Origin of the sequence: Pararhizobium sp. IMCC3301, from assembly GCF_030758315.1 — a bacterium.
Taxonomy (GTDB): Bacteria; Pseudomonadota; Alphaproteobacteria; order Rhizobiales.
This window is the reverse complement of the sequence record NZ_CP132336.1, coordinates 3,913,047-4,028,389: the sequence shown is the minus strand read 5'-3', so window position 1 is coordinate 4,028,389 and position 115,343 is coordinate 3,913,047. Positions and strand designations below refer to the sequence as shown.

General features: G+C 57.1%; 103 protein-coding genes (2 of these 103 cut by a window edge). 39 read left to right on the top strand and 64 right to left on the bottom strand.

Translation table 11 applies throughout. From position 1 onward, the window contains the following. Together RAL88_RS19275 and RAL88_RS19270 are read right to left on the bottom strand one after the other, a co-directional pair. A protein-coding gene (locus tag RAL88_RS19275) for a dipeptidase (RefSeq protein ID WP_306265674.1) crosses the window boundary here: on the bottom strand, positions 1-162 show its beginning. It extends 1,224 nt beyond the left edge of the window; only the first 162 of its 1,386 coding nucleotides appear in the window; its start codon is at positions 160-162; its stop codon lies off the left edge, out of view. Positions 163-179: 17 nt separating this feature from the next. After that, a complete protein-coding gene (locus tag RAL88_RS19270) occupies positions 180-1,823 on the bottom strand; it encodes a helicase HerA-like domain-containing protein (RefSeq protein ID WP_306265673.1) in 1,644 nt (547 codons plus the stop codon). 227 nt (positions 1,824-2,050) lie between these two features. Here RAL88_RS19270 and RAL88_RS19265 point away from each other — a divergent pair, with 227 nt between their 5' ends. From RAL88_RS19265 to RAL88_RS19235, 7 genes are all read left to right on the top strand, one after another. Next, positions 2,051-2,431, top strand: a complete 381-nt coding sequence (locus tag RAL88_RS19265; RefSeq protein WP_306265671.1) for a DUF2267 domain-containing protein — start codon at positions 2,051-2,053, stop codon at positions 2,429-2,431. Positions 2,432-2,493: 62 nt separating this feature from the next. After that, positions 2,494-2,904, top strand: coding sequence for a DUF4332 domain-containing protein (locus tag RAL88_RS19260; protein ID WP_306265669.1), 411 nt, complete (start codon positions 2,494-2,496; stop codon positions 2,902-2,904). A 172-nt stretch (positions 2,905-3,076) separates the two neighbouring features. Further along, positions 3,077-4,837, top strand: coding sequence for a methylmalonyl-CoA mutase family protein (locus RAL88_RS19255; RefSeq protein WP_306265668.1), 1,761 nt, complete (start codon positions 3,077-3,079; stop codon positions 4,835-4,837). Further along, on the top strand, positions 4,834-6,984 hold the full coding sequence (gene scpA, locus RAL88_RS19250; RefSeq protein ID WP_306265666.1) for a methylmalonyl-CoA mutase: 2,151 nt from the start codon (positions 4,834-4,836) through the stop codon (positions 6,982-6,984). The genes RAL88_RS19255 and scpA overlap by 4 nt, the downstream gene beginning before the upstream one ends. A 74-nt stretch (positions 6,985-7,058) precedes the next feature. Continuing rightward, positions 7,059-8,042, top strand: a complete 984-nt coding sequence (gene meaB / locus RAL88_RS19245; RefSeq protein ID WP_306265665.1) for a methylmalonyl Co-A mutase-associated GTPase MeaB — start codon at positions 7,059-7,061, stop codon at positions 8,040-8,042. 271 nt (positions 8,043-8,313) lie between these two features. Beyond that, positions 8,314-8,661: an antitoxin Xre/MbcA/ParS toxin-binding domain-containing protein gene (locus RAL88_RS19240; RefSeq protein ID WP_306265663.1), complete on the top strand. Its 348-nt coding sequence runs from the start codon at positions 8,314-8,316 to the stop codon at positions 8,659-8,661. A 3-nt stretch (positions 8,662-8,664) separates the two neighbouring features. Continuing rightward, positions 8,665-9,219 (top strand): RES family NAD+ phosphorylase, encoded by a 555-nt coding sequence (locus tag RAL88_RS19235; RefSeq protein WP_306265661.1) that lies wholly within the window; start codon positions 8,665-8,667, stop codon positions 9,217-9,219. Positions 9,220-9,245: 26 nt separating this feature from the next. Here the strand turns inward: RAL88_RS19235 and RAL88_RS19230 are convergent, their stop codons facing one another. After that, positions 9,246-10,157, bottom strand: a complete 912-nt coding sequence (locus RAL88_RS19230; RefSeq protein ID WP_306265659.1) for a LysR family transcriptional regulator — start codon at positions 10,155-10,157, stop codon at positions 9,246-9,248. Between the two features lie 78 nt (positions 10,158-10,235). Between RAL88_RS19230 and RAL88_RS19225 the strand changes: the two genes are divergently transcribed. From RAL88_RS19225 to RAL88_RS19205, 5 genes are all read left to right on the top strand, one after another. Further along, entirely contained in the window at positions 10,236-11,807 is a 1,572-nt protein-coding gene (locus tag RAL88_RS19225; protein WP_306265657.1) for a sulfatase, read from the top strand. Between the two features lie 21 nt (positions 11,808-11,828). Next, positions 11,829-13,148 (top strand): extracellular solute-binding protein, encoded by a 1,320-nt coding sequence (locus RAL88_RS19220; protein ID WP_306265655.1) that lies wholly within the window; start codon positions 11,829-11,831, stop codon positions 13,146-13,148. Positions 13,149-13,260: 112 nt separating this feature from the next. After that, positions 13,261-14,172, top strand: coding sequence for a carbohydrate ABC transporter permease (locus tag RAL88_RS19215; RefSeq protein ID WP_306265654.1), 912 nt, complete (start codon positions 13,261-13,263; stop codon positions 14,170-14,172). After that, positions 14,172-14,999, top strand: coding sequence for a carbohydrate ABC transporter permease (locus tag RAL88_RS19210; RefSeq protein WP_306265652.1), 828 nt, complete (start codon positions 14,172-14,174; stop codon positions 14,997-14,999). Before RAL88_RS19215 ends, RAL88_RS19210 begins: the two co-directional genes overlap by 1 nt. 9 nt (positions 15,000-15,008) lie before the next feature. After that, on the top strand, positions 15,009-16,085 hold the full coding sequence (locus tag RAL88_RS19205; RefSeq protein WP_306265650.1) for an ABC transporter ATP-binding protein: 1,077 nt from the start codon (positions 15,009-15,011) through the stop codon (positions 16,083-16,085). A 13-nt stretch (positions 16,086-16,098) separates the two neighbouring features. Here RAL88_RS19205 and RAL88_RS19200 read toward each other — a convergent pair whose 3' ends face one another. After that, on the bottom strand, positions 16,099-17,076 hold the full coding sequence (locus RAL88_RS19200; RefSeq protein ID WP_306265648.1) for an asparaginase: 978 nt from the start codon (positions 17,074-17,076) through the stop codon (positions 16,099-16,101). Positions 17,077-17,154: 78 nt separating this feature from the next. On the opposite strand from RAL88_RS19200, the gene RAL88_RS19195 reads away from it, so the two are divergent. Beyond that, complete coding sequence (locus RAL88_RS19195; protein WP_306265647.1) at positions 17,155-17,901, top strand: DUF3750 domain-containing protein; 747 nt, start codon at positions 17,155-17,157, stop codon at positions 17,899-17,901. Positions 17,902-17,907: 6 nt separating this feature from the next. On the opposite strand, the gene RAL88_RS19190 is transcribed toward RAL88_RS19195, so the two are convergent. The 9 genes from RAL88_RS19190 to RAL88_RS19150 all read right to left on the bottom strand — a co-directional run bounded on the left by RAL88_RS19190 (position 17,908) and on the right by RAL88_RS19150 (position 30,594). Continuing rightward, a complete protein-coding gene (locus RAL88_RS19190; protein ID WP_306265646.1) occupies positions 17,908-19,077 on the bottom strand; it encodes an aminotransferase in 1,170 nt (389 codons plus the stop codon). 22 nt (positions 19,078-19,099) lie between these two features. Beyond that, positions 19,100-22,591 carry an AsmA family protein gene (locus RAL88_RS19185; RefSeq protein ID WP_306265645.1) on the bottom strand — a complete coding sequence of 1,164 codons (3,492 nt, stop codon included), beginning with the start codon at positions 22,589-22,591 and terminating at the stop codon, positions 19,100-19,102. Positions 22,592-23,312: 721 nt separating this feature from the next. Next, entirely contained in the window at positions 23,313-24,527 is a 1,215-nt protein-coding gene (hemA, locus tag RAL88_RS19180) for a 5-aminolevulinate synthase (protein ID WP_306265643.1), read from the bottom strand. A 295-nt stretch (positions 24,528-24,822) separates the two neighbouring features. Next, entirely contained in the window at positions 24,823-25,671 is an 849-nt protein-coding gene (locus RAL88_RS19175) for a fumarylacetoacetate hydrolase family protein (RefSeq protein WP_306265642.1), read from the bottom strand. A gap of 173 nt (positions 25,672-25,844) precedes the next feature. Beyond that, complete coding sequence (locus RAL88_RS19170; protein ID WP_306265640.1) at positions 25,845-26,705, bottom strand: endonuclease/exonuclease/phosphatase family protein; 861 nt, start codon at positions 26,703-26,705, stop codon at positions 25,845-25,847. A 200-nt stretch (positions 26,706-26,905) separates the two neighbouring features. Continuing rightward, complete coding sequence (gene mgrA, locus RAL88_RS19165; RefSeq protein WP_306265639.1) at positions 26,906-27,955, bottom strand: L-glyceraldehyde 3-phosphate reductase; 1,050 nt, start codon at positions 27,953-27,955, stop codon at positions 26,906-26,908. Positions 27,956-27,991: 36 nt separating this feature from the next. Further along, entirely contained in the window at positions 27,992-29,140 is a 1,149-nt protein-coding gene (locus tag RAL88_RS19160) for a Gfo/Idh/MocA family protein (protein WP_306265638.1), read from the bottom strand. 11 nt (positions 29,141-29,151) lie between these two features. Next, on the bottom strand, positions 29,152-29,907 hold the full coding sequence (locus RAL88_RS19155) for a sugar phosphate isomerase/epimerase (protein ID WP_306265636.1): 756 nt from the start codon (positions 29,905-29,907) through the stop codon (positions 29,152-29,154). A 60-nt stretch (positions 29,908-29,967) separates the two neighbouring features. After that, complete coding sequence (locus RAL88_RS19150) at positions 29,968-30,594, bottom strand: LysE family translocator (RefSeq protein WP_306265634.1); 627 nt, start codon at positions 30,592-30,594, stop codon at positions 29,968-29,970. Between the two features lie 180 nt (positions 30,595-30,774). Here RAL88_RS19150 and RAL88_RS19145 point away from each other — a divergent pair, with 180 nt between their 5' ends. Continuing rightward, entirely contained in the window at positions 30,775-31,278 is a 504-nt protein-coding gene (locus tag RAL88_RS19145; RefSeq protein WP_306265633.1) for an Lrp/AsnC family transcriptional regulator, read from the top strand. 71 nt (positions 31,279-31,349) lie between these two features. Here the strand turns inward: RAL88_RS19145 and RAL88_RS19140 are convergent, their stop codons facing one another. Both RAL88_RS19140 and RAL88_RS19135 read right to left on the bottom strand, forming a co-directional pair. After that, positions 31,350-31,931: a substrate-binding domain-containing protein gene (locus RAL88_RS19140; protein ID WP_306265631.1), complete on the bottom strand. Its 582-nt coding sequence runs from the start codon at positions 31,929-31,931 to the stop codon at positions 31,350-31,352. Continuing rightward, entirely contained in the window at positions 31,913-32,473 is a 561-nt protein-coding gene (locus RAL88_RS19135; RefSeq protein ID WP_306265630.1) for a LysR family transcriptional regulator, read from the bottom strand. Before RAL88_RS19135 ends, RAL88_RS19140 begins: the two co-directional genes overlap by 19 nt. On the opposite strand from RAL88_RS19135, the gene RAL88_RS19130 reads away from it, so the two are divergent. Then, a complete protein-coding gene (locus RAL88_RS19130) occupies positions 32,457-32,972 on the top strand; it encodes an OsmC family protein (protein WP_306265629.1) in 516 nt (171 codons plus the stop codon). The two genes, RAL88_RS19135 and RAL88_RS19130, sit on opposite strands and share 17 nt — an antisense overlap. Here the strand turns inward: RAL88_RS19130 and RAL88_RS19125 are convergent. After that, on the bottom strand, positions 32,946-33,167 hold the full coding sequence (locus RAL88_RS19125; RefSeq protein ID WP_306265627.1) for a hypothetical protein: 222 nt from the start codon (positions 33,165-33,167) through the stop codon (positions 32,946-32,948). The genes RAL88_RS19130 and RAL88_RS19125 overlap by 27 nt on opposite strands. On the opposite strand from RAL88_RS19125, the gene RAL88_RS19120 reads away from it, so the two are divergent. After that, positions 33,161-33,529 (top strand): group 1 truncated hemoglobin, encoded by a 369-nt coding sequence (locus RAL88_RS19120; RefSeq protein WP_306265626.1) that lies wholly within the window; start codon positions 33,161-33,163, stop codon positions 33,527-33,529. The genes RAL88_RS19125 and RAL88_RS19120 overlap by 7 nt on opposite strands. A 96-nt stretch (positions 33,530-33,625) precedes the next feature. Continuing rightward, positions 33,626-34,132, top strand: a complete 507-nt coding sequence (locus RAL88_RS19115) for a GFA family protein (protein WP_306265624.1) — start codon at positions 33,626-33,628, stop codon at positions 34,130-34,132. A 75-nt stretch (positions 34,133-34,207) separates the two neighbouring features. Here RAL88_RS19115 and RAL88_RS19110 read toward each other — a convergent pair whose 3' ends face one another. Further along, on the bottom strand, positions 34,208-34,681 hold the full coding sequence (locus RAL88_RS19110; protein WP_306265623.1) for an EamA family transporter: 474 nt from the start codon (positions 34,679-34,681) through the stop codon (positions 34,208-34,210). Between RAL88_RS19110 and RAL88_RS19105 the strand changes: the two genes are divergently transcribed. Further along, on the top strand, positions 34,662-34,805 hold the full coding sequence (locus tag RAL88_RS19105; protein ID WP_306265622.1) for a hypothetical protein: 144 nt from the start codon (positions 34,662-34,664) through the stop codon (positions 34,803-34,805). The genes RAL88_RS19110 and RAL88_RS19105 overlap by 20 nt on opposite strands. Positions 34,806-35,248: 443 nt before the next feature. Here RAL88_RS19105 and betC (RAL88_RS19100) read toward each other — a convergent pair whose 3' ends face one another. Next, positions 35,249-36,802, bottom strand: coding sequence for a choline-sulfatase (betC, locus tag RAL88_RS19100; protein ID WP_306265621.1), 1,554 nt, complete (start codon positions 36,800-36,802; stop codon positions 35,249-35,251). 334 nt (positions 36,803-37,136) lie between these two features. Here betC (RAL88_RS19100) and RAL88_RS19095 point away from each other — a divergent pair, with 334 nt between their 5' ends. The 4 genes from RAL88_RS19095 (at position 37,137) to betC (RAL88_RS19080) (ending at position 42,957) form a co-directional block, all read left to right on the top strand. Beyond that, the gene (locus tag RAL88_RS19095) at positions 37,137-38,357 is read left to right on the top strand and encodes an ROK family transcriptional regulator (RefSeq protein ID WP_306265618.1); all 1,221 of its coding nucleotides are present in this window, start codon (positions 37,137-37,139) and stop codon (positions 38,355-38,357) included. Further along, positions 38,354-40,282, top strand: a complete 1,929-nt coding sequence (locus RAL88_RS19090; RefSeq protein ID WP_306265617.1) for a TRAP transporter fused permease subunit — start codon at positions 38,354-38,356, stop codon at positions 40,280-40,282. Before RAL88_RS19095 ends, RAL88_RS19090 begins: the two co-directional genes overlap by 4 nt. After that, positions 40,279-41,268 (top strand): TAXI family TRAP transporter solute-binding subunit, encoded by a 990-nt coding sequence (locus RAL88_RS19085; RefSeq protein WP_306265616.1) that lies wholly within the window; start codon positions 40,279-40,281, stop codon positions 41,266-41,268. Before RAL88_RS19090 ends, RAL88_RS19085 begins: the two co-directional genes overlap by 4 nt. Before the next feature lie 99 nt (positions 41,269-41,367). Further along, on the top strand, positions 41,368-42,957 hold the full coding sequence (gene betC, locus RAL88_RS19080) for a choline-sulfatase (RefSeq protein ID WP_306265615.1): 1,590 nt from the start codon (positions 41,368-41,370) through the stop codon (positions 42,955-42,957). Between the two features lie 204 nt (positions 42,958-43,161). Here the strand turns inward: betC (RAL88_RS19080) and RAL88_RS19075 are convergent, their stop codons facing one another. The 5 genes from RAL88_RS19075 to RAL88_RS19055 all read right to left on the bottom strand — a co-directional run bounded on the left by RAL88_RS19075 (position 43,162) and on the right by RAL88_RS19055 (position 49,867). Next, positions 43,162-44,019 (bottom strand): EamA family transporter, encoded by an 858-nt coding sequence (locus RAL88_RS19075; RefSeq protein WP_306265613.1) that lies wholly within the window; start codon positions 44,017-44,019, stop codon positions 43,162-43,164. Positions 44,020-44,063: 44 nt separating this feature from the next. Further along, complete coding sequence (gene phnY / locus RAL88_RS19070) at positions 44,064-45,518, bottom strand: phosphonoacetaldehyde dehydrogenase (protein WP_306265612.1); 1,455 nt, start codon at positions 45,516-45,518, stop codon at positions 44,064-44,066. Positions 45,519-45,542: 24 nt separating this feature from the next. Next, entirely contained in the window at positions 45,543-46,814 is a 1,272-nt protein-coding gene (gene phnA / locus RAL88_RS19065) for a phosphonoacetate hydrolase (RefSeq protein ID WP_306265611.1), read from the bottom strand. A gap of 65 nt (positions 46,815-46,879) precedes the next feature. Then, positions 46,880-48,031 (bottom strand): 2-aminoethylphosphonate--pyruvate transaminase, encoded by a 1,152-nt coding sequence (locus RAL88_RS19060; protein ID WP_306269764.1) that lies wholly within the window; start codon positions 48,029-48,031, stop codon positions 46,880-46,882. 189 nt (positions 48,032-48,220) lie between these two features. Beyond that, positions 48,221-49,867 carry a Na/Pi cotransporter family protein gene (locus tag RAL88_RS19055; protein ID WP_306265610.1) on the bottom strand — a complete coding sequence of 549 codons (1,647 nt, stop codon included), beginning with the start codon at positions 49,865-49,867 and terminating at the stop codon, positions 48,221-48,223. Positions 49,868-50,014: 147 nt separating this feature from the next. Here RAL88_RS19055 and RAL88_RS19050 point away from each other — a divergent pair, with 147 nt between their 5' ends. Beyond that, positions 50,015-50,884, top strand: a complete 870-nt coding sequence (locus tag RAL88_RS19050) for a LysR substrate-binding domain-containing protein (RefSeq protein ID WP_306265609.1) — start codon at positions 50,015-50,017, stop codon at positions 50,882-50,884. A gap of 23 nt (positions 50,885-50,907) precedes the next feature. On the opposite strand, the gene RAL88_RS19045 is transcribed toward RAL88_RS19050, so the two are convergent. From RAL88_RS19045 to RAL88_RS19015, 7 genes are all read right to left on the bottom strand, one after another. Further along, positions 50,908-51,831, bottom strand: coding sequence for a sugar kinase (locus RAL88_RS19045; protein WP_306265608.1), 924 nt, complete (start codon positions 51,829-51,831; stop codon positions 50,908-50,910). A gap of 83 nt (positions 51,832-51,914) precedes the next feature. Beyond that, positions 51,915-52,841, bottom strand: a complete 927-nt coding sequence (locus tag RAL88_RS19040; RefSeq protein WP_306265607.1) for an ABC transporter permease — start codon at positions 52,839-52,841, stop codon at positions 51,915-51,917. Beyond that, positions 52,838-53,776 (bottom strand): ABC transporter permease, encoded by a 939-nt coding sequence (locus tag RAL88_RS19035; RefSeq protein WP_306265606.1) that lies wholly within the window; start codon positions 53,774-53,776, stop codon positions 52,838-52,840. Before RAL88_RS19035 ends, RAL88_RS19040 begins: the two co-directional genes overlap by 4 nt. Beyond that, a complete protein-coding gene (locus RAL88_RS19030) occupies positions 53,776-55,242 on the bottom strand; it encodes a sugar ABC transporter ATP-binding protein (protein ID WP_306265605.1) in 1,467 nt (488 codons plus the stop codon). The genes RAL88_RS19035 and RAL88_RS19030 overlap by 1 nt, the downstream gene beginning before the upstream one ends. A gap of 28 nt (positions 55,243-55,270) precedes the next feature. Then, positions 55,271-56,293 carry an ABC transporter substrate-binding protein gene (locus RAL88_RS19025; protein ID WP_306265604.1) on the bottom strand — a complete coding sequence of 341 codons (1,023 nt, stop codon included), beginning with the start codon at positions 56,291-56,293 and terminating at the stop codon, positions 55,271-55,273. Positions 56,294-56,552: 259 nt separating this feature from the next. Then, positions 56,553-57,281, bottom strand: coding sequence for a response regulator transcription factor (locus RAL88_RS19020; RefSeq protein WP_306265603.1), 729 nt, complete (start codon positions 57,279-57,281; stop codon positions 56,553-56,555). Further along, a complete protein-coding gene (locus RAL88_RS19015; RefSeq protein WP_306265602.1) occupies positions 57,262-58,539 on the bottom strand; it encodes a GAF domain-containing protein in 1,278 nt (425 codons plus the stop codon). The genes RAL88_RS19020 and RAL88_RS19015 overlap by 20 nt, the downstream gene beginning before the upstream one ends. Positions 58,540-58,801: 262 nt before the next feature. Here RAL88_RS19015 and RAL88_RS19010 point away from each other — a divergent pair, with 262 nt between their 5' ends. Continuing rightward, positions 58,802-59,734 (top strand): SMP-30/gluconolactonase/LRE family protein, encoded by a 933-nt coding sequence (locus tag RAL88_RS19010; protein WP_371932120.1) that lies wholly within the window; start codon positions 58,802-58,804, stop codon positions 59,732-59,734. A gap of 43 nt (positions 59,735-59,777) precedes the next feature. Here the strand turns inward: RAL88_RS19010 and RAL88_RS19005 are convergent, their stop codons facing one another. From RAL88_RS19005 to RAL88_RS18985, 5 genes are all read right to left on the bottom strand, one after another. Continuing rightward, complete coding sequence (locus tag RAL88_RS19005) at positions 59,778-60,941, bottom strand: mandelate racemase/muconate lactonizing enzyme family protein (RefSeq protein WP_306265601.1); 1,164 nt, start codon at positions 60,939-60,941, stop codon at positions 59,778-59,780. 126 nt (positions 60,942-61,067) lie between these two features. Continuing rightward, positions 61,068-61,493: a universal stress protein gene (locus RAL88_RS19000; protein ID WP_306265600.1), complete on the bottom strand. Its 426-nt coding sequence runs from the start codon at positions 61,491-61,493 to the stop codon at positions 61,068-61,070. Position 61,494: 1 nt separating this feature from the next. After that, entirely contained in the window at positions 61,495-64,080 is a 2,586-nt protein-coding gene (locus RAL88_RS18995) for a TRAP transporter permease (protein ID WP_306265599.1), read from the bottom strand. Between the two features lie 69 nt (positions 64,081-64,149). Next, on the bottom strand, positions 64,150-65,130 hold the full coding sequence (locus RAL88_RS18990; protein ID WP_306265598.1) for a TAXI family TRAP transporter solute-binding subunit: 981 nt from the start codon (positions 65,128-65,130) through the stop codon (positions 64,150-64,152). Between the two features lie 44 nt (positions 65,131-65,174). Further along, on the bottom strand, positions 65,175-65,810 hold the full coding sequence (locus tag RAL88_RS18985) for a GntR family transcriptional regulator (RefSeq protein ID WP_306265597.1): 636 nt from the start codon (positions 65,808-65,810) through the stop codon (positions 65,175-65,177). A gap of 129 nt (positions 65,811-65,939) precedes the next feature. Here RAL88_RS18985 and RAL88_RS18980 point away from each other — a divergent pair, with 129 nt between their 5' ends. After that, positions 65,940-67,301, top strand: coding sequence for an FAD-binding oxidoreductase (locus RAL88_RS18980; RefSeq protein ID WP_306265596.1), 1,362 nt, complete (start codon positions 65,940-65,942; stop codon positions 67,299-67,301). Between the two features lie 120 nt (positions 67,302-67,421). Here the strand turns inward: RAL88_RS18980 and RAL88_RS18975 are convergent, their stop codons facing one another. The 3 genes from RAL88_RS18975 to RAL88_RS18965 all read right to left on the bottom strand — a co-directional run bounded on the left by RAL88_RS18975 (position 67,422) and on the right by RAL88_RS18965 (position 69,678). Beyond that, positions 67,422-68,159 carry an aspartate/glutamate racemase family protein gene (locus RAL88_RS18975; RefSeq protein ID WP_306265595.1) on the bottom strand — a complete coding sequence of 246 codons (738 nt, stop codon included), beginning with the start codon at positions 68,157-68,159 and terminating at the stop codon, positions 67,422-67,424. A 2-nt stretch (positions 68,160-68,161) separates the two neighbouring features. Beyond that, positions 68,162-68,944 (bottom strand): SDR family oxidoreductase, encoded by a 783-nt coding sequence (locus RAL88_RS18970; RefSeq protein WP_306265594.1) that lies wholly within the window; start codon positions 68,942-68,944, stop codon positions 68,162-68,164. Between the two features lie 65 nt (positions 68,945-69,009). Then, positions 69,010-69,678 carry a GntR family transcriptional regulator gene (locus RAL88_RS18965; protein WP_306265593.1) on the bottom strand — a complete coding sequence of 223 codons (669 nt, stop codon included), beginning with the start codon at positions 69,676-69,678 and terminating at the stop codon, positions 69,010-69,012. A gap of 299 nt (positions 69,679-69,977) precedes the next feature. On the opposite strand from RAL88_RS18965, the gene RAL88_RS18960 reads away from it, so the two are divergent. From RAL88_RS18960 to RAL88_RS18950, 3 genes are read left to right on the top strand one after another with little or no spacing between them, the layout of a single operon-like run. After that, positions 69,978-70,940, top strand: coding sequence for a tripartite tricarboxylate transporter substrate binding protein (locus tag RAL88_RS18960; protein WP_306265592.1), 963 nt, complete (start codon positions 69,978-69,980; stop codon positions 70,938-70,940). A gap of 57 nt (positions 70,941-70,997) precedes the next feature. Further along, on the top strand, positions 70,998-71,468 hold the full coding sequence (locus tag RAL88_RS18955) for a tripartite tricarboxylate transporter TctB family protein (RefSeq protein WP_306265591.1): 471 nt from the start codon (positions 70,998-71,000) through the stop codon (positions 71,466-71,468). A gap of 25 nt (positions 71,469-71,493) precedes the next feature. Then, entirely contained in the window at positions 71,494-72,978 is a 1,485-nt protein-coding gene (locus RAL88_RS18950) for a tripartite tricarboxylate transporter permease (RefSeq protein ID WP_306265590.1), read from the top strand. Positions 72,979-73,134: 156 nt separating this feature from the next. On the opposite strand, the gene RAL88_RS18945 is transcribed toward RAL88_RS18950, so the two are convergent. From RAL88_RS18945 to RAL88_RS18925, 5 genes are all read right to left on the bottom strand, one after another. Continuing rightward, a complete protein-coding gene (locus tag RAL88_RS18945) occupies positions 73,135-74,199 on the bottom strand; it encodes an ABC transporter ATP-binding protein (protein ID WP_306265589.1) in 1,065 nt (354 codons plus the stop codon). 8 nt (positions 74,200-74,207) lie between these two features. Then, positions 74,208-75,029, bottom strand: a complete 822-nt coding sequence (locus RAL88_RS18940) for a carbohydrate ABC transporter permease (RefSeq protein ID WP_306265587.1) — start codon at positions 75,027-75,029, stop codon at positions 74,208-74,210. Beyond that, entirely contained in the window at positions 75,022-75,885 is an 864-nt protein-coding gene (locus RAL88_RS18935) for a carbohydrate ABC transporter permease (protein WP_306265586.1), read from the bottom strand. The genes RAL88_RS18940 and RAL88_RS18935 overlap by 8 nt, the downstream gene beginning before the upstream one ends. Positions 75,886-75,955: 70 nt before the next feature. Next, a complete protein-coding gene (locus tag RAL88_RS18930; RefSeq protein ID WP_306265585.1) occupies positions 75,956-77,197 on the bottom strand; it encodes a sugar ABC transporter substrate-binding protein in 1,242 nt (413 codons plus the stop codon). Positions 77,198-77,234: 37 nt separating this feature from the next. Next, entirely contained in the window at positions 77,235-77,993 is a 759-nt protein-coding gene (locus tag RAL88_RS18925; protein WP_306265584.1) for an SDR family NAD(P)-dependent oxidoreductase, read from the bottom strand. 153 nt (positions 77,994-78,146) lie between these two features. On the opposite strand from RAL88_RS18925, the gene RAL88_RS18920 reads away from it, so the two are divergent. The 5 genes from RAL88_RS18920 to RAL88_RS18900 all read left to right on the top strand — a co-directional run bounded on the left by RAL88_RS18920 (position 78,147) and on the right by RAL88_RS18900 (position 83,738). Continuing rightward, positions 78,147-78,938, top strand: a complete 792-nt coding sequence (locus RAL88_RS18920; RefSeq protein ID WP_306265583.1) for a DeoR/GlpR family DNA-binding transcription regulator — start codon at positions 78,147-78,149, stop codon at positions 78,936-78,938. 25 nt (positions 78,939-78,963) lie between these two features. Continuing rightward, complete coding sequence (locus RAL88_RS18915; RefSeq protein WP_306265582.1) at positions 78,964-79,767, top strand: BtpA/SgcQ family protein; 804 nt, start codon at positions 78,964-78,966, stop codon at positions 79,765-79,767. Between the two features lie 7 nt (positions 79,768-79,774). Then, a complete protein-coding gene (locus RAL88_RS18910) occupies positions 79,775-81,301 on the top strand; it encodes an FGGY-family carbohydrate kinase (protein WP_371932119.1) in 1,527 nt (508 codons plus the stop codon). Then, complete coding sequence (locus RAL88_RS18905) at positions 81,291-81,920, top strand: HAD family phosphatase (RefSeq protein ID WP_306265581.1); 630 nt, start codon at positions 81,291-81,293, stop codon at positions 81,918-81,920. The genes RAL88_RS18910 and RAL88_RS18905 overlap by 11 nt, the downstream gene beginning before the upstream one ends. A 366-nt stretch (positions 81,921-82,286) precedes the next feature. Continuing rightward, entirely contained in the window at positions 82,287-83,738 is a 1,452-nt protein-coding gene (locus RAL88_RS18900; RefSeq protein ID WP_306265580.1) for a catalase, read from the top strand. Positions 83,739-83,828: 90 nt separating this feature from the next. On the opposite strand, the gene RAL88_RS21750 is transcribed toward RAL88_RS18900, so the two are convergent. From RAL88_RS21750 to RAL88_RS18870, 7 genes are all read right to left on the bottom strand, one after another. Next, positions 83,829-83,966 (bottom strand): integrase core domain-containing protein, encoded by a 138-nt coding sequence (locus RAL88_RS21750; RefSeq protein ID WP_371932118.1) that lies wholly within the window; start codon positions 83,964-83,966, stop codon positions 83,829-83,831. Positions 83,967-84,155: 189 nt separating this feature from the next. Continuing rightward, positions 84,156-85,361: a DegT/DnrJ/EryC1/StrS aminotransferase family protein gene (locus tag RAL88_RS18895; RefSeq protein ID WP_306265579.1), complete on the bottom strand. Its 1,206-nt coding sequence runs from the start codon at positions 85,359-85,361 to the stop codon at positions 84,156-84,158. A 165-nt stretch (positions 85,362-85,526) separates the two neighbouring features. Then, positions 85,527-86,504, bottom strand: a complete 978-nt coding sequence (locus tag RAL88_RS18890; protein WP_306265578.1) for a Gfo/Idh/MocA family protein — start codon at positions 86,502-86,504, stop codon at positions 85,527-85,529. A 208-nt stretch (positions 86,505-86,712) separates the two neighbouring features. Continuing rightward, positions 86,713-88,305, bottom strand: a complete 1,593-nt coding sequence (locus tag RAL88_RS18885) for an amidohydrolase family protein (protein WP_306265577.1) — start codon at positions 88,303-88,305, stop codon at positions 86,713-86,715. A 23-nt stretch (positions 88,306-88,328) separates the two neighbouring features. Next, positions 88,329-89,618 (bottom strand): TRAP transporter large permease, encoded by a 1,290-nt coding sequence (locus tag RAL88_RS18880; RefSeq protein ID WP_306265576.1) that lies wholly within the window; start codon positions 89,616-89,618, stop codon positions 88,329-88,331. Then, entirely contained in the window at positions 89,611-90,138 is a 528-nt protein-coding gene (locus RAL88_RS18875; protein ID WP_306265575.1) for a TRAP transporter small permease, read from the bottom strand. Before RAL88_RS18875 ends, RAL88_RS18880 begins: the two co-directional genes overlap by 8 nt. Positions 90,139-90,222: 84 nt before the next feature. Further along, positions 90,223-91,224 carry a TRAP transporter substrate-binding protein gene (locus RAL88_RS18870; RefSeq protein ID WP_306265574.1) on the bottom strand — a complete coding sequence of 334 codons (1,002 nt, stop codon included), beginning with the start codon at positions 91,222-91,224 and terminating at the stop codon, positions 90,223-90,225. A gap of 129 nt (positions 91,225-91,353) precedes the next feature. On the opposite strand from RAL88_RS18870, the gene RAL88_RS18865 reads away from it, so the two are divergent. Further along, positions 91,354-92,265 (top strand): LysR family transcriptional regulator, encoded by a 912-nt coding sequence (locus RAL88_RS18865; protein WP_306265572.1) that lies wholly within the window; start codon positions 91,354-91,356, stop codon positions 92,263-92,265. A 181-nt stretch (positions 92,266-92,446) separates the two neighbouring features. Here RAL88_RS18865 and RAL88_RS18860 read toward each other — a convergent pair whose 3' ends face one another. Continuing rightward, positions 92,447-93,832, bottom strand: a complete 1,386-nt coding sequence (locus RAL88_RS18860) for a transposase (RefSeq protein WP_306265319.1) — start codon at positions 93,830-93,832, stop codon at positions 92,447-92,449. 82 nt (positions 93,833-93,914) lie between these two features. Here RAL88_RS18860 and RAL88_RS18855 point away from each other — a divergent pair, with 82 nt between their 5' ends. Next, positions 93,915-94,214 (top strand): hypothetical protein, encoded by a 300-nt coding sequence (locus RAL88_RS18855; protein ID WP_306265320.1) that lies wholly within the window; start codon positions 93,915-93,917, stop codon positions 94,212-94,214. A 148-nt stretch (positions 94,215-94,362) separates the two neighbouring features. On the opposite strand, the gene RAL88_RS18850 is transcribed toward RAL88_RS18855, so the two are convergent. From RAL88_RS18850 to RAL88_RS18830, 5 genes are all read right to left on the bottom strand, one after another. After that, positions 94,363-95,334, bottom strand: a complete 972-nt coding sequence (locus RAL88_RS18850) for a branched-chain amino acid ABC transporter permease (RefSeq protein WP_371932195.1) — start codon at positions 95,332-95,334, stop codon at positions 94,363-94,365. Between the two features lie 5 nt (positions 95,335-95,339). Then, a complete protein-coding gene (locus RAL88_RS18845) occupies positions 95,340-96,227 on the bottom strand; it encodes a branched-chain amino acid ABC transporter permease (protein ID WP_306265570.1) in 888 nt (295 codons plus the stop codon). Between the two features lie 75 nt (positions 96,228-96,302). Further along, positions 96,303-97,502 carry an ABC transporter substrate-binding protein gene (locus tag RAL88_RS18840; RefSeq protein ID WP_306265569.1) on the bottom strand — a complete coding sequence of 400 codons (1,200 nt, stop codon included), beginning with the start codon at positions 97,500-97,502 and terminating at the stop codon, positions 96,303-96,305. Between the two features lie 43 nt (positions 97,503-97,545). Then, positions 97,546-98,274 carry an ABC transporter ATP-binding protein gene (locus tag RAL88_RS18835; RefSeq protein ID WP_306265568.1) on the bottom strand — a complete coding sequence of 243 codons (729 nt, stop codon included), beginning with the start codon at positions 98,272-98,274 and terminating at the stop codon, positions 97,546-97,548. A 10-nt stretch (positions 98,275-98,284) separates the two neighbouring features. Then, positions 98,285-99,034, bottom strand: coding sequence for an ABC transporter ATP-binding protein (locus RAL88_RS18830; RefSeq protein WP_306265567.1), 750 nt, complete (start codon positions 99,032-99,034; stop codon positions 98,285-98,287). 390 nt (positions 99,035-99,424) lie between these two features. Between RAL88_RS18830 and RAL88_RS18825 the strand changes: the two genes are divergently transcribed. Further along, positions 99,425-99,844, top strand: a complete 420-nt coding sequence (locus tag RAL88_RS18825) for an Rrf2 family transcriptional regulator (RefSeq protein ID WP_306265565.1) — start codon at positions 99,425-99,427, stop codon at positions 99,842-99,844. Positions 99,845-100,175: 331 nt separating this feature from the next. On the opposite strand, the gene RAL88_RS18820 is transcribed toward RAL88_RS18825, so the two are convergent. From RAL88_RS18820 to RAL88_RS18800, 5 genes are read right to left on the bottom strand one after another with little or no spacing between them, the layout of a single operon-like run. Beyond that, entirely contained in the window at positions 100,176-101,606 is a 1,431-nt protein-coding gene (locus tag RAL88_RS18820; RefSeq protein ID WP_306265564.1) for a sulfatase-like hydrolase/transferase, read from the bottom strand. A gap of 29 nt (positions 101,607-101,635) precedes the next feature. Next, positions 101,636-103,057 (bottom strand): sulfatase-like hydrolase/transferase, encoded by a 1,422-nt coding sequence (locus RAL88_RS18815; protein WP_306265562.1) that lies wholly within the window; start codon positions 103,055-103,057, stop codon positions 101,636-101,638. Beyond that, positions 103,057-104,547, bottom strand: a complete 1,491-nt coding sequence (locus tag RAL88_RS18810; RefSeq protein ID WP_306265560.1) for a tripartite tricarboxylate transporter permease — start codon at positions 104,545-104,547, stop codon at positions 103,057-103,059. Before RAL88_RS18810 ends, RAL88_RS18815 begins: the two co-directional genes overlap by 1 nt. Then, positions 104,544-105,020 (bottom strand): tripartite tricarboxylate transporter TctB family protein, encoded by a 477-nt coding sequence (locus RAL88_RS18805; RefSeq protein WP_306265558.1) that lies wholly within the window; start codon positions 105,018-105,020, stop codon positions 104,544-104,546. The genes RAL88_RS18810 and RAL88_RS18805 overlap by 4 nt, the downstream gene beginning before the upstream one ends. Positions 105,021-105,027: 7 nt before the next feature. Then, positions 105,028-105,987, bottom strand: a complete 960-nt coding sequence (locus tag RAL88_RS18800) for a tripartite tricarboxylate transporter substrate binding protein (RefSeq protein WP_306265556.1) — start codon at positions 105,985-105,987, stop codon at positions 105,028-105,030. A gap of 159 nt (positions 105,988-106,146) precedes the next feature. On the opposite strand from RAL88_RS18800, the gene RAL88_RS18795 reads away from it, so the two are divergent. Next, a complete protein-coding gene (locus RAL88_RS18795) occupies positions 106,147-107,073 on the top strand; it encodes a LysR family transcriptional regulator (protein ID WP_306265554.1) in 927 nt (308 codons plus the stop codon). 86 nt (positions 107,074-107,159) lie between these two features. Here RAL88_RS18795 and RAL88_RS18790 read toward each other — a convergent pair whose 3' ends face one another. Genes RAL88_RS18790 through RAL88_RS18780 form a run of 3 tightly spaced genes read right to left on the bottom strand, consistent with a single transcriptional unit; the run spans position 107,160 to position 111,425 of the window. Next, the gene (locus tag RAL88_RS18790; RefSeq protein WP_306265552.1) at positions 107,160-108,671 is read right to left on the bottom strand and encodes a mercuric reductase; all 1,512 of its coding nucleotides are present in this window, start codon (positions 108,669-108,671) and stop codon (positions 107,160-107,162) included. Continuing rightward, a complete protein-coding gene (locus RAL88_RS18785; protein WP_306265550.1) occupies positions 108,671-109,993 on the bottom strand; it encodes a glucoamylase family protein in 1,323 nt (440 codons plus the stop codon). Before RAL88_RS18785 ends, RAL88_RS18790 begins: the two co-directional genes overlap by 1 nt. After that, positions 109,977-111,425, bottom strand: coding sequence for a glycosyl hydrolase (locus RAL88_RS18780; protein WP_306265549.1), 1,449 nt, complete (start codon positions 111,423-111,425; stop codon positions 109,977-109,979). The genes RAL88_RS18785 and RAL88_RS18780 overlap by 17 nt, the downstream gene beginning before the upstream one ends. A 76-nt stretch (positions 111,426-111,501) precedes the next feature. Between RAL88_RS18780 and RAL88_RS18775 the strand changes: the two genes are divergently transcribed. Then, complete coding sequence (locus RAL88_RS18775; RefSeq protein WP_306265548.1) at positions 111,502-112,350, top strand: glucose 1-dehydrogenase; 849 nt, start codon at positions 111,502-111,504, stop codon at positions 112,348-112,350. A 1,018-nt stretch (positions 112,351-113,368) separates the two neighbouring features. After that, positions 113,369-115,343, top strand: the beginning of a protein-coding gene (locus RAL88_RS18770) for a GH36-type glycosyl hydrolase domain-containing protein (protein WP_306265546.1). The gene runs 6,446 nt beyond the window's last position; 1,975 of the gene's 8,421 nt are visible here — the first part of the coding sequence; its start codon is at positions 113,369-113,371; its stop codon lies beyond the right edge, outside the window.

Genomic DNA, 115,343 nt, shown 5'->3' with positions numbered 1-115,343 from the left:
GTCAGTCAGCTGGCTCACCAACCAGTCTGCCGCCCTGACACAATCTGTTGCATAGGCCGGATCGGTTGATATGGATGGCACCCGCAACAGATCGAACCAGCGCGCAACACTGGCATCCAAATCCGCGTCAATGCGGTCAAGAACCACGTCAAGCTTTGTCATTTGATTATTTCCTGCTTTTAGAATCCGCGTTTCAGCGAGCCCAGAATGCCGCGCACCAGAGCGCGGCCAAGCTGGGTGCTGACCGAGCGCACCACCGACTTCATGGCGGCCTCGGTCACGGTCTGGCGATTGCTGGAGCGGCGCCGCGGCTTTGACGCGGTTTTGCTGCGTGACCGTTTGGTTGGCCGGTCATCGCGATAGGTGCGGCGGCGGCGGCTTGAAGTTGAGCGACCGTCCTCATCGTCACCATCAAAATCCGGCAGGGTGAACCCGGTCCGCGAGCGCCGCATGCGACCACCCTCTTCGCGCTCTTCATCTTCCAGCTCGCGCTTTTTCTGTTCTTTCTGCAACAGATCCTCAGCGCGTTTTTTCAGGATCTCATGGGCGGATTCCCGATCGACCGTCTCGTCATACTGACCGAATACCGGGCTGTTCTGAATGATTGTTTTCCGCTCCTGCGGCGTGATCGGTGCCATGCGCGAGGATGGCGGGCGCATCAACGTGCGCTGAACAATCGATGGCACGCCCTTCTTCATCAATGTGGAAACCAGCGCCTCACCAACGCCCAGATTGGTGATGACTTCAAAAGCGTCGAATTCAGGGTTGGGCCGAAATGTGTCAGCTGCGGTTTTGACGGCCTTGCGCTCGCGCGGTGTATAGGCCCGCAAAGCATGCTGCACGCGGTTGCCCAATTGCGCCAGTACGCTATCGGGAACATCCAGCGGGTTTTGCGTGACAAAGAACACGCCGACCCCTTTGGAGCGGATGAGTTTGACCACCTGCTCGACTTTTGTCAGCAGAATTTTCGGCGCTTCATCAAACAACAGATGCGCTTCATCAAAGAAGAATACCAGGCGCGGCTTGTCAGGATTGCCGACTTCCGGCAATTGCTCGAACAGCTCTGACAGCAGCCACAGCAGAAAGGTTGCATACAGCCGCGGAGCCATCATCAGCTTGTCGGCTGCCAGAATGTGGACCAGCCCGCGTCCGTCCGGCGCTGTGCGCAACAAATCGGTGATGGCAAGCGCCGGCTCGCCGAAGAAATTCTCCGCGCCCTGCTGTTCAAGCACGAGCAACTGCCGCTGGATGGCACCGACCGAGGCTTTCGTCACATTGCCGTAACGCCCGGAAATTTCCTGCGCGCGCTCGGCCAGATTGGAGAGCAGCGATTGCAGATCTTTCAGATCGAGCAGCAACAGGCCTTCCTCATCGGCGATTTTGAAAGCAATGTTCAGCACGCCCTCCTGAGTCGCATTCAATTCCAGCAGCCGCGCCAGAAGCAGGGGTCCCATATCTGAAATGGTGGTGCGCACCGGGTGTCCCTGTTCGCCGAACAGGTCCCAGAATACGGTCGGAAAGGACTGATAGTCATAGGCCTCGGCAAATCCGATTGTCTCGGCGCGCGCTTCAAGGAAATCCTTGCTCTCACCAGCCATCGACAGTCCGGACAGATCGCCTTTGACATCGGCACAGAACACCGGAACACCCGCGCGCGAAAACCCCTCTGTCAGAATCTGCAGACTTACGGTTTTTCCGGTGCCGGTGGCGCCGGTAATCAGCCCGTGGCGATTAGCCAGCTTCAACTGCAGATATTCAGGATTGTTGATGCTGTCATCCGGGTGTCGGCTGGTGCCGAGATAGACTTGGCCTTCTTGATACATTTGCGGCTCTCCGAATTGTCCTGGTCCAAGGGCCGGCAGCCCGTGTGGCTTTGTTTCTGACACAGACACCTTCACGCCTCAACTTCCAATCTTGCAGCAATCCCGGAGCTTTGACCAAATTGCCGGTGAAAGCCCCTTGTCATGGCGCTGATTCTGTAGCCAAATAGTGTCATACTTCACAGATTCACCGGCAACCGGCGCATATCGGTTTACCACCAGGAGTATATATGCAGGATCTGATTCTCCGAATAGCCGAAAAGGCAGGTATCAACGAAGATATCGCCCGGCAGGCGGTCTCCATCATTTTAAGTTTTCTCGCAAAAGAAGGACCCGAGCCGGAAATCAAACAACTGCTGGATGCGGTTCCCGGTGCCAGAGAAATGGTGGATACCAGCGATTCTGGCGCTGGCGGAAGCGGACTTCTGGGCGGTATGTTCGGCGGCGGAGGGGTGATGGCGGTGTTCAATGAACTGACCGGACTTGGCCTTGAAATGGGCGAAGTCCAGACCGTCGCCAAGGAAACTCTGGACTATTCCAGAGAAAAGGCAGGGCGTGAAACGGTGGACGAAATTGTCCGCTCCATTCCAGGACTCAGCCAATTTATCTGATAGCGATTAATTCATGCCGATAAGGGCGATTCCACTTCGGCGTACTACCAAGGGAGATTAGCATGTCATCGTATTCCATCATCGACATTGAGGGCATTGGGCCGGCCTACGCCAAGAAGCTGCAGGGAATTGGTATTCGCACCACCAAAGCGCTGCTCGACCGGGCCAAGGATCCGAAAGGCCGCAAGGCGGTGGCGGAAGAATCCGGTCTTGATGCATCGCAGATCCTGAAATGGGCGAATATGTGCGATCTGATGCGGATCAAGGGTGTTGCCGAGGAATATTCCGAATTGCTGGAAGCGGCCGGCGTCGACACAGTCAAGGAATTGCGCAACCGCAACGCGGCAAACCTGGCCACCAAGATGGCCGAAGTGAATGCGGCAAAGAAACTTGTGCGGCTGGTGCCAAGCGAAAAATCTGTCGAGAAATGGGTGGCTCAGGCAAAAGCGCTGCCACCAACCATGACCTACTGATTTCCCTGCTTGCTATCACCGAAGGCGGCGCTGCGGCGGCGCCTTCTTGCCGGTCGCAGCGCGCCCTTGCATTTTTGATAACCGACCCGACCTTGGTTGGGCTTGCCCGGCTTCGTCGGCGGCTTTATCGTGACCGCACAAATTCCTCCAGCTGACAATCCCAGAGCGTAATATGGCGAATGCAGATTCCTCTCTGCGCAAGATCATCGAAGCCGAGCCGCAGGGCCGCAAATGGCTGGACCTTGTGACGCGTAGCACGGTTGCCGCATCGCGCGAAGAAGCCCTGCAACACCTAAGCGCGTGCACTGCCGACGGGATTGTCATTCCACCGATCTATCCCCTGACCGACCATTCGAACATGGCACCGTCGATTTGCGGCAGACACGGCCGGCCCTGGAAGACATTTACCCGCGTGGATCATCCCTCGCCGCAACAGGCCAACAGGCAATTGCTGAGCGATCTGGAACAGGGAGCCGACGGCGCTGTCCTGGTGTTGGCCGGTGCGGCTTCGGCCCATGGTTTCGGCATCGAAATCGACGACGATGCCGCCTTGGAAATGGTGTTGCAGAATGTCCTTGCCGATGCCACCAGCCTTCGCTTTGAAGGAATGACATTGGAGCAGTTCCACCGCTGGACCGGGATTTGTAAAAAACGCGGCTATGACCCGGCAAAGCTGGATGCGGCGTTCAGTTTCCAGTTGGCGCTGCCTGGCGTAAAGGGAGCGGTTGCGCCGCAGGCAGGCCTGATCGCCGATGCCACCCGATGGCACAATAAAGGCGCAAGCGCCGCAGTAGAACTGGGTCTGGCGCTGGGCCAGCTCGTGGCCATGATGCGGACGGCGAGCGAGGTCCATCCGGACACAGGCCTGTCCGCCACGCGCTGGAGCGCTGGTCTGAGCTGCGATGCGGACCAGTTCGAGACTGTCGCCAAATTCCGCGCCATGCGGCTGCTGTGGCGCAAGCTGACCGCAGTCCTCAATACCGGCAGCATCCCGCTCCACCTGCATGCTACGACCAGCTGGCGGATGATGAGCCGGCGCGACCCCTGGACCAACAGTCTGCGCAATACTGTGGCCGCCTTCTCTGCCGGCATTGGCGGCGCGGACAGTGTGACGGTGCTGCCGCATACCCAGCCGCTGGGGCTGCCGGACCGGTTTGCCAGACGGGTTGCACGCAATATCAGCCTCATTTTGCAGGAAGAAAGCCACCTTAGCAAAGTCAGTGACCCGGCGGCCGGAGCCGGCATCTATGACGCGCTGTCCCGCTCCCTGGCGGAACAGGCCTGGAACCATTTCCAGAGCATCGAAGCGGCAGGCGGATTTTTCGCCTTTACCGACAGCGGCGGCGCGCGTGCGATGATTAAATCCAGCCGGACCGTCCGGCTGGCGGATATGGCATCACGCAAAATCGTGTCTATCGGCAACAGCCATTTCGCCAGGCTCGATGAACCGGTACTCGATACGCTGATGTCGCGTCCGCTTGAGCCTGCGGATGAAGATTTTGGTGATCTGCGTGATAGCCTGCTGTTTGAGCATCTGTGCTGCCGGGCGCAGGCTCTGTCGCTCAACCGGGAGGCAGCAGTTTTGCTGATCTGTCTGGGAGAGCCGAAACGCCACAAGCCCCGCGAAGGATTTGCCAGCGATTTTTTTACCGCCGGCGGTCTGAACACAACAAGTCTGGCACTCTCAGTGGATGGCGACATCAATACCTATCAGGCCGATCAGACGCCCATCGTCTGCCTGTGCGGTTCAGATGATGACTATGACAGTGCGGCGGGCACACTGGTATCCGGCTTGAGAACAGAAGGGGCGCAACACATTCTGCTCGCAGGCCGGCATGATCTGGCAGGCGTCGATGACAGGATTTTCAGCGGTTGCAATGCAGTTGCGGTGCTCGACACCACCCTGTCGCTGCTGGAGGAGCGGGTGCGATGAGATTTCCCGATTTTACCGCAATCAGTTTTGACATTCCCGATGAAGTGCCGGCCGTTGAAAACAGCATCTGGACCACGCCGGAAGGCATCGACATTTTTGCGCTGAACGGGCCGGATTCCATCGAGGGACTGAGCCATCTTGATGGATGGCCGGGCCTGCCGCCTTATCTGCGCGGCCCCTACCCCACTATGTATGTCGAGCGGCCCTGGACGATCCGGCAATATGCCGGATTTTCCACAGCCCAGGAAAGCAATGCGTTCTACCGGCGCAATCTGGCCGCAGGTCAGAAGGGCCTGTCGATCGCTTTCGATCTGGCGACCCATCGCGGCTATGACAGTGACCATGAACGGGTGGCAGGCGACGTTGGCATGGCCGGTGTTGCAATCGATTCCATACTCGATATGGAACAGCTTTTCGACGGAATTCCGCTGGACCAGATGTCGGTCTCAATGACCATGAACGGTGCCGTTCTGCCGGTTCTGGCGCTTTATATTGTTGCCGCTGAAGAACAGGGCGTTGCCCAAAAAGACCTCACCGGAACCATTCAGAATGACATTTTGAAAGAGTTCATGGTGCGCAACACCTATATTTATCCGCCCGCACCGTCGATGCGGATCATCGCTGATATTTTTTCCTATACCAGCCGGGAGATGCCGAAATTCAACTCCATTTCGATTTCCGGCTATCATATGCAGGAGGCCGGAGCCACGGCTGATCTGGAACTCGCCTATACGCTGGCAGATGGTCTGGAATATATCGATGCCGGGATCAGCGCCGGCATGGATGTTGACGTGTTTGCGCCACGGCTTTCGTTTTTCTGGGCGGTGGGCATGAATTTTTTCATGGAAGTTGCAAAGCTGCGCGCCGCACGCCTGTTGTGGTCGCAATTGCTGGCGGAAAAATTTCAACCGAAAAATCCCAAATCGCTCGCGCTTCGCACCCATTGCCAGACCTCCGGCTGGTCGCTGACGGCACAGGATGTTTTCAACAATGTGGCCAGAACCTGCGTCGAGGCGATGGCCGCCACCCAGGGCCACACCCAATCGCTGCACACCAATTCGCTGGATGAAGCGCTGGCCCTGCCGACGGATTTTTCTGCCCGGATTGCGCGCAATACGCAATTGCTGCTGCAGATGGAAAGCGGCACGACACGAACCATCGATCCCTGGGGTGGATCATATTTCGTAGAAAAGCTGACCCATGATCTGGCCGCAAAGGCGCTGGCACATATTCGCGAAATTGAAGAGCTCGGCGGCATGGCAAAGGCGATTGAGCAGGGTCTGCCGAAAATGCGCATTGAGGAAGCCGCCGCCAGAACGCAGGCGCGGATTGATGCCGGGCAGCAGATTGTCGTCGGCGTCAACAAATACCGTCCCGAAAGCGACCCGCCGATTGAGGTGCTGAAGGTTGACAACAAATCCGTACGCGCCCAGCAGCTTGAAAAACTGCACCGGCTGCGCGCCAACAGAAATGAAGCTGAAACGCAGGCGGCACTGGACGATCTGGCAGCTGCGGCGGCAGGATCGGGCAACCTGCTGGCGGCCTGCATCGCGGCGGCGCGGGCGCGGGCCACAGTTGGCGAAATATCCGATGCGATGGAGCAGACCTTTGGCCGTCACCACGCCGAGGTCAAAACCATTTCAGGGGTTTACCGGCAGGAGGTCGGAGCTATGAACGAACAGGTCCGCACCGTACTGGAAATGACCGCCCAATTTGAAAGCGATGACGGGCGGCGTCCGCGTATCCTGGTGGCCAAGGTCGGTCAGGACGGCCATGACCGGGGCCAGAAGGTGATCGCCTCCGCCTTTGCCGATCTTGGCTTTGATGTGGATGTCGGCCCGCTCTTCGCGACACCACAGGAAGCCGCCCGTCAGGCGGTGGAAAACGACGTTCACGTGATCGGTGTTTCGTCCCTCGCCGCTGGCCATCTGTCGCTGGTTCCGGCGGTGCGCGAGGCACTCAACGCAGCCGGTCGGGACGATATTATGGTAGTTGTCGGCGGCGTCGTTCCGCCGCAGGATTTTGACGCCCTGTATGAGGCCGGCGCCAGCGCCATTTTTCCACCGGGCACGATCATCGCCGAGGCGGCGGAGAAACTTCTTACCGATTTGAACAAACGGCGCGGATATGGCAGGGCTGCTTCCTGAGTGACTTTTGCCACCGAACCGGCACAGGATTTGTGCTTCCATCGCCAAACTGAAAAGCCGAAACGGCAGATTGAATGACCGACATAAAACTCCTGGAGACTGGCATTCTGGACGGTGACCGGATGGTGCTGGCGCGGGCCATCACGCTGGTTGAGTCAAAACGCCGCGACCACCGCAAATCGGCGCGCGCACTGCTTGATCGGCTGGCCGGAAAAACCGGCGATGCGATCCGCGTGGGCATTACCGGTGTTCCGGGGGTGGGAAAATCCACAACCATTGAAGCGCTTGGCAACCGGCTGACATCTGCCGGACACCGGGTCGCGGTTCTGACCGTCGACCCTTCGTCAAGCCGGACCGGCGGCTCGATCCTGGGTGACAAAACCCGCATGCACACTCTGGCGGCCAATCCGGATGCCTTTATCCGCCCCTCGCCCGCCGCCGGAACGCTGGGCGGCGTCGCGGCGCGCACCAGGGAAAGCATGCTGCTGTGCGAGGCGGCCGGGTTCGACGTCATTCTTGTGGAGACCGTCGGCATCGGACAGTCGGAAACAAGTGTGGCCGACATGGTTGATTTCTTTCTCGTGCTGATGCTGCCCGGTGCCGGCGACGATCTGCAGGGCCTTAAGAAAGGCGTTCTGGAAATCGCCGACATTATTGCCGTCAACAAAGCCGATGGCGAGGGGCGGATGGCCGCCGAACGGGCCGCCGCAGATTATCGCAGCGCCCTGCATATCCTCTCGCCGAGAAGTCCGACATGGTCGCCGCCGGTGCTGACATTTTCCGGGTTGAAGGACACAGGCGTTGATGCGCTGTGGGACCAGGTTCTGCTGTTTCAGAGCCGGATGACCGCCTCCGGCGAATGGCAGCAGCGCCGCGAGCAACAACGGGTCGGCTGGATGTGGTCGATGTTCGACACACGGCTGCGGACCGCGCTGCAGGACCGGCCCGAATTGCAGGCGCTGTCGCACCAGCTGGAAGTCGCTGTCCGGTCCGGCCAGCTCCAGCCCGGCAGTGCTGCTGACCGGCTGTTTGAGGCGTTGCTTTCGCGAGAGGTTTGAGCGAGGCGCTGGTTACCGGGTTAATTTCCTTGATTATTGCATTCATGTTTCATATATTTTTTTGATGGAACATGAATGCGAAATTCCTTGTGGTTCCATGGAACAATTTGATGATCCAGATCAGGTCCTCCAGCGAAGCAGTCAATGCAGCGCGATGCCGCACATCGGGCAAGTGGGCTGACACTATCGGGGATCAGATAAATTACATTTAATCGTGCAGTGCCGGTTCAGCCTCCCAATACGTCTGGACCTTGATACGGAGAGCAAATCAATGAATACGTCCCTCAAAACGGTTCCAAGATTTCTTGATGAGCTAAACACCGATGGCGGACTTAAGGGAACGGATATCGCCAATATAACTGAAGTGTCAAAAGCAACGGTATCGCGCTGGAAGGCCGGAGATATCAAACCGCAACCGCGCAACGAACTCATCCTGTCTGATCTGCATTATGTCGTCGGCCGTTTGCGGGACTATTATACCTCGGAAGATATTCGCACCTGGCTCTATGCCAGGCATCCTCAGCTTGACGGCGAAAGAGCAATTGATCTCATCCATGATGATCGCGCGATCGACGTTCTGAAAGTCATTGATCGCCTCGAGAATGAAGTTTTTCTGTAGTCTATGACCAGGACCCGCAAACGTCGCGATAGCGCTGTCATTGATGCGATTGAAGGTGTCGAACCGCTTGCCTTTCACGGGACAGTTTGGCGGGTCACTCGGGCGGGCCGAAATCCCACACAATGTTCGCGTTCCGGAGGCCGCTGGGACGATGGCACTTTCGATGTTCTCTATACGTCTGCCGCGCGCCGCGGCGCTATTAGTGAACTAAAATTTCACATTATGCGCGGCCAACCGGTGTTCCCCTCGCTTGTGTCATACAGGCTTTTCGAAATAGAGATCGCCATGGACCGGGCATTAAAACTGCTTGATCTCGAAGCGCTTGCCAAAGTCGGATTGGACACCAGCCGCTACGGCCAATTATCCTATCACGACCGGCAAGTTGAATATCCTCGATCTCAGGACATTGGTGAGGTCGCGCATTTTCTGGAGTATGATGGACTTGTCGTGCCAAGTGCCCGTCACGACTGCCTCAATGTCATCGTGTTCTGCGACCGTGTTTCGCCACACTCGGTCTCCGTGAAAACAGACCACGGTGCGGTCAATTGGGACGAGTGACCAGATCCCGGTTGCGCAACCCCACCTTACTGCTGGAACTGGCGCAAGGCCGCCAGCAGATGCTTGAACGGCTCGGTCTGACGCAGACTTTCTCTGTAAAACATCGCCGTATCAAATTCATAGAGAGGTTCCTGCAGTTTTACGGTTTGAATGCCCAGTGACGAATATTGTTGCAAAAACGTCTCTGCCATAAAAAAGATGTAGGGTCCTTCGCGGACGATCTGGAGGGCAGCCAGAAGGGACTTGGTCTGGACCGCGACATTCAGACGGACCTGATGATCGCTCTCAATCCGGTTGATGACATTCGACATTAAAAGCTCGTCATCATGATAAATCACAACCGGCAATTTCGCGAGGTCCCTGAACGAAACCGATTTGGCATTCGCCAGCGGTGAACCTGGTCCGCATCCCAGCGCATAATGCTGTTTGCAGAGCAGTTGATGGGTGAAACCTTCGGGCGAATTGAGTTTTCCGAAAATGGCACCGACAAACAGGTCCAGCTCGCCCCGGTAAAGCCTTTCACGGCCCAGATGCGTCAGTGTGATGTCCAGTTCCACTTTCAGTTCGGGATATTTTTGCTGCAGATCGCGAATGATTGAGGGCAGGAAACAGGTTCCCCAGGCCGTACCTCCCGATAATTTCAGTGACCCGGTTCTGCCGTCGACAATGTCGGAAATTTCCTCCTGCGCCAGGTTGCTGTACTTCAGAATTGATTTCGACCGGTGAAAAAGCTTTTCGCCGGTCAAAGTGAGAATCACGCCGCGCTTGGTGCGCTCAAACAATTTGCATTCGAAAATTTCTTCAATCCGTTTGATGGATTGCGTCAAAGAGGGTTGCGACAGGCCCAGTTCAACTGCCGCCCTCTGGATCGACCCGACTTCAGCAACCGTCACGAAACGTTTCACCAGAATCAGATAACGATCCGATATATTTGCCATTCCTATATCACTTCGCAAATTTCAATTATTCATCTATATCATAATTCGATACAAACATCTCCCAACCCGGGGAGAATAATGCGTACCATTTTTTGTCTGTTTGATTCCCTCAACCGCACTGCACTCGGCTGCTATGGCGGAACCGACATACCAACCCCGAATTTCGACCGGTTCGCCAGCCGCGCCATTACCTATGACAATCACTTTGTCGGCAGCCTGCCCTGCATGCCGGCACGGCGGGACCTGCATACCGGCCGGCTGAATTTCATGCACAGAAGCTGGGGCCCGCTGGAGCCTTTTGACAATTCATACCCGGAATTGCTGAAACAATCCGGTGTCTATTCTCATCTGGTCACGGATCATCTGCATTATTTCGAAGATGGCGGGCTGACCTATCATTCCAGATTTACCAGCTATGATTTCATCCGTGGGCAGGAGAACGATCCCTGGAAAGCGATGGTGCAGCCGCCGATGGAGCGGTTTCGCGAAAAAATGTCGCAAAAAAGCTACAATCTGTCCGGTGACGGGCGGGTCAATGATCCCCACCGGCTGCGTCTGCAGCACGTTATCAACAAACAGTGGATGCCCGAAGAAACCGATATGCCCGGCCCGCGCTGCTTTGAAGCCGGATTTGAGTTTCTCGATACAAATCGAACCGAAGATAACTGGCTTCTGCATCTAGAATGCTTTGATCCGCACGAGCCGTTTGACGCGCCCGAACGTTTCAAACAGCATTTTTCAAAAGGCTGGGACGGCAAGGTTCTGAATTGGCCGAATTACGGGAAAGTCACGGAATCGCCAGAGGAAATCGCGGAAATTCGGGCCAATTATGCAGCGCTTGTTGCCATGTGTGATGCCTATTTCGGCGAGTTGATCGACTATATGGACGCCCATGAAATGTGGGAAGACACGGCGCTCATCGTCACCACAGATCATGGATTGCTGCTTTCAGAACATGATTGGTGGGGCAAGAATCTGCAACCTTACTATCGGGAAATCTCGCATATCCCGCTCATCATCCATGATCCAAGACGCGCCTCCGCTGCAGGAAACCGGGTGTCAAACATCACCCAGACCTATGATCTGATGCCGACAATACTTGACCTGCATGATGTTGCCGTTCCGGAGGAAGTTCAGGGAAGATCCGCTCTCAGCCACCTCGACGCCGGCCAGTCCGATGAGCCGGAATATGCGCTGTTTTCGATGTTTGGCGGCCCTATGGGCATCTCTGACGGGACCTATGATTTCTATCTTTACCCCAGAGACATTCAGGCGCCCGGACTTCATGAATATACCCTGATGCCGACGCATCTCAGGTCCCTGATGGAGCCGAAGGAACTGGCAAGCGCGGAGCTGGATCGCAGTTTCGGGTTTACCAAAGGTGCACCGGTAATGCGTATCGACGCGCTGACAGATGCGCGCCGGATTCCCTGTGTTGACGGCAATGCTTTTCAGGATGTCGGGACCAAACTCTACCACACGGAGAAGGACCCTTTGCAGCAACATCCGATCCACGATCCTGACATCGAAAATCGAATGACAGCAGCCGCTCTGCGCATCTTGTCCAGCCATGAATGCCCAGCCGATTTCTACGACTGGTTTGGCTTGAACCACCCCGAAGCCGCAAAGGATATTCGGGGAAACAACTGAAATTCCAAAAGGGAGGAAAACATGACATCGAAACGTTTTATCACCAGACTTACCGGAACGAGCCTGGCTGCAATCACCGCAGCCATGCTGGCAGGTTCCGCATTCGCGGCGGAACCGATAACAATCCTGATCAATAATTCGCCATGGTATGGCGGGTTTGAAGCTGTCGTCGAGAAATATGAGGCTGATACCGGCAATACTGTGAATATCGAGCGCACGCCTTATCCGGGTGTTCTGGAAAAAGCACGCAATGCGGTTCGCGGCGGTGAAAGCTCGTATGATCTGGTAAATCTTGATGGACCCTGGGTCGTCGAATTCTACGCCGGCGGCTTCCTGAAACCATTGAACGAAATCGACGCCAATTTTGCCCTGCCGGATGGCACCATCACCAATGACGGTCTGATCTACTGGAATGCGGAAAAGAACTGGCCCACCGAAGATGGTGGCACGCTGATGGCTTTTTCGCCAAATGCCAACTCCCATCTGTGGTATTATCGCACCGATCTGATCGAGAAACCGCCCGTGACCTGGGACGATGTGTTCGCCGCCTGTAAGGCCAACCACAATCCGCCCGACTCATACGGCGCGGTGCAACGGGGCGAGCGCGGAAATCCGATCCGTTTTGCCTTCATGCCGCATATGCTCGGCTATGGCGGATCGATTTTGCAGGACCCGGAGAACGGCGACTTTACGGTCACCTTCAACAGCCCTGAAAACAAGAAGGCTCTCGACAATTTCCTGAACCTGTTGAATTCATGCAGCACTCAGAACCCGGGCTCGGTTGGTCAGGGCGAAATGATCCAGACAGTGCTCACCGGCAAGGCGGCCCAGGCCGGGATCGTAGTTGCCGCGCAGGCCCAGATGGATGATCCCCAGAAATCTGCCGTCGTCGGGAAGATCGGCTTCACGATCTTTCCAAGGCCGGCGGATGGCGAGCATCACCCGGTGTTCGGCTCGTGGCAAATGGGGGTTCCACGCAACATTTCGGACGCCCGTCAACAGGCTGCCATGGAGTTTATCAAATACTTCCTGACAGAACAGGCGCAGACCGAATATGCCAGGGGCGGCGGAATTCCGGTCAACACCAATGTCCTCAGAGGGCCGCTGTCTGACGAAGACCGTTTTCGCTGGATGAAGCCTTATGCGGACACCGCCGAAAAAGCCTCACAGGTATTGCAATATGCTGAAGGCGCCCAGGTTGAGGAAGTGATCGGTCTGCGGTTGAATCAGGCTCTGATCGGTGAACTGACGGCAACGGAAGCGCTCAATCAGGCGGCGGATGATATTTTTGAAATCCTGAACGGCACCGGCCGCAAGACCGGTAAGCTGCCGCCACTCTAACGGCCAGCAACAGAAGCCGAAAACTCCCATCGGCTCCTGCGATACGCCGGAATCCATCCCCCCACAGGATTCCGGCGTATCCCTATATTTTTACAGCGATCTGGATTGCATTGTGACCAACACCAAATTTCGCCTTGAACCCTTGTGGGCCTTTGTTGACAGGAATTTCAAGCTGCTCGCGATTGTTCCTGCTGCGATCCTGCTATTGGCGCTGACCATCTATCCCGCGTTCGAACTTGGCTATATGAGCACGTCGAAGATCAGTTTTGAAAACGCCGAAATCGTTCGCGAACCGGCGTTTTGGGACAATGTCGAAAAACTCTCGAAAGACTGGATTTTCGGCAGGGCACTGATGAATACGCTGATCTTCGTGATTGTCTCAACCAGCTTCGAAATGCTCCTCGGGTTTGCCCTGGCCCTCGCCGTAAGCGAACTGGTCAGAGGCCGTGGCCTGGTCCGCACCGGCATGCTTTTGCCGATCCTGATCCCGCCGGTCGCTATCGGCAATATCTGGCGGCTGATGTACAATCCGGATTTTGGAATTATCAATTCGCTGATCACCAGTCTGGGCCTGCCGGCTCTGGACATGCTGGGCTCGACAAGCACTGCCCTTTTGGCGGTGATCATTGTTGATATATGGCATTGGACACCGCTGGTATTTCTGATCCTGCTTGCAGGCCTTGAAGCGTTGCCAACGGATGTTGTGGAAGCTGCCAATATTGATGGCGCAAGCTACTGGCAGACCCTGAAATACATTATTGTTCCTCTGATGTGGCCGGCATTGATTGTGGCGTTTGTGTTCCGCTCAATCGTCGCATTCAAAGTCTTTGACCAGATATTCCTTTTGACGTCAGGCGGGCCAGGCACATCGTCTGAAGTTGTCAGTCTCTATGTCTACAAAGTGTTCTTCCAGCAAAACCAGCTTGGCTATGGCGCGCTGCTGGCGCTCATCACAATAGCGCTTGTGTGCGTCTATCTCGGTGTCTTTGCGCTTGCCCAACGTCGCTATTTAAGGAGCAGCTGATGGTCAGGAAGCCCTGGAAAACCGTCGCATTATGGGCAATTGTTGGGTTCGCCCTGACGCTCATCATCGCGCCGTTTCTGTGGATCATAACGATTTCGCTGAAATACCAGATTACGATTCTTACGGCGCAGTTTCCCTTTACTCCGGTGCTGGCAAATTACCAGCAGGTGCTGTTTGGCAAAAGCTCCGATTTCATCCGAAATATGGGCAACAGTGTTACGGTCGCGATTGCCAGCACCGCTCTTGTGCTGGTGGTCGGCACGCTGGCGGCCTATTCGCTCGCATGGCGCACTTGGGCCGTCACATTCAAGCGGATTTTCCTGGCATGGACCCTGATATTTAGCATTATTCCTCCCATAACGCTTGTCGGACCGTGGTACCTGATCTTCAGGGAATGGGGATTGTATAATACCCTGACCGGGCTGACCCTCACCCATATCGTGATCAATCTGCCGATGACGATATGGTTGATGATGACCGCATTTGGCAATATCCCGCGCGATCTGGAAGCGGCTGCAATGATCGATGGATGCCGACGCACCCAGGCATTCCGGCTGATCCTGCTTCCGCTGTGTGCGCCCGGTCTCATCGCATCAGGCCTTCTGGCATTCATATTCTCATGGAGTGAATTCGGCATTGCGCTGAATCTGACGGCAAAGGACACCATGACCATCCCGGTCGCGATTGCCTCCTATGCCGGGCAATATGAAATCCTTCACGGTGAGATGGCGGCAGCGGCGGTTTTGTCTTCGGTACCGGCCATCCTTCTCATGTTTCTGGGTCAGAAATTCATTGTGCGCGGCCTGACCGCCGGCGCGGTCAAATAGGAGCCGCTCATGGCAAATGTCAGTCTTTCGAATATCGGCAAGAACTACGGAAATCTCAACGTCTTGCGCGGTGTCGATCTGCAGTTCACCGATGGCGAATTCATCGTCCTGATCGGTCCATCGGGATGCGGAAAATCCACGCTGCTGCGGATGATTGCCGGACTGGAATCCATCACCGAAGGCACAGTGTCCATCAATGACAAGGTGATCAACAATCTGGAAGCAAGGGAACGCGACATCGCCATGGTGTTCCAGTCTTATGCGCTTTATCCGCATATGAGCGTCGCCAAAAACATCGGATTTCCGCTTAAAATTCGCCGCCAAGATCCCGAGCAGATCAAGAAGGATGTCGCGCGCGTTGCTGAAATGACCGGACTGAGCGATCTTCTCGACAGAAAGCCCGGAGAATTATCCGGCGGGCAGCGTCAACGGGTGGCGATGGGCCGTGCCATCATTCGCAGTCCGCAGGTTTTTCTGTTTGACGAACCGCTGTCCAATCTTGATGCAAAACTCAGAGTGCAAATGCGGCTTCAGATCCGCGATCTGCACCGCAAAGTGGGCGCGACATCGGTGTATGTCACCCACGATCAGGTCGAGGCGATGACACTGGCTGACCGTGTGGTGCTGCTCAATGGCGGGATTGTCCAGCAGGTTGGAACCCCGCTGGAGCTTTATCAGACGCCGGTCAATAAATTCGTCGCAGGGTTTATCGGCTCTCCTGAAATGAATTTCATTGAGGGCCGGATTGAAGCCGGCAATGGTGGTCTGGTTTTCCGCAGCGACCACGGAAGTATCGTTGACCTGCCCGATTCCGTAACCGCGCATCTGAAGCCCGCGCAGCAACTGCTGCTCGGAATCAGGCCGGAACACCTGCATCCGGGACAAACAGGGTTTGCCGCCGGTTTCAAAGATGCCGAACTGTTCGGCTCCGAGACCCATATATTTGCCCAGGCAGGAGAGCAGTTGCTGACAAGCATTGTCGCTGGCAATTATCGTCCCGAAGCCGGTGCTGCGCTCATGCTTGAACCTGATCCCGATCATTTGCACTTTTTTGAAAAAGCCACCGGCAACCGCATCTCTGCATGAGCAAGCGACGGGCCTAATTGAAATAATCACGGTCCGGAGCAATCTGTCCGACCATTCTGCCGACAGCGCTGAGGACAGGCTGCCTGTCCTGATGCTGCATCACCGTGCCATGGAACGCGGCAATGGCAGCTCCGAATGCGATTTCCGCCGGCACGACTGCGCCATCATGACATTTCACCGCAAAACCCAGCCCCTTGTCGGGCAAGGCACCACAATAAACCCCCTGCGCTCCCATCTTGGCCAGTATCCGACCGTTTCCTGCGGCCATGATGCGGCTGTCGAAGCGGTTCACTCCGGCAACCAGTTCCGGGTGGTTCATGCAGGCGGCAAACAGGCGTTTTGCTGCAGCAGCCCGCTCCGGACCAAGCCCGTTTCCTGTTGCCAGGCGCGCAAAGCCGTGCGCCAGCGCCCGAAGGGGAATGGCATGTGTCGGTATCGAGCAGCCATCGACCGCCGGTGCAGCCGTCAACTCAAATCCGCAGACCTGCTGCAGCGCTGCGGTGACACGGCGCTGCACCTCGTGGTCCGGCAACTGATACTGCTTATTGTCACATTTCAGGAAACAGGCGAGGCACAGAAACCCGGAATGCTTGCCGGAACAATTGTGCCGCAAGGGACGTGGAACGCCTCCATCTGCCGCGTAGGATCTTGCAATTGCCGGATCAAATGGCCAGTCCGGGCCGCAGCGCAACGCGGTTTCATCCAATCCGAGTTTTTCAAGCATGGCGGCAGCGCGTGCGGCATGGCGGTCTTCGCCGGAATGCGAGGCGCAGCACAAGGCCAGATCCTCTTCAGAGAAATGATATGCGTCGGCGGCTCCGCTTTCCAGCACAGGCAAGGCCTGAATCAGCTTCACAGCCGATCTTGGATAGACCGGGCGGGATATATCGCCGAATTCGGCGACCAGATGGCCGTCGGCATCGACCACGGCAAGCGAGCAATGATGCGTGCTTTCAACCCGGTCACCGCGTATCTCGTCAATCCGGATCATATCAGCTCACCTTCAAATCGGCGTAATTGGCCAGCATAAAATTCGGCAGTACCGGTCAGTAATCGAATTAGCGTTACCATGTTGAAATTTCTCGGCAACTCAACGAAATATCTGTCGCTGTTTTTCGCATTTCTGTTTTTGCTGCCGCTCAGCGTACATGGTGCCGTATTCTGGTCCAAGGGCTGGGAGACAAGCTGGCGCAATGCCGACTGGTCGAGTGCTGCCATTCTGCCCAATGCCAATGAGAGTCCGGAGGCGACGATCTCGGTCTATGCTGCCCGGACCGGCCGCTGGAAAGGCATTTTTGCGGTTCACAGCTGGATTGTCGTCAAGGATCGCGATGCACGTTCCTGGGAGCGCTATGAAGTTGTCGGCTGGGGTGCGCCTATCCGGAAAAATGCCTATGCCGCCGATGCCCGCTGGTATGGTAATGAGCCCATGCTGGTGGGAACCATCAGCGGCGATGAGGCAGAGGCGCTGATCCCGAAAGTGCGCGCGGCAGTGGCGCGCTATCCTTATGGTGCGCGCGGCGATTACAGCATCTGGCCGGGGCCGAATTCAAACACCTTTGTTGCCACTATCTTGCGCGAAACACCGGAGCTTAATCTCAGCCTGCCGCCGACGGCTGTCGGCAAGGATTATCTTGCAGATGGCAGCTGGTTTACCGCCAGCGAAAACGGATTGAAGTTTTCGGTCAAGGGATTGTTCGGCTTTTCAATTGGCGGACCTGAAGGACTTGAAGTGAATATCCTCGGCCTCGTGGCAGGCATCGACTGGCAACACCCGGCCCTCAAACTACCGGGGTTCGGCCGGCTTGGTGTGTGAAATCTGTCATGCCGCGCCGTTCAGCCATCCGGCCAGACGTTCCAGGGCTTCATCCAGTACCGCATCCTGTTTGCAAAAGCAGAAGCGGACAAAGCTGAGCGGCGGATTGGAACCGCGGTAAAACGCCGACACCGGCACAGCCGCCACCCCTGCATCGCGAACCATAGCCTGGCAGGCATCGACATCATTTTCAGCGATATTCAGCGCTGAAAAATCGGCGTTGAGAAAATACGCCGCCTGGCATGCGCCGACTTTGAATTTGAGTTCGCTCAAACCCGCCGCCATTCGGTCGCGTTTTGCCGCCAGATCCGCCTTGATGCCGGCAAAATAGCTGTCGGGCAGGTCCAGCCCCTTCGCCACTGCGAGTTGCAGATGCGGCGGCGTTGTAAAAGTGGTGAATTGATGCGCCTTGGCGATTGGCTCGATCAGATGGGCAGCGCCGGTAATCGAGCCGACCTTCCATCCGGTCATGGAAAAGGTTTTGCCCGCCGAAGCGATGGCAACAGACCGCTCCCGCGCCTGTGGCACGGCGAGAATGGATATATGGCGCCGGTCATCGAATGTCAGATGTTCATAGACTTCGTCGGCAATAATAAAGGCATCATGTGTTTGGCAGAGCGAGACAATCGCGTCCAGTTCAGCGCGTGAAAACATTTTGCCTGCGGGATTCATCGGATTGTTGAGAAGCAGCAGCTTGGTGTTGCCGGAAAACGCCCGGCTCAAAGCCTGCAACGGCAATTCCCAATCCGGCGGCTCCAGCCGCACCAGCCTGATAATCCCGCCGGCGCGCTCCACCAAAGGCGCATAGCAATCATATAGCGGTTCCAGCAGCACCACTTCATCGCCCGGTTCAATCAGACCGTTGATACAATCCGACAGGGCCTCGGTCGCACCGGAGGTGATGATGGTTTCACTCTGCCAGTCAATTTCCAGTCCCTGAAAGCGGGCATAGGATTTAGCGACTGCCTGGCGCAGCGCCGGCAGGCCAAGCATGGGCGGATACTGGTTTGGGCCGCGTATCAGCGCTTCGGCGGCGAATTCGCGCAATTCCAGAGGCCCATCGACATCGGGAAAGCCCTGCCCCAGATTGACCGCATCATGGGCTTGGGCAAGACGGCTCATGACCTCGAAGATTGTGGTTGGAATTGCGCTATAGATTGTATTTGTTGTCGGCATTTGCAGCCCGGTCCCTGCTGATCTAACGTCCAAATACGCGGCGCAAAAGCCCTTCTACCGGATTGGGCGCGGGTCCGGGCGGATTGCCGCTGCCGGGCAAGACGTCCTGTGTTGATGTCCGACCCGAATTGAGCAGGTCTATCGGGCCGCCATTGCCGGATGGTGCCGGTGCCGTGCCTGCAGCTCTGCCAGTGCTTGTCGTGCTGGTATTACTGGCTCCGCCGCCGGACACTGTGGCGCGGCCTCCAGTTGCTCTGCGCGCTTCCGCCGGTGTCATGAAGCGTGGCGACGCATTGACCGGTGTGGCGGTGCGCACCAGCGATCCGCGCGGGTCGGGTCTGGGCACGGGAGTGCCGCCTGGACCCAGCTGCCGCGTATCGGAACCAGGACCGGTCTGGCTCTGATTTCCGCCAATGAGCCGGCCGAGCAGATCTGCACCCTGACCAATGGCGGCGTCACGATCCAGCTGCCCGTCGCGCATGATCTGATTGACATCCAGACCGGTTCGCTCGCGCACCTGATCGCGCAGCGCATCGCCGTCATCGCTGAGGGCTGCCAGGCCACCGCCAAACTGGCGCAACTGTTCCAGAGCCGCATCAGGATTTTCCAGAATACCGGCAATATCGGGATAAATGCGCGGCTGGTCCAGCGCGCCCTCCACGACGATGGGAACGCCCAGACCGGCAAAATCCTGGGCTGCGCCCTGGCCTTGAAGAGACGCGACAACGCGCGGATCAAACCGCATTTCCAGCCGCTTCGCCGGAAGATCGATGGAACCGGCTCCGGTGGCACGGATCAGGGGTCCGATCAGCCTGATGTCTCTGGTGCGTCCAAGCCCGTTGGCAAACTGGAATGAACCGGAAAATTCGCTGAAATCGGTCTTTTCCTGCTCATTGGTCTGCCAACCCAGTAATGTGCGTGCTGACAGGGTGCGGACCATTTTCGGGATATTGACGCCGCGCAGCGCGCCATTGGCAAACATCATCCGGGTTTCGCCATCAAGGCCGGAGACAAGTCCCAATTCGCTGCGGCCCTGGGTTTTCAAGGCAATGCTGAAATCCGCGATACCCTCCAGCCGGGTAAAGTGTGCCGCATCGCGCAGGAAGGGATAGGCATCAAGCGAGGACAGATCAAAATTAATCGCAACAACAGGAATTTCGCCGGAGGCGTCAATCCGTAAACGACCGGCACCGCGACCGCCATAGAGCCGCATTTCCGTCAGATCTGCGGTCATCACGCCATCATTGACCGCTACCACCATATTAGTGGCACCGGTGCGGATGTCGTCCCAGATCAACTCGCGGGCGCTGATCGTCAGATCAGCATCCATGCCGGAAAGAGCCGCCAGATCGATCGGGGCGTTGCTCCAGCTTGGATCTACCTCCTGGTCGATGCCCGGAAGATTACTGCCATTTGGCACCGGGTGGCGCGTAGCAGCCGGACCTCTCGAAAGATAGGGCGTGAGATCAAGTTGTTGCAGTGCCAGCCGGGCCTCAAGACGCGGTCTTCCGGAAAACGAAATTGTGCCATTGCCGGTGCCTTCAGTTCCATCCAGCAGAATACGGGCATTTTCAAAATTGACGGCACCCGGGCTGAGCGATAATTTGCCGGTATAACTGAATGGTCCGAGCCCCCCGCCCTCGCCTATCGGCTGGTTCAACCAAGCCAGCAGATTGCGCACGGAACGGGTTTCCACCGTCACATTGCCGTTGAAATCCCCGGTCTGGGTAAAAGTCCCCTCAATGCCGGCGGACACTCTGCGGGAGTTAATGCCAAACTGGGCCGGACCCATCCCGTTTGACAGCATCTGTCCGGCACCAAATTGTCCACTCATCTCAAAGCGTTCATCACGCCAGTCGGCCTGACCCAGCAAGCCAATCGGCGTATCAAGCGTGTTGATGGTGATATTTGCGGTGATGTTGCTGATGGTGTCTGCATGCGCTTCGCCCAACGCCAGGCCAAGGCCGGTGCCGGAGATGGAGCCGCTGCGCAATCCCAGCGAGCCTCTGGCGTTCAGACTTGTCATCAGTTGATCGGCAGCCATGCCCTGCGCGGCGAATTGCAGATCGATGATCAGGGAACCGTCCAGCGACGGCTGGCCTTTTCCCGCCAGGCCGACGGCCGACATCAGGGTGCCGACGTCGACGCCCTGTGACACAAGATCGCCAGAGAGCGCCGGAATGTCACTGGTCAAGTCCGCACGCAGCGTTCCTTCAACGGTTTCCTCGCCGACCATCAGGGCAAATTCGGTGACTTCAACGGAAACCGGCGACGCGGCCAGTTCGGCGGACAACCGGATGCTGTCCAGACCTGTGGTATCTTCGGGCAGCTCCGTTCCAAGCCAGGCCGCCATTGCGGCGACAGAAGGGATGCTGGAGACAAACTGGCCTCCGAAGGCCGGACCGAGAGCAAAATCCACTGTACCGCCGAGCGATGCTTCCAGTACGCTGCCATTTACAGACATATCGAGCGCCGAGCGTCCACGCTCAATGGCGGCGCGTGGTTCATCGAGTTGCGTCTTGACGGCAAATTTCTGGTCCTGAAATACAAAGGAAGCATCCACAACCATCGGCACGTCGAGTGAGGTCAGTGCCGTGTTCAGCTCAATCCCACTGACCAGATGATCCGTCCTGTCGCGCAAATCCTGATAACGGATCGATCCGTCGCGAATCGTCACAGCATCGATCTGCAGACGGTCCAGGGCCTGAAGTGCGCTTCCGGTATCTTCCACGACCACGGCATCGTTTTGGTCGGAACCTGGTCTCAGGCCGGCTGCAGTGCTGGCCTGCAGCCAACCGGCACGGCCTCTCTCATCGACCACCAGATCGACGCTCGGGCGATCCAGAGTTACTTCATCCAACCGCACATTCCCGGTAAAAATGGCAGCCAGATTGATGCCGAACCGAATGCTATCGGCACGCAAAATGCTGCTTTCGCCATCTGCTGAAATCATCACATCTGCGGCGCTGAAGCGGGGCGAGGGAAACACGCCGACAGAAACCGGGCCTTCAATACTTAATTGCAGCCCGGTGGCCTGTTCGACCTGCCGGGACACTTCCCGGGCGATGGTCCCGCTTGGCAGAAAAAACGGCAGCACAAAAACTACCAGCACAAACACTCCGATGATTCCGCCGCCGACATAGGCAAGCTGCCGCATCCAGGGATTGATGATCAAAGGCTTGCGCGCTGAACCACGTTTCACCCGGCGCGGACCCGGCTTGTTGCCAGCTTTTCCGGCAGCCTGTCCTGTGGCTTCGTTCTGGCCGGAGGAAACTGCCGCTGCGCCTGATGGCGCTAATACATCCGGGTCCTGAGAGTATTGGCCTTGTAAATTCTGGAACTGTGTGGCCTGAAAATCAGGTCCCGAAGCTGATTCTCCGGAAGGCTGCTGATATGCGCCCTCCCAGTGCGGCTCGCCGGTGCCCGGCGGCTCATCGGCATCCGGTGCCGCAATGTAGTGTGGAGCCTCGCTGTATTCTGGTTCGGGGACAGCGGAAGACTGAAGGGGTGGCATCGTTTGCGGCACAGTTGGCTGCAGACCGGGTCCGGCCTCATTTTGCGACCACCCGTCAAGTCCTGCATCGGAGTAAGATCGCGGCTCGCCAGCCGGCGGTGAGCGAGTTGCGTCATGGTCGTGCTGAACGCCCCCAAACGGGCCATCCGATATGGACGGCAGGCCCTGTTGAGACTGTTCTGTGAACGGAACATTCGATTGCGGGCGAACCGGTTGGATGCTGGGGGAACCCGTGTTGTCCGGGCCGCCCGTTGCGGGCGCAGCCCCGCCATGCCGGAATGACGATGCATCGTCCGAGCGTAGACCACCTTCGCGGTCCCGTGGCAAAGGCGTTTTGCTGTCTCTCGGGTTGTCTGTCGGCACCAAATAATCCGCTCTTGCAGATGATGGCAAATCATTGACTGATCAGCATCTTTTCATCTGGCATAGATTACACCGGATAAAGAATAAGGCAAATCTGTGCCAAGTTGAAATTTTGCTCAATCTGCAGGAAGCCGTTTAATCAGCCAAAACTGCGCTTTTGGAGACCGGAACAATGGTCCGCGGATTGAAGCCACCTGTCCGCAATAGAGCCCGTAATTCTGCAGCGAGTGGCTCTGCGGCAAGTGATTCCCCGGGCGGCAAGTGATTCCCCGGGCGGCAAGTGATTCCCCGGAGAGTGATTCCCTGGCGGGCGGCTTCCCGGCTTCGCTGCAAGCATCAGGGTAATTGCAGAGGAATTTTAAGCGACAGCTCTCGACAGCGCGCACTGTGACCACAGATCGGACAGGGCGCGGACCAGTTGATCCATGTCGTCATCTGTGTGCAACGGTGTGGGCGTAAAGCGCAGTCGTTCGGTACCCTCCGGCACCGTTGGATAATTGATCGGCTGGACGTAAATGCCGTAATTGTCCAGCAGCAGATCGCTGATCCATTTGCATTTCGCCGCATTGCCGACAACTACCGGCACAATATGGCTGGGATTGGACATGTGCGGAATGCCCTTGGCATCTAGCTTGGCCCGCAATGTGGCAACGCGTTCCTTGTGCTGAATGCGCTCGGCCTGGCTGTTTTTCAGATATTTGATGCTGGCAACGGCACCGGCCGCCAAAGCAGGCGGAATGGCGGTGGTAAAGATAAAGCCGGAGGCAAAACTGCGGACGAAATCGCACAGTTCGGTTGAGCCGGTAATATATCCGCCCATTACACCATAGGCTTTGCCAAGTGTGCCTTCGATCACTGTCAACCGATCCATCAGACCTTCGCGTTCGGCGATGCCGCCGCCGCGCGGTCCGTAAAGACCGACTGCGTGAACTTCATCGAGATAGGTCATGGCACCGAATTCATCAGCGACATCGCACAATTCCTTGATTGGTGCGATATCGCCATCCATCGAATAGACCGACTCAAACGCCACAAGTTTCGGCGCTGCAGGGTCATCTGCTGCCAGTTTTCGCCGTAAATCATCAGGAGAGTTGTGTTTGAAAACCCGTTTTTCAGCCCGGCTGTGGCGAATGCCTTCAATCATGGAGGCATGGTTGAGGGCGTCAGAATAGATAATGCAGCCAGGAAGTTTCGAACCAAGCGTGCTCAGCGCCGCCCAATTCGAGACATAGCCGGACGTGAATATCAGCGCATCTTCCTTGCGATGCAAATCGGCCAGTTCGCGTTCCAGCAAAACATGATGGTGATTGGTGCCGGAAATGTTCCGCGTTCCGCCGGCTCCGGCTCCGGATTTTGCGATCACATCGCTCATCGCTGCAATCACCGCAGGATTCTGCCCCATGCCGAGATAATCATTGGAACACCAGACCGTAACTTCGTCGGTGCCACCATCGCGGTGGCGCGTGGCTTTTGGAAATCCGCCGCTGTGACGTTCCAGTTCGGCAAAAACGCGGTAATTACCATCTTCACGCAACTTGTCGAGTTGTTGTCTGAACAGCGCGTTATAGTCCATGGAGATCTCCACTTTTTACTCGTTCCAATCTAGCAGCCACACCGTCAAATTCAACCGGAATGAAGTTTTCCGTCGGTTTTGAAGCTTCAACCTTTTGTGTGCATGGGCGCTTCTGCCTGTCATGTGGACCGTGTCATATCCTGGATTCGAAGCGTTTGACTCAGATCAAACGGGCCCACTTTTTGTGCTGCTGGCGTTGTTTTATCAATTCTTTCAAACACTTGAAAACGCCCGACCGGAAAAATCCAATCGGGCTGATTCACAACGAATTCAGCAATCCAAGTCTCAGATCCGTCTAGTGACCGAATGCGTGGACATTCTGATTCTGCACGCCCAAACCGTCAATTCCCAGTTCCAACTGGTCGCCATCAACCAGATAACGAGGCGGTTTCATGCCCATGCCAACCCCTTCGGGGGTGCCTGTGGCGATGACATCACCCGGCATCAGGCGCATAAACTGGCTCATATAGCTGACAATGGTGGCCACCGAGAAAATCATATCCGACGTGTTGGAATTCTGCACGGTCTTGCCGTTCAGCTTCAGCCAGAGCGGCAGCACCTGAGGATCGGGGATCTCGTCCGTCGTCACCAGCCATGGTCCGATCGGGCCGAAAGTGGGTGCGGATTTGCCCTTGATCCACTGGCCGCCACGTTCAATCTGGAAACTGCGTTCAGACATGTCATTGATCAGACAATAACCTGCGACGCAGTTGAGCGCGTCTGCTTCGCTGACATGCTCGGTCACAGCACCGATAACCACTCCAAGTTCAACTTCCCAATCCGATTTTACGCTGCCTTTGGGAATAATGATTTCATCGTTCGGTCCTTGAATGCAAGACGTTGCCTTGGAAAACAGAATCGGCTCCGCCGGTGGTTCCATGCCGCTTTCCTTGGCGTGATTTACATAATTCAGACCGACACAGTAAAAATTCGGAACGCCACTGATGCAGGCGCCATACCGTGGCTGGCCGTCCACCAACGGGAGATTGCCCGGGTCGAGCGCGCGCAGAGCGCTCAGGCGATCCTTTGTCAGCGTAGAGGGTTCAATGTCATTCAGGTGGCCTGACAGATCGCGCAATGCGCCGTCCTGATCAATCATGCCTGGTTTTTCAGCGCCCAGCGCCCCGTATCTGACGAGTTTCATGTGCCGCTCCTTTACTGTGTCTGTTGAGGTAAACCGGTCGGGTTGGGCCGGTTGGGTTGGAAAGGTGTGGACGTTCCTATGGCACAGGCGGCGACCCGTGCCAATATGGCGCTGCGGTTATTGCACCACAAAGGTGGTGCCCGATGGGCAGCGCTATACGCCGCTCGCTGGATTTAAGGCGACCATAGTTTTAAGTTTGCGACAATTCCGGCATGATCTGAACCAAGCAAGGGGCGCACTTCCAGTGAACCTCCCTTTGGTCCCATAGCAAAGTCAATGGGCAGCGGTAAATTACGAAATTTCAACGTGGGTCTGACAGGCCCGGCGATTTTGGTATTTGTTATCGAGGCTATTCTTCTGACTCGTCCTGTCCAGGGCATGATATTGAAATCACCACCAATCACCACCATGCCCTCCAGCCCTGCGAGCACTCGTTCAGCTTCTGTTTCGTTATTGATGCTGTCATATGGCCACGGCCATGGGATATGTGCTGATACCAACCATACCCTTCTGCCTTCGAGCCGAATAGGCGCAACAGCAACAGCGCGCCAGTTTGAGCATTCAGGCTCACCATCAAAAGGGTATCGCGACGCCAGAGCGATCCCGCTCCACCCCGAAAATCGGCAAAGATGCTGGAAAGGAAAACTCTTTTGAAGCAGCTCAAGCACTACTTTATTTCGGTCAGAAACTTCTTGAAGCATAACGACCTCAACCTGCGCTGCCTCTATATCCGCGACCAAGGCCGGGAGTTGCGAGTTCGCATACCATAGGTTTTTTGAATATAACCGCAGATCTCCACCAGGGTTTTGCGGCAAGAAGAAGCTTGCGACTGTAAGACAGGCAGCAATTGCCGTGGTTGCAAAGAATAGCCTGAGCCAGACCTGTTTAGCCGCAAATATGCCGATAATGCAGACTAATCCAAACACCGGCAGTCCCATCGAAATGGTGTCAATGCTCCGGTGTATTGGGCCGCTGAATCCGACGACGACGAAGAGGCCGGACACAAAAGCCAATCCGACAAACAAACTGCGCATGACGTGAAACCAGTCCTCAAATCTGTAATTGCAGATGGTCTACGAAGACTTCTTTCGCGGCAACCCTGGATGAAAGGATTTACGCTCACACAAATTGGAAAGAAGGGCAATTTTGGGCTCGAACCCGACGTCCAAGCCGGGCTGGTTGCTTGCTTGAACGGGTCTACGACGCTCAATTCCATGCTGCGCCGGACCCACCCTTATTTCTTGCGCTGCGGTCCTTTGCGCTCGGCGGAGGCTGCCCACAGATTGATGTCAGCATCCTTGGCGTGGCTGTCGATCCGGGCCAGCTCTTCATCGCTGAATTCAGGATTATCGAGCGCGGCAACGCAATCCACCACCTGCTGGGGACGGCTGGCACCTATGAGCGCGGTGCTGACTCGGCCACCGCGCAGAACCCAGGCTATCGCCATCTGTGCCAGTGTCTGGCCACGGCTTTGTGCGATCTCGTTCAGTGCACGGATGTTGGCCAGAGTCTTCTCATTGAGAAAATCCGGGTTGAGAGATTTATCCTGAGCCGCCCGGCTGTCATCTGGAACACCGCCCAGATATTTGTCGGTCAGCATGCCCTGCGCCAGCGGAGAAAACACAATGGAGCCAACCCCGAGATCGTCCAGCGTATTCAGCAATCCATCCTCCTCAACCCAGCGATTGAGCATGGAATAGCTCGGCTGATGAATCAGGCAAGGTGTGCCAAGATCATTGAGGATTTTGGCCGCTTCCCGTGTGCGCTGGGAATTATAGGAGGAAATTCCGGCATAAAGCGCCCGGCCGGAGCGCACAATATGATCCAGCGCGCCCATGGTTTCTTCCAACGGCGTTTTTGGGTCGAAACGATGGGAATAAAAAATATCGACATAATCGAGGCCCATACGTTTCAGGCTCTGGTCACAACTGGCAATGAGATATTTGCGGCTGCCCCATTCGCCATAGGGTCCGGGCCACATCAGATATCCAGCCTTGGAAGAAATGATCAGCTCATCGCGCAGACCGTGAAAATCATCTTTCAGAATCTCACCAAATGCAGTTTCAGCCGATCCGGGAGGCGGTCCGTAATTATTGGCCAGATCAAAATGGGTGATACCGCTGTCGAGCGCCTGACGGCAGATAGCCTGTTTGGTGGTGTGCGGCGTGTCATCGCCAAAATTGTGCCACAGCCCCAGTGACAGCGCCGAAATTTTCAAACCGCTGTTGCCGACACGGTTGTAGCGCATTTTATCGTAACGGTTTTCGTTGGGATGCCAATTCATAATTATCTGTCCTGTTTCAAAAGTGGGAGGCCTATTTCAAAAGTGGGTGTCCTGTTTCAAAAGTGTGTGGGCTTCGTCAACGCCCAGAGCAGCAGGTCTGCTGCAGGTGGTGGTCATGGCGACAAATTCGCCGGTTTCGCCGGATTTGAGAATCGAGGTCATCACATCCACTGCATGCAGCGCCCGCTCCAGCGAACAGCGATGATCCCTTCCCTGCATAATGGCAACGGCCATGTCAGCCAGTCCGGCTGTCCGGTAATTGGCACAGGCTTCGCCATCCTGCTGCTGATTATTCTTGCCGAAAGGATGGTCCCAAGCCGGCAGCGGCTCAACCTTTGAAAAATTGTTTCCGCCGGCCATCACCGTGCCGCCGAAGAAATTCGGATCGGGCACATAGAGCGAGCCCCCGGTGCCATATAATTCCATATCAAAATGCCGGTGTGCCCAGACATCCCAGCTGGACAGCATGGTAATTGTCGCGCCCTCCTCGAATTCCAGCAGCGCATGGACATTGGTCGGCGTGTCAACCGGAACCGTTTCCCCGGCTCGCGGCTGGCTGGAAATCGTCCGGGTTTTTGAGGCCATGGAGGTCAGCGCGGCGACGCGTTTCACCGGTCCGATCAGATTGATCAGATTGGCAAGATAATAAGGTCCCAGATCCAGCACCGGGCCGGCACCGGGCTGGAAAAAGAAGTCCGGATTGGGATGCCAGTGTTCCATACCGCGGCTGAGAACAATCGCGGTGCCCGAGGTAATCGTTCCTGCCGCGCCACTGTCGATAAAGGCTCGAGCCTGCTGGTGTGCACCGCCCAGAAACGTATCCGGGGCCGAGCCGACCTTCAGGCCTTTCTGTGCCGCGATATCCTGCAGCATTCTGCCTTCCGCGAGGCTGAGCACCACCGGCTTTTCCGAATAGGCATGTTTGCCCGCTTCCAGAATTTGCCTGGTGATACGGTAGTGGGCATCCGGGATCGTCAGATTGACAATCAGATCAATATCATCGGCCTGCAGCAGCGCATCAATCGTGTCCGCGCGCAGGCCATATTCAGCTGCCCTGGCTTCTGCCGCCGTCCTATTGATATCCGCACAGGCCCGAATTTCGATACTCCTGAAAAGCGGCGCCAGCGAAAAATAGGTTGTGGAAATGTTTCCACAGCCGATGACTCCAACTCCCAATACGCTCATTTTCGGACCCTTCAGAAACTCTTGGCAGCACTCAGCGAGCGCTCGGCAAATCGCTTGTCGTCGCTGGGATTATCATGTTCCATGATGAAATGGGTGACTGATTTTCCGCGCAAGGCTTTCATAATGGCGGGCCAGTCCATAGTGCCGTCACCGACATCCGCCCAGCCATCCTCGTCGGTATTTTGCCCCTCAGCCGCAATGTCTTTGACATGGACCGCCGCAATCCGGTTTCCATGCTTTTCAATCCATTCCAACGGGTCGCTTCCACCGCGCACAATCCAGGCAATATCTGCTTCCCATGCCAGCGTTGGCGCGGCTTCAAGAATGAGATCCATCGGAATCTCCCCGGTGGAGACGGGGCAGAATTCAAAATCATGATTATGCCAGCCGAAGCCAAGGCCCGCAGCGCGCAAGGGTGCACCGGCTGCATCCAGCCTTTTGCCGAACTCGCGCCAGCCAACCGTAGATGACGGGCGCTCCTCGGGCAGCAAAAACGGCACAAAGACAGTTTCAATGCCGACGGATCTGGCAATTTTCAGCACCCGGTCTGACTGATTTTCCACCATATCGATGTCCATATGAGCAGTTGGCATTTTCAGACCGCTGTCACCCAGACTGGCAACCAGATTGTCAACGGCAGAACGATCCGCAAATAACCCGCCATAGCCCTCCACTGCGGTATAACCCAGACGTGCCAGCATGGTCAAAGTGTCGCTCAAAGCCGGGACATTGCGGGAGCTGTACAACTGATATGAAAATCCGGTCATGTCGCCTTCTCCATGGATTGCCGTCACCAGCTTCTAAATCAGGGTCTTCAGGTGCTCGAACTATCTGGTTGCGCTAACGCTTGCCATCCGGAATGCAGCAAACAGCAATGCTGCGCCAGCGGACTTGTTAACCGCGCCGATCACCCAGCGCTTTAATCCGCCACGCGTGAGGAAATCACCCAGAAAGGCGTAGCACGTGTAAGATATCAGATCGATGACCAGTGTAGTAGCGCCCATAATAAGAATTTGCAGGAGTATCGGGGCATTCGCATCGATGAACTGAGGCAGGATCGCCGAGAAATACAGCAGGGCCTTGGGATTTGCGAACTCGATGATGAAGCCCTGGCTAAACAGCCTCCGGGTACTCGACGGGCTTTGGTTGCGTCTGATTTGAATGGCACCGCCTGGACTGAAAAACGCGTTGAGGCCCAACCAGATCAGATACCCAACGCCGACCCACTTGATGATCATGAAAGCTGTGCCGGAAGCGATGATGAGTGAGGCAATACCAGTGGCCGATAACACAAAATAGACAACGTTGGCTGCAGCAATTCCAACGGCTCCGGCCAGGGCTTTTCGCCCTCCGTTTGCGGCTCCTTGTGAAGCAACGGCAATGGCTGCTGCGCCGGGTGAAAAGACGACGACGGCCGTGGTTACCAGAAAAATTGCAAAAATTTCTAACGTCATCACAAAGTCTCCATTTCTCCAGATTGAGCGATCGCACCCAGGCGACCGCATCAAGCGGCGTAGCGATGTAGACCGAAACCGAATATATCCGAATGACGTTCTGTATATATTAGGTTAAGCTGAATAAAATTCTGCTCAAGACTTTATTGCTGAATGATTGAAGAAACAGAGGATATTCAGATGAGCCATGCAATTGACCGCCCCCTGGACCCTTTTGACCGAACAATATTAGGCGAGTTGGCGCGCGATGCCCGTCAGAGTTACGCCGACATTGGTCAATCCGTAGGGCTTTCAGCTCCAGCAGTGCACGAACGGGTCAAGAAGCTGAAAGCATCCGGTACCATCACAGGTACATCGATTGCCATTGATGGCGCGGCGATTGGCAAGCCCTTTCTGGCCTTTGTGCATGTTGACGCAAATGGTTGGGGCAAGAGCGAACGGATGATGAAACTACGCGCTTTTCCAGAAGTGGAGGAACTGCATTCGGTGACAGGCGATACCTGCGTGATCATGAAAATCAGAACGGAAAATGCCGATGCGATGGAAAAGTTCCTCGCCCAGCTTTATGCCCTGCCCGGCGTGCGTGGAACAAAGAGCTATGTCGTTCTGACGACTTATCTCGATCGCCCCGTTCAGGCAGAAATCACAAAAGATTGGCCGGACATACCTCTGCCGCTTGAATAGACGCGACGTTTCTCCGGCGTCATTCGGCACCATTGAAATTGATGGGGCCTGAGCCTGAACGGCGCGCCTGACTAGTTCGACGCTGGTGCCGCGCCTTCGAACAGCGCGGCGGCTTGTTTGATCTCACGCTGCATATGCTCGCGAAACAGTGTCACGCGTTTGGTGTTGCGCAGATCACGGTGATACAACAGCCATAGCCCAAGTTCATGTTGCTTTTCAGGTTCGCGAAACCGCGCCAGCTCGGGGTCGCTGTCACCCAGAAAGCAGGGCAGAAAACCGACACCCAGCCCTTGTTTCAACGCCCCAAGTGTCAGCGAGGTTTCGTCGACGTAGAATTCGTGTTCAGCTTGCGGCCAGGCCTGCTTGGTCCAGGCTCTGTGATATTCGCAGCAATCAACTCCAATCCATTTTTCCGCCGCCCGACCCGATTTGACCGCCGCACAGTAATCGCGCGCGCCATAGACGGCCGAAGCAACGGTTGTCAGGCGCGTACCGATTAAGGTTTCCAGCGGTTCGTTGGTCTGCCGGATTGCCACATCGGCCTCGCGCTCTGACAGGCGCACGGAATCATTGGTGACCTGAACGCTCAGTTCGATCCTTGGGTATGCGGCACTGAACCGCGCAAAATACGGCATCAGCACAGTCGATGCCATGTTGGCAATTGCTGTGACCCGCAACTCCCCCGCGACGTCTTCGGCTTGACCGCCAGCCGGATCGAGAACAACAGCTCGTTCTCGATCCGGCTGGCGGATTGTTTCAATTCTTCTCCGGCCTCGGTCAGGACATAGCCGGATGCCTTGCGTTCAACCAAAGGCGTCGCCAGTTTTTGCTCTAACGCGCGAATACGGCGCGAAACGGTGGAATGCTGCACGCCCAACCGCTTGGCCGCACTGCTGATTGAACCCTCACGGGCTACGGTCAGAAATATGCGCGCATCATCCCATTGCATCCGGTTTCCCCCGCCATGTGCATTTTTGCAAAACGGCTGTCGATTTTTCTCCAATTCCCAAAAACGTGATCCGGTGCGACCATTTTGGCAAGTAAAAAAGGCCTGAACTCTGCACACTGGCAAACGAAATCCAGCTTCAGCGCGAACAATCCTCGCGCATTGCTTGTGCAGACATACAAGCATCTGCGACGCCTTGAAGGGGAACAGGACTTCATAAAGGGAGAATAAGATGTCTGTCGAACACATCCAGAATTCAGTTAAAGATGTTATCGCCTACTTGAATGAAAACCCGCAAGACGCGCTGAGCAACGACCCTCCGATCACTGCGGTTATGGAAGATGGCCTGCGCTGCCGGGCCACCGACGAGGACGGCAACACGATCGTAACCGACATGCCCCAAGCCATCGGAGGCGGCGGTTCGGCGCCGTCACCGGGCTGGCTGTCACGCGCAGCTCTGGCAACCTGTGACGCCACCAGAATAGCGTTGCATGCTGCACAGTCAGGGGTAACGCTGGACACGCTTGAAGTCACAACCGACAGCGTTTCTGACGACCGGGGCTTGCTCGGCCTGGACAAATCGGTTCGTGCCGGCCCTCTGAGCTTGCGAACCCGCGTTACTATTGGTGCTGCGGGAGTGGACCAAAAAATTCTGCGTGAGATTGTTGATTTCGCGGTGGCGCATTCCCCGGTCGCTGACGGCTGTCGCCGTGAAACGCCTTCAAAGGTAGAAGTCAGGATTGCCTGACCGCTCCCTATCAAAGAGCAATATTTTGGTGCCGCTCGCCATGTTCGTCTCTTCAAGTGCGGCACCATCTTTGCCTCGATCAAACTGTTGATAATCCGCGTGGCTGTCGGCGCAGGTAACAGACCCGGACACCTCGGTTAGAAAACCGCGATAGCTGAAACTCAACTCAAATTCAGGAGATATCGAGAATGACAAACTCTCTCTACTCCCGCCTTGGCGGCTATGATGCAATTGCAATGTTCGCAACCAAACTGATCGACCAGGCACAACAGGATGACATTCTTGGACGCTTTTGGGAAAATCGCAGTTCCGACCGCAACGCCCGTGATCTGCAAATTCTGATCGACTATCTGGTCAATCAAACCGGTGGGCAGATGTATTATACCGGGCGCGACATGGCGCTTGCGCACCACGGAATGGGGATAACGCAAACCGACTGGACGCGATTTATCGAGATCGTCGTCAGTGTTGCGGGCGAGCTTGGCGTTGGCGAAACCGAAGGCGGCGAGGTGATGGGCTTCCTCGATGGCCTCAAAGCGGATATCGTGACAGCATAGCCCAACTGGTTGTCAGGAAACTTCGGCAGGTTCCTTTCAAAGAGCCTGCAACCCGGCACACCATCTTTCAGCGGAAACCAAAAAATCGAGGAGGCCATGAACAACAAGTCCCAAACAAGGGATGGTGGCTGCACATGTGGCTATATGCGTTATCAGGTAATTTCAGAACCTTTGATCGTACATTGCTGCCACTGCCGCGGCTGTCAGAAAAACTCCGGTTCGTCCTTTGCACTGAACGCCCTTTTTGAGGCTGATCGGGTGGAGCTGATTTCGGGTGAAGTTGAGGAAATTACGGTTCCCACACCCAGTGGCACTGGCCAGATCATTACCCGATGCTGCAAATGCAAAGTCGCGCTTTGGAGCAACTACAATATGGGCGGTTTACGTGAACGTATCCGGTTCATTCGCGTTGGCACGCTTGATGACCCGGACCAATTACCGCCAGATGTGCATATATACACCTGCTCAAAACAGCCGTGGGTCATTCTGCCAGGGGAAGAGCGCAGGGTTGAAAGGTTTTATATTTTCAAAGAGACCTGGTCGCCCGAGAGCATGGATCGCCTGGCAAAGATCGAAGAAGCCGCTGGCTTTACGATTTCCTGAAGGGAAGCCGAGGATATGGCGTATCTGCGGCGAAAGCTGCGGGTGCGAGATAGCAGTATCTCTATCGCTGCCGCTTCAGACCCGCAGCGCCAGTAAAATCACCCCGCCTGCAACAACAGAGGCGGCCAGCAGGCGCAGTTTCCAGGGGCGCTCCTTGAACCAGATCACGCCAATCAGCGCAGCAATGATAACGCTGGATTCGCGAATGGCCGACACGGTGCCAAGGCTGGTCAGGCTTTTTGCATAAATCGCCAGTCCATAGGCAACGGCCGAGACGAGGCCGCCGACGAAACCGATAAGAATGGTTCGCCAGCGCACCGCACTCAGCACCCGGCGGCGGTAGAGAATAAACCAGGCACCGGGAATGCATTCCAGCAGAAACAGCCAGCCAATATAACCCAGCGGGCTTTGCGAGGCCCGCACTCCCAGACCATCGACAACCGAATAGGAGGCGATGGCAAATCCTGTCAGAACTGCGGCCACGACAGCCTGAGGATTGGCGTGCGCGTGTCTGCGGCCGAAAAACAGAATGCTGATTCCGAAGGACACCAGCAATATCCCGACCCATCCGCCCTATGGCTTCATCACCGGTTCGACCAACGCAGTGGTGGCGATCGTAGAGGCCATCGCGTTTTTGAAACATTTTACAAAGGAAGTCATCGTCCTCCGCTAAGATGTGACAGAGGCCGGGCGTGTTCTGGTCAGTGCCCTTTTGGCTTCGGTTGAGAACAACAGCGCGCCGCAACACGGTGTCGAGACATCCAAGCTGGATTGCTAGGGTCAGGACTTGGTCCGCGTCTCTCGTCCGCCCCAAAGGGCGGCGCAATCCTTGATCATAGCGACTCTGGCCTCCTGCGCTCGTTCGCCCCTGCCACGGATGCGCAAGCCTTCAATCATCCGTTCGTCTGACAGGTCGCCAGAGTGTTGGGAAGGGAAAGCCGAGAACGCAATGCATATGTCTCAAGTTGCGACCTGTTGACCGAGCTCAGGCATTTCCTTCGCTGGTAGCGCGAGAGGGACAAGCCATCAGCAAATCATTGCCAAACCGATCCGGTGAAAGATAACGCTCGACAGCGAAAGACTGAAGCGCCCTGCCCCAATATCGCTGATTGCGAATTATCGTGACCTTGGAAATTGCGGCGGTGTCGGTGGAACGAAGGGAAACCGTTTCTGCGATTTGGTCGCGGTCGTATTGGGGTCGATTGCGCCCCTGACGAAGGCGCGTGAGGCGTCAAATGGCGGTGCATAGTCCCATGTGGGAAACTGACCTGCTTTCATCGCTTTCTGCAGATCGAGCCGCTTTTCCTGCGAGGTCCGAACCGCACTGTCCAATCTCTCTGCGTCCCAGCGCAATCGCATCACCACCCGCATGGCGGCCTCGTCGCTGTCGCCGGTGCCGGCAATATTGCGCCGCTCCCCGGGATCATCGTCCAGATCGAACATCATCGGCGGATCAGTGCGACATTCGACCAGCTTCTTCGATCCCTGCACGAGTGTCAGTGCAGGGGCGTAGACGCCTTCTCCGGTGAACTCGATAAACACGTGGTCGTTTGTGCTTCCAGCGCATGGCAATGCGAAAAGACTTCGGCCATCGCGCGGCGCGGCAAAATCTGCAAAACTGCCTTCGCTGGCGATGTCCGTAAATGTCGGGAGCAGATCGACCAGCGAGACCAGCGCCGTTTCGCTGTGCCCAGCCCGAAACCCAGGGCCGCGAACGATGAGTGGCACACGCACCGAGGGCTCGAATGGCAGAAATTTGAACCACGTCCCCCGTTCGCCCAGCATCTCGCCGTGATCCGACGTGATGATGACGACCGTGTCGGCAAGTGCGCCTGTGGATTCAAGGACATCGATCAGGCCGCCGACAAGACTGTCGAAGTAGGTAACCATCGCGAAATAGGCGCGACGCGCCCGTGTCAACCGCTCTGGTGTGATCTCGAACTCGTCCTCGCGGATTGTCTTCGCGTAACGTTGCGACCACGGATCGCGCGCGTCGACAGGAATATGCTCCACCTCGGGATCCGGAATGTCCACGCCTTCGTAGAGGTTCCAGAATTCCTTCGTGATGACGAAAGGGTTGTGCGGATGGGTGAATGAGACATGGGTCAGGAAAGGCCGCGCGTCAGGGCGACGGGCATGGTCGAAAAGCTCTTGCCGCGCCGAATTGAAGACCTGTTCGTCATAGTCGAGTTGCAGGCTGCGCACGCAGGTGCCTGCCTCGACCACGCCTTGCAGGCTCATTCGTGACGGGGAATAGGGTTCCCGGGTTTGCCGCCAGTCCGCCGTCCAGCCAAAATCCGAGGGATAGATATCCGTCGTCAGCCGCCGCTCGAACCCGTGCAGTTGATCGGGGCCGACGAAATGCATCTTGCCGATCAGCGTCGTGTCGTAACCAAGACGACGCAGGTAGTGTGCATAGGTCGGCTCGTGGCAGCCGAACGGAGCGCCATTGTCGAAAGCGCCAATCTGCGAGGGCAGACGCCCTGTCATCATCGACGCGCGTGAGGGGCCGCAGACCGGATAGTTGCAGTAGGCCCGTGAAAAGACGGTTCCTTCCTCTGACAACCGGTCGATGTTGGGTGTTTTGGCCAGAGGTCGGCCATAGGCCGAAAGGCAGAGCGCGGTCAGTTGATCGGCCTGAATGACAAGAATGTTGGGCTGGCGCGTCATGGTAGATGGTCTCCTTGCTGATAGCTCAATTGTAGATCGTCTTGAAGTATCCGACTGCCAATCTCAGCCAGAATCCGCGATCTTGCCCCCCCGGCTTCGATCACCAGAGCACACGCACCGCCCTCGCCGAACCGTGCGGCCAGAAGCGAACGGGCGGAGCCCGATCCGACGCCGATGTAGTCGTAATCGTTGCTGGGCAGGTCACTCTGGAGGCACGTGCGAACTAAATCTCACCAGTGCGTATCACCCGCTTTCACTTTAGCTCATTGACATCGGGTTTTATATTTGCTTACTTTAAGTAATTATTTATGCCAACGTCAAGAGCGAACATTAAATGGCTTATTCGGGTGTATCCAAAGACCTTCTGCGCGGTGGCGTAAATCGCGCCCGCATTCTTGATCTATTGTCCCGCGAACCGGGGCTGGACCGCACCACACTTGCTGTGCGTATGGCGCTCACCGTCGCGGCGGTCAGCCGTATTGTGTCAGAACTTATCGAAGCGGGTCTGGTGGTCGAAGGCGCGGCCATTGCCAAGAAGGGCGTGCGCGGACCGCGCCGCACGCAGCTTAAACTCAACCCCTCGGGCGGGCGACTTGTCGGGATTTCGATCCTGCCCTTCAATGCCAGCGTCCAGCTCTCGGATCTTTGCGGTGACGAGGTGGTGCGAACGCCGTTACACTTCAGCAACATCGCTGACGCCGACCGGGTCCTCGACGAATGCACGGCGGCCGCGTGCGATCTGATTGCGGAGGACACCTCCGGCGTACCCGTGCTGGGCGCTGTGGTTGCCCTCGCCGGCTATTTCGACAGTGGCGGGCACGTCATGGTCGATGCGCCGTATCTGGGATGGTCGAACGTCGATGTGCTCGCCGGGCTCACGGATCGTCTGCCATGGCCGGTCGATGTGGAAAACTCCAGTCGCGCCATCATATTATCCGAGGCGCGGTACGGCGCAATTGCTGGCTGTCAGAACGCCTTCATCGTGCGCGCGGCCCAGAATCTCGGTAGCGCGGTTCTGACCGGAAGCAGGATTCTCGCGGGACATGATAATACTGCGGGGCAGATCGGGCATCTGCCTGCGGAGGGTGGTCATCTTCCCTGCATCTGCGGGAAATCGGGGTGTCTGAACACCGTTGCGTCGGGTCGGTCTGTCCTGCGCCGCATCGGGCGAGCTCACCCGATTTCGACGGATGCGATCACGCTTCCTCAGGAGGAGGCGAATCTGCGCGAGGCACTTGCATCTGATAGGGCGGAAATCACAGCGGCCATCTCCGATGCGGGCAAGGCCCTTGGGCAGCATCTGGCGCCGCTGCTGAAGTTTCTCATGCCCGAGAAACTACTGCTCACCGGTCAGCTAGGGCGCGACAAGCGCTACAGCCGGGCGCTTTGTGCTGAACTGGAACGATCAGCTTCCAAAGTGGAGATCGTGATCGGCCACGACACCGTGCATTCTGCTTCTGCTGCGGCGCGACTGGCCTTCCAGCGCTTCGTCGCGGTGCCACAATTTGACATCGCCGCGCTGACAGCGACCAAGCAGAAAAGGGCAGTAAGGTGAGCCTTCCGACCGACATTCATGATGCCCCCGAGGCGTCCCTGCCCCGCCGCTTCGATTGGGCGCTGAACCTCGTCGCTGCGGGCCTCGTCGGTTTCGCGCTCTGGACGGCATTCTTCGGAGTCTTTGTAGACATCATCCAGCGCGGCACACATCTGGCGCTGGCACTTGCCGCCGTCTATATCGTGGCGGCCGCGCGCACGACCGGTTGGAAACGCTGGGTGGCTTTGACTTTCGGCGTCGCGGCGGTCTCCTCGGTGTACTACCAAGTCGTGTTTTACGACGAAATCGTAGCGCGCTGGGGTGCGATCCTGCCGTTCGAACTCTGGATTGCCGGGGCGGCAACATTTCTGTTGCTCGACGCCACACGACGCACAATCGGCTGGTCAATGGTGATTCTGGCACTTGTCTTCCTGATTTACGCGATCTTCGGCCAGGTTTTGCCCGGAGATCTCGCGCATCGCGGCTACGATCTTCCGCGGGTTCTGAGCCAGGTCTATATGGGGGCCGACGGGATCTTCGGCACGCCCCTGGGCGTCTCGGCCACCTTCGTCATCCTGATCGTGATTCTGGGTGCGATGCTGGAAGGCACCGGGGCAACCGGTGTCTTAATGGATATCGCCGTGGCGCTGACAGGACGTTCGCGCGGCGGACCAGCGAAGGCCGCCGTCGTCGGCTCGAGCCTCATGGGGATGATCTCGGGCACCGCCGTCGCGAATGTGCTGACCACCGGCACGATTTCGATCCCACTGATGAAACGCGGCGGCTACCATCCGCGCGTCGCTGCCGCGATCGAGGCCGTCGCCTCGACCGGCGGTCAATTGATGCCGCCGATCATGGGAGCCGCAGCCTTTCTCATGGCCGATATCACCGAAACCGCCTATGGCGAAATTGCTGTTGCGGCAATCATTCCGGCGCTGCTGTTCTACGTTGCCGTCTTCTCGGCCGTACATCTTGAGGCGCTTCGCACCGGACTCAAGGCTCTGCCAACCTCCGAATTGCCAGATGCCCGCGCCTCGCTGATCGAGCGAGGTCATGTTCTGGTCGCGATTCCGACTTTCATCGGTTTTCTCGCGGTCGGATATTCGGTGATGTTCGCCTCGCTTTGGGCAATCGTGACATTGTTCGTGCTGAGCTGCCTGCGCCGTCACACATGGATCGGGCCGCACCAGGCCATCGCGATCTGCCGCAGCGCGACCGCTGCCGTGCTTCCGGTCGCCATGGCAACGGCAGCAGCCGGCATCATCATCGCCGTTGTGACGCTGACCGGACTCGGCCTCAAATTCTCCTCACTGATCGTCACTTTATCCGGTAACAATCTCATGATCGCCCTATTGCTGACAATGGCTGCGTCGCTGATCCTCGGCATGGGCCTGCCGACCGCAGCGGCCTATATCCTCGTCGCGACGCTCGCCGCGCCCGCACTGGTGGAAATGGGCGTCAGCCTCATCGCCGCGCATTTCTTCGTGTTCTATTCGGCGATGCTGTCGGCAATCACGCCGCCGGTTGCACTTGCTGCCTTTGCCGCCGCCGCGCTGTCAGGGGAGAATCCGATGCGGATCGCGATGACGGCCGTCAAATACGGCCTGGTCGCCTTTCTCGTACCCTATTTCTTCGTCTTCGACGCCCGGCTGCTCGGCGACGGCCCGCTCGGCTCTGTCGTTCTGGCGACCGTCACCGCCTGTATCGGCGCTATGGCGCTCGCCTGTGCCGTACAGGGTTGGGCCTGGGGTAAGGCCAACATGTTTCAACGCGCCATCCTCTTCGTGGGGGCGCTGCTTCTGATCCAGCCGGGGTGGATCACCAATATTGCGGGCCTTGCTCTGATGGCCCTGTCCTTCACATGGCAGGCGATGACGCGAAGCCCCGCACTGGACACTGAATCGATTCGAAACCCAGAACTCAGCAAAAAGGGAGGAACATCATGAACCTGCTGACCAGACTGACCGCAGCTGCGGTGATCACAGCCGCCAGTGGTACTGCGGCGCTTGCACAGAAGACCTATATCTCGATCGGCTCCAATCCGATCGGTAATACGGCCTATCAGTGGGCCGCAGGCATCTCAGATCTCGCCAATCGCAACCTGGAGAATGTGGAGTTCACGGCGGAGGGCACCAAGGGCTATCTCGCCAATGTCGCTCTGATGATGGACAAGCAGATCGAGGCCGGATTCGCGAACTCAAAACTCGCCTATGAAGCATATAACGCGCTTGGCGATTTCGCAGACGAGGAGCCGGGCCAGATCATGTCCTGGCTCTCGGTCGCTCCGATCCTTCAACATGTCGTTGTCCCCGCGTCGAGCGACATTCAAAGCCTCGAGGATTTGCGCGCCAAGCGCGTGGGGATCGGCCAACCGGGGGGGACTTCGATGCTCGATGCCGAAATCCTGATGGGGGCAGTTGGGCTGAACCCGGAATCTGACTTCGAAGCCTTCCGCGTGCCGCTCGGTCAGATGGCACAGATGTTGGGGGACGGCCAGATCGATGCCCTCGTATGGAACGGGACGCATCCGCTGCCGCCGCTCCTGCAACTGCAATCGACGTCTGATATCCGGATCCTGCCTATCCCCGGGGATGTCGTTGACCGCATACAGAAGGTCAGCGGCGCCTATCAGAGCGGAGAAATTCCTGCCAACACTTACAAGGGCCACATCGAGGCTATCCCATCCTACCAGCTCGGCAATGTCCTCGTCGTGCGCGCCGACGTCTCTGAAGATATCGTCTACGAGACAACCAAGCTGATCATGGAAAACCTCGACCATATGGCCGGCGTCCACCCGGCATGGGGCCGCGTCAGCTTAAACACGATCCTGACCGGATTCGAAGCCCCTCTGCATCCTGGAGCATTGCGCTACTACCGCGAGGCTGGCGCCTCCGGCATCGAGGAATTCGTGACCCGCACATCCAAGCCGTGACGACACGGGTTCCCGTCGACAACGAAGGGCCGCTCCCAGCCTTCCAGGGGGAACGGCCTTTCTGCCGCGGAATGAGGCCTGCCGAAAGGAACCGCCGAGATGACGACCGAACCGAACATATTGATGATCATGGCCGACCAACTGGCCGCACAGGCGCTTGCGGTTTATGGCAATTCGACCTCGATTACTCCGAACCTCGACCGCCTTGCGGACAAAGGGACTGTCTTCGAAAACTGCTATTCGAACTATCCGCTCTGCGTCCCGTCGCGCGCCTCGATGCTGAGCGGCCGGCTTACGCCTGCGATCGGCGTGTGGGACAACGGATCTGAACTGACTTCGCAGCAACCAACCATGGCGCATCACATGCGTAACGCTGGCTATCACACAGTGCTGACCGGCAAGATGCACTTCATCGGTCCGGACCAGATGCACGGCTTTGACGAACGGCGCACGACCGATGTCTACCCGGCCGAAATCGAGTGGGTTGCCGACTGGACCGCAGGCGCGTCGTTCGTGCCATCTGCCACTGCAATGAATGGTGTCGTGGAAGCCGGCTCCGCGATTCGCACCTTGCAGGAGGATTACGACGAAGAAGTGGGCTATAATGCGGAGCAGGCTATCTTTGACCTGGCCCGTCGCGACGACGGATGTCCGTGGTTCCAGATTGCCTCCTTCACCTCGCCACACACACCCTTCGTCTGCGCCGTGGACTACTGGGATCGAGCCGGCGAGCCGGACCTGCCCCGGGTGGGCAAGATTCCATTCGAGGATCTCGATTACTTCTCGAAAGCGCTGTTTTTTGCCCATGGCCGCCATCGGCATCGGGTGACCGAAGATGCATTGCGTCATGCCCGGCGCGCTTATTACGGCATGATCATCTTCATCGACGATCTGGTCGGGAGACTTGTCTCGGCGCTCGAAAAGACCGGACAGGACAAAAACACGGTCATCGTCTTCACATCCGATCACGGTGAGATGCTGGGCGAACGCGGCATGTGGTTCAAACAGAGCTTCTTCGACTGGTCCGCTCGCGTCCCCCTGATCATGGCCGGGCCGGGGATACCCGCAGGTCGGCAGGACGAAGTCGTGTCGCTCGTCGATCTGCTGCCCACATTTGCCGCCATCGGGAGCCGCACGGTGAATCTGCCCTGCGACGGGGTCAGCCTGCTGCCATTGCTCGAAGGCGGGACCGGGCGCGATGTAGCCATTTCGGATTATTCCGGAATCGGCCCCTGTGTTCCGGCGCGGATGGTGCGGCAAGGGCAATGGAAACTGATCTACACGCATGGTCAACCACCGCTTCTGTTCGATATGGTGGAGGATCCAGACGAGCGCACCAACCTCGCTGACGATCCGGCACAAGGCCAGGTTCTCGCCCGTTTGCTTGACATCTGTCTGGACGGCTGGGATCCAGATGATATTGCGATGCGGGTGCTTGAAAGCCAGTCGCAGCGGCTTTTCGTCAAAAATACTCCGGGGGCAAAATCAGACTGGGCCTTCCGGGCGCGCACCAATGATGGCGAGCGCTATGTCCGCATCGGCTCCGGAGGCGTCGACGGCACCAAGGCGGCCGCAAGACTTCCCCGCGCCGATGTAGTAGCGCCGCATTTCCCACCGATCGAAGCAGAGAAAATCGCGGCCATTTTGAACGGCAATGAGCCCCTGCCCGATTATCTTCGCCGCGCTTGAGGAATGCGCCCGAAGGCACGCCGTAGCACTGCGCATCAGCGCGCCTAAGGCAACGAGGAACCACCGGTGCCTTGCGCGCTGTTTCGGTCGATCACTCAGGCGGCATCGCGAACCGACACACGGTCAACATCGTCGGCGGGCGGACATTCGTAGTTTATCAGTTATTTGGGTCAGATGCTTCAATTGCCTGGAGAATTCCCTGGGCTAAGGCCTGCCACCCAAAGCCAGTAAGATCACCCCGCCTGCAACGACAGAGGCAGCCAGCAGGCGCAACTGCCAGGGGCGCTCCTTGAACCAGATCACGCCAATCAGCGCAGCAATGATAACGCTGGATTCGCGAATGGCCGACACGGTGCCAAGGCTGGCCAGGCTTTTTGCATAAATCGCCAGTCCATAGGCAACGGCCGAGACGAGCCCGCCGGCGAAACCGATAAGAATGGTTCGCCAGCGCACCGCACTCAGCACCCGGCGGCGGTAGAGAATAAACCAGGCACCGGGAATGCATTCCAGCAGAAACAGCCAGCCAATATAACCCAGCGGGCTTTGCGAGGCCCGCACTCCCAGACCATCGACAACCGAATAGGAGGCGATGGCAAATCCTGTCAGAACTGCGGCGACGACAGCCTGAGGATTGGCGTGCGCGTGTCTGCGGCCGAAAAACAGAATGCTGATTCCGAAAGACACCAGCAATATCCCGGCCCAGGCGACCGGAGGCAGGACCTCATCGGCAAATATCTGCGCGCCGATGGCCACCAACACCGGCGCGACCCCGCGTGCGATCGGATAGACTTGGCTGAGATCGCCGGTTCGATAGGCCCGCAGTAAAAAGAAGTAATAGAAAAAATGGATGAAGGTGGAGCCGATGATGAAGGGCCAGGCCGCAGCAACCGGTGGCAGATACAGCATGATCAGGACAAGGCCGAGGGCGCCATGGCCCATATTGATCAGCCCCATCATCAAAGCCCGGTCGGCGGAGCCCTTGATGATGGCGTTCCACGAGGCGTGCAGGACCGCAGCGGTGAGAATAAGACTGAGCGCAAATAAGGATGGCGGGCCCGTCATGGTCGGGCTACGCCACCGTCCAGCGCCACAGCGGGCGCATCATGTCAGCGTGGCCATGGCAGCGAATAGGTCTTGACATTCGTGAAGAATTTCATGGCTTCCAATACACCCTCCTTGACGCCATTGCCGGAATCCTTGATGCCGCCAAAGGGGGACATTTCAATGCGGTATCCGGGTTGCTCCCAAATGTTGACAGTGCCAACTTCGAGACCGTTGATATAAGCGATTGCCCGGTTCAGATCATTGGTACAGACACCTGAAGACAGACCGAATTCGGTGGAATTGGAAATCCGCATCACCTCTTCATCATTGCCGGGAACACGCACGACGGGAATGATCGGACCAAAGGTCTCCTCAAACACCAGTTCACTGTCGTGAGGCACATGATCGACCACAATCGGCGGCAGAAGCGCACCTTTGCGGCCAGGATCATAGAGCACTTTGGCACCCTGTTTTTCCGCTTCATAGACCCGGCGCTCAAAGGTTTCCGCTGCCGCCGCGTGAATAACACAGCCCAGTTGCGTCTCCGGGTCCTGCGGGTCGCCAAAGCGGATCGCCTTGGCTTTCTGCGTAATCAGTTCGACCAGCCTGTCAGCAATGGATTCCTGCGCCAGGATGCGTTTCACCGCAGTACAGCGCTGGCCGGAATTTCCAGTGGCACCGGCCACGGCAATGGTGGCCGCCTTTTCAAGATCGGCATCTGACAGATCGTCGAGAATGATCAGCGGATCATTGCCGCCCAGCTCCAGCGCGGTGCGTTTGTAGCCCGCCTTGCCGGCAATCATTTTGCCGACTTTCACACCACCGGTGAAGGTAATGATGTCGATATGCTCATTGGTGATCATTTCATCGCCGATATCCGCCGGCATGCCGGTGACAATCTGAAACATTTCAGGCGGCAATCCGGCCTCATAGAGGATATCGGCAAGGGTCAGCGCGGTGAGCGGTGTCAGTTCGGTCGGCTTGCAGACCATGCAATTGTTGGTGGCAATCGACGGAGCGATCTTGTGCGCCACCATATTCAGCGGATGATTGAACGGGGTGATCGCCGAAATGGCATTGACCGGTTCGCGTTTGGTATAGATTTTCCGGTCTTTTCCGTGGGGCGTCAGATCACAGGAGAAAATCTGCCCGTCATCAAGTATCGCAAGCTGGCCGGCGAGCATGAAGACGTCGTAAGACCGCCCGGTTTCATAAAGTGAATGCTGTTTGCAGATGCCCAGCTCCAGCGTCAGCCAGTGGGCGATTTCCTCACGCCGCTCGACAATCAGCGCGGCGGCACGAAACAGGATCTGCTGGCGTTCATAACGGGTCAGGACCGGCTTGTACGCTGCGGCAATCTCGAAGGCGCGGGCGGCATGTTCCGCAGTGCCGGCCGGCACGGTGCCGATGACCTGATCGGTGTATGGATAGCGCACCTCGACCAGATCCTTTGTGAAGACTTTTTCGCCGCCAATGCGCATGGCCTCGTTACGGATTTCAAAATTTGTATTCAGCATAATCTGGTCCCGAAACTGCGCGCTCTACAACGCGGCTGCCATGCAGGCAAAGTGAAAGGCATCAAAGTTGCGCAGAACCGGCGCGTCCGGCAAATCAGGCAGCACACGATTGACGATAAAGGGAACCTCCTGCTCTGTCAGCCCGCCATGAGAGCGCAGCGGTTCATCCAGCGCTGCCAGATCGTGGCGATGTGCACTGGTACCAAGCGTCATGTTTTCGCCGGAAATGACAACAATGTCGCCAATACGATCTTCAGGCAGTTCGAACCGCTCGCAGGCGGTCTTTTTGTCGACCACCAGCAGAATTTGGTCCACTTGGCTGAGCCGTGAGATGATCTCCTCAACGTTTGTGTCCGCCGGCAGATATGCGGTGGCGAAAGAGCCGAGCGCGCCGTGATGCACAACATAGGGATCGGTGATCGGCAGGATCACACGGGCGGCAGCCTCGCCAAGCCAGTCATCAAGCAGGTCCTGCAGATAGATCACGGCAGGCTCGCCATTGGCGAGATGTTTCGGCTTCATGCCATGATCAGCCGTCACCACAATGGCTGCGCCTGCTGCATCGAGCTCAGTCAGATATCTGTCAAACATTTCATAAAAGACATTCGCCTCGGGCACGCCGGGCGCGTATTTGTGCTGCACATAATCGGTGGTTGTGAGATACATCAGATCCGGTTTGAAATCCTTCAAAAGCCGGACACCGGCGGCAAACACGAACTCCGACAACTCGGCGGAATAGACCTCGGGCACCGGAAGGTCGAAATAGGCCGAAGCGTTGTCAATGCCATGTTCGGCAATGGTCGTGGTGTCGGATTTTTCGGCGGAAAAGCAAATCGCCCTGCCATTACCGGTTATGGCTCCATCGCCGAAGGACAGACCATTGCCAAGCATCGCACGCAGCTTGTCTTTGGCAGTGACAATGGCGACCCGCAGTCCGGCATCAAAACAGGCCTGGAATACGGTCGGTGCCCGGAGGAATCTGACGTCATTCATCATCACTTCCTCGCCGGTCTCCGGATCGTAAAGAAAGTTGCCGCAAATGCCGTGAACCGATGGCGGACGGCCGGTCGCGATGGACAGATTATTGGGATTGGTGAAGCTTGGAATCACACTGTGTGCCATGCGCACAGTGCCACTTTGCTTGATGCGTTTCAGGGTTGGCATCAACCCGGCGGCAATCGCCGCGTCCAGATAGGCCGGTTCGCAGCCATCAAGGCAAATCGCGATGGCAGGCACTTTCGGCCTGGCATAATCGCGGCCATTGGCTGTGATGCTCACAGGTGACAGATCATTCATTACTTGTCTTTCCTAAACTGACCGGCCTCAAGTCCGGGTTCTGTTTGATTGGCGTTCACAGGGTGTCAGGCCGCCAGTTTTGAGCGCTCCAGCAAAGCCGCTTCCGGCGGCCGCGCATCCTTGACCCCGATTTCGGCCAGCACAGAGCGCGCAGCCTCAACGACGTCCCGCATAATTGCTGCGTCCATGTGGCCAATGCAGCCCACGCGAAAACTGTCGACGACCGTCAGCTTGCCGGGATAGATGATGAAGCCGCGCCGTTTCATCGCATCATAAAATGTCTGGAAGTCAAAGGCGGCGTCAGCCGGATTGAAGAATGTGACGATGATCGGCGAGAGCCACGGCTCTTTGAGCAGGGTTTCAAAGCCGATTTCGCGCATCCCCTGAACAAGACAATCGCGATTTTCGATGTATCGCCGCCCCCTGCCCGCAACGCCGCCTTCAGCCTTGTGCAGCCGCAATGCTTCCATGAAGGCTGCTACCACATGGGTCGGAGGCGTAAACCGCCACTGGCCGGTTTTGTTCATATGGGCCCATTGGGCGTGGACATCGAGGCTGAGCGAATGACTGCAGCCTTTCGCCAGTTCCAGTTCGCTCTTGCGGCCGATCACAAAGCCAAAACCGGGAACGCCTTCAATGCATTTGTTGGCGGAGGCGACGATGGCTTCATAGCGCACGGTTTTCACATCAGCGGGCAATGCACCAAACGCACTCATGGAATCGATCAGCAGCTTTCGACCAGCCTGGTACACCACCTTTGAAATCTCTTCGACCGGGTTCAATATCCCGGAGCTGGTTTCGCAATGCACAACCACGACATGACTGATTTCCGCGTCATTGGCCAAAGCTTCGGCGACCTCGCGGCCGCGCGGCGGCAGGTAATCCCCCTTGTCCATGACAACATGATTTCGGCCGAGATATCTCAGGGTTTCCGCAATCCGGTTGCCATAGGCACCGTTGACGAGCACCAGAGTTTTCGACTGGCGTGGCAGGAAAGAGGCCAGCATGGCTTCGACAACGAATGTTCCGCTGCCCTGAATGGGAACGCAGTCAAACGCGCCCTTATCATCGCCAATCAGTGCCAGCAATTGGGTGCGCAATTGCGCAGTCATGGCCCGGAAATCGTTATCCCACGACCCCCAGTCCCGCAGCATGGCCTGCTTGACGGAATAGGCAGTGGTCAAAGGGCCGGGTGTCAGCAGAAACGGCTCGCCCAAAGGCGGTTTGCCGAATCCGGTTTCAGAATGGCCGGTTTCAGAATGGCCGGTTTCAGAATGTGATGTCATGAGCAGGCATTCCCGAATAAGCGTGCAGGACTGGTTCGGGAGCAGGATAAATCCTGAACTTGCATATGTTAAATCGATAATATGTATCAAGACATCGATTTAACATATGAATGATTTTAGCTAACTCAGCCGGCTGTCGAGCAGCACACCGCGTTTTTCCAGGGTCGGATAGGCGAATGTGGCAAACCGTGAGTTGATTTCCTTCAAGGCTCTGATGGTTTCAAGATGAATATCACTGCTGGCGCGGCTTTCCACGGTGCCGCTGCTCAGCCGCGCCATATGCTTGTCGTGGCTTTCCCGTTCCAGCCTGCGCATCACCGCCTTTTCCTCAACCAGCATTCGGGCCGTCTCCAGATCTTCCGATACAAGGACATTGAGGGCCAGTTGCATATTGGTGATGACGCGGGCATGAAAATTGGTCAGTTCTTTCCAGCCAGCTGCGGAAAATTCCAGGTTGCGACGGTGTTTTTCAATCGTCAAAGGCAGTAATTCCTTGGAGATAATATCCCCGACCCGTTCCAGGCTAATAGCCACACTGGTCATTTCAACGGCGCGCTGCGCCTCCTCTGACGATAATTCGCCCTGACTGAGCTGAGCGATATAGAGCTTGATGTCAGTGTGGGCCCGGTTGACATCCTTATCGAGCTGGCGGACGCGCTGTACCTGCTGGGGATTGGATACGCTGAAGAAATCCATTACCGGGGTGACCATCACCTCGACGATCTCACTCATGCGCAGCAATTCGCGGGTGACGCTGGCCAGAGCAAGATGCGGCATTTTGAGAACGGCGGTATCCAGCGCACTGGCCGGCTTCAGCAGGTCCAGCTCTTCCTGCTCATCGCGAATGAGGCCGCGCATCAGGGCCAGGGCCGGCCGTATGAATGGCAGGCACACCAGCACCAGCGCGGCATTGAAGAGCAGATGGAAATTCACCAATTGGCGGTCGGCAGTGGCACCAAGCCGTTCCAACGGCAAATCCACTCCGGACATAACTGCCAACATCGCCATGCCGCCGACCAGACGGAACAGGAGATTGCTGCCGGTGACATGGCGTCCCGGTGTTTTGCCATCGCGTGACAGCCAGACAGCGACAAGTCCGCCGCCGGCATTTGCACCCAGCACCAGCGGCAGGCCGGCTTCGATGGGCAGAATGCCCTTGGCCGCCAAAGTGGCAAACAACAACACCGCCGCGACGCTGGAGTGAAACAGAAAGGCCAGTAACACGCCGCCGAAAAATGAAATCAGAATATCTTCACTCAAGAAGCCGATGAAGCCCGGCATCCAACTGGCGGAGCGCAAGGGTGCGCTGGCTGTGCCGATCATGCTCAGCGAGATCAGGATCAGCCCGACGCCAATGATCACACGGCCCAGTTGCTTCGCCAGTCTGGTATCCATTTTCAGGAACATGAAGCCGCCAATGGCCAGCAATGCCGGCATCAGCCAGTTCAGATCAAGGCTCAGAAACTGCACCACAAGCGCCGTGCCAAGATCGGCGCCCAGAACAATCGCCAGCGCCACCGCAACACTGAGCACGCCGGTGGCAGCAAAGCTCGACACCAACAGGGCAATCGCTGTCGCGCTTTGCAGGAAAATGGCTCCGATCACGCCGGCAAGGACGCTTTTAACCCAGCCTTTGCCGAGACTGATGAACAAGGTGCGCAGCAATGGACCTGCGGCCCGCTCGATACCGGTTCGTACCATTCGTGTCGAATAGAGCAGAAGCATTACCGCACCGGCCAGGTGCACCAGAAAGCCTGAAACTTGCATATCGATTCCCATGATGGTCTTGGATGCCATTCTGTTTGACGGCTAACATAAACAATAACAGCCAAAACTGGTAGAACTGTATTGCGTTAAACAAAATGATAGTTCTTATTGTTGTATCTGTTTTATTGATAGTACAGGACGATTCCATTGCGTTACGTGCAACTCCGCGCCTTTCATTATGTGGCGACCCATGGCGGATTTTCCCGCGCTGCCGAGGCTCTGCACCTGACACAACCGGCCATATCCGATCAGGTCCGCAAGCTTGAATCAGAATATGATGTGCGGCTTTTCAACCGGAACCGCAAACAGGTCACTGTGACCAGCGCCGGTCAGAAGTTGCTTGAACTGACGCGCCGCATGTTTGAGGTTGAATCCCAAGCCCTTGAGCTGCTGTCGGAATCGCGCGCGCTGAAATCGGGACGGTTGAATATCATGGCGGATTCAGCCCACCATATGCTTGATATTCTCGGTTCATTCCGAATCAACTATCCGGATATTTTTGTGTCCATACGCGTTGGCAACAGCGAAGCGGTGATCGACGCGCTCAACACGTATGAGGCGGATATTGGAATTCTCGGTGACGTGCCGGAAGGCCGGGATTTTGAAGTTGTGCATCTCAACTCGACACCGATCATCGCTTTCGCACCCAAAACCAGCAACTTTGCCAGCAAAGCCAGCATCAGCTTCAGCGAGTTGGCAAAAATGCCTCTGGTGTTGCGGGAAAAGGGCTCCAAAACCCGTGCCAAACTGGAAGAGTTTGCAAGTGCCAACAACATCAAGCTGGAGGTCCGGATTGAGGCGGAAGGCCGCGAGGCGGTGCGCGAAATCGTTGCCGCCGGTGCCGGAGTGGGGGTGGTGTCAGAAGCCGAATTCGGGGGCGATCACCGGCTCTGCAAAATCATGATCAAGGATGCCAATATTACCATGGACGAGGCCCTGATATGCCTGCGTGAGCGGCTCGACAGCAAACTGATCCGCACCTTCATGCCGTTTGCCAAAGCCGCAGCCAAGCTGTGAATCGTGCCAACAGGATTTGCGCTTCAACCCGGCTGGTCTGACGCAAGAAAAGCTTTCACATCGGACGTATAAGGCATTGGTGCGACAGCGCCGAACCCCTGTGTCGACAGGGCAGCAGCAGCATTTGCAAAATGCGCGGCGGCGAACGGGTCGCGGCTTTCCACGAAATGCGCCAGAAAGGCGCCGTCAAACGTATCCCCGGCCCCGGTCGCGTCCACCGCTTTGACCTTGCGGCCCGCAATCAGCCGGCTTTCCGTTGCGGTCCCTACCAGGGTTCCTTTTGGCCCCAGCGTCAGGGCAACGATTTTCGCGCCAAGTGCAAGATAGAAGTCAACAATCTCTTCCGGCTCTGACAGGCCGGTCAGAAGTATTGCGTCATCAAGGCCGGGCAGCGCGACATCGCTTTGCGCGACGGCGGCGTGAATAATGGCTCTGGCACGGGCGACGGGCCAGAGTTTTGGCCGCAAATTCGTGTCATAGGACACCAGCCCGCCCGCCTTTTTGACCATCTCGATTGCGGCGAACCCGGTATCGGCAGCGCTGTCGGAAATGCCCTGGCTGATGCCGGAGAGATGCAGGATTTTGGTACTGCGAAGCGCTGCGGCCGGCAGATCCCCGGGCGTCATGAGGCTGCTCGCCGATCCGGCACGAAAATAGCTGAAATCGTGGCCCTGTTCGCCATGAGTTACAAAATAAATCCCGGTCGGCGCATCCGGCACCTGAACCACATTGGATGTATCAACGCTTTCGGAGATCCAAAGCGCCATAAAACTGTCACCGAAGGCATCGCGGCCAATATGGCTGACATAGCCCACGCGCGCACCCTGACGTGCGGCAGCAATGGCGCAATTGGAAGTGTCGCCACCATGGCCGGGCAGATACATGCCGTCGGGCTGCTGATTGAATTCAAGCATCGGTTCGCCAAGGCACAGGATATCAGGGGTCATAAGGATCTCATCTGGAGGATTCGTCGGCGTTTCCGATGCGCGTCATAAACCATTGCCGCGCAAAAATCGACACCTGGGGTAGATTACCGCCGCTTGCCGGAAATGGCGATGACAGCAACAATGATGACGCCGGTAAGGATCAGCCGGTAGCCTGCGCTGAGGCCGAGGGTGTTGAGCATGGTGACGAGCAGAAACATGAACAGGGCTGCGCCCCACAGGCCCGGCAGATTGGCAAAGCCGCCGGCAACAGAGGTGCCGCCAATGACCACAACGGCGATGGACATCAGCAGATATTCGGCGCCCATATTAAGCGCTGCGCCGCCGGAAAATCCGGCCAGAAAGAAGCCGCAGACAGCAGCCAGAACCGCGCTGAGCAGATAGGTCAGAAACCGGGTGCGCTGCACCGGAACGCCGGCCAGACCGGCAGCCTGCGAATTCTGGCCGACGGCCAGAATGGATCTGCCGAAATAAGTGCGGTGCAGAACGACATGCATGATGATGGTCAGAACCAGAACCGCTATCGCAAGAGTTGGCACCCCATAGATTTTGGCGGTGGCAAAATCTGCCAGCGCTTCCGGCGGCTTCACCCGCAATCCGCGATTGTACCAGATTGCGGTCGACTGAAATAGAAAGCTGGAGGACAGGGTTGCGATAATCGGCGGGATGCGCAGCAGCAAAATCAGCGCGAAATTGATGGTGCCGATAACAAGACCGATTGCAATCACAATCAGGAATCCAGGAAGCAGCATGGCCTCAGATCCGGCCATGACTTTCATTGCAACGGTGCTTGCCAGGGTCATGCAGGCGGGGATCGACAGATCGACATTGCCCGGTCCCAGAGTGATGACGAACATCTGGCCAATGGCGACGAGAACAAAAAACGTCCCGAACGAGGCCGCAGCGGACAACACTTCCATTCCCGGGGCCAGACCGGACAGGGCGGCAATCACCAGCCAGATCGAGACGGTACCGATCCAGGCCCAGATCCAAGGTCTGTCGGTCGCGCTCACGAGCGCCGGTCCGATCTGTCGATCAGCACCCGCAGTGCCAGAACAAGGATCAATATCGCCCCTTGCGCGCCAATCTGCCAGTCCGGATTGAGCCGCAGAAATGACAGGAAGGACCCGGCCAGCGCCAGGGTGATGGCACCGATCACCGCGCCGATTGGCGAGACCCGGCCGCCGACAAATTCGCCGCCGCCCAAAATGACCCCGGCAATGCTCAGCAGCGTATAGCGCAGCGCGATATTGGCATCGGCGGATGTGGTGAGACCGACCAGCGCCATGCCCGACAGCACACCGAAAAACCCGGCCAGAGCAAACATGCTGACCTTGACCTTGAGCAGCGACCATCCGGCGCGCTCGACCGATTGCGGATTGCCGCCGGCACCGCGCAGAACCACACCGGCGGCAGAACGCATCAGACCGAAATGCACGACCAGCCCGAGAACAACCGAGGCAATAATGGGAAATGGCACATAAGCCGGTTTCAGGGTCATCAGCGTTCTGATCCACTCCGGAGCCTTGCCGCCGGGTGTCGGCAGGATCAGAACGGCAATGCCCATCCAGACGAAGGACATGCCAAGGGTGACGACAATGGACGGCAGGTTGCGCAAATGAATCAGCGCGCCCAGCAAAGCGTAGGCAAGCACACAGCCGGCCAGTGCCAGAACACCCAGTACCGGCGTGTCATACAGCCAGGTGGCAGTGATGCAGGCGGTCAGGCTGACAAAGGCACCCAATGACAGATCGAGATCATTGACGCACAGAATGAACATCTGCGCGATGGTCGCCAGCGCGATCGGGACCGCCAGATTGAGCAGCAGGTTGAGCCCGAAATAGCTCATGGTGCGGGGCTGCAGATAGAAAATCGCCGCCAGAAGTGCCGCTAGCGACAGGGCTGGCAGCAGAGTGCGCATGGCGTTGGCTGTCAGAAATCTGGACATCAGGCTGCGCTCGCCGCTTCAAAGGAGGCATTGAGAATTCCAGCTTCCGTGACCTCATGGCGGGGCAGTTCGGCCACGGCCAGCCCGTCGCGAAAAACGTAGACATAGTCGCAATGTTTCAACTCATCCATTTCCGTTGTGTACCAGACAAAAGTCCGACCGTTCTCCGCTTCCTGCTTCAGGATCGCGTAAACATCCTGCTTGGTGCCGATATCGACGCCGCGCATCGGATCATCCATCAGCACAATAGGCGCAGGCGATCCGAGAGCGCGGGCGAACAGCACCTTTTGCTGATTGCCGCCGGACAGGGAGAGAATATTGTTGGATAAATCATCGGTGCGGATGCCAAGGCGCTTCTGCCATTGCCGGGAAATGTCAAGTTCCCGGTCCGGGTCAATCAGCCCGTTTCGGACCATAAAGCGGGCCGACGCTATCGAGATGTTTTTCTCAATCGACCAGCCCGGGAAAATCCCTGCGGCCTGCCGGTCGCCGGCCACGAAAGCTGCCTGATGTTCGATCTCGACGCCGTTCCTGCTGCCATGCGAGGCCGCAAAAATCTGCACCAGCTTTTCGGTCTGGCCCTGCCCGGCGATGCCGGCAAAGCCGACAATCTCGCCTTTGAAAACATTGAGCTGAATTCCGTCAGTGGCAGCAATGCGAACCACTGCTTCACCGCTGGCGCGGGCTTTGACGGCAGACTCCTCTCTGGCGTCTTCGGCCAGCACCGAGCCCATTTCGCGGACCAGCCGGGCGCGGTTGAAATTGGCGGTGTCATCATTGGCCACTACAGTGCCGTCGCGCATCACCACAATCCGATCCGATGTTTCCAGCACTTCGCGCAGCATGTGCGAAATCAGAATGACGCTGCCGCCCTGCCCGGTGAATTTCTTCACAAAGGCCAACAACTGATCTGCCGAACTCTTGTCGAGAGACGATGTCGGCTCGTCGAGAATGACCAGACGCACCGTTTCATCCAGAGATGAAAAGGCGCGTGAAATTTCCACCATCTGGCGGCGCGCAATAGTCAGCTCACCAACAATATCGTCGCCCTTGATACGGTTGCCGGGAAAAATCTCGTCGAGCCAGAAGCGGATCAGAGCGGATGCGCGCCTGCGCCAGCCAAACCCGCGAATTTGCGGATGTGAAATGCGGGCGTTTTCCGCGACGCTCAAATTGGGGCACAAAGACAGTTCCTGAAACACGCAGCGCAGGCCGAAGCGGTTGGCTTCGCTGACATTGTAGCGCGCGCTTACGACTGTCCCGCCAAACCGGATGTCTCCGCTATCGGGTGCCAGAACCCCGGACAGGACATTCATCAAAGTGGATTTGCCGGCCCCATTGTGGCCGACCAGTCCTATGCATTCGCCGGATCTGACAACCAGATTGGCGTTTCGCAGAGCATTCACGGCGCCGAAAGATTTTTCAACGCCGTGAAGCTCAACGACGGGGAGATCGTCGTTTGTCATTCAGCAAAGCCTGTCGCTGAAATTGCAGTTACATCGCGCCGGATACGACGTCCTGTGCCTCTTCCTGGCTATATTCAACATTGGCAACACCGCCCTCCTGGGTGGTCTTGAGGCTTTCTTCAAGGGTTTCCTGCGAGATCGACAGGAACGGCACAGTCAGGTCTTTCGGCACTTCCTTGCCATCCAGAATCTGCTGGGCAACCCAGAATGCCAGAGTTGAGACGCCAGGGGCAATCGACACCGACATGGTCTGATAGCCATTGGCGTCTTTCTGTTCTTTCCACCAGCTCAGCTCGTCGTAGCGATTGCCCATGATGATGATCGGCATGTCACGGCCGGCTGCCTTGAAGGCCTGCGCCGCGCCATAGCCATCGCCGCCCTGGGTCACAACACCCTTGATATCGGACAGACTTGGCAAAATGCCGGCAACGGCCTTTTGGGCGACGTCCTGGGCCCAGTCGCCATGAACCGATCCTGCGATGGAGAATTGCGAGTTTTCGGCGACACCTTGATGGATACCGCTTGAAATCTCGTCATCGACGAAAACCCCGGCGAGGCCCCGGATTTCCAGCAGATTGCCACCGTCAGGCACACGTTCCGCCAGATATTCGACCTGAATTTTACCCATCTGCTTGAAGTCGACAGCAATACGCCAGGCACAGGGTTCGGTGACGATGCCGTCAAACGAAACCACCACAACTCCGGCGTCGCAGGCTTCTTTCACCGCTCCGTTCAGACCTTCCGGGGACGCGGCATTGATAACGATGGCGTCATAGCCCTGCAGGATCAGATTCTGGATCTGGGCAGCTTGTTCGGTAACCTGGTTTTCTGCCGTGGTAAAAGCATCCGCAGCGGCAACCACGCCGTCCGCAACCGCCTTGCCGGTTACTGTTTCCCAACTGGTCAGCATGGCCTGGCGCCAGGAATTCCCGGCATAATTATTTGACAAGGCAATGCGTTTGTCTGTGGTTTCTGCGAATGCAGGCATTGCAGCCGTGCTGAGAAGAAAGGCAAGCGCCGCACCAGCGGCTGTCACATTAGTGAGTTTCATTAGTTCCTCCATGGACAAATGTTGCGAGCCGTTTTCGGCTTCTTGTTCGTGAGTAGATTTCTTCACCACCACCATATTCTGGTGGTCTCAATCAAACATCTTCCGCCAAACGTCTTCCGCGAATTTCCTGCGGCATGAGGTTTGAGCTTACTGTAATGAATTACAGGCAAGCAAGGTCAATGGTCAGCGTGGTTCGGGCGAATTCAGCTTCGTAAATGCACGGCTCAACTTGCGGGTCTCCGCAAACCGAGAAGAATCTTCACACTCCAACCTTGTCGAGCCAGGCTTTGTACCGTTCCTCATCGATCGCCAGTCCTTCGGCATTCAACAGACCGCGTGACATGGCTACCGCCACTGCCCGGGTGCGCGAATTGAAGGCCGGCCCGATTTCGCTGGTGACGGGCGTGGGATCAATGCCCATTTTGTCATACAGGCTTTTCAGACGGCTCTGGACCCCGCGCGTGGAAATGGAGCGGCGCGCAGCAATCACCTTGTCGGTCATGCCCAGGGCAATATCGCGCAGCACTTCGAATTCCGCATCACTGAGCCCTTCGTGAATATTCTGGCTGCGCTGCTGAACGCCGCGCACTTCGCGGTCAACGACGCACTGATCTTCCTGAAAAACCCCCTGTACCGCCAGTTCAAGCCGGTGCTCGGAGGCGGTCTTCAGCAGATAGCCGTAGACCGCATCGGGCGGAACAATCCGCGAAATGCCGCGCACATAGGCCTCATCAGCATAATTCGACCAGAACAGAATGCGCATCGTCGGATGATGATTCCAGATCACACTTGCAGCCGCGACACCACTGGCCTTGGGCATCTGCAAATCCATGACGACGCCGCCAATCACCTCGCGCTCCATGAAGTCCAGAGCTTCTTCACCGTTGACGGCCTCGAAAATCGTGCCGCATTCGGGGAGCGCCCGGGAGACGATGGTGCGCAGAAACGATCTGTGAAACGGATCATCTTCAGCTATCAACAGGTTCATCGGAACTCCTGCGTTGGACATCCGCATCGGGATCAGCGCCCGGCGCGGCGGATGGATTGGGAACAGTCAGACGGACAATCGTCAAGCCCTGATTGCGCTCAAAAGCAATTCTGCCGGAAATCAGGGCGGCACGGACGCGCATATTGTCGATGCCCCTTGTCGAGCGGTCCCAACCCTCCGGCGGTGCCTTGCCGTCATTGGAAACCGTCACATCTATGGCATCGGACCGGCCTGCAATGGCAACTGAAATCTGACCGCAACGGCTGTGCCGGACTGCATTGTTGATGGCTTCCTGACAAACCCGGAACACCGATGTGCGCAGCATTTCCGGGGCCTGGTCGAGGGCACCGCCGGTTTCGTCCGTAACTGTGTAGACGACAGCGGGTATTGCGCCCTCCACCGCCTGCTGAAGCTGTGCTTCAATTGCCTGCTGCAGGCCAAACAGATCGAGTACGCCGGGTTTCGCGTTTTCGATGATCCGGCGCAACTCCGCCATACATTTGCCGATGGCATCGCCAAGACCGGCGAATTCGGCCGAGGGGATTTGGCTGCGCCGCGCCAGGGTCTTGACCTGCCGGTAAATCCGCGACAGATCGCCCAGTGTCTGGTCGTGCAATTCCATGCCAAGACGCTTGCGCTGATATTCCATACCTTCGGTGAGACGCAGCGCGCCAGAGCGCAGCGCCTCTTCGCGGCCGCGGGCCGAACCTTCGGACAAGGCAAGCTTGCGCGCCCGCTCGCCCATCGACAGCGCGTAAAAATACGGTGAAATCAGATCTGCGATATTTTTCGCGACAGCCAGGTCGGGCTCACCATAGGCATTCTTCTGGTGGCTCGAAATATTCAGCGAGCCATGCAGCCTGCCATGCACCAGCAATGGCACATGGATGCGGGAATGCAGGTCGGCCTCAAAAATCGGTGCTGAAAAATGTCCGTGAATGTGAAAGACCGGGTCCTCCCAGGCATCGCCAGACAGGATATAATCGAGATCACCGGTCAGCAGATCGCGGATCGGGCTTTCGCTGATAGGACGGACTCCATCATCGACACCCCACTTTGTTGCCACGCCAACTTCAACAGACACATGACAGTCAGCATTGTCCGGCGAGATGATAACCACATCCATATGGTCATAGGGCACCATCTTCTGGACTTCACCGGCGATCTGGTGCAGCACGGCCTTGAAATCCATCTGCCCGGCGACAGCGCGGGAAATAGCCAGATAGTGCTCCAGAGTGTGGTCGATCTTGCCGTGCATCCTTCGGTTCCTATCGGCTATCTGCATTCTCTCATGCGACCGGGGTTCCCATTCACGGTCCGTAGGAAAGTGTCCAGCAAATCATATTATGATCGATCGGGAAATCGACGGCTGCGGGCTTCAACTTCAGTTTCCCGCGCAGCCTGTCACGGATTTCCGCATTCATTGTGTTTATTTGCGCATGACATGTCGCCGCGCCCACCTTTTTTTGCAGCGCGGGTCGATTTATCGAAATAAGGGCAGAATATACAGGGGCCACACCATGCCAGATCACACTATGTCAGATCACACTATGTCAGATCATATTGTCATTCACGATCCGCGGTTCCGCAATCTGATGGTGCCCGATGCGCCGCTGGAGCGCATTCACAGCGGCATGCTGTGGGCTGAAGGGCCGGTGTATTTTCCCCATGGCGACTATTTTCTGTGGAGCGATATTCCCAACAATCAGGTGCTGCAATGGATCCGCGGCTGCGGCGTGCGCCTGTATGACAGTGACGCCAATAACAGCAATGGCCACACTCGTGACCGCGAGGGGCGGCTGATCAGTTGCGAACATCTGACCCGCCGCGTCACACGCACGGAACATGATGGCAGCCTGACGGTGATCGCCGACAGCCATGGCGGCAAGCGGCTGAACTCGCCAAATGACGCTGTCGTCAAATCCGATGGCTCGATCTGGTTTACTGATCCGTCCTATGGAATCATCAGCGATTATGAGGGCAAAATCGCCGCACAGGAGCAGGATGGCTGCCATGTGTTCTGCGTTGATCCCGACAGCGGCGAGACCCGGATCGTGGCCGATGATTTTGTCAAACCCAACGGGCTGGCATTTTCGCCTGACGAATCCGTGCTTTACATCGCGGATTCCGGCCGGTCGCACGATGCGGAAGCGCCGCATCACATTCGCGCTTTTGCCTGTCATGGCGAGACGCTGTCCGGCGGCGATGTGCTGATCGATATCGAACAGGGCGTGCCGGATGGTCTGCGCATCGATGTTGGCGGGAACATCTGGACCAGCAGCGCCATTGGCGTGGAGTGTTTTGACAGTGGCGGCGCGCCGCTGGGTGCAATTCTGGTGCCCGAAACCGTGGCCAATCTCAGCTTTGGCGGGCGCGATGGCCGGCAAATGGTGATCACGGCGACAACCTCGGTCTATGCCATTTCCGTTGCGACCACAGGTGCCGGCAGTTAGAGACATTGCAAGTTTCAGCCGGTGCCGCAGGGCAGACTATGGTTCAATCGGCGAGTTGCCGCATAACCGAGAATAACTGGTTTTTGGCTTCAAAGCCGATGCCCGGAATGTCCGGCAGGCCGACATAGCCGTTTTCAACCTCAATCCCGTCGGCAAATCCGCAGAAGGGCTTGAACACATGCGGGTAGGATTCATTGCCACCCAGATGCAGTCCGGCCGCCATGTTAAGCGACATCTGGTGGCCGCCATGGGGCACAACACGCCGCGACGACCAGCCCATCTCGTCCAGCACTTCCAATGTCCGCAGATATTCGACCAGTCCATAACTCAAGGCGCAATCGAACTGCAACCAGTCGCGGTCAGGCCGCATGCCGCCATAACGCAGCAGATTGCGTGCGTCCTGATGGGAAAACAGGTTTTCGCCGGTTGCGATCGGGCGGGAATAGGCCTCGGCGAGGCGGGCCTGGATTTCAAAATCCAGCGGATCGCCGGCTTCCTCGTACCAGAACAGATTGTAGTCAGCCATCGCCTCGGCATAAAGCAGCGCGGTGTCCAGATCGAACCGCCCATTGGCATCGACACACAGATTGCCCTCTCCGGCCACTTCAAGCGCCGCTTCGATGCGGGCCAGATCGGCATCCAGTGACGCGCCGCCGATCTTCATCTTGACGACATCGTAGCCCATGTCCTTATAGCCCTTCAGCTCGTTCTGCAGCGCCGAATTATCCTTTCCCGGATAGTAATAGCCACCGGCTGCATAGACCCAGACCCGGTCGTCGGCCTGGCCGTTTCGATAGCGGTCAGCCAGCACCTGATAGAGCGGCTTGTCCTCGATTTTCGCCACCGCATCCCAGACCGCCATGTCGATGGTGCCGACGGCAACAGAGCGCTCACCATGGCCGCCCGGCTTTTCATTCTGCATCAGACAGTCCCAGATTTTGAATGGATCAAGGTTGGTTGCGTCATCGCGGATCAGATCATCCGCTGCCGCCGCCTCCAGCCTGGGCAGGAAGCGCTCGCGCATCAGGCCGCCAGCGGCGTAGCGCCCGTTGGAGTTGAAACCATAGCCGATAATTGGTTTGCCGCCGCGCATCTGGTCCGTTACCACCGCCACGACCGAACAGTTCATTTTTGAAAAGTCGATATAGGCGTTGGAGATTTCCGAGGCGATTGAGGCGGTCATTTCGCGGATTTCAACAATTTTCATTAGGCGCCAGTCCTGTTTCGATTCGCTGAATGATAACGGCCACGCCGGATGCGGCAAAGCGTCTTCTCAGCGGTGAAATAGTGTTACGCGGAACGGAAAAATAAGGCGGAAGGTTTTTCAGCTTTTTCAGTCTCTTACCACCATCACGGAACAGTTTGCATGGCGCACGACTTTGGCTGCGTTGGGACCAAGCAGATAATCGCTGAGTTCGGGGCGGTGCGAGGCCATGACAATCAGATCGGCATCGACCCTTTTTGCGATTGTGAGGATCTGATCGTAAATCGCTCCATGCGCTACAATATGTTGAACATTCAGGCCCTGCAGGGCGGCCTTTTCGGTGTAAGCGTGCAACTTTTCGCGGACGGTCTCGGTCACTTGTCTGGAAAAGCCATGAGGAAACAGCGTTGCGGTGAAGCTGTCCAGCGGAGCGACAACAGTCATGACGTGCAGCACTGCATCACAGGCAGCGGCGATCTGCCTGGCGGACCGCATGGCTTTGTCGCTGCAGGCAGGATGGTCAAGATCGACAGGGACGAGGAGATGATTATACACCTTACGGCCCCGCTTTCCGGCGTCTGCGTGACAATTGTCGGAACATGAGAAGGCCGAGCAAGACGTAGGCCGGAAGGTAAAACCATTCCTTCGCCGCACGTGCGTTGGGCTTGTTCAATTCCAACACCTGCCAGTCAAAATCGACACCCCATTTCTGCGCCGGGCTGTTGAAGGCCACATTGTCTACATAAAGCCCGCCATCCTGGAAACGCATATCCATGCCGGTGGCATCCCGCAACCGGTTCGCGCCGGACGCGCCTGACGGTCCCAGAGCGATGGCGACAAGGCGTTGGACCCTATCACCGCTGAAATTTTCGCCATTCATGGACATCTGGATCTGCGCATTATCCGGAGCGGTTTCGACCACGGCATAGATGGTGTCCGGATTCACCGGCTGAAACGGTGGCTGCACCCTGTCGAGCCAGAATCCCGGACGCAGCAGCGACAGTGCAATCACGATCAGAAGGGCGCTTTCCAGCCGGTAGCTTTTAACCAGAAAATACCCTTGCGTCGCGGCCCCGAAAATGCACATGGCGATTGTGGCTGAAACAATAATCAGCGCGGCAGACCACCAGTGTTCGACGCCGATCAACAGCATTTCCGGGTTCAGGACAAAGATAAAAGGCAGGATCGCAGTGCGTAGCGAATAATAAAATGCCTGCACACTGGTTTTCATCGGATCGGAACGGGCCACTGCCGCCCCGGCAAAGCTGTCGACTGCCACCGGCGGAGTCGTGCCCGACATCAGTCCGAAATAAAAGACAAACAGATGTACCGCAAAAAGCGGGATCACCAGACCGTTCTGTGCCGCGATGGTCACCAGCGGCTGCGCCATAATGCTGGCCACGACAATGTAGTTAGCCGTGGTCGGCAGGCCCATGCCCAGCACAACGCACATGATCGCGGTGAACAGCAGCATCATCATCACGTTGCCGCCCGATACAGCGTTAATGATCTCGGTCATCAGCAGCCCGAGCCCGGTCAACGAAACCACGCCGACAATGATACCTGCTGCGGCCATTGCCACTGCGATGCCCACCATATTACGCGAACCGGCAATGAAGCCGTCGATCAGATCGCCGAACCCTTCGCGAAACTCCGCGCCAAAACCGGCGGTTTTTTGACCGCGGAACCACGCCGTGACGGGTTTTTGGGTCAGCATGATCGCGACCATGACGATGATTGCCCAGGATACCGCCAGCCCAGGCGACAGGCGCTGAACCATCAGGCACCAGATCAGCACACCTATGGGCAGCGCAAAATGCAACCCGGCCATCAGCGTAGGCTTGAGTTCGGGAATCGTCACCAGAGGCGCGTCCGGGTCATCGATCTCAAGCTCGGGGTAGTGCGCCGCAATGCTGAGAAGCCAGATATAAAGCGCGACCAGCAACACCGCAGCAAGCGGCACGGCAAATACGCCTGCAGCCATGCGCAGTCCGATGGCCACGGCATAGACAATCCCCGCAACCAGCGCGACGGCTCCAAAACCGAAAAGGAAATTCCAGATGATGCGCAACAGCGAGCTTTCGCGAAGTTTGGCCAGCACCGGCATATCCGCTTTTACCGCTTCCAGATGGACGATGTAGAACAGGCCGATATAGCTGACGATGGCCGGTACAAAAGCATGCACGACCACCTGGTAATAGGAGATACCGACAAATTCGGTCATCAGGAACGCAGCTGCTCCCATCACCGGCGGCATGATCTGCCCGTTGATTGAGGCCGACACCTCAATCGCGGCGGCCTTCTCGGCGGAAAAGCCGATCCGCTTCATCAAGGGAATTGTGAAGGTGCCGGTGGTCACGACGTTGGCGATGGCCGACCCGGAAATGAGGCCGGTCAGGCCAGAGGACACCACAGCTGCCTTGGCCGGTCCTCCGCGCAGATGGCCCAGCATCGAGAATGACAGTTTGATGAAGAAATTGCCCGCGCCGCCCTTGTCCAGCAGCGCACCGAACAAAACGAAGAGGAAAATAAAACTGTTTGAAACCCCCAGCGGCAGGCCGAAGATTCCCTCGGTTGTCAGCCACATATGATCGACATAGCGGTTCAGCGAAAAGCCGCGATGCGAGATCAAATCAGGCAACATCGGACCGACAAAGACGTAGAGAGAGAAAATTGCGGCGACGATGACCAGAGACGGGCCAAGCACGCGCCGCGTGATTTCCATCACCAGAATGATCCCCAGGACCGAGACAATGGTTTCAGCGGAGGTCCGCAGACCGCCGGCGTTCTCGACCACATCCCGGTAGAATACAAGGATATAGAGCGAGCATCCTGCCGCAAAGATCGCAAGAAACCAGTCGTAAAGCGGGATGTATTTGCGGGGCGCAGCAAGAAATGCCGGAAATGTCAGAAAACCCAGAAACAGGGCAAAGGCAAGGTGGATCGACCGCTGCTGGCTGTCGTCGATCAGACCGAATCCCGTGACGAAGGGCAAGGGAGAGGCCATGTAGAGCTGATAAAGCGGCCACAGCAGCGCAACACCAAGAACGACTTTTCGCGCCAGCCCGGACGCGTCACGCGCGCCGGTATCGTTCTCGGCGATGAGATCCTCAAGTTTTTGCTGATGCGTTTCTTCGGCCATCTGCACTCACTCGAGATGAAATTCGGACGCTTCTGTCCTGAAATGCGCCCGAACCTTGTGTTGCTGCATTCATTCCAACAGGCCGACTTCGCGGAAATACCGCTCGGCGCCCGGATGGAACGGAATGGACCGGCCATTATTGACCATCCCCTCGCGCGTGAGACCGACATAGAGCGTCGATTGCGCCTTGAAATCCTCAAAATTGTCAAACACGGATTTAACCAGATTATAGATCACCTCCTCCTCCGTGTCAGCAGAGGCGACGAGCGTGGCTGCAAGACCCCATGTCATGACTTCCTCAGGCTGACCGCGATAGGTTTCCGCCGGGATCACCGATCTGGCGTAATAGGGAAATTCCGCGATCATGGCCTCGATGGTGTCGTCATACCAGGCGAGAACCGCTGCATCACAGGTGTTGGTCGCCTCAGTGATCGTAGAAGCGGTGATGCCTGTGGTATAGAAGAAGGCGTCGATCTTGCCGTCACACAGTGCCTGTGCCTGCTCTCGCGAGGTCAGGCGGGTGGCCTGCCCGAAAAAATCCTCAGGCGTCGTGCCGTAGCGCGACATCGCAAAGGTCATGCTGGCTTCGGTGCCGGAACCGGCATTGCCGATATTCACCGTCTTGCCTTCCAGTTCGGAGAAGCTGCTCAGACCCGCATCCGCACGCCCGACCAAATGCGCCGTATCCAGATGCAGCGAGAACAGGAAACGCAAGTCTTTGTTGGCACCATCATCTTCGAATTTCGACGTGCCGCGATAGGAATGGTATTGCCAGTCGGACTGCACGATGCCAACGTCCATTTCACCGGACTGAATGGATTTCAGGTTGGCTACCGAGCCGCCGGTCGATTCAACCGTGCAGCGGATGTTATGGCCGAGATTTTTGCGGTTCTTGTTCAGAACGTTGCAGATAAAACCGCCCGTCGGGTAATAGCCACCGCCAATGCCAGCGGTGCCGATATTGACGAATTTGCGCTCCTGTGCGGCGGCACCGCTGGCAAGGGTCGCAGCAAGGCACGCAGCACCCGCAAGTTTCAAGATGTTGCTCATAGTACACTCCCTGTTCGGTTCGATTGAATTGGGTTGGACGGGGTTCATGCGCCCCGTCTGAGAAAGGCGGCGACTTCTTTCTGAGTCGTTTGAATATGATCACGCAGCTTGTGGACAGCGGTGGCGGCGTCCTCGTTTTCGCAGGCGTCGAGGATTTCGTCATGTTCGCGCATAGGGCGCTCAAGCCCGGTTGCCTCAGACACCAGCAGCCTGAGATATTGCCCCAGTTTTTCCTGCAGATCGTTGATCATCCGCAGCAACTGCGCGTTGCCACACGGCTCGTAAAGCATGTGGTGGAATTTGGCATTCATGTCGCTCCACTCCGCAGCTTCGGTGCGTTGCGCGTAGTCAGACAGCAGTTTGCGCATTTCGCGCAGGTCGGCGTCGATCATATGGGGCACCGCAAGTTCCAGCGCGCGGCATTCCAGTGCGATCCGGATATCCATCAGCTGGAGAATCTCGGTTACCGTGTAATGGCGCACGGTTGCACCCTTATTGCGTTCAAAGGTGACGAGGTTTTCAACCTCAAGCCGCTGCAGCGCCTCGCGCACAGGGATCTTGCTGACACCAAAACGTTTGGCAATCTCGTCCTGCCGCAGCGGAGAACCGGACTTGACTTTTCCGGAGAGAATCAATGCGCGGAGGTCTTCGTAGATCGGGTCTGCAGCATTGGACGTCATATCGGCTCCCCATTGGACCGCAGTTTTCGGATTTCATCCTTGCAAATAGTATACGATCATGTCAACAACGAATACGAATTTTTCGACAAGCCCGTATGTTTTGCCTTCAGACTCAAGGAGTTTGCGTCGATGAAAGCATCGTCCACCATTGTCATTGGAACCGGTATCGTCGGAATTGCCACGGCCTATTATCTGGCGCGCAAATACGGACAGAGCGACATCACCCTGGTCGACCGTGATCAGCCAATGGCTTTCACTTCCGCGCAGTCCGGTGAGAACTATCGCAACTGGTGGCCGCATCCGGCGATGGTGGCGTTCTCAGACCGTAGCATCGACCTGATGGAAGAGATCGCCCGCGACAGCGACAACTGCATCAATATGAACCGACGCGGCTACGCTCTTGCCACGCGGGAGAAGAATATCGATGCGCTGGTCGCGCAGCTGCATGATGGGTTGAAAGAGCGCGCAGGAGAGCTTTTGCGCTACCATGCCGATGCGGCCGCCGGCAGCTATCCGCCCTTCGACAAGCCGCATTGGGAGGGCGTCCCGGATGGCGTAGATATCCTGCAGAATCAGGCGCTGATCCGCAACCGGTTTCCCAGTTATGATCCCGAGGTCCGGACGATCATCCATATCCGGCGCGGGGGCGACATCAGCGGCCAGCAGTTGGGCATGTATATGCTCGACTATTTGCGTGACATTGGCGTGCAGCGCGTCACAGGTGAGGTCCGTACGATCACGACGGGGGATGGCTTCCGGGTCGAACTCGAGACCTCAAATGGCATCGTTACCCTTGCTGCGGATCGGGTGGTGAACGCCGCAGGCCCGTTTGCCGGCGATATCGCAAAGATGATGGGCGTTGATCTGCCGGTCTACAATACGTTCCAGCAGAAAATCGCATTTGAGGATCGTGAAGCCGCCATTCCCCGCGCTATGCCATTTTCCATCGACCTCGACGGGCAAAAAATCGACTGGACGGAAGAAGAGCGTCAGATGCTGCTTGAAGACCCGGATTTCGCGTGGCTGGCAGAGGCCATGCCCGGTGCCATCCACTGCCGTCCCGATGGCGGAGACAAAGGCAAATGGATCAAGCTTGGTTGGGCCTATAACGAAACCCCGGCCACTGCGACATGGCAGCCGCAGTTGGACGATAATTTTCCCGATATCGTGTTGCGTGGTGCGTCGCGGCTCAATCCGGCGCTTAAAGCCTATTACGGACGGTTGCCCCGCAATATGCACCATTATGGCGGCTGGTACACGATGACCGGCGAGAACTGGCCGCTGATCGGTCCGATGGGGCCGGAAGGCGCATTCATGAACTGCGCCCTTTCCGGATTCGGCACGATGGCCGCCGGCGCTGCCGGAGAGCTTTGCGCCGCAACGATCGCCGGTGCCGAGCTACCGGACTATGCCAGCGGATTTTCCCTGGAACGCTACAAGGATACCGCATTGATGGAGACGCTGCGCAGCGCCAGCAAGGGGGTTCTGTAATGCAGACCGTTCTGCTTGTCGGCGCAGGCCGCTGCCGGGCGTTCGCGGAAAGTGATCCAAGGCCCCCGGCGAACGCGTTTCCGCCCCTTGAAAAAACCGACTCGGAGGCAAAGGTCGGGATCAGCAGATGGATTGGGTTGCAGAATTCCGGTTCAGCAGTTCAAGGCCGGCCGAGATGGTGATCGCTGCGCTGTCTGTGACTGTCAGCCCCAGTTCGGCTGACAGCGCCGCCGCGACCGCAGCGCCGCGCAGATTGGTGCACATGATGAAAATCACGTCCGGCCGTGCGGCTGCCACTTTACGCACCATGGTTGCGATCGCCTGCGGCGACAGATCGGCAAAATCACTGCTGAGCGCGCCGCCATGGTTCTCAGAGGCGTCGCAGGAATATCCCATAGCACGATAATTCTCAACGATCTGGGCGTGCACATCGTCCGTATAGGGCGTCACCAGCCCAAGCCGAAACTTGGGCTCGGGCCTGAGCAGGCGGTTCATGGCCAGCACGCAGCTTGTTGTCCGGATTCCGGTGGCGGCCTCGACCGCGTCGCAGAAGGCGCGGTCATGCTCTGGGCCCAGCCAGCTTGCTGACGTCCCGCCCCAGACGATTGCATCAACTTTTGCGTCTGCCAGAAGTTTTGCCGCCTCAACATGGCGCTGCAGCGCAAACTGCGCCCTTGATCCGCGATCCAGCGCCACATCAATCACCTCAAGACGCGAAAAATGCGCCGTCACACCGGTGCCCACAAGCATTTGTGCAGCCAGGGGCTCCACCACGGTGTTGGACGAAGGCAGCACGATACCGAGGCGCTTGCCGGACAGGTCAGATGTTTTGGATACTGGTATTTCGGATTTTGGCATTCTCAGATGATCGAGCGGCGCGATGAAATGCCGCCATCAACGGTAAAGATCGTGCCGGACGTGTAGCCCGAGCGAAAGGATGCAAGGAACACGATCAGATCCGAGATTTCATGCTTGTGGGCCGGGCGTGACAGTGGATAGGATTTTTCCAGTTCGGTATATCTGCTCTCGTCACCCAGATCGGAGGCGGCGCGTTTCTTCAGCATGTTATAAATACGGTCGGTGTTGACCGGCCCCGGATTGATCCCCATCACGCGGATATTGTCGTCAAGACTGTGCCCACCAAGCGCGCGCGTAAAGGCCATCAGGCTGGCATTGCCGGACGTGCCGGCGATGTATTTGGGATCGAACACCTCGCCGCCATTGCCGATGTTGTTGAGGATCACACCGCCGCCCGCCTGTTTCATTTTCGCATAGAACAGCCGGCACAAATTGATGTAACCAAAGACCTTAAGGTCCCAGCCCTTGCGCCAGGCGGCCTCGTCCACATCCCACAGGCTGCCGCTTGGAATGGCTCCGGCGTTGTTAACCAGAATATCGACTGGCCCAACGGCCTCCGACAGGGTCTCTGCCGCGCCCGGTTCGCTCAGATCAATGGGATGAAGCGCCACGGTGACGTCGAATTTCTCTTCGATGCGCTGCTTCAGTGCGGCCAGCTTTTCCGCGCTGCGGGCAGTAAGATGCAGATCAACACCCTCCTGCGCGAATGTCTCGGCCAGGTGCTCTCCAATCCCCATGGATGCACCGGTGATAAGAACGGTCTTGCCGCTGAGTTTCAGATCCATATCGCTCTCCTAGATTGATCTCGTCCACGCGGGACAGGTAAGATTGTATTCCCCATCCGCGCCGCTCATAGTCGAAGGTTCCGGGCCAGCCGAACGACGTCACTTCCCAGAATGGCAACGTGTTCGCGCATCGCAGCAGTAGCAGCCCCCTCGTCGCGCTGCTGAATCGCGCTTGCGATCCGTGCGTGTTCGGCAATCGCCGTTTGCTGGCGGCCCGGGTTGAAAGTGACAAACCGCCGATAGGGCGACAACCTGCGGTCCAGAAGGACGATCTGATCCTCCAGAACATGATTGCCGGCGGCACTCCATATCATGCTGTGGAATTGGATATTGGCATTGAAATAACTTTCGGCTGTGCCGGTCCGAGCCTGATCTTCGCAAAATTCATGGCGTTCAGCGATCATGGCAATTTCGATGTCGCTGGCCCGCAGGCAAACAAGACGCGCCGCGGTGGCCTCCATTTCGGCGACAACTTCAAAAAGCTCGATAACTTCCGAGACAGTGGGCTTGTTCACCGTGGCACCGATGCGGGGCTGGATACGAACGAGGCCGACATAGGCCAGCGAACGCAATGCCTCGCGCACCGGCGTGCGAGAAGCATTCAGGCGCGCCGCAAGGACTTCTTCATCCAGCTTGTCACCGGGCAACAGCTTGCCTTCAACAATATCCCTTTCGATCTGAATGCTGAGAGATTCAGAGAGGGTCATGTCGGTTTTTGTCGCAGACTGGTTCATTTTGCGCGGATGCCTGTATTTTGGGCCGTGTATTCTAGGTTGTGTATTTTGGGCCCTGTATTCTGGGCCCTGTATTCTGGACGAAGCGGCGTTGATCATTCGGGCGAGTGTGGTGCTGCGCGATCAACGCTTTTTTCATGTATACATGATGTTCTAATTAATTTATATATATTAAAACAAGATGTCGACAGTAAAAGGGCTCCATCCGAATTTGGCCCGAAACCGAAACGACACATCGGGTCGTACTCGGCCCCTGACGGTCCGAGCTCCGGCCTACGTCCAACATGGAGATAGGCAAAATGAAAATCCGACTTGCACTCAGTGCCCTCGCAATGGTTTGCTCTGCGAGCATCGCGACGGCCCAGAGCTTCCCCGACGGTCCCATCACATGGGTTGTCAACTGGCCAGCCGGTGGCGGACAGGACACCACCAGCCGGCTGGTTGCAGAAGGCTTGAGCTCAGAACTTGGCGTGGCGATTGCCGTGGAGAATTACGACGGCGCGGGCGGTCTTGCCGGTATGCGCGTTCTCGCCGATGCAGACCCTGACGGTTACACCATCGGCATGCTGGGCTCGTCCAGCGTGATCCAGCAATATACCACCGACGCCCCGGTGATGATGGATCAGCTGTCGGTTATCTCGTTCTTTGGGCCGGACCCCGGCGCGCTGACCGTCGGCGGTGAAACCGACTTTGACAGCCTGGAAACCTATGTCGCCAAGGCCAAAGAGGCACCCGCCAGTGTGATCAACGGCAATGACCCGCCAGGCGGCGCATCGTTCATTTCGGCTGCTATCATGGAAACAGCGCTGGGGCTGGAACTGAACAAGATTCCCTATAAAGGCTATGCGCCAACTGTGACCGCCTTGCTGAGCGGCGAAGTCCAAAGTGCCACCGTACCGGTGCCACAGGTTCTTGAACATCAAGCCAGCGGCGCTGTTCGCATCCTGGGTGTGATGGCCGCCGAACGGCATTTTCTGGCACCTGACATTCCCACCTTTGCCGAGCAGGGCTTCGATGTCGTGGCCGGCGATTTTCGCGCAATTGTAGGCCCGGCCGGAATTCCTGATGACCGTCTGGAAATCCTGTCGAAGGCACTTGTCGCGGTTCTGTCGTCGCCGGAGTTTGTCAAAAAGGCCAACGCCGCAGGCTATATGATCGAGCCGCTGGGTGCCGAGGCCGCAGCGGCGCGGATCGCGACATTTGACACGCAGGTATATCCGGTGCTGGAGGCAGCGGGCCTTGTCACCAATCCCCGCAAATAAGGCACCCGACACGGTGCCCGAACAAAGTCACGAGGTCTTTCGCGATCTCGTGACAGGGTGTCTGTCGGTTGGCGCAGCCAGCCTTCTGGCCATCAGCCATTTCGGCCAGGGCGGGCGTCTGCACGCCGACTATGGCTCAGAGCCGGGCCCTGCCCTCCTGCCAGAACTTCTGCTGGCGGTGCTGGGAACCGCGGGGGTCGTGTTGATCCTGCGCGGCGCGCTGTCGCGCCGCGCAGGATCAACCAAACGGGCGGCCTTGATAGCGCGGTCCGCGGTGATGGCGATAGTGCCGATCAGCAAAGCCAGCCTCGCTGGGCATTTTTCGTTCTTGGCATCACGATCGCCTTTGGTCTTCTTCAGGCGGTGTTTGGCTTTGGCATTGCAGCTGCCGCATTGGGCGCAGTGCTGTGCGCCACACTGGCCATGCGTGAAGGCAGGCCGCTGCTGCGATCTGCCGCCGAGGGTGTCGCCGTTGCTGCCGTGCTCTACGGCATCTTCCGGTATGTGTTGTCGGTCCCGTTGACCTGAATTTTTCAATCCAAGGGCATCCGCAATGCTGGACGTGTTTTTCGCCGTTTTACTGGATCCTCTGGCACTCGGGCTGTGTCTGGCTGGCGTGGTCGCCGGCCTGGTGTTCGGCGCAGTCCCCGGGGTCAGCTCCACGATGGCGCTGGCGGTGATGCTGCCTTTGACCTACGGCATGACACCCGAGCACGCGATGATGCTGATGCTCGGAGTTTTCTTTTCCAGTGTTTATGCAGGGTCGGTGTCGGCGATTTTGCTCAACATCCCCGGCACACCCGGCGCGATGATGACGCTGCTTGACGGTCATCCCATGGCACAACAGGGCCGTGCCGGTCACGCCATGAGCTACGCGCTGATTGCCTCAATCGCAGGCGGGCTATTCGGCTGGGTTTTCCTGACGCTGACAGCCCCGGTGATTGCACAATATGCGCTTAAATTCGGCAGCCCCGAATATGCCGCTGTGGTATTCTTCGGGCTGGCTCTGGTCGCTTATGCGTCGTCAGGCGACACCTTGCGCGGCGTTGTGGCAGGTGTGCTGGGGCTGATGCTGGGGGTCGTCGGGCGCGATGCCGTCACCGACGTGCCGAGATTCACATTCGGCATTCCCAACCTTGAAAGCGGGATCGACATTATCCCGCTGGCCATCGGTCTGTTCGGCATCAGTGAAGCTTTGGCGGCGATTGAAAAAACGCCTCCGAAACTCAAGCCCGTGGCGATGCCATTAGGTGGATTGATGCCGCCCTGGCGCGAACTCATCCGCGAAGCGCCAGCCGCCTTGCGTAGTTCATCAGTCGGCGCCTTCGTCGGTGCCATTCCGGCCGCCGGTTCAGCTGTGGCCGTCGCTGTTGCCTATTCCATCGAAAAGCGCCTGTCGCGCAATCCCGAGAAATTCGGCACGGGGTTGCCGCGCGGCGTCGTCGCCCCGGAGGCGGCCAACAATGCCTGTGTCGGGGGCGCATTGATCCCGATGATGACGCTTGGCATACCCGGCGACAGCATCACCGCGGTGCTGATCGGGGTCCTGTTGCTGCACGGATTGCGTCCGGGGCCAATGCTGTTTGCAAATCAGCCGGAATTCGTCCTGACGATCTATGTCGCCCTGATGTTTGCCATCATCCTGACGGCGGTCGTTGCCGGGACGCTCGGTATCCGGCTTTACAACCGCGTCCTGCAACTGCCCCGGCGCATGCTGTTTACCGGGGTCATTTTATTATGTCTGCTTGGCTCATTTGCCGTGCGCAATTCCTTTTTTGATGTCTGGGTGGCGGTACTGTCAGGCGGATTGGGCTACGCATTGGTCAGGCTCGGCGTGCCGATCCTGCCACTTGCGTTTGGCGTTGTCCTTGGCCCGATCCTCGAAGAGAACCTGCGCCGGACCCTGATGATCCACAAGGACTGGAGCGTGTTTTTCGAGCGACCGATCAGCCTGACATTGATCGTCATCGCTCTGGCTGTTCTGTTCGGTCCGGTCTTAACGTCGCTGGTCCGGCTACTGCGCCGGAGGCTTCGCTGAGGCTTTCAACGAAATTGTTTATCGCCCGCGAAAGATGGAGAAACTGATTCCGGAAATTCTTGCAATCGCATGATCTTCTGGAGCTTTTTAAGTTTGGCGCGCATTTGTTGCGAATGGTGGCAGGCGGTTCGAAGCCGCCTAGGGCGGCATTGAGCTTCAAAGGCGAGCACCGTTTTGCCTGTCGAAAATGTGCAGGCGCTCTTCACGCACGGTAAACGATGCTTGATCTGCCCGCTTCATATCGCGATAGACTTCATGGTCAACGACGGCTTTGAACGCTGAGCCATTTTCCGCTCTCAAATGAATGATAGCGCGGACGCCCAGCAGTTCAGATAGTTGAACCTGTCCTGTGATCGCGTTCTCGCCCGGCGCGGCGGGCATTAAATCGTCCGGTCTGACGCCAATTTCGACCTGCTGCCCCGAGCGGATTTGCGGGAAGCCTTTGAAAGTCCCGATCCCGGTTTCTATTTCTCCATTTGCCACGCCGACCCCATCGAAAAAATTCATCGCCGGGCTACCGATAAACCCTGCCACCATGCGACTGGCCGGGCGGAAGAACACTTCTTCGGGCGTACCCTGTTGTTCGATCAGTCCCTGGTTCATGATCACGATCTTGTCGGCCATGGTCATGGCCTCTTCCTGATCATGGGTGACATAGATGGTCGTCGCTTTGAGACGTTTATGAAGACCCAGAATCTCAGCCCGGGTTTCGACCCGCAGTTTCGCATCGAGGTTTGACAGTGGCTCATCAAAGAGAAACAGCTTGGGCTGGCGGACAATCGCGCGTCCGATGGCGACACGCTGCTGCTGGCCTCCCGAAAGTGCACCTGGTTTGCGGCCAAGCAACGCGGTGATGTCCAGCAATTCAGCGGCATTGTGAACGGCGGTGCGAATGTCGGCAGCGGGCATGTTCTTAGCCTTCAGGCCAAAACTCATATTCTGTTCGACGGTCATTGTCGGATAAAGCGCATAGTTCTGAAAGACCATCGCAATATCGCGCTCACGGGGCTCCAGCGCGGTAACGTCCCGCCCGTCAATGAAGATTTGCCCACTGCTGATCGGCTCCAGCCCTGCCAACAGGCGCAACGTCGTGGATTTTCCGCAACCGGAAGGCCCGACCAAAACGGTAAACTGATGATGCTCGATATCGAGGTCGATACCCTTGAGAATCTCGAAATCGCCAAATTGCTTTTTCACGAAAATCAGTGAAACGTAGCTCATGTAAAACCCTAATATTTGACCGCGCCACCGCCAATGCCGCGGACCAGATGCTTTTGAATGAAGAATGACAGGATAAGGACTGGAATGACTGCGATCAGGATGGCAACTGCCATCTTGCCCATATCCACACCCCGGAATGTCCAATAGCCCGCAATCGCAACAGGCAGTGTGCGGCTTTCGCCACCGGTCAAAAGCAGCGCGTAGAACAAATCGTTCCAGGACAGGACAAACCCGAATACGCCGGCAGCGCCGATTCCCGGCCGCACTGCGGGCAGGATGACTTTGCGGAAGGCCTGAAAGCGCGTGTAGCCATCAACCATTGCCTGATTTTCAAGATCCCTGGGCACCTCATCAAAAAAGCCGATCAGGAACCACGTGACCACAGGCACGACGAATGACAGGTGGGCGGCGATGACTCCGGCCAGAGAGTCAATCATCTGCAAGTGATACAAGACCAGGAAAAACGGTAGTATGAGGATTGCTGGCGGCATCATCTCCGCTGCAAGTATGGCGTATCGCGCGCCTTGGTAGCCGCGAAAGCGGGAAAACGCATAAGCAGCCGGACAGCCGACCAACAGTGAAATGGCGACGGTTGCAAATGCCACGACAAACGAATTCAAAATGTTGCCCGGTACGTCCGACTGCAGCAGAACATTGTTCCAATTGTCACCTGTAGGGGGGAAAAGCCAGACATCCGGTTTGCCACCTAACGAGGCGGGCTTGATGGATTCCAGAAAAACCCAGACAAATGGGAACAGCACCACCACAAGCGCCAGAGCAATCGCCATGAATGCAGCAATCCGGGCCGGGCGCGTTGAAAAACTAAACATCGTTTTGCGCTTTGCTGCTGCCCCTGGTTGCTCTTACAAGTGCGATGACGAGCACGAGAATAACGCCAATAAGCATGAAGGCTGCGGCCGCCGCCTCCCCCATACGGAAAAATCGAAAGCCTGCCTGGTAGATGTAATACATGATGGTCTCTGTGGCATCGCCGGGACCGCCACGGGTAATCGCGAACACATATTCAAATACTTTGAAGGCGTCGAGCGCCCGGATTATGATCGCAACGGTGATCACGGGGCGCAGCATCGGCAAGGTGATCGCACGAAAGGTCAGCCAAGCGCTTGCGCCATCGATCCGAGCTGCCTCGAAGGGTGATTTTGGCAGCGATTCCAGGCCGGCCAGAAACATCAACACCATGAAAGGCGTCCACTGCCACACATCAATCAGAATGATTGAAAAAAGTGCCAGTTGCGGGCCAAACCAATCGATACTTATCCCGATTACGCCAAGATAGTGGGAGATCACGCCAAGTTCCGAGTTCAACAGGAAGCGAAACATCAGGCCAACGGCAATTGGCGTTATGAACATAGGCGCCAATAAAGTTGAGCGGATAAAATTCTGATAACGAACCAGCCGTTGCAGCAGAATTGCCAGGCCAAGGCCCAGGACCAGTTCCAGAGTGACCGCCCCTATCACAAATGTGATGGTGTTGCCCATTGCATTCAGGAAACCGGGATCTGTCGCAATGAAGGTGTAATTATCGAAGCCGACCCAGCGCACATCGTTGAGGCGTGTGAGGCGGTAATCATGCAGCGAAATCCAGGCCGAAAAGGCCACCGGATATAGCATCACAGCCGACAGAACGAGGGCCAGCGGCAGGACTAAACGGTGTTTCAACTGCATCAAGGCCTCTCAGAAACGGCTGAAACTTCGGCGGTGCCCGGAATTCCAGGCACCGCCGATTGTTTTGGTTTTAGCGATTGGCCCGCTTCACGGCCGCGGCGGCATCGTCAAGTGCCTCTTGCGGTGTCTTCTGTTCCGAGACGGCCGCGCTGAGTTCTGTGCCGATGATTTCGATCAGTTCCTCAGCATTGGTGCCTGATGTCAATGGCGCTGCATCTTCAAGTATGCCCGTGAGAGCTTTGTAGTAAGCTTCACCATAGCCCTCTTTCCAGACCGTTTCATCTTCGAGCACGCTGGTGCGAACAGGTGCACCGCCCATGATGGCACGCCGCTTGGCGACTTCGGGACCGGATATCCAGGACACAAAGTCCCAGGCCGCATCCTTGTCTTCAGAATTTGCGGGTATACCCCACGACCAGGTGCCCAGGACAGCTTTACCACCTGGAACCTCGTGCAGCGTGAAGTTGCCTGCAAGATCGCCCGACATGCCGCCTGGTGCGTTCAGAGTGGGAAGCATCCAATTATAGGACAGCATGGTTGCTGCTTTTCCCGACGACATAGCGCGCAGGGCCTCGTCGAAACCCCAGTTGAGCGAATTTTTCGGGGCGGCGGTTTTGTATGTTTCTATGTATTGGTTGAGTGCCTTGACGGCCGCTTCATTGTTGATGATGACGTTCCCGTCGGCATCGAACACCTCACCGCCATTTGCGTAAAGCCAGTTTTTCCACTCTTCCATGATCTTGTAGCCCTTTTGAGGCTGCATGGCGGCACCAAAAAAGTCGTCAGTCGTCAGCGACTTTACGGTTTTCATGTAGTCTTCGATTGTCGTGGGGATTTCCAGGCCTTCCTTGTCGAAGATGTCCTGACGGACAATCAGGCCCAGCGCATAATTGTAGTACGGTACGCCATAGGTCTTGCCATCCACAACGCCAATCGAGCTGATAGCACCGACGAAATCATCGAAATCATAGCCATCGCTGGACGCAATAAAATCATCCAATGGTGCCAGATAACCAGCTTTGGCAAACTCTTCCATCCACGGGTTATCGATGATGATCACATCATAAGTCGCTTTTGGAGCCAGCGACGAAGTCAGGATTTTATCACGCATGGCGTCGAAGGGCATGGCGTCAAAATTGACCGTCACATCCGGATTGGCGGCGGTGTATTCTTCCGTCAGTTTTTTGATGATTTCGTAGTCAGGCACTTCCTCGATGATGATGTTCAATTCTGCAGCGCTGACCCATGCCGTACTCAAGAACGTCGCAGACAGAAAGGTGGCAATTGTTGGTAGAGAGTTGAATTTTTTCATTTCGATGTACTCCTGCTTCAGTTGGTCTTCTTATGGTTCAAGTCATGTAAACGCCGCCTGTCACATTGACGGCCTGGCCGGTCATGAACCGGGCACCCTCCGAGGCGAGGAACACCACGACGTCGGCAACATCTTCCGGCTCTTCAAGCCGCCCGAGCGGCGTTTGGTCGATGTAGGATTGCAGCACCTTCTCAGGCGTCGTCCCAAGCAACTCGGCTTCCCAGGCAATTTCACGGTCCTGCATCGGCGTTCTGACAAAACCGGGACACACCGCGTTGACGCGGATACCATCCCTGGCATGCTCGCGAGCCAGCGCCTGAGTCCAGCCGACAACAGCAAATTTGCTGGCGGAGTAATGCGCGAGCAACGGCGCGCCGACTTTCGCAGCGAGCGATGCAGTGTTCACAATCACGCCCTGTCGCTTGCGGTCGAGAAAATGTCGAACGGCGCACTGATTGGTGAAGAAAACGCCCTTCGCGTTCACATCCAGATTGAAATCCCAATCTTCCTCGGACAAATCCAGCGCACGCTTCATATTTGATACACCGGCATTGGCGTGGACAATGTCAACAGGGCCAAATGCCGACTCAGCCTCTTTGAAAGCTGTTTCGATGTCGGCCTTGCTCCGCACATCGACCCGACAGTAGCGGGCCCGGTCACCGATTGATGCGGCAGCCTTTTTCGCCAGGTCTTCATCCAGATCCGCAAGCATGACAGCGTGGCCCAGCTTGTGGAACGCACGCGCCGACGCCAAACCTATGCCGCCTGCCGCCCCGGTGATCAAAACTGTCTTCATCAACACGCCCAAATTATAACAATTTCCAACAATAAAACACGAAAAAAATACCGTGACAACGGAAAAATGTTCTTTTATGTTTGAATTGTTTCCGATATACACACATCTAAACAAATTGAGCGTGAGCACCGGCTAAATTGAGAGGCGAGCAATATGAGGGCAGCGGCGAAATTGCATGCAACGCAGCGGCATTCACTCATTCTCCAGGCGCTGGATGAAACCGGCTTTGTGACAGTTCCGGAAATGGCGACCGCATGCAATGTGTCAGAGATGACGATGCGGCGCGATCTCGACTTTCTGTCAGAAAACCGGAGACTTGAGAGAACGCATGGTGGCGCTGCCAGACTGGATTCCAAAGGCGCCGTCATGGTTGATCTGGTGGAGCCGAATATCGATGCTCGATCTGTCGTCAATAGTGAGGGCAAGTCCGCTATAGCGCGCAGCGCAGCCGACCTCATACAACCCCACCAGACAATCGCGCTTGATATCGGAACCACCACCCTCAGCCTTGCCAGTATCTTGCTGGATCGCGACATCAATATCTACACCAGCAGCCTCAAGATTGCCGGCCTGCTTGCAGGCAAACAGCCGAGTGTTTTTGTTCCGGGCGGCCGGATATTCGGTTCTGAACCATCGGTTGTCGGACCCCAGGCCGTCAGGTGTCTGAATGATCTGTGTTTTGATCTTGTCTTCATCGGCGCGTCTGGCGTGACGGATGCCGGCTTCTATGATTATTCGCTCGAAGACACCCACATCAAGCGGGCCCTGATCGAGGGCGCACAAAAGGTCGTTGCGCTTATCGACAGCACCAAATTCGACCGCATGTCAGTCGCAAAAGTATGCGCGCTGAAAGAGGTTGACCTGCTGGTGACGGATGAAGAGCCGCCGCAACCACTATTAGAAACACTCAAGGCCGCTGGCGTCACCGTCCAACTCGCCAAATAGCTTACAACTGTAAAAGGAATACCTCATGATATTCGACTTTTTTGACAAGAAGAAAAAGGCCGTCATTGCCATGGCTCACATCGGAGCGATGCCAGGGTCACCGCTTTACGACGCCGATGGCGGCATGGAAAAGCTTGTCTCAGATGTCCTCTCAGATATCGAAAAATTACAGGATGGTGGTGTCGACGCGATCATGTTCGGCAATGAAAATGATCGGCCATACCTTCTGAAAGCGAGCACGGAAAGCGTTGCGGCCATGACCAATATCGTCGCTGCCGTAAAGCCCGTCCTGAAAGTCCCGTTCGGGGTCAATTATCTGTGGGATCCGACCGCAAGCGTTGCCATTGCCGCCGCTGTCGGCGCGTCTTTTGTCCGCGAGATTTTCACAGGCGTGTTTGCATCCGATATGGGTGTATGGGCGCCGGATTGCGCCACCCCTCTGCGCATGCGTCGCAATCTTGGCTGTGACAATTTGAAGCTGCTCTTCAACATCAATGCGGAGTTTGCGCATTCGCTGGATTTGCGGCCTATTGGCCTGCGGGCCAAGTCCGCAGTATTCTCGTCACTGGCTGATGCAATTCTGGTCTCCGGTCCGATAACGGGCCAACCGGCCGACGGGTCTCAACTGCGTGAAGCTGTTGAGGCAATTGAAGGAGCCGTTCCTGTATTCGCCAATACCGGTGTCAATATCGACAATGTAGACGACGTGATGTCGGTGGCGTCAGGCTGCATCATCGGTACGCATTTCAAGGTGGATGGCAATACGTGGAACCCGGTTGACGCGAGCCGGGTCAAACGTTTCATGGATAAGGTGGACGGATTGCGTTGAGTCCAGCATGAGCGATAGCATCGACTGCGTCCTGGGTCTGGATATTGGCACAACTTCGACGATCGGCATTCTGATCGGACTTCCCGATCGTGTGCTTGCTAAAACATCCCGCCCGGTCACTCTTTCTTCACCGAAAGTGGGCTGGGCAGAGGAGAATCCGCAAGACTGGTGGAGCAATGTCACCGAAATCATACCGGAACTCCTTGAGCAGTCGGGCGTCCCACCGCAGGCGATCAAGGCAATTGGTGTTACGGGAATGCTTCCTGCTCTCGTTATCCTGGATCAGAACGACACGATCATTCGGCCTGCCATTCAACAAAGTGATGGCCGCTGCGGCGCACAGGTCACTGAGATTGCCGGTGAAATCGACGAGGCAGAGTTCACGCAGACCGCTGGTAATGGAATAAACCAGCAGCTCATTGCTGCGAAGCTGCGCTGGCTTGAACAGAATGAACCTGACAATTTCAAACGCATCGCCACTGTGTTCGGCTCGTATGATTTTATCAATTGGAAGCTGACCGGTCAAAAGGCCATTGAACAAAACTGGGCGCTGGAGGCAGGCTTTGTCGATCTGGCAAATCATGAGCTTTCAGACGATCTCATAGCACTGGCGCACTGCCCGCGCGCCTGTATTCCCGATAAAATTCGATCGGAGAAAATTCTTGGACACGTCACGCACTCGGCAATGCAGGCGACAGGTCTGAGCGTTGGCACGCCCGTTGTCGGCGGCGCTGCTGATCACATCGCTTCGGGGCTGGCAGCAGGCGTCACGCAGCCGGGGGATATGCTGCTGAAGTTTGGCGGGTCGATAGATGTTCTGATAGCGACCCAGACAGTATCGCCGGACCCAAGAATGTTCCTCGACTATCACCTGATCCCCGATATGTTCATGCCAAACGGCTGCATGGCGTCAGGCGGGTCATCGCTCAACTGGTTTGCAGACAAATTTGCCGGCGGTGAGTTGCCGGCCGCACAAAAAGCCGGTCTCACCTTGCACCAGCATCTGGACATCATATCTGCAACCACGCCTGCGGGTGCTGACGGCGTTCAGATCATTCCCTATTTTCTCGGTGAGAAAACGCCGATCCACGATACCGATGCCCGTGGCATCATTCATGGGCTCAGCCTCAGTCACGATTTGCGCCATGTCTGGCGTGCGATGCTGGAAGGATATGCTTATGCGCTTCGCCATCACGTCGAAGTCTTTGCCGAAATGGGACATCCGGCGCGACGAGTTCTTGCATCTGACGGGGGAGCGAATTCGCAGTTCTGGATGCAGATCTGTGCCGATGTTCTGCAAAAACCTGTCCAATTGCTGATAGGGCATCCCGGTTCCTGTCTGGCAGCAGCCTGGGTAGCAGCTATGGGGGTTGGCCTCAGTGAAGACTGGGCAGGGATCGACCGCTACGTCACATACGGGGAACTGCTACAACCCAGGCCCGAGACTGCCGGATTGTACGACAAGGGGTATCAATTGTTTCGTGAAACCTATACCGCCCATCGCGCCGCAAGGAAGGCAGTGGATGAGTATTAAGGCGGTTTTTTGGGATATCGATGGTACCCTGGTCGATAGTGAACCTTTGCATTTGCAAGCCTTGCTGGCGGTTTGCAAGCGGTTCAATGTCGATATTTCAGACTTGCCCGATGAGACCTTCATAGGTGTCGATATCATTGGTGTGTGGCAAGCGCTCAAGCACCGATTCGCGGAAAATCTAACCGTGAGCGCATGGAATGCATTTATAGACGATTATTACGCGCAACACTGTGAAATGCTGCATATCATGCCGGGTGCGCTTGACACCATCCATAGCCTGCATGGGCTTGGTTACCGCCAAGCGGCCGTTTCCAACTCGGGACGCAGGGTGGTTGATACCAACCTTGATTTCCTTGGCATCAACGGAGTTTTCGAATTCAGCATCAGTCTTGATGATGTCAGCGAAGCCAAACCTTCACCTGCGCCCTATTTACAGGCTTTGAGTCAAATGGGCATCGCGCCATCTGAAGGCCTGGCCGTCGAGGACAGCTCTTCCGGCGCCAGAAGTGCACAGGCGGCCGGACTGACGCTGGTTGCGTATAAAAATCCCGGATTACCGGCAGATGTGTGGATCGACGAACTCACCGAATTGAAGAGCATCTGTCGCAACATCGGTTGAATTAGCGCGCAAAAACCGCAATTGACACAAGCAGTTCCTGCGACAACCAGCAATCCGGTTTCACCCGGCTTTCGTTTGCTCCCGGCTCTTCGGTTTCCCTGTCAGCATGGGATCGCTCACTTCATCGGCGTCAATCCGCAGGCCTGGCCAACTGACGACCCCGGCTGTATTGCCGGTCACAGGACTACCCGGCTGGCTGCGACAGATCGGTGTGGCCGGACGCTTTCAATTCAGTTTGTATTTGGGTACGATGACAGCAGCCACATTCGACAACAGGCGAAATGACCATGGCGGATAAATCCAGCTCGACGGGCAGGATGATCCGTTGCGGCCATCTGCGATATGACAAGACAAGGAGCCAAGAATTTGACCGACAAAAAAGTACCTCCCACAACCACGGATGCCGGAATTCCAGTTGCCAGTGATGAACATTCGCTAACCGTCGGGCGGGATGGCCCGATTGTGCTGCATGATCATTATTTGATTGAGCAAATGGCGAATTTCAACCGGGAGCGCATCCCCGAACGCCAGCCCCACGCCAAAGGCAGCGGTGCATTCGGCCATTTCGAAGTCACCAAGGATGTCAGCAAATACACTAGAGCAGCGGTATTTCAACCTGGCACAAAAACCGACACCCTGATTCGGTTTTCCACTGTCGCTGGCGAGCGCGGCAGCCCGGACACCTGGCGGGACCCACGCGGCTTCTCGCTGAAGTTTTATACGACCGAAGGAAATTACGACATGGTCGGCAACAATACGCCGGTCTTTTTCCTTCGCGACCCGATGAAGTTCCAGCATTTCATCCGTTCACAGAAACGGCGTGCAGACAATGGCCTGCGCGATCATGATATGCAGTGGGATTTCTGGTCATTGTCACCGGAGTCGGCCCACCAGGTTACCTGGCTGATGGGAGATCGCGGCATTCCTAAAACCTGGCGGCATATGGACGGCTTTTCCAGCCACACCTATATGTGGATCAACGCGCAAGGTGAGAAGTTCTGGGTCAAATATCATTTCCAGACTGACCAGGGAAATGAATTTCTGACGCAAGCCGAAGCCGATAAAATGGCCGGGGAAGACGGAGACTACCATCGTCGCGACCTGTTCAATTCGATCAAGGACGGCAATTTTCCAAGCTGGACCCTATCGATGCAGATTATGCCGTTTGAAGAAGCCAGAACATATCGCCTGAACCCGTTTGATTTGACCAAGGTCTGGCCGCACGGGGACTATCCACTGATTGAGGTCGGCAAACTTACGTTGAACCGAAATGCAACGGACTTTCACACCGAAATCGAACAGGCTGCGTTTGAACCCAATAATCTGGTGCCCGGCATTGGTTTGAGCCCGGACAAGATGCTGCTGGGGCGCGGGTTCGCCTATTCAGATGCCCATCGGGCGCGGCTGGGTGTGAATTACAAGCAGATTCCAGTCAACAAGCCACGATCGCCTGTTCACAGTTACAGCAAGGATGGCGCGATGCGAACCGAGAATGTGTCCGATCCGGTTTATGCGCCAAATTCCAAAGGCGGGCCTGCTGCGGACCCATCTCTCACCGACGATGCCGGCCTGTGGTACGCCGATGGCGACATGGTGCGTCAAGCCTATACATTGCGCGAAGACGACGATGACTGGAGTCAGGCCGGGATACTTGTCCGTGAGGTAATGGACGATGCCGCACGCGAGCGCCTGGTCAACAACATCGCGGGCCATCTCAAAGCCGGCGTTTCCACACCCGTTCTGGAGCGGGCACTGGAATATTGGCGCAATGTCGATGCGGATCTGGGCGCGCGCATTGCAACAGCGTTGAATAAGTAACTTGTGGAGCGGTTATTTTGATCGCTCTTTCGAAAGCGACTGTGACGCTGCCCTGGCAGCGTCACAGTCGTGACCTGAGACCCAACTTACTTACGGTTGTTCGGAGAATTCACTGGGCGTAATATTGCCCAATGATGAGTGCGGCCTTTCCACGTCGTAGTCCCCCTTCCATACGGTGATCTGTTCTCGCGCTTTAGGAAGCGATGAGAAGAGTGTTTCATTAGCCATTGGTCTCTGAAGCTGCCGTTGAAGCTTTCCACAAAGGCCCTTGGCCGATACATAGGGGGATCTACAATCCAGTCCGGTGCCATTCAGCATTGGGCTATAAATCGCCGATAAAATTCAAAACCGCAGTGGCACGGGTAGAGTGAAAACCTCTCTGCGTTATCGGAGCAAGTCCACTTCTGAGTGGGGCATTCATGCCGCGGCACGGGTCACGGCTGAGATTTCATCCACAAGGATATCAGCAATCAACGCGCAATCTTTGAGTGAAAAGGCCAGAGGCAAGCGCATATCGAACAGGCTTGCCAACACATTGTCGGTAACGGGTAAGGACTGGCGCTGCAAATAGCGCCAGCTGTCATGCGACGATGTAAACCCAATTGGCGTTGCACCCCCGAACCATTTGACCTCGACACCCCGCTGCGCAAGGCCTGCAAGCAACGCGTTGGCGGTATCCGGATGGATGTCTGGAATTCTGAACTGAATTGAACTGCCAACGAATTTTCCATCATCCGGGCGCTTGGGCAATGCCACCGCACTGCATTCCTTCAAATGTTTTGCAATGATGTCATAACGCTCGTTCCATGACTCGATAGAGTGGTCCAGTTCTCTGAGTTGGGGGCGCAGGATTGCGGCACGCAGGTTATCCATCCGCGCGGACATGTTGGGCATATTCAGACGCGGGCCTTCAAAATATTCGGAATCGGGCCCGGCACCGTGCCGGCCATAAAGCATGTAGGACCCCGACAGAATGGTCGCCCGTGCCATGAAATCCGGATCGTTTGAGGTAAGCAGCCCGCCTTCGCCAGAATTCATGTGCTTGTATGTCTGGGTGGAAAAACATCCGGCATGGCCAAAATTACCGCTTTTCGTCCCTGCCCAACTAGCCCCCATGGTGTGTGCGCAATCCTCAATCACCGTCAAATTGAGACGCTTGGCGATATCGGACAGACGCTTCATGTCTACCAGGTGACCCCGCATATGCGAAAGCAGCAGGTATCTGGCGGAGACATTTCGGGCCTTCTGTTCCAGATCGGCAAGATCAATCACCAGATCAGCCGTGACTTCCACCAGGACCGTCGCGCCGCCCACCGCCGCTATTGCACCTGGAACCGGAGCGAGCGTGAACCCGTTGGTCAGGACAGGATCGCCGGATTTAACGCCTGCCGCGCGCAGCGCAATCTGCATCGCCTGACCGCCCGACGCGCAGGCAAGGCAGTATCTTGCACCCTGCCAATGTGCAAATTCCTGTTCCAGCAACGCCGTCTCGCCGGGTTCAGCAGCGACCGTGTTGTAACGATGCAGGCGACCGTGCCTGAGCACCTCCAGCGCGGCTGCGATCGCAGCGTCCGGGATTTTTGCTTGCTGGGTAAAGCTTCCGCTGAAGACAGGTTTCATCATCATCTTACTCCGCCGCTGGGGCGGCAACCCGCCCGTTCTGGAAGTCGAACACTATGCTCATTAGAAATGCGATTTTGCATTGCAAGTTTGAAATCCGCCTCTCAACTTGCAAATCCGGGTATCCACACACTTCGCGGAATTGCCGGAGGCTGTTTCAGGTGAATCCTATTCTGGATATGTCAGGTTGATCTGCTGGCGGACTTTATCAATGGTCTCGATGATTGTAACAGTCTCATCGAGGCTCATGCGCGGACTCTCGGTGAGGCCGGCGGCAATGCAGCGCTCCACTTCCTGGGCTTCATATTGCTTGCCCCAGAAGGGATAGGGCTCGGAGAAATCTTCAATCAGTTCGTCCTTGCCGTTGAACAGCTTGAACCTGGAAGACCTGTAGAACACGGAGCCCATCTCGATGCGGGCCTTCTCGCCAATGATCGCCGCCCGGTTGGGTCCACGCGCGTCCATGGCCGTCTGCAAGCTGGCAATAGCGCCATTGGCATATCGGAAAATCATGGAAGTCGACAAATCAACGCCAGTGGAAGTCATTGTAGCCACTGCGTTGATGTGCTCGGGCGCGCCCAGGTAATCGGAGGCAAAAGACACATTGTAAATGCCCAGATCGAGCAGAGCCCCGCCGCCCAGGATCGGGTTCCACAGACGCCCCACAGGGTCAGAGTCCAGCCGCTGACAATGGTCTGCGGTCAGCGCCCGAATTTCGCCCAGCGCTCCTTCCTCAATCAGCTGGTGGCTGCGCACAGTATGCGGCATAAAGCGGGTCCGCATCGCCTCCATGGCGAACAAGCCCGTCTCACGTGCCACGTCGCGAACCCGGCGCGCCTGTTCTCCGGTCAACGTGAACGGCTTCTCAACGAGAACATGCTTGCCGTGGCGTAATGCCAGTTCAGCATGGGCTGCATGCTCGGAATGGGGCGAAGCGATGTAAACCGCCTCTATATCCGGGTCATTGACCAGAGCCTCGTAGCTCCCATAGGCCCTTGCCGCGCCATATTTGGCGGCAAATTGGTCCGCCCTCTCCTGACTGCGTGAACCAACAGCCAGAAATGTCCGACCAGCCGAACCAAGGTCCTGGGCAAACAATGCTGCAATTCCCCCTGGTGCCAGAATACCCCACCTCAACGAACCCATAGATTTTTCCTTCCAATATCAGTGCCGACAATGCGTCTGGCGTGATTTTTCATACGCATCCATGTACGTCCCGGCGTGATCTTGCGACTCCAGGGAAAATCGGCACGGATCGTCGTTAACGACACGCTCCACCAACGCAAGATGCATTTTCAGACGTCGGCCCATCGTCCCATATTGAACAACCGGTGGGTTCACGCAGACAACGCGATCAGTGCGAGCGCAATACGCGCCCGTTGTCGTGCTTGGTTCGTGCACCCTCGAACATCGAGAACACACCATTGACCAGCACATGAGCGATCCCGGTCGCAAAACGCCGTGGCTCTTCCACGTCACAGTGACTGGCTATCTGGTCAGCATCAAAAACGGTAATGTCGGCCCAGGCCCCGGACTTGATCACACCCCGATCCGCCACTCCCAGGCGCTCTGCCGGCAGCGATGTCAGACGCCGTACGCCTTCGGACAGCGACAACACCTTGTGATCGCGGACATAGTGTTGCAGGAACCGTGCCGCCCAGCCATAGCCGCTGAGCGAGCCGACGTGGTGTTTGAGACATCCCTCGGGAGCCAGCGCCAACGTGTCCGAGATGATCGCGCAATCGGGCTGCGAAATCGCCAGGCGAATATCATCCTCAGAGAAGGATTGCGAAGTCCACATCAGGTGGTTCATATGCTCCCCCTCTTCAATAAGCAGATCGAGCGCAGCATCGTAGGGGTCGACATTGCGGCGGGCACCAATCTCGTCAAAGGTCAAGCCGACGAGTTCGGGATTGATGGTCGATTGCATGAGCACGATCTTGTGCCACTGCCCATCATTCACAAGCCTCCACATCGGTCGCCGATTGCCCTTGATTCGCAGCCTTGTCGCTGAATCCTTCAGTCGCGCCTGCACAGTTGCAACGCCGCCTTCCTGCGCCCACTGCGGTAGAATGGCTGATACCCGGGTGTGCGACCAATCGTGCGGGATCACATCATAGGCCACATCGACACCATGGCCCTTGGCCTCGTTGACCATATCGATGGCATGCTGCATCGCGTAAGCGGGAGCGCCATACTTGGGCTGGATATGCGAAATCTGCAGTCGTGCGCCAGCCGCCCGGGCGGTGGAAATCGCTTCTCCAAAACCGATGTCATAGAACAAGTCGCGATTGCGCACATGGGTGGCATAGAGCACGCCCCGCTTTGCTGCGATGCCGATCATTTCTGCAAGCTGGTCGGGCGAGGCCAGACTTCCGGGCCAGTATTCCAGTCCGGTGGAAAAGCCATAGGCACCACCGTCGATGCTCTCACTCAGCAACCCCTTCATCTTGTCCAGCTCTGCGTCGTCCGCAGCGCGCAACGCATCACCCAGGACGGCTCGATGAATGGTCCCGTGTCCGACGAATGCGGCCACGTTCACGCCCAACGAGATTTTGTCGAGATGATCCAGGTACTCGCCAAAGCTCTGCCAGTCGACGTCGACCATACCATCGGCATACCCTGGCGCCATGATTTCGACATCGCGGACGCTGTGCACGGGAGCGCATGAATAGCCGCATTGGCCGATCACTTCGGTGGTAACGCCCTGGTGTACTTGGCTTTGCGCCCGTCCGTCTGCAGCAAGGGTGAAATCTGAGTGGGTGTGCAGGTCGATGAAACCCGGTGCCACAGCCAGCCCGTCCAGTTCGACGTGCCGCTCGGCCTGGGAACCCGCAAGCTTGCCGATATCTGCAATTCGTCCGTCCTTGATGCCAATGTCACCGCGCAACGGGTCGCGTCCGGACCCGTCATAGATAACGCCATTTGTCAGAAGTGTATCAAGCATCGTTGTTGCTCCTTGGATTGGGGCTAGCGGGCTGGCCCATAGAATAGATTTGGAAGCCAGAGCGACATTTCCGGAAAAAAGATAATCAACAGAAGACCCAGGCAGTACGCTGCGATGAAAGGCAGCACAGCGACCGAAACCTGTTCAATACTGACGCCCGAGATTCGGGCCGCGACGTTGAGGTTTCCGCCCAATGGCGGCGTCAGAAAGCCAATCTCGCAGGTGATGACGGTGAACACACCAAACACAACCGGATCGACGCCCAGTCCAACCACCAGCGGCAGAAACACCGAGGTGAACAGAATAATCTGTGCCAGCGACTCCATGAAGGTACCGATAATAATGTAGAATATGCCGATCAGTATCAGCACGATATATACGTTGACGGTCATGCTGGTGATCAAGGCTTCAACTGCAGCCGGCACATCATAGAAGGCCGAGAGCTGCCCGAAGGCCAAGGTGGGAGCCAGCAGGATCAAAAGTCCGGTCATTAACGCCGTGAAGCGAAGACTTTCGAACAGCTTGCGCGCAGTCAGTTCGCGGTGCACGACGGCACCAACGAACAGGGCATAGAACACGGCAACTGCAGCCGCCTCGGTTGGGGTGAATGCCCCGCCATAAATCCCGCCGAGTATCAGCACCGGGGCGCCAATTGCCCATTTCCCATCCCACATTGCACGCAGTGCGGGGGCCCAGGAGAAAGGGTCGCCGGATCCACCGTAACCCTTGCGCCGCGCAATGATATAGGTGGTGATCATAAGGAAGGCAGTGACTACGAAGCCGGGAATGAAGCCCGCCAGGAACAGGCGCGGAATCGAAGTTTCCGAGACAAGACCGTAAATGATCATCAGGTTGGAGGGTGGGATCAGACTGCCGAGCGCACCGGCTGCGGCGGCAATGGCGGCGGCAAACGGCGTATGATAGCCCTCGCGCTGCATTGCCGGAACAGTCATGGAACCGATGGCCGCAGTGGTGGCGGGACCCGACCCGGAAAGCGCTGCGAACAGCATACATGCGAACACTGTTACCAGGCCCAGACTGCCGCGATAGGCACCGACGAGGTTGGTTGCCACGGCTATCAACCGTGTTCCCAGGCCACCGACTTCCATCAAGCGCCCGGCGAGGACGAACAGTGGAATGGTCAGCAGAGGAAACGGTGTAAGCCCCGTGTAGCCGATCTGCGCCATCAAGGTAGACGGGATTTCTATCAAAAACAGCGCCAGGAAGGTCGTCAATCCGACCGCCGCAAAAAGCGGCGCGCCGATCAAGGTGAGACCGGTAAACACCAGGGCCAGAATGACAAGTTCATTCATGCGAAGATTCCACTTCGTGTTCTGCGCGCATGCCTGGAATCCCCTTGCCGTCCAGGCGCAGCCAGATCACGTAAACCTGAACCAGACGGAGCAAGATCAGCAGATGCCCGATCACCAGGATCGATTGCGGATAGAATTCGTCGATACCCAGGCTTGGGGTGTGCGCAGGATAGCGCGCCAGCACACCGAGATACTCGACCGACACGATCAGCATCAAAATGCAATAGACTGCGGCAAACAGATCAGCGAGAAACACAAACCACTTGGCGATGGTTCGTGGAAAGAGCAGTATTCCTGCCATGATCCGGATGTGAAACCGTTCCCGCACACAGAGAGACGCACCCATATACACGGCCCATACCATGGCAATGGACGCGACTTCCTCACTCCATGGCAGCGCGGAATGAAAGACGTAGCGCATGACAACCTGCAGAAAAACGCAGATCGCCATTATGCTGAGCGCCAAGGCACAGATAACTTCTTCAGTATGACGTTCGATAAGCCGTGGAATAGCAGACATCTGCGGGACTCCTGTCGCATGGGCAAGCGGCAGATGGCGCGCGGAGCTTAAGTGGCTCCGTGCGATCAGAAAAAGATGCCTGCGTTATTTTGCGGCGTCCCGGATCTCTTTGAGCAGAGCGGCAAAAGCCTCGCCGCGCTCAGCTGCGACTTCTTGCTGAACAGTTTCTGCCGCTGCAATGAATGCGGTGCGATCGGGGCGCGTTACTTCCATGCCGCCTTCCGTGGCGAGCCAGGTACGAACTTCTTCGATGCGGCCTATCATGTACTGCATGTGAAACTCTCCAGCTTCGTCCGCCGCACGTTGAACCGCCTCCACCTGATCTTCAGAGAGCTTTTTCATGAACGCGTCAGAAACAAACATCGGAGTGAAGCCGGCAAAATGATCAAGTACGGTCAGATACTTGGCGTATTCATAGAACTTCATTTCCTGGATGATGTTCGTCCCGTTGTCGCCTCCGTCGATGGTCCCGGTCTGCAATGCCGTAGGGGTTTCGGACCAGGCCAGAGGCACAGGCTCAGCACCGAATGCAGTAAAGGTTGCAAGCATCACCTTGTTTTTTGGAACGCGAATCTTCAGACCATCCATGTCCTCGATGGTGTTGATCGGCCGCACCGAGTTGAAAAAGTCACGATAGCTGGGTCCGCCAAATGTCAGCAGATGAACACCGGTCTGCTCCTGCAGTTGCCGCTTCAGGGACGCTCCCGCAGGACCATTTGCGACCGCGCGCAAGTGATCGGTGTTTTCGAACGTGTAAGGCAAAACCATTACGTCCATCAAAGGCCAGCTGGGCGAGACGTTGCCCGGAGAGATGAAGTAGGCGTCGACAGTGCCAAGTTGTAACGCTTTGAACGCATTATCCTCGCCCCCGATTTGGCCCGAGTGGCGCAACTTGACCTCAATACTACCTTCGGAATAATCGTCGACCAGCTTCTTAAACTCTTCAGCAAGCACGCCATAGTCTGAGTCCAGCGGGGTTTCCCAGCCGAGGTTCATGGTCAATTCAGCCGCCAGTGCGGGACCTGATCCCACAAGTGCGATTCCGAAAGCTAGACTTGCAATTGTACTTTTCGAGAATCTGGACATGTCATATTTTCCCCGTGCCGTAGCGATTTAGATGCAAAACGACGCTAGCATGACGCCAATGGTTCGTATAATGTAAAGTTTTCGCCTTATTGATGCCTGGCGTGCATCACTGGGAAGGGGTTTGGAACAGTGGAGACAGGCTTGAGGAGGTTGCGGTATTTCTGGAGCCTCTCCAAGGAACTGAATTTCCGGCGGACAGCGCAGCAGTTGAATATCACCCAGCCTGCGCTGAGCCGCGCTATTGTACAGCTTGAGGGAGAGGTGGGCGTAAAGCTGCTCGAACGGACGAACCGGCACGTAAAACTTACCGTCGCTGGCCATGCTTTCGCCACAGGTTGCGAACGTGTGCTGCGGGATCTGGGCGACGTCATAGACCTGACACAGAAGGTTGCACAGGGATATGCGGGGCACCTGAATGTCGGCTATACTGACACCGTGGTTTCCGGTCGCTTGCCCGACATCATCAAATCGTTCCATGGTCTCGCGCCAGAAATTCATATCCGGCTCACTCAGGCCCATACGGAACGACAGCTTGATATGCTGGACAAAGGACGTCTTGATGTCGGCTTTATGACCGGACCGTCGCTTCGCGCCGACGTCCGCACCATCGACATTCAGTCCGACCGATTGCTGGCGATCTTACCCGTCGATCACCCTGTTGGGGTTCCTGACCAACTCCGGCTTGCTGATCTTGCCGACTTGCCTTTCATTTTAGGTGAGACGGCTTCGTGGAGAACATTCAACGCGCATCTGTTTCGCCACTGGGATAAAGCGGGCATCAATCCCCGAATCGTGCTGAGGGTCCCGGAATCCCGCGCGATTATAGGGCTGGTCTCTTGCGGTCTCGGAGTATCGATCCTCCCTGAATGCCAGGTTCAAACCATTGACAAACGACTTGTTGCGCGGCCGATTCTGGACATTAGTGACCGGGTCCCCACCCATTGCGGATGGTTGTCCGGGGCATTGCAGCCGGCACTACAGCAATTCACAGACCACTTGGCTCAGTTCGAAATCACGCAGGAGGCCATCACCGCCCGGTGATCCTTTCGACATGGCATGATTGCCGGTTTTCTTGAGCTTCCTCGAACCAAACATCAAGATCGAAAAGTGCCAATGGCATCTTTTGAGGCATGCCTGCTCATCGCCTCCATCCGGCTTATCGCAAGGAATTGAAATCAATCGGTATTAATTGAGAGTCGGGCTCTCAGCTCGACTTTGTACATTATGCGGCGAAGCAGAGAGCCTCTGCCATACGCACGAGACGGTCGGGAGGGATTTTGTGTCTTTCCCGGTGCGGCGGGGAGTGTTGATAAATGTCTCCGACCCATAAGGCGAGCCTTACGGCGCCGATGGCATCGGTGAAGGTGAGATGGGTCTTACGATACCAGGCTGCGGCATAAGGAATGCTCGACTTGGACAACAGATCGCACGCCCACAAAGAGATAAGGCTGTAGAGACCAAGCAGCGCCGGCGTGGTGCGGGCGATAGCTTTGTCGGACCATTGCCGTTGGGTTTCGACGCCAAGATGGGCGCGGGTTTCGGCGAAGGTGACCTCGACCTGCCAGCGGCGGACGAACAGGGCGATGATGTCGGCAGGATCGAGCGTTGTATCGGTGCTGAAGAAAGCTTGCGGAGCGCGCCGGCCGTCAGGATCCCTGACGAGGACCCAGCGAATTGGCTTGGGCGGCGTACCAGGTCGGTACCACAATGCGGTGCTCGAGGTAATTTCGAGTGCCTTATGGTGCTTGCGCCCATACCAGGAGGACGCGGTGATCCTTTTCCAGGGCGTGGTCGGGTTTGAAAGCAGCGTTTTCAGCTTGGGCAAGGGTGGCCCCTTCTGCGCCGGGCGTCCGAGGGTGTGGCCGTCACGTTTTGGAGGGGCCGCGTAGAGATTGGCGTCGAGCCGCAGTCGGCTGATGAGGGTTGCTCGGCCGCCGATGGCGTACGCCAGTTCATGGACAGCGAAGCCGCTATCGCCCACGAAGACGATGTCGCGCTCTGGCATCCAGCGACAGAGCTGGAGCGCCCCTTGGCGGGCCCAGTCGGTCAGCAGCTTGTGCCTGCGTCCGCGCTGGTGGTCGGAGCGCTCCGAGGGGGCCAACAGGGTGAGCACCGGGAGGGCCTTCACAACACCTGCCCAAGGGACCGGCGTCAGCACCATGAAGCTCAACCAGCGCAGCCCGCTGGCTTTGACGAAGTGGCCATGGCTGGAGCGGACAGGATCGCGATAGATGCCGCGCGCAGTGATTTTGCGCCCCCATCGGCGCTCGATTGTATCGTCCATCCCGATGACCACGGGACCCTCCGGCACGAGGCGGTCGATGATCATGGCCAGCAGGCGCCGAGACATATCGCGAGACTCCCAGCGGGCGCGGTTAAGGAGCTGATGGTAGCTCGAAAAGTTTTTCGCCTCGGCGCGCCCGGTCATCCGCAGGCAGGCGCTGACGGTGCGCTTGCCCGGGGCCAGCACGGCCCCCATGACCAGGACGAGCATGTGCTCCCAACTGGGCGCCGTGAAGCACGGGCGCAGCGCCTGCAGCCAATCGCGCAGGATCTGGGGAACGGGATCGCCCGGAGACGGCGGCAAGAAGGGGGCATGATGTTTCATCCCATGTTTCGAATCCCTTGTCGCTGACCATGCAAGCAGGCAAACCTGCGGCAAAGTGAATCACGTGCCCTGAGGTGTTCCTATGTATGATCGGCACATGCAGCATGACGAAATCGCCGTTCGCATCGAAGCCTTCGACGACGCCAATGGTGGTGGCGTCGGTTTTTACAAAGACAAGGGTGCCTACCATCTCTACCTGCTGGAGACGGAGGCGCCGATTGCCCGGCTGAAGCCGACCGGCAACGGCAACGAAGTCCGGCTCGGATACTGGTCACACCGGCGCAAATGGGAGGATGTCGATGACATCGGCGGCGTCGTCATACCCCTCGACGAGGCGCTCGAGTTCATAGCGAACGAGGGCATCTTCTGGCTCTGGACCTGACCACAAAAACGTACAAAGTCGAGCTAAGAGTCTCCGTATTGATCAAGCGGAATATTTGGCCCATTTACGATCGGCAAATTCAGTGCTCTTTGATGGGATACGCACATCGCAACTCTGAAAAATGTCCGGAATAGCGAAGCAAACAGTGCTAGAGCGGCCGCTTGAACCATTTGGCCAAAACGCCGACGATCCCTTCTCGGAACAACAGCACCGCGATCACAAAAATCACCCCCTGAATGACCGTGACCCAGGCTCCGAAGGTCGCCAGGTAGTTCTGCATCGTCACGATGATACCGGCCCCGACCAGCGGTCCGAATATCGTGCCCATTCCACCCAACAGGGTCATCAGCACCACCTCGCCGGACATCGACCAATGCACATCCGTGAGCGACGCCAGTTGGAACACCTGACTCTTGGTGGCACCCGCAAGACCGGACATGGTAGCTGACAGTGTGAACACAATCAGCTTGTAGCGGTTCACGTCATACCCCAGCGAAATAGCACGTGGTTCGTTTTCGCGGATCGCTTTCAGCACCTGTCCGAACGGCGAATGCACGATACGGTAGAGCATCAGGATGCCGCCGAAGGTCACGACCAGTACGAAGAAATACAGCGCGATGTTGTCGGCCAGCGAGATCAGCCCGAACAGGTCGCCGCGCGGCACGCTCTGGATACCGTCTTCGCCGCCGGTGAATTCTGCCTGAAGGGCGACAAAATACACCATCTGCGCAAAGGCCAGCGTGACCATCGCAAAATAGATGCCCTGCCTGCGGATCGCCAGCGATCCGATGGCTAACCCCAGCACGCCCGCCGCGGCCGCACCGCTCAGTACGGCCAGTTCCGGGGTGAGGCCCCAGACCTTCGCTGCATAGGCGGCAATATAGCTGGCCCCACCGAAATAGGCGGCATGCCCGAACGACAACAGTCCGCCAAAGCCCAGGAGCAGGTTGAAGGCCGCAGCAAACAGTGCAAAGCACATTACTTTCATCGCGAAGACCGGATAGACTAGGAACGGCAGCACGATCAATCCGGCCAACAGAACTGTGAACATGACTTTATGCAGTGTCGGCATGCCGATGGTCTGCACCACGGGCGCAGTGTTGGTTGTATTGTCTGCCATAGCCATCAGGCGGGCCTCCCGAACAGTCCTTCAGGTTTGATCATCAGGACGATCGCCATGATGACGAAAATAACGACGGCCGATCCTTCGGGATAGAACACCCGGGTCAGACCCTCGATGATGCCGAGCATGTATCCCGTCAGGATCGCACCCATGATCGAGCCCATGCCACCGATCACGACCACCGCGAAGACGACGATAATCAGCTGCTCACCCATGTTCGGGTTCACTGAATAGATCGGTGCGGCCAGAACCCCCGCGAACCCGGCCAGCGCCACGCCGAACCCGTAAGTCAGCATGATCATCAGCGGCACGTTCACGCCGAATGCCCCCACCAGTGTCGGATTTTCGGTGGCAGCGCGCAGATAGGAGCCCAACTGGGTTTTTTCGATCATGAACCAGGTCCCGAAGCACACCAGAACCGACGCGACGACGACCCAGGCGCGGTAGTTGGGCAGGAACATGAAACCCAGATTATGCCCTCCCGACAGCAGATCGGGGATCTGGTAAGGCAACCCTGAAATACCGTAATAATTGCGGAAGAGACCCTGAATGATCAGGGCCAGTCCAAAGGTCAGCAACAGCCCGTAAAGGTGATCAAGGTGATGGAGCCGCGACAGCATCGTGCGTTCCAACACAATGCCGAAGATACCCACGATCAGTGGTGCCAGGATCAATGCGGGCCAATAGCCGATGCCAACGTAGTTCAGCAGCATCCAAGCCACGAATGCCCCGGTCATGTAAAGTGCACCATGAGCGAAATTGATGATGTTGAGCAGGCCAAAGATCACGGCCAGCCCCAGCGACAGAACCGCATAGAACGAGCCGTTGATCAGCCCCAGCAGAAGCTGGCCGAGCAGAACCTGCGGCGGTATTCCCAATAGTTCGAACATGTTTCGGCCCTGTTGTGCGGTTTGGTCAAGCTGCGTCCGCCCGGCATGAACATCCGGGCGGACAGGTTGCCAGGATTACTTCTTGGTAAAGTCGCACTCGTCCAGCATCGGCAGGAACGCTTCTTCGCCGCTGATGGAGGAAACCTGGTTGTAAAGGTCCCATTCGCCTGTGGACTGATCCGGCGACTTGACTTCAAAGAGGTACATGTCATGGATTGCACGCCCGTCGCCACGAACCGTGACCTTGCCAAAGAGCGGATCGTCGAAATCCATCTCCTTCATCTTGGCGGCAACGGCCTTGCCATCGGAGGCGTCACCCAGTGCCTCGACAGCCGCCAGATAGGCCATAGTGCCGGAATAAACCCCGGCCTGCACCATCGTCGGCTGTGCACCGTGGGTTTCCATGAACCGCTTGGACCATGCGCGGGTATCGTCGTTCTGATCCCAGTAGAACGCTTCGGTCAGTGACAGACCCTGCGCCGTTTGCGCGCCCAGTGCGTGCACGTCGGTCACAAAGAACAGCAGCGCGGCCAGTTTCTGACCTGCCTGGGTGATGCCGAATTCCGATGCCTGCTTGATCGCGTTCACAGTATCGCCCCCGGCGTTTGCCAGGCCAATGATATCGGCACCCGAGCCTTGCGCCTGAAGCAGAAACGATGAGAAATCCTGCGCCGGGAACGGCACGTTGACAGTGCCCACGACCTCGCCGCCGTTCGCTTCGACGACCTTGGCGGTGTTTTCCTCCAGTGAGTGGCCGAAGGCATAATCGGCGGTCAGGAAGAACCACTTCTTGCCGCCCGCATTCGTCATCGCGGCACCGGTGCCATTGGCCAGGGCTGCGGTGTCATAGGTCCAGTGGATCGTCGTCGGGCGGCACTGCTCGCGAGTCAGCGCGGTAGAACCCGCGCCGGAATCGATCAGCACGCCGTTCTTTTCGGCTGTGATGTCCGCAACGGCCAGAGCGACCGAAGATGTCGGCACGTCAAGGATCGCGTTGATACCTTCTTCGTCGTACCATTGGCGCGCGATGTTGGACCCGATGTCAGGCTTGTTCTGGTGGTCGGCTGAGATGATTTCGACGTTCATGCCCTTGTCGGCTGCCTTGAAATCCTCGACTGCCATGCGCGCGGCCACGACTGACCCTTCGCCGGACAAGTCCGCATAGACGCCCGAGCGATCGTTGAGTACACCAAGCTTGACTTCGATGTTCGCCAGCGCCGGAGCGCCGATCACAGCGGCCAGTGCCGCCGTACTGATTGCAAATTTCCTGATCATTACTTTCCTCCTGATTGCAGCGCGGATGCGCCGATTAGTGACTTCAAACACCCAGATAATCGTGAAGTTTCTGGGTATTTTCTTCAAGCTGGTCGTTCGGAATCATGTCCACGACCCTGCCCTGATCCACAACATAGTGCCGGTCGGCGACCGATGCCGCGAAACGGAAGTTCTGTTCCACCAATACGATGGTGAACCCTTCGTCCTTCAGCGCCGCAATGGTGTGGCCGATCTGCTGGACGATGACGGGTGCCAGCCCTTCAGTCGGTTCATCCAGCAACAGCATCTTGGCACCGGTGCGGAGAATGCGCGCGATGGCCAGCATCTGTTGTTCCCCGCCCGACAACTTGGTGCCCTGACTGCCTTTACGCCGTTCGCGCAGGTTGGGAAACAGATCATAAATCCGTTCGACGCTCAGTCCTCCCTTGGCGATGCGGGGCGGCAGCAGCAGGTTCTCCTCGACAGTGAGCGAGGCAAAGATGCCGCGTTCCTCGGGGCAAAGTGCGATGCCCAGCCTCGCGATTTGGCGCGGTTGCATGGCGATGATCTCGGTGCCGCCAAAGATGACCGACCCGGCCCGCTTGGCCAGTATCCCCATGATCGCCAACAGCGTCGATGTCTTGCCTGCGCCATTGCGGCCCAGCAGTGTGACGACCTCGCCCTGGCGGACCTCGAAATCCATCCCGTGCAGGACGTGGCTTTCGCCGTACCAGCCCTGCAGGTCGCTGATCTTCAAAAACACCTTTGTCGTCCCGCTTGCGGCGGGCTTCATCACAGCCGTGTCAGTCATGGCTCGCTCCGATATACGCCTCGATCACCTCAGGTGCCTTTGAAATCTCGGCATAGGTTCCTTCGGCAAGTATTTCGCCACGCGCAAGCACGGTGATGCGGTCCGACAGGTCTGCCACGACCGACAGGTTGTGTTCGACCATCAGCACGGTGCGATTTTCGGCAATGCGGCGGATCAGGCCGGAAATACGGTCCACGTCCTCGCGGCCCATGCCTGCCATCGGCTCGTCCAGCAGTAACATGTCGGGGCTCAGCGCCAGCGTCGTCGCAATTTCAAGCGCACGTTTGCGCCCGTAGGGCAAGACGGCCGCGCGTTCATTGGTGGACGCCGTCAGCCCGACTTCTTCGATGAACCCACGCGCCTTGTCGTCGTATTGCGACAATACCTTGTCGGACCGCCAAAAATCATAACTTTCCCCCCGCGACCGTTGCAGCGCGACGCGCACGTTCTGCAACACCGACAGGTCGGGAAAGATGGCGGAGATCTGAAACGACCGCACCATGCCCAGCCGCGCGATCTCGGCGGGTTTCAACCGCGTGATGTCGCGCCCTTCATAGACAATCGTGCCACGCGTGGGTTGCAGGAACTTGGTCAACAAGTTGAAACAGGTCGTCTTTCCGGCACCGTTCGGGCCGATCAGCGCATGAATGGTACCCTTCTCGACCGAAAGATCGACGTCGTTCACGGCAACAAAGCCTTTGAACTCCTTCGTCAAGCCCTTCGCCTGAAGCGCGATCGTCATATCAGCACCATGTCGTCGCTCTCTCCCTGCGCCCTCGCCCGCCATCAACGCATAAGGACGTTGATGCTCCGCTGTGCGCGTCCGGAATTGCAAACAAATGAGTCGGCAAGGTAAACGGCATTTCGCAGGCACTGCATTTACACGTATAAGCAGCATTTACACGTACACGCAACATTTACACGTATAAGCAGCATTGACACGTACACGCAGCTACGCAGCGGAATATCCTGTTGGCAAATATTCGACGTGATCCTCCGGCCTGTCGTCTGTTTCAGCCCTCCAGTCCCAGCATTTTTCCAATCTATGTAGACCGGAATTTTGCATTGTCGAATATGACGCGATATAATTGGAATCGTCAATACTGGTTAAGGGCCAGTTGAAGGAGTGCCTATGCGTCTTGCATCATTCACAGACTATGGTATGCGGATTCTCATGCGTCTTGCGAGCGATCCCGAAAAGCGGTTCAGTACCGCCGAACTGGCATCCCAATTCAGAGTATCGCAACATCATCTGACCAAGATCGTGCAGGATCTTTCGCGCGGCGGTTTCGTCACCACTCAGCGCGGCGCCGGCGGAGGCATCAATCTGGCGCGGAATGCGGATGATATTTCCTTGGGTGAAATCGTCCGCCATCTGGAGCGCCGATTCGCCCTCGTCGAATGCTGTAAGGAGGACGGCGGGGCCTGCGTGATGAAGTCGCGCTGCCGTCTGAAGCCCCGCCTTTTGGCCGCCCAGGAAATTTTCCTGAAAGAACTGGACCGATCAACAGTCGCCGATTGTGCTTGGTCCGGCGAACCTGCAGCAGCCTGAAGCAAAGCAGAACACCATGTCCAAAATTAGAATTGATCCCGATGGCTCAAGTAATCTGGAGCTTTGCTGCGTGCAATATGAGGTCAGGGCAGATTCGCGGAGATTTGGATCAAAGTGCCCGCAATCTGCGCGGCAAAGTTCACGCGTCACGCGCGCCAACCTGCCTCCGTAGTTCCCCAATCAGGTCAATAAATCAGCTGCATACTGTCGAATAACAAGATATTATTTGAGGCGAACAGGGAAACGCTGGCAGCAGAAACCAGCTTCAGGAGGGAAACGGCCGGTGCTGTCAGACAAATGCGAACCAGTCTCCGCAAGGGATTGACGCCCCTCAGTCCGGGGCCGGCGTGAAGGGAATGTCGCCGACGCCCGCAATGACTGCACGCCCGCCATTAGCGGCGATCACCCCCGCCTGATCGGCGAACGCCTGTGCGTTCACTGCCTCGGGGTCACAGATCCGGCGCAGGGCGGTGGCAAGATCGGACCGGACGTCGGCTTGGGCCGGGTCGGTGCCAAGGTCGCGATCTTCCTCGGGATCGGCGGCAAGATCGAAAAGCTGTGGTGGCGCGCCGACATATTCGACGTATTTCCAGCGCCCCTTACGCAGCGCAAACACACCGGTATCCGAACCGGCGGCGTGATACTCGGCAAACACCGGCCGGTCCCGTGGCGTGTTGGCCAACGCAATCAGTGAGTCGCCCGGCAACGCATCCCCCCCCGCGACGCCGGTGCCGGCAAGTGCTGTCGGCGCGATATCGATCAGCGACACCGGAGTATCCGAAACCCTGCCCTCGGGCACGCCCTGACCGGCAATGATCATCGGCACACCCAGCGAATCCTCGTACATCACCGACTTGCCCCATGTCTGGCGATTGCCCAGATTATCGCCATGATCCGAAGTATAGATCACCCGTGTCGAGCCGGTCAGCCCCGCATCCTCGAGGGCCGTCAGCACCTGACCGATCAAACGATCCAGGCAGGTGAGCATGCCCATATAGGCCCGCAGGGCGACAGCGCGGCGATCGTCGTTGAAATGGCTGTCGTAATCCTTGTGGGTGCGCATCCAGTTCAGCGACGGATGATCCGCCGGTGGCGAAGTCAGCCCCTCGCGCAGCTGGTCAAGGCTGTAATCGGCATAAAGATCGTAATCGGCCTGCGGCGCGATCATCGGGAAATGCGGCATCACGAAGCTGGCGAACAGGGCAAACCGGCGGCCCTTTGGGTCCGCGCCGCGCCGCTTCAGCCACTCGGCGGCGGTGTCGGCGATCCGGTGATCGTAGCGGCCATAACTGCTGTCGCCCGGCCCGGCGGTGGCTGCGATATCGCCGGTTCCGCCCTTGGGCAACGGGTCCTTTCGAAACAACGCCTTGAGATCGCCCTTGCCGTCGACGACATGCAGCGGGATCAGCTCTTCGGTAAAACCGTAATCATCGCCGCCGCGATAATGCAGCTTGCCGATGGAAACCACATCGACCCCGGCATCGCGAAGCATGTGGTGCCAGCTGCGAACGGCGCCGGTGTAAGGTGTCGCGTTGTCCCAGCATCCGATCTGATGCGGATATAGCCCGGTCGCCAGCGAACCGCGCGATGGAACGCAGATCGGGCTGTTGCAATAGGCATCGGTAAAGCGGGTTCCGCGCGCCGCAAGGGCGTCGATGTTCGGGGTCTGCACCAACTTGTGCCCATAGCAGCCCGAAAGCTTGCGGTTGTGTTCGTCCGAAAGGATGAACAGCAGGTTCTGCGGCGCGGGGCTGTCGGTCATAGCGAATTTCCTATCGGGGCGTGTTGGCGTCAAGTCGGCCGGGCCGCCCCGGGATCGGTGTAGGCCAGCGGTACGATGCGGCGGATCGCACCCTCACCGCCCAGCCGTTCGACCAGCGCGGCCTGATCGGCAAAGGCGGCGTCGCTCACTGACACCGGATCTGCAAAGTGATGCAACGCGGCGCGGCACATCGTGAGAGCTTCGGCAAAGGCGGGATCGGTGGCGCGGTTGCAGGTTTCCTCGGGGTCGTCGGCCAGATCGTAAAGCAGCGGATCGTCCCCCGCGCATTCGATCAGCTTGAAGCGGCCAAGGCGCAGCATAAACATCCCGGTAGGAGAGCCGACAGCGTGGTATTCGGCAAACACCGGACGCCCGGGATCGTCGCCGCCCGCCAGCTCGACCAGACTGTCGCCCGGACGGTCGGGCGCCTTCGGCAGGCCGACGATATCCAGAACGGTTGGGTAAAGGTCGATCAGGCTGACTGGCGTATCGTTGCGCCGCCCTTCGGGAATGCCCGGCCCGGCGATCACCATCGGCACACCGGCGCTTTCCTCCCACAGCGTCGATTTGCCCCAATACCCGCGCGCGCCCAGATTGTCGCCGTGGTCCGAGGTATAGATCACGACCGTGTCGTCCTCAGCCCCGCTGTCCTTCAGCGCGTCCAGAACCAGCCCGACATTCTCATCCAGTGCGGCGCAAAGTGCGTAGTAATGGGCCAGCGCTTCGCGCACCGCGTCGTCGCCGTCAAAGTGGTCCTGAAAGTTCTGCAACCGGCGCATCGCCGCGATACTGGCATTCTCGGCGCTGTAATCCCGGTTCAGCTTTGGCAACGGAAAGGTGTCGCGGTCGAAAAGTGCGCGAAACCTCTCGGGCGCGTTCAGCGGGAAATGCGGCATCACCAGCGAGACGAACACCGTCCAGCCAGACCCCTTGCGCTGTGCCCTCAGCCAGTCCGCCGCCGCCAGAGCGACCGAGCGGTCATAGTCCCAATAGGGCGTCACCCCCTGCCCGGTCATCGCTGCCATCTGCCGCGTGCCGGGGCGTTCGGGCGGATCGCGGCGTAGCAACGTCGTGGGATCACCGATTCCGTCCTGGACGTGCAGCGGCAGGATCTGTTGGTCGAACCCGGTGTCATCCGTGGCATTTCGGAAATGCAGTTTGCCGATCGACGTGACGGGCCGCCCCGCCGACTGCAGGGCATGGCCCCAGCTTTTCACCCGCCCGTCATATGGCATGGCGTTGTCCCAATGGCCGATCTGGTGCGGGAACAGGCCGGTGTGCAGGCTGGCGCGCGAGGGCACGCAAATCGGGCTGTTGCAATAGGCCGAGGTGAACAGTGTGCCGCGCGCCGCCAGCGCATCGAGGTTCGGGGTATGGGCAAGTGTGTTGCCATAGGCACCCATCACCTTGCGACTGTGTTCGTCCGACATCAAGATCAGGGTGTTCGCCATCAGCTTTCTTCTTCCTCCGCAATCACCACCGCCCGGCCGGGGCGACGCAGCAGCGGCATCATCAGCATGACGAAGGAAAGCACGACGAAGACCAGCGCCACGGGATGATCCACGATCGCCAGCAGCGAACCGTCGGACAATTGCAACGCCGTGCGCAACTCGGATTCGAAGGGCGTCGCCAGCACCAGACCGATGATGAACGGCCCAAGCGGCACCCGCGCGCGGTCCAACACGTATCCCAAAAGCCCAAACCCCAGCATCACCCAGACATCGAACAACCGGCTGCCCGTCGAAAACGACCCGATGACGCAAAACACAAAGACCACCGGCACCAGATAATGCGTCGGGATCGTGATGACGCGGGCGATCTGGCGATAGCTGCCCGCCATAATGACAAACATCATGATATTCGCGATGAAATAGGCGGCGATCATCGCCCAGACCAGATTGCCATTGGTGGTGAACAGCAGCGGTCCGGGTTGGATCTGGTGCATGACCATCGCCCCCAGCAACAGGGCATCGACCGGCGCACCGGGGATCCCCAGCGTGATCAGCGGGATCAGCGCGCCGCCGACATTGGCGTTATTGGCGGCCTCGGACGCGACAATGCCTTCATCGTGGCCAGTGCCAAACTTTTCCGGCGTTTTGGAGAATGTGCGCGCCATGCCATAGGCAACCATCGCCGAGATGCTGGCACCGACTCCGGGCAGGATGCCGACGAAGGTGCCGATCGCCGAAGACCGGATGATGTTGCCGGTCTGGGCGCGCCAGACCTTCAGTTTCGGAAAGGCGGTGCGTTTGCCCAGCCGGATCAGGTTACCCGTTCCCAATGCCTTGTCGGTTTCATTCAACAATTGGCTGACGACGAACACGCCCAGCAGCACCGGCAGCAACCGGAACCCGGCCGCCATGTCGTCGAACCCGAAGGTATAGCGCAGTTGGCCATCGGATTCCGCCAGACCGGGCAGCGCCGCGACGACGCCAAGCGTGGCCGAGAACAGCCCCTTCAACATCGAACCTTGCGAGATCGCTGCCACCAGCACCAGCGCCACCAGGATCAGCGCAGCAAGATCCCATGGGCCGAACTTCAACGCCCAGAACGACAGCGGCGGCGCCAGCAGCGCCAACACCACGCCCGCGAACAAGCCGCCGATCAGGGAACTGCCGATGCCAAGGCTCAGGGCGCGTTCGGGTTTGCCGCTCAATGCCATGGGATGGCCGTCAAACGTGGTCATCACCGAAGACGGCGTGCCGGGCATCTTCAACAGTGTGGCGCTGATCAGGCCGCCGCTGACCGAACCGACATGGATGCCGATCAGCATCAGGATCGCCGACAGGGGCGCCATCGCAAAGGTCAATGGCAATACCAGCGCCATCAGCATGCCGCCGCCAAGGCCGGGGATAGCGCCGACCAAAATCCCGGTCGAAGTTCCGACAAAGGTCCAGAACAGCGCCATCGGCGTCAGTGCGTCGATCAGGCCCTGTATCATCCGAACCCCGGCAGATCGACGAAGAAGACCGAAGTGAACACCCAGTTGCCTCCGAACCCCATCAACAGCGCGGTTCCGATCGCCAAGGGGATCGAGCGAAGCGAATGCGAGACCAACGGGATCGCCAGCGCGGTGAACAGGATGGTCGAAAGCGTGAAGCCCAGACCCAGTTGCATCGCCGCCAGATAGGCCGTCATCAGGGCAAAGGTGCCGACGGTGCCGGGTCGAATCCGCCCGGCCACCGGCGGGGTCAGACCACGCCGCGTCCGCAACGCGGCCTCGATGAGGATCCCGATGCTGGTGCCGATCAACGCCACAGCGCAGGCCCGCGGTAGCGCCGCCGATCCGACAGGGTCGAAAATCGGCGGTGCGATATTGCGCGCCGCAACCAGCAACACGGCTGCGACCACAAGGCCGAGACCACAGGCGAACCACGCCGCGTTGTCGACGCGCAATGCAGTATCTTTCGTCACGGCGACCTTACTGTCCTGACATGCCGCGGGCGGCGGCGGCCAATGGCTCGGTCCGGGCCGCAGCGTCGTCCAGTTGCTCCTTGGTCGGCTCCGGGCCATACCACGTGGGGTCGATGCCCTGGCCTTCCAGTTCGGCAACGATATTGGGGTCGGCGGCGACGGTCGACAGGACCTCGCGCAGTTTCGCCGCTTCGGCGTCTCCCAGACCGGCCGGGGCAATCCAGATTCGCGGTTCGGTGATCGACAGGTTCACTCCCGATTCAACGGCTGTCGGTACATCCGGAAGCTCAGCGCTGCGCTCTTGCGAATAGAGGAACAGAGGCCGCAATCCGCTTTCCTTGTACTGCTGAAATTCCGAGACCGAGAATTGCGCGATATCGGTATGGCCGCCGAGGATCGACGCCAGACGTTTTGCGCCACCACCGATCTGGACGAACTTCATCTCGATTCCGGCTTCTTCCTGAAACATCATCGGGATGAAAAACACCGGCAGGCCGATGTTGGTCGCGACCGTGATGCTACCGGGATTGGCCTTGGACATCTCGATCAGATCCTGCGGTGTCTTGATCGGTGAGGAATCAAGCACACCCATGCCGATTTCGGTCTGGCCAGTGCCGCCCAGAACGGTAAAGGCGGTGTGATCGTAATCCACTACGCCCATCGCCTTCGATGTGATGACCCCCGATGTCCACAGTGCGATGGTATAACCGTCAGGTTTCGCCTCGCGCAGCGCGCGAGTGCCGATCGTGCCGCCGGCACCGGGCAGGTTGACGACCACAACCGAGGGGTAAACCTTTTGTTTTTCAATGCCGCGCTGAAAGATGCGCGCCAACGCATCAACGCTGCCGCCGGCATCGGTCGGTACGATGATCCGTAACGGTTCGCTGGGATAATCGGATTGGGCGTACGCCGCCGTCGAAATCAAGCCCGCAAGTGAAAGTCCTAGGATACGCGTCAGAAATCTCATAGTTTCATCCTTTCAAATCTCTGTAGTGAGTTGAGCATGCCCTTGACCCCGGATTAGCATGCCCTTGGCCCCCGGAGTAGTACAGGGATGCGACTAGAGGTATAACAGAAAGCTATCCCCCAAGCCTCGGCTTCGGGAGCGAAGAGGAAGCGTATAGGCATGCCGTTCAACACCCGAAGACTGGCGCATTTTCTGGCTGTGGTGGAATTCGGCAGCATCAACCGCGCCGCCGCGCAATGTCATATTTCGCAGGCCGGCATGACCAAAAGTATCCGCGCCCTGGAAGGCCAGGCAGGCGGTGAATTGTTCGAGCGGCAGCCCCAGGGCGTCCGGCTGACCCGACTGGGCAAAACTCTTTTGCGCCATGCCCGTCTGCTGGATAATCAGCTGAGCAGGGCCGCCGGTGCGCTACGGGCCCAGATCGAAGGGGGCAACGCCGAGATTCGGATCGGGGTGGCGATCCGCTGGGCGCTGCGACAGGTCGTTCCTCAGGTGCTTAGCGCATTTGCCGGGGACGCGCGGGGCTCCCGGATAACGCTGATTTCCGATCACCAGTCTTGGCAGATGATCGACAATCTTCGCAATGGCGACCTTGATCTTGTGCTGGCGACGCCCAGCGAGCTGGATGATCTGACCGGGGTCGAAGCAAGGTACTTTCGCCCCGACCGGCAAGGCGTGGCGGTGCGGCGCGATCATCCGCTGACCCGGGCCAAGAGGATCGGCTTGGACGATCTAAGCCGGTGGGAGTGGATCAGCGCCCGCCCCGAGACGTATTCCTGGCGCTATGTGACCGGCCTGTTTCTGGCGGCGGGCAAGGTGCCGCCAATGCCGCGGATGACCATCGAATCTAACGTGCTGACGCTGGATGTCCTGGCGCGAACGGATTTCCTGGCCATCGCCAACGCGCAGATGATCGGCATCGACCACGGCGACCGCGTCGTCCTGCTGGACACACTCGCCAGCCGCGATCGCAAGACGGCGATCCTGACCCGCGCCGGCGACGTCCTGCCCAAGATCGCGAGCGATGTCATCGTCGAACTCGGTCGGCATCTCGGGCCCGCCTCTGACAAGCCTCCGGGCAGGTAACCCGAACCGATCAGCTCTTGTAATCGGGGCGGCTGACAGGCTGCTAGATCGTTTCATGTGTCCTCAATTACGGAAAGCGCGGCGCGTTAGCCCGCACGCCATCTCAACCATTGTCCAACCAGGCGTTGCAGCAAGGGGAGGACAAGGTCTTTCTGGCATTGCTGCGCTACCAGCCTGATGGCCATAGCCTTGGTCGGATAGGTGTGGATGACATCCGCGATCTTCCGCAGACCGATACCGCGCTGCATGGCCAATGTAATTTCGTTGATCATCTCACCGGCCTCATTGGCAACGATGGTCGCGCCGACGATACTGTCGCTGCCAATCAGCGTATGCACCTTGACGAAGCCAGAATGCTGGCCATCGGTGATCGACCTGTCAACCTGATGCATCATCACGGTGTAGGTTTTCACGTCCATGCCGCTCGCGTTGGCTTGCGGCACATGCATGCCGACATGAGCAATTTCCGGTTGTGTATAGGTGCACCATGGCAAAACAAATTTGCTCATGCGATGCACCGGCACGGTCAGAGCATTCAAGGTGGCAATGCGGGCCGAGGCCTCGGCCACATGGGTAAATTTGTGCGACAGGCAAACATCGCCTGCGGCAAAGATTCGCCGGTTGGATGTGCGCATAAAATCATCGACCTGAATGCCGGTTTTCCTGTTGAATTCAACGCCAACCGCATCAAGTCCCAGATCGTCGACATTGGGCATGCGACCGATCCCGGCGAGAATCGCATCGACCTGCGTTGTCCAGGAATCGCTGTACGAACAAAGCGTCACTTCGCGCATCTTGCCCTTTTTTTCGATGAGGGTTGCCGTCGTGTTCAATCGGATTTCGATACCATCCCGCGCCAGCGAGTCGGACAGCAACACCGCCGCATCGCGCTCTTCGCGGGGCAGGAATTTCGGTTCATCGTGAACCAGAATAACCTTGCTGCCCATTCGGCAACAGGCTTGAGCTATTTCAGTTCCCAGCGGTCCGCCTCCGATCACCATCAGCCGCTGAGGAAGCTCATCGAGGGCCAACAGACCGGAAATATCGAGATAGCCAGCTTCCTCCGCACCTTCGATATCGAGCGGCATTTGCCTTGCACCGGTGGCGATCAGCGCTTTGGCAAAAGTCAGCGTCTGACCATCGACTTCGAGACAGTTCCGGCCAACGAAACGGCACTCGCCGAAATAGACGTCGATGCCGTCACGGGTGAGAGCAGCTGCTGAATCGTTGCGGCTCGCTTCGGCCTGAATTTGCCGCAGGCGATCCATCGTTGCCTTGAAGTCAAGCTTGTGCGGCCCCTGCCTCGCAGTGCCGAAGCTTTCAGCATTATCGATTTCCCAGCAAACATTGGCAGTTCTGATCAAGCTTTTCGTCGGTACGCAGCCGACATTGAGGCAATCGCCACCCAGCAGATTGCGCTCGACCAGTGCAACCCTGCCGCCCATGCCTGCTGCGAGCCGTGCTGCAACCAGGCCTGCCGGGCCAGCGCCGACGACGACCAGATTGTATTGCCCGGCAGGAACCGGATTGGTCCATTCTGCGGGTCGGACATTTTGCCGAAATTCCTGCCATGGAGTTTGTTGTGCGTGCCTAGTCATCAAAGCCATCCGCCGCTGAAACCGGCTCCGGTCAATCCGCGCCTGAAAATTGGCGACCCGCGGGTCAATTTCCAGATCATGCCGGAGCGGAAATTCTCGATCATCATGACGACCAGTCCTTGGTCGAGGCCGTAGCATCCTGGCGACACCCAGCCCTCGGGGCCCTTGCCTGGCAATGAGGGATTGAAACTGCCAGTGAAGCGATCAGCTTCCAGCACGCCGGGATAGTTTTCCAGCATGTTGAAGAGGCAGGCGATGGAGGTGTCTGGCGAAAAAGGTAAGGTCGCAAGCGCTGCCCAGGGTGCCAGTGTGCCGTCATCGGGGCCGTAGGGAACGCCGCGTGCGGCATAACCGAAAAACTGACGTTTGCTGCCGTCGCGCGTCTTCAATTCACCAACCGGTCCGTCGCAGGCAGTAATGCCCCAGCTGTTCGTACCGTAATGGGCAAAGTTGCCCGGATTGCGTTGACAATAATCTCGTTGAATGGCGACTGCACTGGCCGTGTTGGCGAAATAATCGGTGTTCCGCACCCGCATGAACGGATCCTGGATTTCGCGAAAGTCGATCCATGCATGGGAAAACAAATGAATGAAAAGCGGGCCAGCATAGAGACAATCATGGTCATAGATTTGTTCCCACTGGTAGGTTTTGGTCCAAGCATTGTAGGCTCGATTCATATCCGGCATGTCGCGCGACGCAGCGGCCAGAGCATAGAGCAAAATCGCCTCGCTGTAGCCTTCCCAATCGTAATGGATGAAGCCACCGGCCGGCGTCCATCCCTGGGTCAGGGTGCCCCGTTCATCCTGTGCCCAGTCAAAATCCACCTTATCGTAAAGCTGCTGCGCCAGATCACGTAATTCCTGCTCTTGCGGTTGATCGCGATCAAAATACAGCCCTGCGGTCAGCACGCCCGCAATCAGCATCGTCGAGTCGATGACCGACAATTCGCAGTTCCAGACCCGTTCGCCGCTCTTCATGTCGAGAAAATGGTAATAAAATCCTTTGTAACCGGTCACTTTATCGGCTGCGGAATTCTGTCTGCTTTGCGCGAAAAACCGCAGGGTTGAAAGCGTCAGATCACAGGCCTTGTCGCGCTCCAGCCAGCCACGCTCCACACCCACCGGATAGCAGGACAGGGCGAAACCGACGACAGCAATGGATGCCGGAGACCCTTCGCGCGAGGTATCCTGAACAAGTCCGTTGGCCGGATTGGAGTAGTGCAGGAAATACTCGAACGCCGCCTTTTGCAGCCGGTCGAGCGTGCTATCGATATCTTCCCTGTTGAACCCCATCGGTGCGGCCGTCTCAGTTCTGGAGTTCACTGTGGTGAAGTTCGATGGCTGTCACCGATTGCGGCTGGACCATGAAATTGAGAATCTGCGCGCCATCTTCCAAATCAAGTTGCTGTTCTGTCCATTGCAATTCCGACGCTTTCATCATCTGCGCAACCTGATCCGGTATGGGATAGTCGATTTTTTTCATGGCTTCCCAGCAGGCTTTGGCGTTGGCGTTGCTGTCGTCAATGCGGGCAATCCATGCCGCCCGCGACGGTGCCAGGTCTTTCAGCACTACGGAAACTCCGACCTGTTCAATGTCGTGACGCGGCAGTGCGAGATTGGTGATCAGGACCGTCGTCCTGTCCTTTCTCGATATGACCCAGACACTGACCGTATGGTGATTGCCTTCGACCGCGTGCTGACGATCGCCCAGTGCATGCATCAACTGGTAACCGCGGTAAGCGGGCTTTGGAATGCCGTGAATGTTCGTCAGCCCGAAACCACCGTGAAATGGCAAGGAAGGAAAATAGTTCTCCTCGAAAATGTCGGTAAATGTCCAGTAGCTGTAACCTTCGACCAAATTGCCCATGTCCATGATGGTCTTGACGATGTACGCCGCCGCATAGGGATCGTCGTGCAATGTGTCGCGGGAGTTGGAGGACGTGCACCATTCGGTGTAATAAAGCGGCGCTCCGCCAGCCTGTCTGTGCGCGACAGCGACCTGCTCGTTGAGCACACCAATGCGGCTTTTCGACAATTGCGTAAGCGTATCGTCGCCCGGATCTCCGAAGGCATCGGTCGGATAATGGTGGGTGCTGACAAAATCATACGGCACTTTGTGTTTTCGGCAGAATTCGACGAACGCGTCCACCCATTCACTGGCAGCCGTTGCCGGTCCGCCGACGCGTAGGCTTTCATTAACGCCTTTCACCGCCCTTGCCGTGGTTGCGTAGAGCTTAAAATAATCGGCCTGGGAGCCGGTCCAGAAGGCGTCCAGATTGGGCTCGTTCCACACTTCGAAGAACCAGCTCGACACTTCCTTCAGCCCGTAGCGCTCCACCCAATGGCCCACTAGTTTGGAGATCAGCGTTTCCCACTGGCCGAAGTCGCGCGGTGGCGAGATGTTGCCCTTGTAGTGGAAAACTATTTCGCCGCCGGATGAAAGTGCCAGAGGCATGAAGCTCAGTTCAACAAACGGTTTCATGCCAATCGACATGAGAAAATCAAAAATCGTGTCGGCGTTATGAAACGAATAGAGCAGTTGATCGTTTTGGTCGATGAGCGTTCCCATATCGTCACTGAGGATGCCGTGAAAGCGAACATAGCGAAAACCCAGGTCTTGTTGGCAATGCCGAAGATGAGCCTGCCAATCCGCTCTGAGCGCGAGCGGCGCGTGGCCACTGCCGACCACAGTCTCCCAGTAATGCGGGAAAGGCGTCGTTGGCGAGCCACAATCGACTTTGAAACTGGCGCTCATAGAGAGATTTCCTTGTGTCGGCTTATTTGATCTGCACAGACCGAACTCTACTGCATCTCAACCGAAAGGCCGAGCGATGAACAATAAAGTTTGTGCGACTGCAAAAGTTCCCCAATTCAATTTTCCCGATCTGAAAAATCAACGGGTCATCGTCACAGGTGCCACTTCGGGCATCGGCAGGGCTTGCGCCATCGCCTTTGGCGAGGCGGGTGCCAGGGTCGCTGTGGATCACACTGCCGACTCGAAAGACGATGCAGCCGTAGTGGTCAGCGAGATCGAAGCCGCAGGCGGCACGGCTTTGGCGGTCTTGTGCGATGTCTCAGACGAAAACCAGGTGGAACGGATGTTCGCCAAGGTTGTCGCTGAATGGGACAGCATCGACATTCTACTGGCGAATGCCGGTTTGCAACAGGATGCGGCCCTGGTCGATATGACGCTGGATCAGTGGAACACGGTCATATCCGTCAATCTGACCGGTCAATTCCTATGCGCACGCGCGGCCGCGCGTGAATTCCTGCAGCGCGGGATTGATCCCGCAATCTCGCAAGCCGCTGGCAAAATCATCTGCATGAGCTCCGTTCACGAGATCATCCCCTGGGCCGGGCACGTCAATTATGCGGCGTCCAAGGGTGGCATCGACATGCTGTCGAAATCGATGGCCCAGGAACTCGCGCCGCATCATATCCGGGTCAATTCGATCTGTCCGGGGGCAATTCGAACGCCGATCAATACCGCGGCATGGAAAACGTCCGAGGCATATGAAGAATTGATGAAACTAGTTCCGTATAACCGCATCGGGGAACCCAGTGACATAGCCCGGGCGGCTCTCTGGCTCGCCTCGGATCAGTCGGATTACGTCACCGGCATCAGCCTTTTCGTTGATGGCGGCATGACGCTGTTTCCCGGATTTGCCTCCGGAGGCTGAGAAAATTGGCGTGCCTGGCGAGGCCGCTTTCAAAAGAAGGTTCGACAAGGGCTGCTGTGAGATGATTGGTGGAAGGCGAAGTTGGCAATACCTCGCAAATTGGATCGAACAGACCTCCGGCGACTGATGATCTTCTTGCCCGGGATGGCCAATTTCATCGAGAATCTTCGACGGGCTGAAATGTGTGCTGAACGAGGTATTCAAAATCTCGACATCGAGAACAGTGGCGGTGTGCTATTAACCAATGCAGACTACTTCAAACTGCTGATGGTGCACTAATAGGGGCAAGCTTGTTCCACGCTGAGTGTTGTCGAGAAGCGGTATGGCAATTCGCGTCAGCAATCAGCTACAATCCAATTACAGGATAGGCCGGTTACAGGATAGGCCAATGGGCAAAAGTGTTTCACAGGGACGAAATCGAGAAATTCAGAATGTGTACGGGTTTTTAGTGAATTTCGGTTTCCATAATTGGCAAACCGTAAACGAAATCCAGTCACAACAGAATTTTTTTGATGTGTGATGCGTTCGGTTGGATGTCTCCGAGCTTGCTGGTCGAAAAGAGCTCAACTGTTGCTGCCAGATGAAGGGAGAATGGGAATGTGGCGATTACAGCATTGTGCTGTGAACCTGAATTCACGCGGGAACCAAAGCCAAGTTACACAGAATACCTGACACTCTCCTGGACTGCCCTAGCGGTCGCTGCAACCGACTCAAACATTTCGCGAGTCCGCAATGAATTGTCTGCTCGACCAAATTGTAATTAGCGTTGTATCGTTCAACAAGCCAAAGCGTATTGGCACTTTTCAAAGCAAGCCGGGTATGGGTTTGAAACCGATAAAAAAATAATGGAACCAACAAGGTGCTTGAAAACTTAGTCAAAGAAGAGGCTCTATGTTTTCAGCAGTGCGGCACTGTTAAAACAACGTAACGTTTCCGCGATCCCTTCGCTATCATGTTTTCAACTATTGAATGAAGGACGGGACAGCATAAAATGGACTTGGGTTCGGCACGACAAAGAATGACTGCCAGCGTAATTGACCATAATGATGCCATTCGCGCACCCTACCTGTCCAATGAAGAACTCTTCGCGCTCGCGTCCGATCTGAAGAGCCAGAAGACTCTCATCTTGCCAGGATACAAGCAATTCGTCCTCAAGCAACGGTTGCGGATTAACGAACGGGGCATTCTGGAAGCCTTCAAGTCGACAATGCAGGCGTCGAATAATGGAGAAATCCTCACGCCAGCAGCTGAATGGCTTCTCGACAATCACTATCTTGTGGAGGAGAATATTCGGCAGGTTGGACGGGCTTTGCCGCCTCGTTTTTACCGTGAGCTTCCAATCCTGGACAATGTCGAGGGCGGCCCGCTTCCGCGCATCGTGGCGCTGGCATGGCTTTACGTTGCTCATACCCAAAGCGTCGTCTCCGAGCATTCACTCACCAATTTCGTTCAAGGATTTCAGACTTCCGACACGCTGAAGATCGGAGAATTGTGGGCGTTGCCATCGGTGCTTCGATACGTGCTGATTGAAAATCTGCACCGGATATCGATCCGTCTGCAGCAGTCGAGAAAAATGCGAACACGGGCAAACGAGTTGGCCGATCGTCTCGCCGAACTTACTCCTGACGATATGGAAATGTTGCCCTTGCTGGCGCACTATTTCGATGACGCTGGGGATAATAGTTTTGCATCGCAATTGCTCTATCGTTTGAGGGATGGCTCAACCGGTGCCGGGCAGGCAATTACGTGGCTGGAAAAGCGTCTTGAAGCACGGGACAGCGATTCCGAAGAAGTGCTCGTGGCCGAACACAACCGCTTGTCGTCCGGTAACGTGACAATAGGGAGTATCGTGCGCAGCCTGCGCATACTCGACGATATAGACTGGACGCTTTGGTTCGAAAACGTTTCTGCAGTCGATGCTATCCTGCGAAGTCATTCTAATTTCGAAGATCTCGATTTTCATACGAGAGACAGTTATCGCGATCGAGTAGAGCGACTTGCGCGGCGATCCCGGTACAGCGAAACGGAGATCGCCCAAGCTGCAGTTAATTTGGCCGAACAATCCAGCGACCACAGCGATGTAGGGTTCTATTTTCTGAGTTTACAAAAAACGAAGCTTGAAAGGCAGATCGGCTACAAGAGAACATGGCGAGAATTGGCATTCGAGGGTTACAGCAAATTGCGCTGGCTCGGGGCAGCTTTGCCGATGGTACTTGGCACACTGATCGCCGTTACTGCTGGTTTGTTTGTACTGGCTTCGGCACCTATCCCCACATCCTTGCTGGTTCTGCTATTGGTGCTCGCCTCGTTTCCCGCCATGGAGGCTGCCAATGGTCTGTTCCATTGGACTACTTCCATGCTCGTTACCCCGACTCGCTTTCCCGGATACGAATGGAAGCAAGGGATCCCTGCAGAGGCGAGCACGTTGGTTGCGGTGCCATGTTTGCTCACCAATCGCGACACGGTTGATGACTTGGTGCGCAATCTGGAAGTTCATTATCTCTCCAATCCGAGAGGAGAAATCTATTTCGCCCTCTTGGGAGACCTTGTTGATGCAGCAACCGAAGAAAAAGCCGACGACGCCGATTTGCTCATTTACGCCCAAACGCAAATTGATGAACTTGCTGCACGATATCGCCACGACGGAGGGCGTAGGTTTTTCCTGCTTCACCGCAAAAGGCAATTGAATGAAAGTGAAGATGCGTGGATCGGTTGGGAGAGAAAACGTGGCAAGCTGCACGAGTTGAACTTTTTCTTGCGCGGCGACAAAGATACTTCATTTTTTCCTCTTGAGCATGCTTTGCCAGACAATATCCAGTATGTCATGACTCTCGATGCCGATACCCGGATTACCCGCGACGTCGTCACCAAACTCGCAGGCAAGATGCATCACCCTGTCAATCGACCAAAGGTTGATAAGCGAACCGGACTGGTCACATCGGGTTATGCCATTCTCCAACCTCGCGTCACGCCGTCGTTAACGACCGGTGCTG

Coding starts and splice junctions, on each gene's coding strand:
- RAL88_RS18925 (WP_306265584.1), bottom strand. CDS start 77,993: ATGAAGACAGTTTTGATCACCGGGGCGGCAGGCGGCATAGGTTTGGCG.
- phnY (WP_306265612.1), bottom strand. CDS start 45,518: ATGCTGAATACAAATTTTGAAATCCGTAACGAGGCCATGCGCATTGGC.
- RAL88_RS19140 (WP_306265631.1), bottom strand. CDS start 31,931: ATGGCATCGACTGTGCTGATGCCGTATTTTGCGCGGTTCAGTGCCGCA.
- RAL88_RS18895 (WP_306265579.1), bottom strand. CDS start 85,361: ATGATGAAACCTGTCTTCAGCGGAAGCTTTACCCAGCAAGCAAAAATC.
- RAL88_RS18810 (WP_306265560.1), bottom strand. CDS start 104,547: ATGATACAGGGCCTGATCGACGCACTGACGCCGATGGCGCTGTTCTGG.
- RAL88_RS19225 (WP_306265657.1), top strand. CDS start 10,236: ATGCGTACCATTTTTTGTCTGTTTGATTCCCTCAACCGCACTGCACTC.
- RAL88_RS19175 (WP_306265642.1), bottom strand. CDS start 25,671: ATGAAACTCGTCAGATACGGGGCGCTGGGCGCTGAAAAACCAGGCATG.
- RAL88_RS19095 (WP_306265618.1), top strand. CDS start 37,137: ATGGCTTATTCGGGTGTATCCAAAGACCTTCTGCGCGGTGGCGTAAAT.
- RAL88_RS21750 (WP_371932118.1), bottom strand. CDS start 83,966: ATGGCTAATGAAACACTCTTCTCATCGCTTCCTAAAGCGCGAGAACAG.
- RAL88_RS19025 (WP_306265604.1), bottom strand. CDS start 56,293: ATGAAACTCACTAATGTGACAGCCGCTGGTGCGGCGCTTGCCTTTCTT.
- RAL88_RS18980 (WP_306265596.1), top strand. CDS start 65,940: ATGAAAGCATCGTCCACCATTGTCATTGGAACCGGTATCGTCGGAATT.
- scpA (WP_306265666.1), top strand. CDS start 4,834: ATGAGATTTCCCGATTTTACCGCAATCAGTTTTGACATTCCCGATGAA.
- RAL88_RS19005 (WP_306265601.1), bottom strand. CDS start 60,941: ATGAAAATTGTTGAAATCCGCGAAATGACCGCCTCAATCGCCTCGGAA.
- meaB (WP_306265665.1), top strand. CDS start 7,059: ATGACCGACATAAAACTCCTGGAGACTGGCATTCTGGACGGTGACCGG.
- RAL88_RS18970 (WP_306265594.1), bottom strand. CDS start 68,944: ATGGATCTGAAACTCAGCGGCAAGACCGTTCTTATCACCGGTGCATCC.
- RAL88_RS19020 (WP_306265603.1), bottom strand. CDS start 57,281: ATGAACCTGTTGATAGCTGAAGATGATCCGTTTCACAGATCGTTTCTG.
- RAL88_RS18780 (WP_306265549.1), bottom strand. CDS start 111,425: ATGAGCGCCAGTTTCAAAGTCGATTGTGGCTCGCCAACGACGCCTTTC.
- RAL88_RS19200 (WP_306265648.1), bottom strand. CDS start 17,076: ATGATCCGGATTGACGAGATACGCGGTGACCGGGTTGAAAGCACGCAT.
- RAL88_RS19255 (WP_306265668.1), top strand. CDS start 3,077: ATGGCGAATGCAGATTCCTCTCTGCGCAAGATCATCGAAGCCGAGCCG.
- RAL88_RS18915 (WP_306265582.1), top strand. CDS start 78,964: ATGATATTCGACTTTTTTGACAAGAAGAAAAAGGCCGTCATTGCCATG.
- RAL88_RS18815 (WP_306265562.1), bottom strand. CDS start 103,057: ATGGCGAACACCCTGATCTTGATGTCGGACGAACACAGTCGCAAGGTG.
- RAL88_RS19260 (WP_306265669.1), top strand. CDS start 2,494: ATGTCATCGTATTCCATCATCGACATTGAGGGCATTGGGCCGGCCTAC.
- RAL88_RS19270 (WP_306265673.1), bottom strand. CDS start 1,823: ATGTATCAAGAAGGCCAAGTCTATCTCGGCACCAGCCGACACCCGGAT.
- RAL88_RS18945 (WP_306265589.1), bottom strand. CDS start 74,199: ATGAGCTACGTTTCACTGATTTTCGTGAAAAAGCAATTTGGCGATTTC.
- betC (WP_306265621.1), bottom strand. CDS start 36,802: ATGACGCGCCAGCCCAACATTCTTGTCATTCAGGCCGATCAACTGACC.
- RAL88_RS19035 (WP_306265606.1), bottom strand. CDS start 53,776: ATGTCCAGATTTCTGACAGCCAACGCCATGCGCACTCTGCTGCCAGCC.
- RAL88_RS19240 (WP_306265663.1), top strand. CDS start 8,314: ATGAATACGTCCCTCAAAACGGTTCCAAGATTTCTTGATGAGCTAAAC.
- RAL88_RS19190 (WP_306265646.1), bottom strand. CDS start 19,077: ATGCCGACAACAAATACAATCTATAGCGCAATTCCAACCACAATCTTC.
- RAL88_RS18995 (WP_306265599.1), bottom strand. CDS start 64,080: ATGGCCGAAGAAACGCATCAGCAAAAACTTGAGGATCTCATCGCCGAG.
- RAL88_RS19045 (WP_306265608.1), bottom strand. CDS start 51,831: ATGACCCCTGATATCCTGTGCCTTGGCGAACCGATGCTTGAATTCAAT.
- mgrA (WP_306265639.1), bottom strand. CDS start 27,955: ATGAATTGGCATCCCAACGAAAACCGTTACGATAAAATGCGCTACAAC.
- RAL88_RS19115 (WP_306265624.1), top strand. CDS start 33,626: ATGAACAACAAGTCCCAAACAAGGGATGGTGGCTGCACATGTGGCTAT.
- RAL88_RS19185 (WP_306265645.1), bottom strand. CDS start 22,591: ATGCCACCCCTTCAGTCTTCCGCTGTCCCCGAACCAGAATACAGCGAG.
- hemA (WP_306265643.1), bottom strand. CDS start 24,527: ATGGACTATAACGCGCTGTTCAGACAACAACTCGACAAGTTGCGTGAA.
- RAL88_RS19205 (WP_306265650.1), top strand. CDS start 15,009: ATGGCAAATGTCAGTCTTTCGAATATCGGCAAGAACTACGGAAATCTC.
- RAL88_RS18790 (WP_306265552.1), bottom strand. CDS start 108,671: ATGACTAGGCACGCACAACAAACTCCATGGCAGGAATTTCGGCAAAAT.
- RAL88_RS18855 (WP_306265320.1), top strand. CDS start 93,915: ATGTATGATCGGCACATGCAGCATGACGAAATCGCCGTTCGCATCGAA.
- RAL88_RS18890 (WP_306265578.1), bottom strand. CDS start 86,504: ATGGGTTCGTTGAGGTGGGGTATTCTGGCACCAGGGGGAATTGCAGCA.
- RAL88_RS18950 (WP_306265590.1), top strand. CDS start 71,494: ATGCTGGACGTGTTTTTCGCCGTTTTACTGGATCCTCTGGCACTCGGG.
- RAL88_RS18880 (WP_306265576.1), bottom strand. CDS start 89,618: ATGAATGAACTTGTCATTCTGGCCCTGGTGTTTACCGGTCTCACCTTG.
- RAL88_RS19230 (WP_306265659.1), bottom strand. CDS start 10,157: ATGGCAAATATATCGGATCGTTATCTGATTCTGGTGAAACGTTTCGTG.
- RAL88_RS18830 (WP_306265567.1), bottom strand. CDS start 99,034: ATGACGATCGCGCTTCAGGCGAAGGGCTTGACGAAGGAGTTCAAAGGC.
- RAL88_RS18845 (WP_306265570.1), bottom strand. CDS start 96,227: ATGTTCGAACTATTGGGAATACCGCCGCAGGTTCTGCTCGGCCAGCTT.
- RAL88_RS18935 (WP_306265586.1), bottom strand. CDS start 75,885: ATGCAGTTGAAACACCGTTTAGTCCTGCCGCTGGCCCTCGTTCTGTCG.
- RAL88_RS19120 (WP_306265626.1), top strand. CDS start 33,161: ATGACAAACTCTCTCTACTCCCGCCTTGGCGGCTATGATGCAATTGCA.
- RAL88_RS19030 (WP_306265605.1), bottom strand. CDS start 55,242: ATGACAAACGACGATCTCCCCGTCGTTGAGCTTCACGGCGTTGAAAAA.
- RAL88_RS18940 (WP_306265587.1), bottom strand. CDS start 75,029: ATGTTTAGTTTTTCAACGCGCCCGGCCCGGATTGCTGCATTCATGGCG.
- RAL88_RS18835 (WP_306265568.1), bottom strand. CDS start 98,274: ATGAAGCCCGCCGCAAGCGGGACGACAAAGGTGTTTTTGAAGATCAGC.
- RAL88_RS19055 (WP_306265610.1), bottom strand. CDS start 49,867: ATGCAAGTTTCAGGCTTTCTGGTGCACCTGGCCGGTGCGGTAATGCTT.
- RAL88_RS19085 (WP_306265616.1), top strand. CDS start 40,279: ATGAACCTGCTGACCAGACTGACCGCAGCTGCGGTGATCACAGCCGCC.
- RAL88_RS19150 (WP_306265634.1), bottom strand. CDS start 30,594: ATGACGTTAGAAATTTTTGCAATTTTTCTGGTAACCACGGCCGTCGTC.
- RAL88_RS18825 (WP_306265565.1), top strand. CDS start 99,425: ATGCGTCTTGCATCATTCACAGACTATGGTATGCGGATTCTCATGCGT.
- RAL88_RS18905 (WP_306265581.1), top strand. CDS start 81,291: ATGAGTATTAAGGCGGTTTTTTGGGATATCGATGGTACCCTGGTCGAT.
- RAL88_RS18870 (WP_306265574.1), bottom strand. CDS start 91,224: ATGTCCAGATTCTCGAAAAGTACAATTGCAAGTCTAGCTTTCGGAATC.
- RAL88_RS19265 (WP_306265671.1), top strand. CDS start 2,051: ATGCAGGATCTGATTCTCCGAATAGCCGAAAAGGCAGGTATCAACGAA.
- betC (WP_306265615.1), top strand. CDS start 41,368: ATGACGACCGAACCGAACATATTGATGATCATGGCCGACCAACTGGCC.
- RAL88_RS18985 (WP_306265597.1), bottom strand. CDS start 65,810: ATGACGTCCAATGCTGCAGACCCGATCTACGAAGACCTCCGCGCATTG.
- RAL88_RS19015 (WP_306265602.1), bottom strand. CDS start 58,539: ATGCACGGCAAGATCGACCACACTCTGGAGCACTATCTGGCTATTTCC.
- RAL88_RS18875 (WP_306265575.1), bottom strand. CDS start 90,138: ATGTCTGCTATTCCACGGCTTATCGAACGTCATACTGAAGAAGTTATC.
- RAL88_RS18965 (WP_306265593.1), bottom strand. CDS start 69,678: ATGAACCAGTCTGCGACAAAAACCGACATGACCCTCTCTGAATCTCTC.
- phnA (WP_306265611.1), bottom strand. CDS start 46,814: ATGAATGATCTGTCACCTGTGAGCATCACAGCCAATGGCCGCGATTAT.
- RAL88_RS18920 (WP_306265583.1), top strand. CDS start 78,147: ATGAGGGCAGCGGCGAAATTGCATGCAACGCAGCGGCATTCACTCATT.
- RAL88_RS19145 (WP_306265633.1), top strand. CDS start 30,775: ATGAGCCATGCAATTGACCGCCCCCTGGACCCTTTTGACCGAACAATA.
- RAL88_RS18960 (WP_306265592.1), top strand. CDS start 69,978: ATGAAAATCCGACTTGCACTCAGTGCCCTCGCAATGGTTTGCTCTGCG.
- RAL88_RS19075 (WP_306265613.1), bottom strand. CDS start 44,019: ATGACGGGCCCGCCATCCTTATTTGCGCTCAGTCTTATTCTCACCGCT.
- RAL88_RS18800 (WP_306265556.1), bottom strand. CDS start 105,987: ATGAGATTTCTGACGCGTATCCTAGGACTTTCACTTGCGGGCTTGATT.
- RAL88_RS18910 (WP_371932119.1), top strand. CDS start 79,775: ATGAGCGATAGCATCGACTGCGTCCTGGGTCTGGATATTGGCACAACT.
- RAL88_RS18885 (WP_306265577.1), bottom strand. CDS start 88,305: ATGCTTGATACACTTCTGACAAATGGCGTTATCTATGACGGGTCCGGA.
- RAL88_RS18840 (WP_306265569.1), bottom strand. CDS start 97,502: ATGATCAGGAAATTTGCAATCAGTACGGCGGCACTGGCCGCTGTGATC.
- RAL88_RS18990 (WP_306265598.1), bottom strand. CDS start 65,130: ATGAGCAACATCTTGAAACTTGCGGGTGCTGCGTGCCTTGCTGCGACC.
- RAL88_RS19160 (WP_306265638.1), bottom strand. CDS start 29,140: ATGAGCGTATTGGGAGTTGGAGTCATCGGCTGTGGAAACATTTCCACA.
- RAL88_RS19010 (WP_371932120.1), top strand. CDS start 58,802: ATGCCAGATCACACTATGTCAGATCACACTATGTCAGATCATATTGTC.
- RAL88_RS18795 (WP_306265554.1), top strand. CDS start 106,147: ATGCCGTTCAACACCCGAAGACTGGCGCATTTTCTGGCTGTGGTGGAA.
- RAL88_RS18775 (WP_306265548.1), top strand. CDS start 111,502: ATGAACAATAAAGTTTGTGCGACTGCAAAAGTTCCCCAATTCAATTTT.
- RAL88_RS18930 (WP_306265585.1), bottom strand. CDS start 77,197: ATGAAAAAATTCAACTCTCTACCAACAATTGCCACCTTTCTGTCTGCG.
- RAL88_RS19235 (WP_306265661.1), top strand. CDS start 8,665: ATGACCAGGACCCGCAAACGTCGCGATAGCGCTGTCATTGATGCGATT.
- RAL88_RS19130 (WP_306265629.1), top strand. CDS start 32,457: ATGTCTGTCGAACACATCCAGAATTCAGTTAAAGATGTTATCGCCTAC.
- RAL88_RS19135 (WP_306265630.1), bottom strand. CDS start 32,473: ATGTGTTCGACAGACATCTTATTCTCCCTTTATGAAGTCCTGTTCCCC.
- RAL88_RS19155 (WP_306265636.1), bottom strand. CDS start 29,907: ATGACCGGATTTTCATATCAGTTGTACAGCTCCCGCAATGTCCCGGCT.
- RAL88_RS19105 (WP_306265622.1), top strand. CDS start 34,662: ATGCTGATTCCGAAGGACACCAGCAATATCCCGACCCATCCGCCCTAT.
- RAL88_RS18850 (WP_371932195.1), bottom strand. CDS start 95,334: ATGGCAGACAATACAACCAACACTGCGCCCGTGGTGCAGACCATCGGC.
- RAL88_RS18975 (WP_306265595.1), bottom strand. CDS start 68,159: ATGCCAAAATCCGAAATACCAGTATCCAAAACATCTGACCTGTCCGGC.
- RAL88_RS18860 (WP_306265319.1), bottom strand. CDS start 93,832: ATGAAACATCATGCCCCCTTCTTGCCGCCGTCTCCGGGCGATCCCGTT.
- RAL88_RS19220 (WP_306265655.1), top strand. CDS start 11,829: ATGACATCGAAACGTTTTATCACCAGACTTACCGGAACGAGCCTGGCT.
- RAL88_RS19210 (WP_306265652.1), top strand. CDS start 14,172: ATGGTCAGGAAGCCCTGGAAAACCGTCGCATTATGGGCAATTGTTGGG.
- RAL88_RS19195 (WP_306265647.1), top strand. CDS start 17,155: ATGTTGAAATTTCTCGGCAACTCAACGAAATATCTGTCGCTGTTTTTC.
- RAL88_RS19170 (WP_306265640.1), bottom strand. CDS start 26,705: ATGCGCAGTTTGTTTGTCGGATTGGCTTTTGTGTCCGGCCTCTTCGTC.
- RAL88_RS18820 (WP_306265564.1), bottom strand. CDS start 101,606: ATGACCGACAGCCCCGCGCCGCAGAACCTGCTGTTCATCCTTTCGGAC.